A 111,116-nucleotide genomic window follows, 5' to 3' on the forward strand; every position below is an offset into this window, starting at 1 on the left:
TGAGGGTTCGGCACGGAAACCATCGCCAGATCGATCTGACGCGAATGCAGGAGAACGCGCAGTTCAACCGTCGGCGCCGACACGACCTTGATCTCGATATCGGGATGCCGCGCCCCGAAACTTTCCAGAAGAGCGGGAAAGAACGCGGCGAGATAATCCTCCGGACTGCCGAAGACGATGGACCCGCGCACGCGATCGCCGGAAAACGCCTCTAGCGCCTCATCATGCATCTTCAGGATACGTTCCGCATAAGCCAGGAAGCGCTCGCCGGCTCTCGTCAGGCGAACGCCGCTGCCGCTTCGATGCAGAAGCGCCTGGCCGAGAATCTCTTCCAGCCGTTGCATCTGCATCGTGACCGCCGATTGGGTGCGTCCGATCTGCAGAGCGGTGGCGCTCAGCGATCCCGAACGCGCGGCCCGCACGAAGGTCAGCAGAAGACGGGAATCCAAAGGGGCCTGCATATCAACTCCATTGATAGCGCGCCCGCATTATTATCAATTTTATTGCCATTGGTCAGGGAGTTTAGTGTTTGTCCAGGCCTTGATCGGAGCTTGTCATGTCAAAGAACCTGGATCGTGAATTCTGGAATTCGGCGGAGAAGCATCTGGTGCGCTATGGCGGGGCTTTCGATCCCGCCATCATTGAGCGCGCCGAGGGGTCGTTCGTCTACGACGCCGACGACAACCCGATCCTGGATTTCACGTCGGGGCAGATGAGTGCCTTGCTGGGGCATTCGCACCCAAGGATCGTTTCGACAGTTCAACGTCAGGTCGGAGCGGTCGCCCATTTGTTCAGCGGGATGCTGTCGCGCCCCGTGGTCGATCTGGCGGCGCGGCTGGCCGAACTGGCGCCGGGCCTCGACAAGGTTCTGCTGCTGTCGACAGGCGCGGAATCGAACGAGGCCGCCATCCGGATGGCCAAGCTGGTCACCGGCAAGCATGAAATCGTCGCCTTCTCCAAGAGCTGGCACGGCATGACCGGGGCCGCGGCCTCCGCCACCTACAGCGCCGGGCGCAAGGGGTACGGGCCAGCGATGCCCGGCTCGATCACGATCCCCGCGCCCAATGCCTATCGCCCGCGTTTCAGGAACGATGACGGATCGCTCGACTGGCGCACGGAGCTTGACGATTCGTTCGCTCTTGTCGACGCGCAGTCGACCGGAAGCCTGGCTGCGTTCATCGCCGAACCGATCCTTTCGAGTGGCGGCATGCTGGACCTGCCCCCCGGCTATCTCGCGGCGTTGAAGCAGAAGTGCCGCGAACGGGACATGCTACTTATCTTCGACGAGGCGCAGACCGGCATCGGACGCACCGGGCGGATGTTCGCCTTCGAAAGGGATGGCGTGACCCCGGACATCCTCACCCTGTCAAAGACCATCGGCGCCGGCCTTCCTCTTTCGGCCATGCTGACGACGCCGGAGATCGAACAGGCGGCGCATGAGCGCGGGTTCCTCTTTTACACCACCCATGTCTCCGATCCCCTGCCGGCGGCGGTGGGCCTGACCGTGCTGGACGTGGTGCGGGACGAACGGCTGATCGAGCGCGCCCGACGTCTGGGCGAAACATTGTTCGCGGGATTGTCGGACCTGAAGCAGCGCTTCGAATGCGTCGGCGACGTGCGCGGCCGTGGCCTTTTCCTCGGGCTGGAGATCGTCAGGGACAAGGCCGACAAGGAACCTGCCCCGGAACTCGGCGCCCGCATCGCGAGGGAAGCCTTCCGGCGGGGACTGAACATGAACATCGTCAAGCTTCCCGGCATGGGCGGCGTGTTTCGTATCGCCCCGCCGCTGACGATTTCCGAAGACGAGATCGAGCTTGGCCTGCGCATCCTGTCCGACGCCATCGGATGCGAGACATCCCCGACCACGATCGCCGTCGGGGCCGGGGCGTCACTGGCTATTTGACATCGGTCCCGACCAATCTACGCTTGGGTATGACTGAAGAGCACTCGCCCAGCCATGTCGTCGCGACCTGTCACTGCGGCGGCGTGAAATTGTCGCTTGCGGCCCCGCCGACGGAAATAACCGAATGCAACTGCTCGCTTTGCCGGAGCTACGGCGTGCGGTGGGCCTACTACAACGCTGAAGATGTCGCATTTTCGCCGAATCCACCGTCGACCGACAGCTATGCCTGGAATGGCCGTCACGTCGATTTCCATCGCTGCCGCGATTGTGGATGCGTGACGCATTGGGTGCCCCGGGACGGGAAACGTGTCAGGCGCGGGATCAATGCCCGTCTTCTCCCGCCAGAGGTGCAGGCCGCAGCCAGAGTGCGGCATCGCGATGGGGCCGGCACGGGAGAATATCTGGACTGATGCATCCACATCGCTGCGGCCGATGAGGATGATCCAGGCGCCCATCTGCATCCAGGAGTGACGTCAGGCCGTCGCCTCCGCCTCCCCGGCGACCTTCAGTTTCGCGGCGAGCGAGGCTTCCAGATAATCGTCGATGTCGCCGTCCAGAACGCCCTGGGCGTTGCCCTTCTCCACCCCTGTCCGGAGGTCCTTGACCATCTGGTAGGGCTGGAGGACGTAGGACCGGATCTGGTGGCCCCAGCCGATGTCGGACTTCTGGTCCTCCAGCGCCTGGGCCTCGGCCTCACGGATCTTCAGCTCATGCTCGTAGAGCCGGGCGCGCAGCATCTCGAACGCGCGGGCGCGGTTCTTGTGCTGGGACCGTTCGTTCTGGCAGGCGACGACGATGCCGGTCGGCCCGTGGGTGATGCGGACCGCGCTGTCGGTCTTGTTGACGTGCTGGCCGCCGGCGCCGGACGAACGGTAGGTGTCGATCCGGAGGTCCTTGTCCTCGATCACGACATCGATCGAATCGTCGACCACGGGCGACACCGAGACCGAGGCGAAGCTGGTGTGGCGGCGGGCCTGGCTGTCGAACGGGCTGATCCGGACCAGCCGGTGGACGCCCGATTCGGTCTTGAGCCAGCCATAGGCGTTCTGGCCCTTGACCATGACCGTCGTGGATTTGATGCCGGCTTCCTCGCCCGCGCTCTCCTCCATCCATTCGACCTTGTAGCCGTGCTGTTCGGCCCACCGGACATACATGCGCAGCAGGATCTCCGCCCAATCCTGGGCCTCCGTCCCGCCGGCGCCGGCATTGACCTCCAGATAGCAGTCGTTGCCGTCGGCTTCGCCGGACAGCAGGCTTTCGATCTGCTTCTTCCGGGCGCGCCCGGCAAGCTCGGCCAGGCCCTTCTCCGCCTCCTCCACGATGGAGGCGTCGCCTTCCTCCTCGCCCATGGCGATGAGTTCCAGCCCGTCATCCAGCTCCTGCGCGATCGCCTTGTATTCGCCGATCGCCTGGTCGAGATGGGTGCGTTCGCGCATCAGATTCTGCGCGCGTTCGGGATCGTCCCAGAGCGACGGATCCTCGGCGAGGCTGTTCAGCTCCGCCAGTCTCAGATTGGCCTGATCCCAGTCAAAGAGACCTCCTCAGCAGCGCCAACGACTGCCTTACGTCGTCGGCGACCGCTTGAATTTCGGCGCGCATGGCGGTTCCTCAAGATCGATGTGTCGGCGGTGGCCCTCGCGGGCGCCGGAGCCTCCGGACATAGGCTGTCGACGGCCGTTAGTAAAGGCCGCCGGTGCCCGTGGAGGCCGCGCCCGACCCGCCGCCGGCCGCCGGCACGCCGAACGGGTCGACGCCGCCCGGATAGGAGACGGTGGTCGTCGTCGGCTCCGTCCCCGGACGGAAGGCTTCCCAGATCGCCGGCTGCCCCGGCACCGCCAGCCCGCCGGTCGCGGGATTGACCCGGACCAGGCTGACCCCGGGCGGAATGCGGAAGGGCGGCACCTCATGCCCGTCGGTCGCATCGTCCATGAACGCCCCGAAGATCGGCAGCGCCACGCGGGAGCCGGTGGCGCGGGGGCCCAGCGTCCGCGGCTGGTCGAAACCGACATAGACGCCGACCACGAGGTCGGGCGTGAAGCCGACAAACCAGGTGTCGAAGCTCTCATTCGTCGTGCCCGTCTTGCCGGCCAGCGGGATGCCCAGAGCGCGCAGGCGCGCGCCGGTGCCGCGCTGGACCACGCCTTCCAGCATCGAAACCATCTGGTAGGCCACGACCGGATCGACCACGGCCGGCCGGTCGTCCGGCAGGACCGGGACTTCCTGGTTGGACCATTCCACGCCGTTGCAGGCCTCGCACGCCCGGTCGTCATGCCGGTAGATGGTCGCGCCGGTGCGGTCCTGGATACGGTCGATGAAGGTCGGGACGATCTTCTTGCCGCCATTGACGATCATGCCGTAGGCGGCGGTCATGCGCAGCGGCGTCGTCTCCCCCGCTCCCAGCGCCATCGAATAGAACAGCGGCATGTCGTCATAGACGTTGAACCGCTGGGCGAGGTCGCGCACAGGCTCCAGCCCGATTTCCTGCAGCAGGCGGACGGTCATCAGATTGCGCGACTTCTCGATGCCCTGGCGCAGCGGCACGGGGCCGAGGAAGCTGCCTTCCTCATAATTCGTCGGTCGCCACAGCTCCAGCCCCGGCCCCTGATAGATGGCCAGCGGACTGTCGAGGACGATGGTCGAGGGCGTGTAGCCTTCCTCCAGCGCCGTCATGTAGACGAAGGGCTTGAAGGAGGAACCCGGCTGGCGGATCGCCTGGGTCGCGCGGTTGAACTCGCTTTCCTCGTAGCTGAAGCCGCCGGTCATCGCCAGCACGCGGCCGGTGTGCGGGTCCATGGCGACGAGCGCGCCTTCGACATTGGGGATCTGGCGCAGGGAATACTGGCGCGGCGGGGTCTCGCCCTCGGCGTTGACCACCGTGATCTCCGTCGTCGCGCTGGACAGCGGCTCCACCAGCACCACGTCGCCGAGCGCCAGGACGTCCTCCACGCTATCCGGCGCGGGGCCGACGCGCTGGTTCTCCCGCCAGGGCCGCGCCCATTCCATCTCGGAGAAGGGAATGACGCCCCGGCTGCGATCCTTGAGGCCGATCATCGCCTGTTCGGGCGTGACCTCCAGCACCACCGCCATTTCCCAGGTCCCGATGCCCGGCGGTTCCTCGATCTCCGCCAGTTGGCGCGGCCAGTCGTCGAAATTCTCCATGGTCGCGACGGGTCCCCGCCAGCCATGGTCGCGGTCATAGGCGATCAGCCCTTCCCGCAGCGAGCGATCAGCGATCGCCTGGAGCCGCGGCACCATGGAGGTGCGGACCGACAGGCCGCCCTCATAGAGCGCATCGTTGCCGTAGACGTCCTGGATCTCCCGCCGCACCGTCTCGGCGAAATAATCGCCCGACACGGTGGCCGTCGCCTCGCCGCTGTCGGTGACGAGGGGCTGGGCGATCGCCTCCTCCGCCTCGGCCTGGGTGATCGCGCCATCCTCAAGCATGCGGCCGATGACGTAGTTGCGCCGGGCGATCGCGGCGTCGTACTGGCGGACCGGGTGGTAGTTGTTCGGCGCCTTGGGCAGCGCGGCGAGATAGGCCGCTTCCTCCAGCGTCAGATTGGCGAGCGGCTTGTTGAAATAGTTCATCGCGGCCGCGGCCACGCCATAGGCCCCCCGGCCCAGATAGATCTGGTTCAGGTAGAGCTCCAGGATCTCATCCTTGGAGAAGGCCTGCTCTATCCGGAAGGCGACCAGCGCCTCGCGGATCTTGCGCTCGAACGAATATTCGTTCGACAGCAGGAAGTTCTTCGCCACCTGCTGGGTGATGGTCGAGGCGCCGATCATGCGCCGCCCTTCGATCACATTGCGGACATTGACCAGCACGGCCCGCGCGATGCCGCGGAAATCGACGCCGCTATGTTCGTAGAAATGCTGGTCCTCGGCGGAGACGAACGCCTGGACGACCACTTCGGGGATCGCCTCGATCGGCACGAAGATGCGGTCCTCGATCGCGTATTCCGCCAGGAGCCGACCATCGGCGGCATGGAAGCGGGTGGTGATCGGCGGTTCGTAATCCGCGAGCTGCGTATAATCGGGCAGGTCGCGGCTGAAATATTTCAACGCGGCGAACCCGCCGACCGCGCCGACGATCAGCAGAAGAACCAGAGACGACAGAAACCAGCCGACGAAGCGCATATCAGGAACCGCGATAATCCGACATCTATATTTACATATGGCGGAGAAAGCCCGGCAGCGGAACAACCGTTCCGGCCGAAGCCCAATTCCGCCAAGCGGAGACGATATTACCCGGAATCATGGCCTTCCGATGGCCTATTCTCGCCCGTCTGGGGACGTTCAGGATCGGGCGGTGGCGATCGGCACCTCGAAATACTGATCGATCGCCGCCGCGATCCCGCGCGCAAGGTCCCGACGGTGGTCCTCCGACCGCAGTTGACCTTCGTCGGAGGGGTTGGAGAGATACCCCATCTCGATCAGCACGGACGGCACGTCGGGCGCGGTCAGCACGGCGAAACCGGCGCGCCGATGGCTGTTGTTCAGCAACAGCGTGCGATCCGCCAGTTCCGCCACCAGGATCTCCGCGAAGACGTGGCTTTCGTTCTGGGTCACGCGCTGGGCGAGGTCGATCAGGATCGACGCCATCACATCGTCCTCCGGATCGAGCTGCACGCCGGCCAGCGCATCGGCCCTGTTTTCCCGCGCGGCCAGCATCTCCGCCTCCTCGTCGCTGGCCACGTCGGACAGGGTATAGACCGACGCGCCGCGGACCGAGGGATCGCCGATGCTGTCGGCATGGAGGGAGATGAAGAGGTCGGCCCCCTGTTCCCGCGCGATCGACACGCGATGCCGGAGCTTCAGATAGACGTCGCTGTCGCGGGTCATGACGACGCGGTAGCGGCCCGTCCGCTCCAGTTCATCCTGCAGCATCCGGGCGACGGACATGGTGATCGTCTTCTCGAAGATCCCGCTGACGCCGATCGCGCCCGGATCGAGGCCGCCATGGCCGGCGTCGATCGCGATCACCCGTATGGGCGCCCTTTCGGGCCGCCGGCCGGGCAGCGGGAAGACGGGAACATTGACCGCCGCGCTGGCCGGAACGACCGCCGGAGCGACGGGAGGCAGGGGCGTCAAGACCTCCACTGGCGGAGGCGGCGCCGCGAGCACGGCCGAGGTGGAGACGACCTGCACTTCGCCGATGGAAGGCACGGGCGCGGGGGGAAACGGGGCCGGGCCGGGAAGCGCGGGAGAGGCGACGATCGCGGGACCGTCGGCCGCGCCGGCCGGCGTATAGACCTGCCCCGCGAACGCCTCGGCCGCCACCGGCTCCAGATCCAGCACGAAGCGGTAGGGCGTGTCGCCGTTCGGCGGCAGGAAAAAGGCGTCCCGGACCCGCGCCGGGCCGCTCAGCTCCAGCACGATGCGGCCGGGGCCGGCCGCGCCGCCTTCGAAGCGGTGCCGGGAGACCAGCCCGACCCCGGGACCCGAAGGGTTCGCCGCCCGCCAGTCGAGCGGCGGAAAATCGACGACCATGCGGCGTGGCGATTCGGCGGAGAATATCCGGAAGCCGAGCGGGGCCGTCATCTCCAGGACGAACCGCGTCTTGTCGCCATGATCGCCCATCCGCATGTCGATCACGGAGGAAGCGGCCGCCATGGAAGCCGACGACTGGGCAAGCGCCGTTCCGGCCGTCCCCGGACCGGGAACGGCGGCGAAGAACGCCGCGAAGAAAGCCATCCCGAAGAGGATGGCGGGGACAATCCTGCGCATCAAACTGCTCGATCACGCTTTTCCAGCTTTCTTATAACCCATAAGAATCAATGCTCTCAACTGGAAACATGAGGCGGAACCTGACATTTCCGCCTTAATCGGGCATTTTGGCGGGGTGGGTGGCCGCACCGGGCAATTCTCCAATTGTAGTGCGCATCGGCGCGGTCTATGGTGAGCGCGCGACAATCCATGCGCCGCAATTTCGGCCTGCCCGTTCGCTTGACCGTCGCATCGCGGCGGAAAAGCCTTCTTCGGCCGGCCGGAAACGCGATGGTTGCGGCACCACAAGGTGGCGGGAAATCGCGTGGGCGGCGCGGGGATGTGAGGTTTAACTGAGGCCGGCTCAGCCCTTCCCGATGTGGAGGACTGGGCCCGGAAGACCGGCCCGCTCCGTTCAGGCTTGCTGCAAAGCGCCGTCCGTGGATTTGGTGGGTCCCTTCCGCTGGTCTCCCGCAACAAATGACGCGCCGCCGACTCGTAAGTCGCGCGGTGGAAGCGGCGGCGTCATGGGGACACCGTTCAATGGTCAAGAGAATGCTGGTCGACGCGACCCACGCGGAAGAAACGCGGGTGGTCGTGGTCAGCGGCAACAGGCTCGAAGAGTTCGATTTCGAAACGGCGAGCAAGAAGCAGCTCAAGGGCAACATATACCTGGCGAAGGTCACGCGGGTCGAACCCTCGCTCCAGGCGGCCTTTGTGGAGTATGGCGGCAACCGGCACGGGTTCCTCGCCTTCTCCGAAATCCATCCGGACTATTACCGCATACCGGTCGCCGACCGGGAGGCGCTGATCGCCGAGGAGACGGCCGCCCACAAGGCCGCCGATTCCGGCGGCCGGGAGGAGCGGAGCGAGCGGGCGCCCGACGGCGATTCCGACGATCCGTTCCGCGATCCCCGCGACGATGACGACGACGCGCCGATCGGTTCCGAACGGGAGCCGGACGGCCGCGACGCCCCGGACGGCCGCGACGCCGAAGAGAGCGCGGAGGCCGAAGGCATCCATGCCGACGCGGCGGAAGGCCGGGTCGAGACGGTCGGCGGCGACGACATGGAGGAAGGACGCCCCTCCTCCTCCCGCTCCCGGCCCCGCCGGTCCTACAAGATCCAGGAGGTGATCAAGCGCCGGCAGATCATGCTGGTGCAGGTGACCAAGGAGGAGCGCGGCAACAAGGGGGCGGCGCTGACGACCTACCTGTCGCTTGCCGGCCGCTATTGCGTGCTGATGCCCAACACGCCGCGCGGCGGCGGGATCAGCCGCAAGATCGCCAACCCCAAGGATCGCAAGAAGATGAAGGCGATCCTGGACGATCTGTTCATCCCGGAAGGGATGGCCGTCATCCTGCGCACCGCCGGCATGGAGCGCACGAAGGCTGAGATCAAGCGCGACCTGGACTATCTGCTGCGCCTCTGGGATTCGATCCGCGAGCTGACGCTGCAATCCACGGCGCCGACGCTGATCCATGAGGAAGCGAACCTGATCAAGCGGGCCGAGCGCGACCTCTACAACAAGGATATCGAGGAGATCCTGGTCGCCGGCGAGGATGGCTACCGCTCGGCCAAGGACTTCATGCGGATGCTCATGCCGAGCCACGCGAAGAAGGTCCAGCTCTACAAGGACCCGGCGATCCCCCTCTTCCACCGCTATCAGGTGGAGACCCAGATCGACGCGATGCACAGCCCGGTCGTGCAGTTGAAGTCCGGCGGCTACATCGTGCTGAACTCCACCGAGGCGCTGGTCGCGATCGACGTCAATTCCGGCCGCTCCACCCGGGAGCGGAACATCGAGGAGACGGCCTACAAGACGAACCTGGAGGCGGCGGAGGAAGTCGCCCGGCAGCTTCGGCTGCGTGACCTGGCCGGCCTGATCGTCATCGACTTCATCGACATGGAGGAGGACCGGCACAACCAGTCGGTCGAACGCAAGCTGAAGGAGGCGATGCGCCAGGACAGGGCGCGCATCCAGCTTGGCCGCATCAGCCCGTTCGGCCTGCTGGAGCTGTCGCGCCAGCGGCTGCGCCCCAGCCTGGTCGAGACCCATTTCGAGACCTGCCCGCACTGCACCGGCACCGGCCTCATCCGGTCGATCGGCTCGGCGGCGCTTTCGGTGCTGCGGGCGATCGAGGAGGAAGGCATCCGCAAGCGGTCGGCCGAAATCCGCGTCCATGTCCCGACCGACATCGCGCTTTATCTCCTGAACGAGAAGCGCGACGCGCTGCGGGAGATCGAGGAACGCTACGGCTTCTTCGTCCGCATCGGCCGCGACGACGCGCTGATCTCCCCGCAATCGCGGCTTGAGCAGATCCGGGCGCGCGGCGACGAGGAGGAGCGCGCGGCGGTTCCGGTCGTCGACAGCGCGCGCGTCTTCTCCGAGATCGACGAGGAGGAAGAGGAACGCGCCGACGAGGAGGCCGAGGCCGCCGAGGCCCGCGCCGCCGAGGCACGCGCCACCACGGAGGAAGGCGAGGAGCGCGGACAGCGCCGCCGTTCCCGGCGCGGACGCCGGCGGCGGGGCGACCGGGACGATCAACAGAGGCACGCCGAGCCGCGCGCCGGTGAAGGCCACGGGGACGCGCCGGTCGAGCGGCTGGCGGACGTTTCCGCCGACGAGGATGAGGAAGAGGAGGATACCGATCGGTCCTCCTCCGCCGAGGCCGCGGGCGGCGACGAAGGATCGCGCCGCAAGCGCCGGCGCGGCAAGCGCGGCGGACGCCGCAGGTCGGCCCGCCAGCATGAGGAGAACGCCGAGCAGTCGGCCGAGGCCTCCGGCGAAGAGGGCGAGGTGACGGCCGAGGACGCGCGGCCGGAGGAGGTCGCTTCCGAGGCGACGCCGGTCGAGACGCCCGAGGTTCTGGCGGAAGAGGCGATCGCCGCGCCGGAGCAGGTCGCTGACGAGCCTGCCGAGGCGGAGAAGCCGAAGCGCCGCCGCGCGCCGCGCAAGCGCAAGACGGAGGAGACCGAAGCGGTCGCCGCCGAGGCCGCGCCGGCGGAAGCCGAAGCGGAAACCGTAACGGAAGCTGCCGAGCCGGCTGAAAAGCCCAAGCGGAAGCGCGCCGCCTCACCCCGCACGACGAGAAGCCGGAAGAAGGCCGAAATCGTGGAGACGGCGGAGGCGCCGGCGCCCGAGGCGATCGAGGTTGCGGCGCCGGAGCTTCCCGCCCCGGTCGAGGCCGCGCCGCCGGTGAAGCGGAACGGCGCCCATGTCGAGCCGGAGGAAGCGCCCCCGGCGTCCGCCCCCGCCGAAGAGGAAAACCGGACCGCCCGCGCCTCCGAAACGGTCAACCAGCCGCCGGAGAAGCCCAAGCGCGGCTGGTGGCGCCGCCTGACGGAAGGCTGAGCTCAAGACCCGACGCCGGGGTTGCATGCCCCGGCGTCGTTACGGCTGCATCCGGACTCAGGCCGGGAGTGACTGTTCTGCGCCGCCGGCGACGCGGCGAGGGCCTATGGATTCCGGATCAAGCCCGGAATGACCAACGAAAACAATGTCATGCTGGACTTGATCCAGCATCCATGGGGTGCCGATGGAAGCCGGGACCGCGCCCGGTCCTTCGCCGCCGGTGAAGCGGTGACGGCCCATGGATTCCAGATCAAGTCTGGAATGACCAAAAAGGGGAAGGTTCACCCCCTCCCCTCATGGCGAGCGATGTTCAGACGGAGAGGATCAGGGGCTTGGGGGCGTCCGGTGAGGGCGCGGCCGTGGGGGCCGGGCGTGGGGGTTCGGCGGCGCGGGGGGCGGCCGGGACGGACTGAGGCGCGCCGCCCATGCGTTCGCCGACCTGGACCCAGCTCTGGCGCATGTTGTTCAGCGCCAGGATCACGTCGTCCATGATCTTCACGTCGTTGCGCAGGTTCGCTTCCTGGAGGCGGCGGAAGATGGTGTTGTAGAAATTGTGCAGCATCGGCGCGATGTCGCCGCCATTCTCGAAGTCCAGATTGCCCTGGAGCGCGGTGACGATCTGCCCGACCTTCTGCGTGTGGTTGAACCTGTCTTCCACGCGGCCGTCCATGATCGCCTGGCGGGCGGCAAGCGCGGACTGCATGGCGCGTTCATAGAGCAGGATCACCGCGCCGATCGGCGTGACCATCTGGGAGGCGTTCGCGTAGGCATTCGCGACCTGGGAGAGCTGTTGCACGGGACCAAACCCTCAAAGCTTGCGGTTTCCGGGGGGATTAATCGTCTTTGATGCCCATCATGGCGCGGAGCTGCTTCTGCATGGCGTCCGCGGCCGCGATGGCTTGTTCCATCCTGGTGTATTTCTCAACCAGCGTCTGGCGATAGATTTCCAGCCGTTCGTCGATCTGGGTGACCTGGGCCAGGAAATCCTCGTTCTGTTCGTTCAGCCGTTCGATCTGGGCGGTGATCTGGCCGTCGACGGGCCGGGTGAAGAAATCGACCGTCTGGTAGATCTTCTCCGCCACGCCGTTGCTGAGGCTGATGGTGATGTCCGCCGGCGCTGGATCGTCCGGCGTGCCGACATAGGCGAGGTCCAGCCCCTCGAACGCCGTCCCTGCCTTGCCGATCAGCCGGTTGCCCGAGATCTCGAAGACCTCTCCATAACCAACCACCTCGACGCCGGTCGCGCCGCCGGAGGAATCGTTGGGACCGGTGAAGCGCAGGGTGAACTCGCTGACCCCGAGGGGCCGGTCGCGACCAAGCACGCGGACGTCGGTCGAACTGCTGTTAAAGCCGAACTCGAACACGCTGCGGACTTCGTCATACTTCTCGATCAGCGTGGAATCGAGCTTGGTGGCGTCGATCGAAAGCTTGTTGTCCGGCGTCATCGTCACGCCGACATCCCGCAGGGTGGAGAGGACATCGCCCGACAATCCGACGGAAGCCGCGACATCCCCGCCCAGGCGGGTGGAGAGCGACCGGAGGATATTGTCGCCGAACAGGACCGCATTCTCGTCGGCGCCGTCCTCCGACGCCGTCTGCTGGCTGATGATCAGGTCGCGGACGGCGTTGTACGCGTCGACGAAACCCGTCAGCGCGGTCTTCACCGCGGCGGTGTTCGGCTCGATCTCCACCCGAACGTTCGTTCCGACCTCGGCCTTGTAGAGGTCGAAGGTCACATTATCGATCAGGTCCGTGATCTCATTGGAGTCGCGGTAGATCGTCGTGCCGCCGAAATTCAGCTCCGCGCCCTGCGGCGTCTCAAGGTTGTTCGCCATGCCGCCCAGCGCCGTCAACGTCGCCGGGTCGGCCGCCTGAAGGTCGATCCGCTGATTGGTGTTGTCGGCGGTCAGGACCAGCCGGAAATCATTGTCGGCGACCTTCAGGACCGAGGCGCGGACGCCGGTGGTTCCGGTCTCAGCGTTGATCGCGGTCGCGACGTCGTCGAGGCTCATGGACGCGGTGATATCCACCGTCGCGGTCGCGCCGAGCGCGTCCGTCCCGTCGGGCCCATCGCGCAGGCCGAGCGTCAGTGTATCCGTGAGGCCCAGCGCGTCGGAGGAGGAAGCCGCTGGCGCGCCGCCGATCTGGACGGCCGTGCCGCTCAGCTTGTGCGCCTTGGCGATCTGGATCACCTCGATGTCATAGATGCCGACCGCCGCGCCGTTGGCGGCGGTGACGCCGAGCAGTTCGGTCGCGGGCGTGGCGCTGCTGGAGGTGAGGAAGGCGGCCTTCTGCTGGAACACGTTGTCGGCGAGGCCGGTGCTGCCCGGAGGATTCCGCAGCGCATTGGCGGCCGTGCGAAGGAGGTCCAGGAGGTTGGACATCTCCTGATAGGCGGCGACCTTGACTTCGTTCTGCGACACCCGGTTCTCCAGCCGGACGGCGGGAATCCGCTTCACCTGCACGGAGGCCTGAATGATCGCTTCGGTGTCGAGGCCGGAGAACACGCCCGTCAGCCGGGGCTGCCCGTTCACAAGGGTGAGGTTTCCGTCTAGGCCGCTGATCATCTTTCATCCTCCCGGCGGGGAATTTACCCGCCAAACACTTCGATTCCCTTAAGGGGTCGCCACTCAGGTGCGGATCTTCATCTGCGGGGCCGGCTGTCCGGCGGACGGATCGGGGTAGCGATCCAGCTGGTTGGGGTTCGGGAATTCGGCGATCACCTGGCCGGTTCCGGAATGGAAGATGCGGACCACCAGGCGGCCCGATTTCTCATCCTGGAAAGTGGTGAGGCCAGAGGCCGGCTTCGGCGGCTCGATCACCGGCCGGGCCTTTTGCGCCTGCGGCTCCTCGACCGGCGCGGCTTCGCGCGGCGGCTTCGAAACGGCCGCGACCGGCGGCGTGGCGCCGAACCCATCGCGTCCCGTCGAAGCGACGGAAGGTGCGTTGATGTCCGACATGAAAACTCTCCTCTCCGTGGAGGAAGGGCGGAGAGGGCGGGACGAACCCGCCCCCTCCTAGTAGATTCCGAGACTTACTGCAGCACGCGCAGCAGGGTCTGCGGGATCTGGTTGGCCTGGCTCAGCGCCGACACGGCGGCCTGGACCAGAACCTGGCTGGACACCAGCTTCGACTGCTCGGCCGCCAGATCGACGTCCGCGATCGCAGAGTTCGCCGCCTGGATGTTCTCCATGGAGGTGTTGATCTGCTGACCCCGGAATTCGAACCGGCTGACCTGCGCGCCAACGGTGGCCCGGGCCTGGGAGACCGTGTTGATCGCATCGTCGATGACGTTCAACGCGTCGGTCGCCTTCGCCTGGGTGGTCACGTCGGTCATGCTGAGCTGCATCACGGCTACATCGCCGGTCGTCGCCTCGGTGATGAGACCCGTGAACGAGGCGGTCGAGAAGTTGCCGACCTGCAGCAGCCCCGCCGTTCCCGTCGCAGCGTAGGTAATCGTGCCCCCGGCGGTATAGTTGGCTGCCGTGACACCAGCATCGCCCGACTGGGTGGCGACGGTATCGGCGGTCAGGTCGATGTTGATAACGTCCGTAGCGGCCGTGCCGACGAAGAAGTCGACACCGTCGCCATAGTCGGCCGCCGACGCCGCCGTACCGGCGGCGAGCTGCGTCGCGCCATAGGTGCTCGCGTCATCCAGCGCCCCAAAATCGCCGGACCCGTCGAGGAGCGACTGGCCGTTGAAGCGCGTCGTCTCGGCGATGCCGTCGATTTCTTCCTTGAGCTGCTGGTATTCCGCGTCGATGAACCCGCGCTCCGTATCCGACGGCACGCCGGACAGCGACTGGGCCGCCAGGGCCTTCATACGCTGCAGAACGTCGCCGATACGCGCGAGGCCGCCATCGGCGACCTGGAGGACGGAACCGCCCTGGGCCGCGTTGATGGAGGCCTGCTTGAGCACGGTCACGTCGGACTTCAGACGGGTGCTGATGGCCAGGCCGGCAGCATCGTCGGAAGCCTTAACGATCCGTGAGCCGGACGCCAGCTTGGAGACCGAGCTTCCCGAAGCAGCGGAATTGATGTTCAGGAAACGCAGGGCCGAGTTGGCGGCGGTGTTCGTTGAAACGACAGGCATTGTCTTTCCCCTTCTACATGAAGCGTTGCGCCGGACCCGACCATCGGGGCCGGCTTTCCGACCATCCTTCCTGGACGGCCGGGCCGAAGGCCGCCTTCCTGGCAGCCCGACGACCGGGACTATACAAGCAGGAAACGTGCCAGAACGGAGAAGGCGCGGATCGCCGTCATCACCGCCGACAGGGCCTATGGCGGACCGGCACTTCCTGCCCAGCGGGCGGCAAATTCTGCCGGTTTCCGGCGGCCGGGCGGCAAACCCTGCCGGCCAAAGGAAAAGGGCGGAACCGCGAGGTTCCGCCCTTTTTCGGGTCGATGGGCGCGAAGACTACTGGAGCAGCCTCAGCAGGTTCTGCGGGATCTGATTGGCCTGGCTCAGTGCCGAGACGGCGGCCTGGACCAGCACCTGGCTGGACACCAGCTTCGACTGCTCGGCCGCGAGATCGACGTCGGAGATGGCGGAGTTGGCCGCCTTGATGTTCTCCGTCGCCGTCGCGATCTGCTGGCCCCGGAAATCGAACCGGGACACCACCGCACCGACATTGGCCCGGGACTGGCTGACCGTATTCAGCGCATCGTCGACGACGTTCATCGCATCGCGGGCGGCGACCTGATTGGTGACGTTCGTTTCGCTGAGCTGTAACGCAGCGTATTCAGTCGCCCCTCCGATTTCGCGGGAAACCAGACCGGTGAAGGAAGCCGCGCTGAAATTACCGAGGCGCAGCAGCCCGACTTCCGGCATCGTCCCGGTGAAGAGGGTTGAAGTTGTGGGCAGGACGCCGTCTGCGACGTAGGCGTCGCTGGTGGCCGTCGCCGACATATCGAGAGCGTCAGCCGACTGCTTGGCGATATCCGGATCGGTCAGGTTGATGTTAATGACGTCCGTGGCCACCGTGCCGACGAAGAAATCGACGCCATCACCATAATTGGTCGTAGTTTCGGCCGCTCCGGTGACGGGGTCATAGGTAGGGATGGCGGCGGGATCGAGAGCGCCATAGTCGCCGGAGCCATCCAGGAGCGAGGCGCCGTTGAAGCGGCTGGTCTCCGCGATGCCGTCGATTTCCTGGAGGAGCTGCTGGTATTCGGCGTCGATGAACCCGCGCTCCGTATCCGACGGCACGCCGGACAGCGACTGGGCCGCCAGGGCCTTCATCCGTTGCAGCACGTCGCTGACGCGGGCAAGACCGCCATCGGCGACCTGGAGCACCGAAGCGCCCTGGGACGCGTTGACCGACGCCTGCTTCAGCACGTTGATGTCCGCCTTCAGGCGGGTGCTGATGGCCAGGCCGGCCGCGTCGTCGGAAGCCTTCACGATCCGGGAGCCCGAGGCGAGCTTGGACACCGAGCTTCCCGACTGCGCGGAATTGAGGTTCAGAAACCGAAGGGCGGAATTGGCCGCCGTATTCGTTGTAACCGTTGGCATATCTCTTCTCCCATCAAGGGCCGGAACGCTCCGGTCTCATGCGGCCGGGCCCTTCTCAGCCTGAAATCCCATAAGGAAGCTGGCGCCTCGGATCGTCATGAGCAGGGAGCGTGCCAGAATTGTATTTCGTTTTATTTCAATGGGTTATTCAGGAGCTTCGAGGAAGTTGGTGCGGCCGGCCGGCAAATCCGACCGGGCCCGACCGGGAAAACATTGCCGCAGAGGAACGATTTTCCGCGCATGAAGACCGTCATGCCCATCCTCTCATCGTCATGCCGGACCACGATCCGGCATCCATGGGGCATCGATGGATGTCCGGACCGCGCCCGGTCACTCGCCGCCGGTAAAGCGGCACCGGCCCATGGATTCCAGCCTCCGCTGGAATGACGGAAGGCTCACGACGCCGCCCGCGCGTCCTCCTGCTCCGCGCACCAGCCGGCCCACATCTCGTTGAAGGCCGTCGTCAGGTCGCGGGCGAACATCTCGCTGTCGCAGAGCGGCGAGGTGCGGAGGCGGTCGCGGAGCGTGGCGCGGAGGGCGGCGAGGCCGTCCAGATCGGCCGCGCGTGAGAGCGCGAGGTTGACATAGGCGTCCGGCCCGTCGACGACCCAATCGTCCAGCCCGACATTGCGGAGATGGCTGACGGAATGGCGGCCGGCGAAGGTCGGGCCGGGCCAGCTCACCACCGGCACGCCCATCCACATCGCCTCGCAGGTGGTGAGGCCGCCGGAATAGGGCCAGGGATCGAGCGCGATGTCGATCTCATGGTAGGTGTCCAGCAGTTCCGCATGGGGCGAGCTCGGCCGCAGATCCAGCCGGTCCGCCGTGACGCCGACGGAGGCGAAGCGATCCGTGATCACCTGCCGCGTCGTTTCGTCGATCAGCCATTTGCTCTTCAGGATCAGACCGCTGTCCGGCAGGGCGGAAAGGATGCGCGCCCAGACGGAAGCGATCTCCGCATTGATCTTGGTGATGTTGTTCAGGCAGCCGAAGGTCACCCGCCCGGTCGTCAGGGCCGGCGGCGGCCGCACGTCGCTGAATTTGAGTGGCGGGAGATAGCTCACATAGCCGTGGGGCATGCGGTAGAGCTTTTCGGTGTACCATTGCTCCTCGCCTTCGGGGCTTTCGTTGGCGTCGGTCAGCAGGTAATCGACGCAATCCATGCCCAGCGTGTTGAACAGGCCGCCGACCCATTTCACCTGCACCGGCGCCGCCCGGTAGGGCAGGACCAGAAGCCGGTTCTTGCCGGCATGGCCGGAAAGGTCGACCAGTATGTCGATACGGTCGCGCCGGATCGTCCGGGCGACATCCTCGTCCGTCTGGCCGGCGATCGACCGCCAGAGCTTCGCCGTCGCCTTGAAGCGCTCGGTGAACTCGTCGCTGTCGGTCGCCGTGTTGTAGTAGCAAAGCTCCAGCCGCGCGGGGTCGACCGCCTCCAGCGCCGCCAGGGTCATGAAGCCGACGGGATGGCGGCGGAAACTGCCCGACATGAAGCCGACGCGGAGCGGCCGGTCGGTTTCGCGACCGTTGCGGAACGGCTCGGCCAGCGGCGCGATCGGCGCGGCATGGATGGCGTTCCATTCCCGATGCGCATCGAAGATCGCCTGCCGGGACTGGCTGGGATCGTAATGCATCTGCATGAGTGCGTTGGAATGCATGGAGGTCGCGTGGGGATCGACCTCCAGCCCCCGACGATAGCTGTTCGCCGCCTCGTCCAGCAGCGACATGTCCAGATAGATGATGCCCAGATTGTTGTAGGAGCGGGCGTGGTGGGGATCGAGATCGACCGCCTTCTTCAGGAGGTCGATGGCCTCCGTCACATTGCCGGTGTTGCGGACGGCGTTCGCCAGATGGAAATAGGCGTCGGCAGATTGCGGATCATGGGCGATGGCCTGGTCGAAATGATCCCGCGCCTCCTCCACCCGCCCCTGTTCCTCCAGCACCCGGGCCAGGACGGCATGGGCGGTGGAGAGGGTCGGCTTCAACTTCAGCGCCGCCCGCAGATTCTCCTCCGCCAGCGGGAAGTCGCCGATTTGACGATGGGCGTTGGCAAGGTTGGCGTAGGCTTCGGCGTAGCGCGGATCGCACTCTATCGCCTTCCGGAAGACCGGTATCGCGCCGACGCTGTCATCCTGCTCCGCCCGCGCATTGCCGAGATTGAGCCACAGCTTCGCATGGCGGGGCGCGCGGTCGGCCAGGCCGCGCAGCAGCGTCTCGGCCTCCCCCGGCCGATTCAGCTTGATCAGCGCCGCGGAGCGGTTGACCGCCGGGTCGATATAGTTAGGCCGCAGGGCCATGGCGCGTTCGAACGCCGCCACCGCCTCGTCCGGCCGTCTGAGCGCCAGGAGCACCGCGCCGCGATTGTTCTCCGCCTCCGGAAAGGAGGGGTTAAGGGCGAGCGCGCCATCCAGAAGCGCCAGCGCCTCCTGCCTCTCGCCCGTCATGTCGAGCGCGTTGGCCAGATTGTTCATCAAATCGGGCGCATCCGGCTTCAGGCGGAGCGCATGCCGCAGATGCGCCACCGCCACCTCCGGCGCGCCTCTTGCCTTATGGGCGAGCGCCAGATTGCCGTGATAGGCGGCGACGTTCGGGCGCAGGAGTGACGCGTTATTGAATAAAGTGACCGCATCGTCCGGCCGCCCGACCTGGAGGCAGATGAGGCCAAGAAGGTTGGCGGCCTCCGGATTCTCAGGATCGGCCGCCAGGATCTGGCGATAGATCGCCTCCGCCTGAGGCAGATTCCCGGCCCTCTGGAGGGTCACGCCGCGTTGCAGGAGATCCTGGACGGAGGCCGAAGGCTGTGCGGCGGCGGCCTTCTTCGCCGCGCGGCGGGCCTGGCGGTTCATCGCGTCACCGACAGCATTGTCTTCGACGATCCTTCTGCATGTCGGTGGTCGCGCGGCATACGTCTTTCCCTTCCGGTCTTCCGGCCGATTCAGCAAGAAACCCAATCTTTACCAATTCATGGTTACCAAACCGTAATCGCCGATACCGGAACCCACCTCCTGGGGAGTCATCCCGTGAGCCTGCTAGTCCTGCTGCCTTGCTATAATGAGGAAAAGCACCTGGAGAAGACCCTGGCCTGCCTGAAGGGGCAGACGCTGAAGGGCTTCACCTGCCTGGTGTCGGACAATCATTCCACCGACCGCACCTGGGACATCCTCCAGGACCTCGCACGGTCCGACGACCGGTTCCACATCGCGCGCAACGAGGAGAATATCGGCGGGCAGCGCAACATAGCGAGCCTCATCCGGCGATCGAGGGACCATGCCGCCGGCAAGTACGCGATGATCTTCGCCGGGCACGATTTGATCAGCGACAGCTATCTTGAGCGGTGCGTGAACTTCTTCGAGAGCGACACGGAGAAGAAATACAGCATGGTCGGCGGGCGCATGCACTGGATGAGCCCTGACGACCAGCCGATCAAGGAGATCGAGGACGCCTATTACGAGTTCTACCTGAAGACCGGACTGGACGCCTTCATCGAAAGCACGATCAGGCTGGCGAACTGCACGATCCTGAATTCGGTCGTCCGCAAGGAACTGCTCCACGATCTGGATTTCGAATCCTGGCCACTGATGAGGTCGTTCGACCACATCATGATCAGCTATTTCTGCTCGAAGGGTTTCATTTTCCTGGAGGAGAACGAGCGCTATCTGCGGCGCGTGGAGGCGAGCCGGCCGGAAGGCTACCTGAACCGGCTGGCCGGCAAGACCGACCTTGGTTTCCCCACCCTGCAGCGAAACTTCTTCGACTATTACCTGCGGGTGTTCGAAAGCCGCTTCCCCGACATGCTGGCGGCCGAACGCTCCTACTATTCCACCAAGATCTTCGAAGTGCTGGGCAAGCGCTTCGGCTTTCCCGCCTATCAGGGCTGACATCTCCCGACCGGATGTTGGTTAACCGTCCGGCAACCAATGAGGGCTAGCGTCCCCTGACGAGGATCACCGGGACGACCGGATCCGACGCGGGAGCGGTATCATTCCATGAAAGCAGTCATCCTCGCCGGCGGGCTGGGCACGCGCATCAGCGAGGAATCGCACCTGAAGCCCAAGCCGATGATAGAGATCGGCGGCAAGCCGATCCTCTGGCATATCATGAAGATCTATTCGTCCCACGGGATCAACGACTTCGTGATCTGCTGCGGCTACAAGGGCTACATCATCAAGGAGTATTTCGCGAACTACTTCCTGCACATGTCCGACGTGACCTTCGACATGGCGCGCAACCACATGGAAGTGCACCAGCAATATGTCGAGCCGTGGCGGGTCACGCTGGTCGATACGGGCGACCATTCGATGACCGGCGGGCGGCTGAAGCGCGTCGCCGGCCATCTAAGGGATGAGGAAGCCTTCTGCTTCACCTATGGCGACGGCGTCGCCGACATCGATATCTCCGCCCAGATCGCCTTTCACCGGGCGCATGGCAAGCTGGCGACCGTCACGGCCGTCCAGCCGCCCGGCCGCTACGGCGCGCTGGATCTGGATGGCGCCAGCGTCGGCGGTTTCATCGAGAAGCCGCAAGGCGATGGGGGCTGGATCAATGGCGGCTATTTCGTGCTGTCGCCCAAGGCGCTGGACCTGATCGATGGCGACGGCACCTCCTGGGAAACCGAGCCTCTGAGGAAACTGGCCTCCGCCGGCGAATTCCAGGCCTTCCAGCATCATGGCTTCTGGCAGCCGATGGACACGTTGCGCGACAAGACGGTGCTGGAGGATCTCTGGCGGTCCGGCGAAGCGCCCTGGCAGGTGTGGACATGATCGTGAACGACGCCCTGCGCGACGCGCTTGCGGGACGCCGGGTGTTCCTGACCGGCCATACCGGCTTCAAGGGAAGCTGGCTGACCGGATGGCTGCATGCGCTGGGCTGCGAGGTCACGGGCTATGCGCTGCGGCCGGAAGGCCGGACGAGCCTGTTCGCGCTGGCCGGCGTGGAGCGGCAACTGGCCGGGCATCACGAAGGCGATATCCGAGACCAGGCGGCGCTTGCCGCGGCGATGGCCGACGCCCGGCCGGACCTCGTCATCCACATGGCCGCGCAGTCGCTGGTCCGCCGCGGCTACGATCGTCCCGTGGAGACCTGGGCGACCAACGTCATGGGCACGGTCAACCTGTTCGAGGCGGTGCGCGCCTGCCCGACCGTCCGGGCGGTCCTCGTCGTCACGACCGACAAATGCTATCAGAACCATGAATGGCACTGGGGCTATCGCGAGCGGGACCCGCTGGGCGGTCGCGATCCCTACAGTGCCAGCAAGGCCGGCACGGAGCTGGTTGTGCAGAGCTATCGCGACAGCTTCTTCTCCTCCGGCGGCCCGCTGGTCGCCAGCGCGCGCGCCGGGAACGTCATCGGCGGCGGCGACTGGAGCGAGGACAGGCTGGTCGCGGATGCGGCGCGCGCCGTCGAGGCAGGCAGGCCGATGACGGTCCGCAATCCCGGAGCAACCCGCCCCTGGCAGCACGTCCTGGACTGCCTCGGCGGTTACCTCTCGCTCGCCGCCCGGCTTCTGCGGGGCGACCGCGAGGCCGCCGCCTCCTTCAATTTCGGGCCCGGCCCGTCGGACAATCTGTCGGTGGGGGAGCTTCTGGCCCGCCTCGAACGGCATTGGCCGGAGCTTCGCTGGGAGGTTGACGCCGGCACCGGCGAATCCCCTCACGAGGCGACCTTCCTCTATCTCGATTCCAGCCTGGCGCGCCGGACGCTCGGCTGGCAGCCGCGATGGGGGATCGACGACGCGCTGCGATCGACCGCCGACTGGTACCGGTCCGTCCTGAAGGACCCGTCCGCCGCCGCTGCGGTGACGTGGCGGCAGCTTGAAGAGTACATGACGCCATGACCGCCGCCTCCTGCCGGTCCTGCGGAGCGCCGCTAACGCTGACCTTCTGCGATCTGGGCCTGTCGCCCATCTCCAACGCCTTCGTCAGGCCGGAGGATGCCGGGCGGGGGGAGATGTTCCACCCGCTGCGCGCCAGCGTCTGCGACCGATGCTGGCTGGTCCAGCTTGACGGCAGCCCCGGCGCGGACGCCCATTTCCACGGCGACTACGTCTATTTCTCCTCCTTCTCCGAAAGCTGGCTGGCCCACGCCCGCGCCTATGTGGCGGCGACGACGGCGCGGCTCGGCCTCGGCCCCGAAAGCCGGGTGATGGAGCTGGCAAGCAATGACGGCTACCTGCTGCAATATTTCGTGAAGGCCGGAATCCCCTGCCTGGGGATCGAGCCGACCGCGAACACCGCCGCGGCGGCCCGTGACAAGGGCGTCGAGACGAGGGAGTGCTTCTTCGGACGGGACAGTGCGGCCAGGCTGGCGGCCGAAGGCTGGAAAGTGGACCTGCTGCTGGGCAACAACGTCCTGGCCCATGTGCCGGACATCAACGATTTCGTGGGCGGGATGCCGGCGATCCTCAAACCCGAAGGGGTGGTGACGCTTGAATTCCCGCACCTTCTGAGGCTGATCGAAGGCAACCAGTTCGACACGATCTATCACGAGCATTACAGCTACCTGTCGCTGACCGCCCTTCTGCCGATCTTCGCCCGTGCCGGGCTGCGCGTGTTCGATGTCGAGCGGCTGACGACCCATGGCGGCAGCCTGCGGCTGTTCCTCTGCCATGACAGCGCCGGCCACCGGGAAACCGGGAACGTCGCTTCCCTGCGGGACGAGGAACGCCTGGCGGGGCTGGCCGGGCCGGACGTCTATGCGGCGTTCGCGGAGCGCGCGCGGGAGGCCAGGCGGTCGCTTCTGTCCTTCGTTGTCGACGCGCGGCGGGCCAGCCGGCGGATCGCGGCATACGGCGCGGCGGCCAAGGGCAATACGCTTCTCAACTATTGCGGCGTCGGGCCGGACGACATCGAATGCGTCGCCGACAGGAACCCGACCAAGCAGGGCAGGCTGCTGCCCGGCGCGCGCATTCCCGTGGTCGCGCCCGAACGGATTTTCGAGACGAGGCCCGACTATCTGCTGATCCTGCCCTGGAATATCAAGGATGAGGTGATGTCCCAGATGGGCGGCATCCGCGACTGGGGCGGCAGGTTCGTGGTGCCGATTCCGACGGTGACGGTGCTGCCGTGAGGATCACCCGCGCGCCGATTGACGGCGTCCATGTCATCGACATCGAGCCCCGCGAGGATGCGCGGGGTCTTTTTGCCCGCACGGTCTGCCGGGAGGAATTCGCCCGGCACGGGCTGAACGCCGATTTCGTGCAGCAGAGCGTTTCGTGGAACCCCCGCAAGGGCACGCTGCGCGGGCTGCACTATCAGGCGTCGCCCCATGGGGAGGACAAGCTGGTCAGGGTCACGCGGGGAGCGGTCTTCGACGTAGCGGTCGATATCCGTCCCGGTTCGCCTACCCGCGGCAGATGGTTCGGCGTGGAATTGAGCGCGGAGAACCGCCGCCAGCTTTACATCCCGAAGGGCTTCGCCCACGGCTTCCAGACGCTGCTCCCGGATACGGAAATCCTCTACGAAATGACCGCGCCCTTCCATGCCGGTTCCGCGACGGGCATCCGCTGGGACGACCCGGCGCTGGCGATCGGATGGCCCGAGGCGGAGCGGATCATGAGCGACCGGGACCTGGCGCTTCCTCGTTTCCAGCCGAACTGAACGCTTTCTCTCCAAGAGGAAATCATGACAGATACAGTCGTACCCGTGTTCAAGCCGCTGATCGAAAGCGGGGAGATCGATGCGGCGGTGGCGTCCCTCAAGATGGGATGGCTGGGGATGGGAGCGTCCGTCGGCCAGTTCGAAGCGGCCCTGTCGGACTATCTCGGCGGCGAGGACCGGCATGTCGTGGCCGTCAGCACCGGCCATGCCGCGCTTCACCTGTCGATGATGCTGATCGGCCTCCAGCCCGACGACGAGGTGATCACCCCCGCCTTCAACAACATCGCCGATTTCCAGGCGATCCTGGCGGTGGGTGCGAAGCCGGTCCTGTGCGACATCCGCGAGGACACGCTGTGCATCGACATCGACAAGGCCGAGACGCTGGTGAGCCCCCGCACCAAAGCGGTCATCGCCATGGACTACGATTGCTGCATGGCCGACCATGACGCGGTGGCGGCGTTCGCCGAACGGCACGGGTTGCGCGTCATCCACGATGCCGCCCATGCGCTCGGCTCATCCTACAAGGGCCGGCGGATCGGCACCTTCTCCGACATCTGCATGTTCAGCTTCGACCCGGTGAAGACCATCACCTGCATCGACGGCGGCGCGCTGGTCGTGAGGACGAAGGAGGAGGTCGCCCGGCTCCACGCCCTGCGGCTGATCGGCATGACCCAGCCGGCGAGCGTGATGTACGGCAACCAGCGGGCCTGGACCTATGACGTGGCGGAGGTCGGCTTCCGCTATCACATGGCCAACCTCCACGCCTCGATCGGCCTGGCGCAGTTGGCCCGGATGCCGGAGATCACGGCCTCCCGGCAGGCCGCCTGCAAGCTGTACAACGAGCTGCTGGCGCCCCTGCCTGACGTCATCACGCCGCAGTCGGACTTCCATGAGGTCACGCCGTTCCTCTATTACATCCGCGTTCCGGCCGAACGCCGCCAGCCGCTGCGGGACCATCTGCGCGCCTCCGGGATCGATACCGGCATCCACTGGCAGCCGGGCCACTGGTTCACACTACTGAAGGATGAGCGACGCGGCGACATGTCGGTGACGGACCGGGTCGGGCACGAGGTGCTGTCCCTGCCCCTTCATTCGAACATGCCGGCGGATCTGGTGAAGCGCATCGCCGGTCACATCGCCAACTTCTTCGCCCGGCCATGACCATCGAGATCCACCCCACGGCCAAGGTCTCCCCCCTGACGGACATCGAGGATTCCGTCAGGGGGACGCGCATCGTGGTCGCCGCCGGCGCGGTCATCGACAGCTTCGTGAAGGTCAAGCCGGCCGGCGGCGTCGGCGACCTGGTCATCGGAGAAGGATCGCAGATCAATTCCGGCTGTGTCCTCTATACGGGCAACGGCATCCATCTCGGCCGCGACGTGCTGGTGGCGGCGAACTGCACCTTCGCCCCCGTCAACCATGCTTATGAAAGCAAGGATCGGCGCATCCGCGACCAGGGATTCCTGCCCAGCAAGGGCGGCATCGTGATCGAGGACGATGTCTGGATAGGCGCCAATTGCGTGCTCCTGGACGGCAGCGTCATCGGCCGTGGCTGCGTGATCGGGGCCGGTTCGGTCGTCCGGGGGGCATTGGAGGCCTTCGGCGTCTATGCTGGGCGGCCGCTGAAGCGCATCGGCGAGCGGCAATAGGCAAAAAAGCAACGGCCCGAATGACAGAGGCGCCGAGAGGAAGGAAGCAGATGGACCCGGTCGAACAGTTCGAGGAAGAGCGGCGCGCACGGCTGGAGGCGTTCGGCCAGGACGCGGACTTCAGGAGCCTCTCGCGCGATTGGCTGGAGGCCTCGATGGGCCGCCAGTACGTCTACAATTTCCACTGGATGGGCCGGCCGATCATCCAGTATCCGCAGGACATCATGGCGATGCAGGAATTGATCTGGCGGGTTCGACCCGACCTGATCATCGAAACCGGCATCGCCCATGGCGGATCGATCGTCATGAGCGCGTCCATGCTGGCGCTGCTGGATTATGCCGACGCGCTGGCCGAAGGGCGGGTGCTGGACCCCGCCGCACCGCACCGCAAGGTGATCGGCGTGGACATCGACATCCGCGCGCACAACCGCGCGCTGATCGAGGCGCACCCCATGGCGAACCGGATCGGGATGATCGAAGGATCGTCCGTCGCGCCCGACGTGGTCGACCAGGTCAGGCAGGCCGCCAATGGGCATGAGCGGATCATGGTCTGCCTGGATTCCATGCACACCCATAATCATGTGCTGCAGGAGCTGGAGGCCTATGCCCCGCTGGTGTCCGTCGGCAGCTATTGCGTGGTGTTCGACACCTTCGTGGAGGATATGCCCAAGGGCTTCTTCAAGGACCGGCCGTGGGACCCCGGCGACAACCCGAAGACCGCCGTCCGGGAATATCTCAAGACCCATCCGGAGTTCGAGATCGACGCGCAGATGGACAACCAGCTCCAGATATCCGTCGCGCCGGAAGGATTCCTGAAGCGGGTCCGCTGACCGCCTTCCCCGGCGGATGAAACTGCCAGGCAATTTTGGCCTCCGGGGCGGCATCTTCTTCCCCCGAACTGCTCCAGATCTGGAAATCATCCAATAAAATCAATGGTCCACAAGTTGGCCTGAGCCTTGCTCCCCATGGAGGGCGATCAACCTTCCGCAGCAAAGGCCATCCATGGACCTGTCCGTCACCGATCTCCTGCCCCAGCCCGCCGACCGGGCGCGTCGCGACGCGCCGGGGGCGAAGGGTCGCGATGGCGCGTTCCACGACGCGATGCGGGCGGAGCGGGATCGCGAGCGGGCTGCCCGGCCGGAGCCCGAGACGAAATCGAGGCCGGCCGAGGAGCCGCGCCGCGCGGACGAGCCGAAGCGGACCACGGAGCCGAAGCGCAAGGAGGAGCCGGCAGCGTCAGAGACCGAAGCGCCGGCCGCCACCGAGACGGTTCCGGCCGAAAAATCCGCCCCGACCGAAACCGCGACGCCGGTAACAAAGACGGACGCCTCTCCGGAGAATGCCGTGGCCCCTGCCCCGGCGGCCGCCGACGCCACGCCGACCCCGAAGCCGAGGGGAGCCGCGACGGTCGACAGCGGCGCGGGACAGAAGACGCAGGCCACGCCGGAAGCACCGACGCTCAGCGGGCAGCCGGCCAAGCCGGCCGCAGAGATCGCGGGGGCGGCGCAAGCCGCCGGCGGCAATTCTCAGATTGCAACGGCGCTGGCCGCCACGGCTGCCGCACCGTCCCTCAAGGCCGATATGCCAGCGGCGACGGCGCGACCGCAACAGACATCCGCTACTGCCGCAACGGCCGCAGCGGGCGGCGGCGAGCAGCCGGCGGCCGGCTTCGATGCGTCGAAGCTGGCCGGCGCGGGCCAGGGACAGCAGAAGGACGGCCAGAATGCCGGCGGCCAGGGAGCGCAAGGCGGCGTGGCGGCGGCCGCCAAGGCGGCGCTTGGGGGAGTCGGAAAGGTTTCCGGGGACGCCGCACCAGATTTCCGGATGACAGCCGACAAGCCCGCCGACTCCGCTCTTCCGCAGATTCCGGGCGCGGCGACGCAGGGCAACGGGCCCCCTGCCCTCCTGTCCACGACGGCGCTAACGGTCGTCAGCCGGACGCCACCCGTTCATCTACCGGTCACCGAGCAGATCGGCATCCGCCTCCAGAAAGCCGTCTCCGAGGGCGTCGACCGCATCAGCATGAGCCTGAAGCCGGCCGAGCTGGGGCGCGTGGACATCCAGATGGAGGTCGGGTTCGACGGGCGGGTGCAGGCGGTGATCTCCGCCGACCGGCCGGACACGCTGGCCCTTCTCCAGCGCGACGCGCGCGGGCTGGAGCAGGCGCTGCAGAATGCCGGCCTACAGGCCGACGGCGACAGTCTGAGCTTCAACCTTCGCGATGGCGGCAACTCCTCTCGGGATGGCGGAAGCCAGTCGGGCGGGAACGGGCGATCCGCCGCCGCGGACTCCACCGCTGACATGCCCCCGCCCCGCACCGTGCGGCTGGGCGGCGTGGATCTATCGGTCTGAAAGGCTAAGGATAAGATCATGGAAGTGAACAACACGACCGCTGGCGGCGCGACCGGCACCGGCGGCAGCGCCAACAGGGCCACCCTGAACCAGACCTTCGACAGCTTCCTCAGCCTGCTGACGACGCAGTTGAAGTACCAGGATCCGATCTCGCCCATGGACACGAACGAGTTCACCTCGCAGCTCGTCCAGTTCAGTCAGGTCGAGCAGTCGATCCAGCAAAACGAGAACCTAGAGACGCTGATCGCCCTCCAGGGCGCGAATCAGATCGCCTTCGCCTCCTCGCTGTCCGGCAAGGATATCGAGGTCGCCGGCAACGCGATGAGACTGGGCGAGACCGGCGACATCGCCTACCGCTACTCACTGCCGGTCGCGAGCGCGACGACCCAGATCAACATCATGAACGAGGACGGCACGATCGTCTTCTCCACCGAAGGCAGGACCGCCGCCGGCGACTACGACTTCAACTGGGACGGCATGACGGCCGACGGCGAACGCGCGCCCGAGGGCACCTATCGCATCCAGGTCGTCGCCAAGGACGCCGCCGGCGAAGCCATCGACACCACCACCTCCATCGTCGCCAACGTGAAGGGGGTGGAGCTTTCCGGCGGGGAGATCGCGCTGGATGTCGGGGGCTTCACCGTCTCCCTGGGCAATGTGATGGCGATCCGCGAGCCCACCGAAGAAACGGACGCCCCGGCGGCCTGACCTCAACCATTCCTGGCCGCCTTCAAACCGGCCCCCATGCAGCACCTTTAAGGGTGAAGGAGCAGTAAGATGAGCATTTACGGCGCGATGTTCTCCGGCGTGTCGGGGCTGTTCGCCCAGAGCCAGGCCCTGGGCATGATCTCCGACAACATCTCCAACGTGAACACGATCGGCTACAAGGGAACGCAGGCGCGGTTTTCGACCTTCGTCACGCGCAGCGCATCGCCCAGCCACTATTCGCCGGGCGGCGTCCGCTCCACGCCCTTCCAGACGATCGACAAGCAGGGGCTGTTGCAATCCGCCGAGGGTCCGACCAGCATCGCCGTGTCCGGCAACGGCTTCTTCGTGGTCAACAACGCCATCAATCCCGGCATCGGCGACAATTACGGCTTCACCCGCGCCGGCGGCTTCCAGCCGGACGATGAGGGCAACCTCCGCAACACGGCCGGATACTACCTCCAGGGCTGGCGGCTGAGCCCCGACGGCTCTCTTGCGCCGGGGGTGAACCCCAACGTGCTGAACGAGCTTGAGACCATCAACATCTCCAACCTGACGGGCAGCGTCCAGCCGACGACGGAGATCAACCTCCAGGCCAACCTGCCGGCTGATTCGGAGCTGATTTCCCCCGCCCCGTCGACGACGATGACCCTGAACGGCAACCTGACCTACAACGCCGCGGGCGGCGGGGCCGCGACCCAGACCGTCCAGGTCTTCGCCAATGACGGCACGCCCTACCAGGTCACGCTGAGCTTCGTTCAGACCAACCCGGCGGCGGCTGGAACGATCACCTGGGACCAGGTGAACGTCACCAGCGTCGAATCGCCGACGGGAGCCGAGGTCGGCGCCGCACTGCCGATCAATCTGGGCACCCTGACCTTCGACGAAACCTCGGGGGCCGTCACCGGCGGCACCGCGACGACGCTCAACCTGTCGGCGCTGACCGGTGGCGCGGTTGCCGGATCGCCGGTGGCCATCGACAGCACCGCCACGACCTCCGGATCGGGGGCGCAGAACATCTCAGCCGTCGCCAACGGGTCCGCGAATCTGGCTGCGTCCAATTTGGACGATACCTATCCGGCGACGGTGCAGATCTTCGACAGTCTGGGGGTCGGGTACAATCTGACCGTCCGCTGGGTGAAGACGGGCGCGACGACCGGCGCCGGGGCCACCGCGACCTGGAGCGCCTATGTCCAGGACCTGACCCGCGTCTCCGACGGCCAGCAGGTCGCCGGCGCGCCCAGCGATCCGGACGATCCGTCGACCTGGGGCGCGCCGATCGGCTCCGTCACCTTCGACAATACCGGCAAGCCCGTCTCCACCAGCAGCCAGCCGACAGCGACCGCCGGCACGCCGCTGAGCCTTGGGCTCGACATGTCGGTCTACACACTGGCGAACGGAGCCACCTGGGGCGACGGATCGACGACGCTCGATTTCGGACTGGGCCTTTCCGGAGACGCCGCCGGGCTGACGCAGTTCTCCACCGACTATCTGGTCGACCGGATCGATCAGGACGGCGTCCAGTTCGGCGCTTTCCAGGGCGTGCAGATCGACGAGCAGGGCTTCGTCACGGCGATCTTCGACAATGGCCGGTCGCTGAAGGTCTTCAAGGTGCCGCTGGCGACCTTCCCCAACCCCAACGGGCTGGAGAGCCGGACCGGCAACACCTTCATCGAGACCGACCGGTCGGGTGCCTATTTCCTGCGCGACGCCAATACCGGGGGCGCGGGGCAGATCATCTCCGGCGCGCTTGAATCCTCCACGGTCGACCTGGCGACGGAATTCACGAACATGATCGTGACCCAGCGGGCCTATTCGGCCAGCGCCAAGATCATCACCACGGCCGACGAGATGCTGGACGAGCTGGTCCGCATCAAAAGGTAAGGCCTGACCGGCGGGCCGGGGCGGCGTAAGCGTCCCGGTCCGGCACGGCTTTGTTTTTGTTGGTCATTCCGGACTTGATCCGGAATCCATGGGCCATCGCCGCTTCATCGGCGGCGAAGGCCCGGGGCGACTTCGCCCGCCATCGATGCCGCATGGATGCTGGATCAAGTCCAGCATGACGTTGTTTTGTTTGGTCATTCCGAACTTGATACGGAAATCCATAAGCCGCGGCCTGCCCGGCGTTTACCCGGGGTTAACCACAAGCTTTAGCCCTTTTTTAAACGGCCGCCACTAGCGTGTGGCGATGCCTGACAGTCGGACAAAGAGCCGGGAAATACCCATGAGTCTCCCCCCGAACGGCCGGCCGCACACCGTGATCGGTCCGGGCGGACGGGCTTTGACGTTGCAGGACCTGCCGCCGCCGGAAACCAAGCGGTGGGTCAGCCGCCGCAAGGCGGAAGTGGTCGCGGCCGTGCGTCACGGGCTGTTGAGCCTGGAGGATGCCTGCCGCCGCTACAACCTCTCCGTCGAGGAATTCCTGTCCTGGCAGCGGCTGATCGAAAGCCATGGGATTCCGGGGCTGCGGGCGACCCGGCTGCAGAATTACCGCGCGACGCGGACGGAGATGGGCGACTGATCGCCCCCTTCCCTAATCGATATGACGATGGGATGAATTTGCCTAGCGGTAGGCAAAATTTGCCTGCCCATTAACGATCTCTTCACGGGCCCGGAGACAAAGTCCGCACGAACGTCGGACCATCTCCAACGGTGCTGGGCTTCCCCCCGTGAATGCTTTTCTGAACACTCTCCGCAGTCTGGGTCCCCTACGGCTTGCCGCGATGGGCGGGGTGGCGATTGGCCTTATCGGCTTCTTCGTCTTCCTGATGGCGCGCCTGTCCACGCCCCAGATGGACCTGCTCTATGGCGACCTCAGCCTTACCGACAGCGGCGCCATGGTGCAGCGGCTGGATGAGATGGCGATTCCCTACCAGGTGGACGGCGACGGCGCACGCATCCTGGTTCCCATCGACCAGGTCGACCGGGTGCGGGTGCTGCTGGCTGAGGAAGGGCTGCCGCGCGGCGGCTCCATCGGCAGCGTCGGCAACGAGATCTGGGACCAGACCGACGGGTTCGGCACCACCAACTTCATGCAGAACATCAATCGCCTGCGCGCCATGGAAGGCGAGCTGGCGCGGACGATCAGCACCATCGCCGGCGTCCAGTCCGCCCGCGTCCATCTGGTGCTGCCGGAGCGGGAGCTGTTCTCCCGCGACCGGCAGGAGCCGAGCGCGAGCGTCGTGCTGCAACTGGACCGCGCCGGCCTCTCCAACGAACAGGTGATGGCGATCCGGCATCTGGTGGCGACGGCCGTGCCGCGCCTGCAACCGACCAGCATTTCAATCGTCGACGATCAGGGCACGCTGCTGGCCAGCGGGACCGATGGCGATGAAGGCAGCCTTCAGCTTGCCGACAATCTGGAGATCCGCCGCGACTATGAGCGGCGGCTGGTCGAGCAGATCGAGCAGCTTCTGGGCCAGTCTGTCGGCGTCGGCAAGGTCGAGGCGCGGGTCAGCGCGCAGATGGATTTCGACCGGGTGACGACCAGCGAGGAGCGGTACGACCCGGACAGCCAGGTCGCGCGATCCGTCCAGTTCATCGAGGATACGAGCGAGAGCACCACCGGCGGCGGTCCGGATCCGGTCACGGTGGCGACGAACCTGCCGGAAGCCGACGTGCCCGGCCTGTTCGACGGCGGCGGCATGGCCGGCCCCAGCGAGACGAACAGCCGCACCGAGGAGACGACCAACTTCGAGATCAGTCGCGTCGTACAGAACACGGTGCGCGAGACCCCGGTCGTGACCCGCCTCTCGATCGCGGTGATGATCGATGGCGTCTACACGACCGGCGCCGAAGGGCAGACCGTCTACCAGCCCCGCGACATGGAGGAGATGGAGAAGCTGGCCGCCCTGGCGCGGTCCGCGGTTGGGTTCGACGCCGCGCGCGGCGACACGATCGAGGTCGTGAACATGCGCTTCGCGTCGACCGAAACCGACCTGGCCGCGCCGCTGCCGGACAACACCATCTTCGGCGTCCCGCGCGACGATCTGTTCCGCATGGCCGAGATGCTGGTGCTGGCGATCGTGGCGGTGCTGGTCATCCTGCTGGTGATCCGCCCCCTGCTGGCGCGGGTGCTGGAAGGCAGCCGGAACACCCCCGTCGGCGACGCGCTGGATGGTTTCCTGCCCGATCCGACGGGCGGCATGCAGCGGGCGGCGCTGGCCGGACCCGGCATGTCAAGCATTCCCGGCATGAGCAACACCGACCTGGCCGCGCTGCCTTCCGGCGGCGGCCAGGAGGAAAGCGAGCTGGACGCCCTGATCGACATCGGCCAGGTCGAAGGCCGGGTCCGCGCCTCCTCCCTGCGGAAGGTGGGCGAGATCGTGGAGAAGCACCCGGAGGAGGCCGTCGCCATCATCCGGAACTGGATGTACCAGGAAAGCTGAGCGCGCCGCCGCTCCGCTCAGAAAATTTCTTGAACGCATAGGAAAACACGATGGCGGCCATCCGCGTACGCGACGACTTCCGCAGCATGAGCGGGCCCGAGAAGGCGGCGGTCCTGATGCTGGCCCTGGGCGAGGAGCACGCCGCGCGCCTGTTCGTCTTCATGGATGAGGACGAGATCAAGGAACTCAGCCAGACGATGGCGAACCTCGGCACGATCAGCGCGACCCTGGTCGAGCGGCTGTGCGTGGAGTTCGCCGAGCAGATCTCCTCCACCGGCTCGCTGGTCGGCACGTTCGAATCGACCGAAAGGCTGCTCCTGAAGGTGATGGACCGCGAGAAGGTCGACACCATCATGGAGGAGATCCGCGGCCCCGCCGGTCGGACGATGTGGGAGAAGCTGGCCAATGTGAACGAGAACGTCCTGGCCAACTACCTGAAGAACGAATACCCGCAGACCGTCGCCGTGGTGCTGTCGAAGATCAAGGCCGACCATGCGGCCCAGGTGCTGGGGCTGCTGCCGGAGAGCTTCGCCATGGAGGTTATCATGCGCATGCTGCGCATGGAGGCGGTCCAGAAGGACGTGCTGGACGATGTGGAGCGGACGCTGCGGACGGAGTTCATGTCGAACCTGGCCCGGACCAACCGCCGCGACGCCCACGAGATGATGGCGGAGATCTTCAACAATCTGGACCGCCAGACCGAGAACAAGTTCCTGACCGCCCTGGAGGAACGCAACCGCGACGCCGCGGAGCGGATCAAGGCGCTGATGTTCACCTTCGAGGATCTGGGCCGGCTGGACCCGACCGCGATCCAGACCGTGCTGCGCGCGGTGGAGAAGGACAAGCTGGCGATCGCGCTGAAGGGCGCGTCGGAGACGCTGCGCGACCTCTTCTTCTCCAACATGTCGGAACGCGCCGGGAAGCTGATGCGCGAGGAGATGAGCGCGATGGGCCCGGTCCGCCTGAAGGACGTGGACGAATCGCAGATGTACATGGTGCAGGTCGCCAAGGACCTGGCCGGCCGCGGCGAGATCATCATCGCCGAGGGCAAGGGCGACGACGAGCTGGTGTACTAGCCGATGGCAAAGTCCCAACGCTTCCTGTTCGACACCTCCTTCGACCTCGACGCCCCCGACCTGGAGGACGAGGCGACGGAGGAGGCGGTCGAGACGCCGGAGCCTGAGCCGCCGCCGACCTTCACGGAGGAAGAGATGGCGGCCGCTCGCGCCGACGCGCGGGCCGAAGGCGAAGCGGCCGGGCGCGCGGAAGCGATGGCTTCGGTCGAGCGGCAGGCGGCGGACGCGCTGACCGCGATCGGCGACCGCGCGGCGGCCTTACTGGACGCCCAACGCGGCCAGGATGCGGAACTGGCCGAGCAGGCCATGGAAGCGGCGATGGCGATGGTCCGGAAGCTGTTCCCGGACCTGGCGCAGCGCAAGGGGATGGCGGAGATCGAAGCCGTGATCGGCGCATGCCTGGGCGACCTGATGGAGGAGCCGAGGATCGTCATTCGGGTCGCCGATCCGATGCTGGACATGGTCAAGGCCCGGATCGGGGAGATCACCGGCAGACTGGGCTTCGACGGCGCGGTGGTCCTGCTGGCGGAGCCGAGCCTGGGACCGTCGGACGTCAAGGTCGAATGGGCCGACGGCGGCGCGGAGCGGATTTCGGAGAAGCTGTGGGCGGAGATGGAGGCGGCGGCCGCCCGCCTGCGTTCCGCCAAACCCAAACCCGTCGCCGGGGACGCGCCGAAAGGCGACGGCAGGCCCGGCAAACTGACACTCGCAAGCTAGGAGAGGCCCTATGGCCAATAGCGACAATCTCGATCTCGACGATCTGGACACCAAGATGAACGGCAACGGCCCCGATCTGGGAGATGGCGAGGACATGCCCGTCGTCACCAAGGACCTGGAGGCGATCTACGACATCCCGGTCCAGATCTCCGCGGTGCTGGGCAAGACCACCATGCAGGTCAACCAGCTTCTGAAGCTGGGCCGCGGCGCGGTGGTGGAACTGGACCGCAAGGTCGGCGAGGCCATCGACATCTATGTGAACAACCGTCTGGTCGCGCGCGGCGAGGTCGTGGTGGTCGAGGACCGCCTGGGCGTGACCATGACCGAGATCATCAAATCCGACCGTTCCTGAATTTGAGGTCGGCGGGCGTCAGCGTCCGCTTCGTGGAGAGAGGTTAGCACCATGCGTCTACTCATCGTCGGCACCCTTGAGGGCCACATCACCACGGCCGGCAAGATCGCCCACCAGCGGGGGGCGAAGGTCGCGCATATCGAGACGGTGGAAGGCGCGCTGAAGACCCTGCGCAACGGCCAGGGCGCCGACCTTGTGATGGTCGACGTCAAGCTGGACGTGCTGGATCTCTGCGACCGGTTGAAGGCCGAACGCATCCATGTGCCCGTGGTCGCCTGCGGCATCGGCACCGACGCCGGCGCGGCGGTTCGCGCCATCCGGTCGGGCGCGAAGGAGTATATCCCCCTTCCCCCGGACGCGGAGCTGATCGCCGCCGTGCTGGAGGCGGTGGCGGAGGAAAGCCATTCGATCGTCAGCCGCGACCCGGCGATGAGCCGGGTGCTGAAGCTGGCCGACCAGGTGTCGCCCAGCGACGCCAGCGTGCTGATCACCGGCGAAAGCGGCACCGGCAAGGAGCTGATGGCCCGCTACATCCACCGCAAGAGCCGGCGGGCGAACGCCAATTTCATCTCCGTCAACTGCGCGGCGATCCCGGAGAACCTGCTGGAGAGCGAGCTGTTCGGCCATGAGAAGGGCGCCTTCACCGGCGCCGTGGCCCGCCGCGTCGGCAAGTTCGAGGAAGCCAATGGCGGCACCCTGCTGCTGGACGAGATCAGCGAGATGCATCCGCGCCTCCAGGCCAAGCTGCTGCGCGCGGTCCAGGAGCGGGAGATCGACCGGGTCGGCGGCACGCAGCCGATCAAGGTGGACATCCGCCTGCTGGCGACCTCCAACCGCGATCTGGAGGAGGAGGTCCGCTCCGGCAATTTCCGCGAGGACCTCTATTTCCGCCTCAACGTCATGAACATCCGCCTGCCGAGCCTGCGGGAGCGGCCGGCGGACATCCCGCTGCTGGCCGAGCATTTCGTCCAGAAATACGCCGAAGTGAACGGTCTGGGCCGCAAGGCGCTGAGCGACGACGCCTCCGCGATGCTGGCCGCCCACCATTGGCGCGGCAATGTGCGGGAACTGGAGAACACGATGCACCGCGCGGTGCTGCTGTCGCCCGACGCGGCGGTGGAGCCGGACGCCATCATGCTGTCCGGCCAGGGCCTGGCGCCGGCCGCCCAGCCGGGCGCCGCGCCCTCCCCCGCCAATACGGCGATGGAGCGCGCCTCCAACCTGGTCGGCCGCACGGTGGCGGAGGTAGAGCGCGACCTGATCATGGAGACGCTGAACCACACGCTGGGCAACCGCACCCATGCGGCGAACATCCTGGGCATCTCCATCCGCACGCTGCGCAACAAGCTGAAGCAGTACGGCGAGGAAGGCGTGTCGATCCCGATGCCGGGCGAGCCGGAGCGGGCGCGGGCGCTGGGCTGAATGAACAGAGGCCTCTCGCCACGCCTCAAGGGCGCGGGTGACATGGAGCGTTCGACGTGACCGATCAAAGCGGAGCGATAGAGAGCAGTTCTCCTGGCGGCGGCGGCAGGCTGTCGCTGGCCGCGCTGGGCGGCGGCATCGCCAAGCGCGGCGACATCGCGCTGGCGCTGGGCGTCGTCGCGATCCTGGTCGTGCTCATCCTGCCGATGCCGGCATGGCTGCTGGATATCAGCCTGGCGCTGTCGATCACCCTTTCCGTCCTCATCCTGATGACGGTGCTGTTCATCGACAAGCCGCTGGAATTCTCCTCCTTCCCGACGATCCTCCTGATCGCGACGATGCTGAGGCTGGCGCTGAACCTGGCGTCGACGAGGTTGATTCTCGCCAATGGGCATGAGGGGCACGACGCCGCCGGCAAGGTGATCGAAGCCTTCGGCAACTTCGTCATGGGCGGCAACTTCGTCATCGGGATCATCGTGTTCGCGATCCTGGTGATCGTGAACTTCGTCGTCATCACCAAGGGTTCCGGCCGCATCGCCGAGGTGAGCGCGCGGTTCAGCCTTGACGCCATGCCGGGCAAGCAGATGGCGATCGACGCCGACCTGTCCGCCGGGCTGATAAACGAGGAGCAGGCCCGCTCCCGCCGCAAGGAGCTGGAGGACGAGAGCACCTTCTACGGCGCCATGGACGGCGCCGCGAAGTTCGTGCGCGGCGACGCCATCGCCGGCCTGCTGATCACCTTCATCAACGTCATCGGCGGCATCATCATCGGCACGGTCCAGATGGGCCTGTCGTTCGGCGAGGCGGCGAACGTCTACACGCTGCTGACGGTGGGCGACGGGCTGGTCAGCCAGATCCCGGCGCTGATCGTTTCCGTCGGCGCGGGCATACTGGTCACCAAGGCCGGCGTCGCCGGGTCCGCCGACAAGGCGGTGTTCGGCCAGTTGAGCGGCTATCCCAAGGCGCTGGGACTGTCGGCGATCCTGATGGCCTGCCTGGGCCTGCTGCCGGGCATCCCGATGATCCCGTTCCTGGGCATGGCCGCGCTGGCCGGCGGCGCGGCGTGGAAACTGTCCCGGAGGAAGATCGATGAAGCGGCGGAGCGGGAGGTCCAGACGCAGAAGGAGGCGAACGCCGCCCCGGTGGCGGAGGAGCCTATCTCATCCGCCCTGCAGATCGACCAGATCCGGCTGGAGCTGGGCTATGGCCTGCTGGCGCTGATCAACAACGCCAGCGGCGCGCGCCTGACCGACCAGATCAAGGGGCTGCGCCGGCAGTTGGCCGCCGACATGGGCTTCGTCCTGCCGTCGGTCCGCATCCAGGACAACCTCCAGCTTCCGGCCAACACCTATGTCATCCGGGTAAAGGAGATCGAGAGCGCGCGCGGCGACGTGCGGCCCGGCATGCTGCTGGTGATGGACCCGCGCGGCGACGCCATCTCCATGGCCGGCGAGGCGACGACGGAGCCCACCTTCGGCCTTCCGGCCATGTGGATCGACCCGAAGAACAAGGAAGAGGCGATGTTCCGCGGCTATACCGTCGTGGACGCCCAGACCGTCATCACCACCCATCTGACGGAGACGATCAAGGACCAGATGCCCGAGCTTCTGTCCTATGCCGAGACGCAGAAGCTTCTGGACGAGCTGGACAAGGATCATCAGAAACTGGTCGCGGACGTCGTGCCCAACCAGATCACCATCGGCGGCCTTCAGCGGGTTCTCCAGAACCTGCTGACCGAGCGGGTGTCGATCCGCGACCTGCCGACGATCCTGGAGGGGGTGGCGGAGGCATGCAGCTACACCCGCAACGTCAACGCGATCACCGAGCATGTGCGCAGCCGGCTGGCCCGCCAGTTGAGCAACGCCGGGACCAACGATTCCGGCTTCATCCCGCTGGTCACCCTGTCGCCGAACTGGGAGCAGGCGTTCGCCGAAGCGGTGGTCGGCGACGGCGAGGACCGGCAACTCGCGATGGCGCCGACCAAGCTTCAGGAATTCATCAACGCTGTCCGCCAGACCTTCGAGCGCCACGCGATGATGGGCGAGAACCCGGTCCTGCTGACCAGCCCCGGCATCCGCGCCTATGTCCGGTCGATCGTGGAGCGGTTCCGGCCGGCGACCACGGTCATGTCGCAGAACGAAATCCACCCGAAGGCGCGCATCAAGACCTTGGGCCAGATATGAAGAGCCGCGGACATGAGGAGTCATTGATCGGTGCGTCTCAAATCCTTCACCGCGCCCACCGTGGCTGAGGCGATGGCCCAGATCCGCGAGACGCTGGGCGACGCCGCGATCATCGTGGCGACCAACGACGACAGGGATGGCGGCGTCCGCGTGACGGCGGCGATCGACGAGGAGACGGTGCGCAAGCCCCCTCCCCGTCCAGCACGCACCGACGCGCCCGACCCGGCCGACGGGCTGGACGCCATCTACCGCGCAATGCGGTCCCACGGCGTGCCCGCCATCATCGGGGAGGCGCTGCTGGACCGGATCGCCGGGTTCGACACGCGCGACCCCGGCCGCGCCCTTTCGGCAGGGCTGCGGGATATGTTCGGCTTTTCTTCCCTCGCCAACCGTGAGGATGGCCGGCCGATCGTCATGGTCGGCCCGCCGGGCGTGGGCAAGACGCAGACGACGGCGAAGCTGGCGGCCCGCGCGCTAATGGCTGGCCAGTCGGTGTCGCTGATCACCACAGATACGGACCGGACAGGCGGCGGCGCTTCGCTGGCCGCCTTCGCCGAAGCGATGAAGCTGCCGCTGGCTCGGGCGGACACGCCGACGGAACTGCGATCCGCCCTCGCCGAGACGAAGGCGGCCGACCTGGTCGTGATCGACACGGCCGGCCGCAACCATCTCCAGGCGGCGGATATGGTTGCGCTCGGCCGATTCCTCGTGCTGGGCGGGATGGAGCCGGTGCTGGCGCTGCCGGCGGGGCTGGATCCGGTGGAGGCCGGCGACATCGCGAAGGCGTTCGCCGATCTGGGCGCGCGGCGGCTGGTCGCCACGCGCGTTGACATGGCGCGCCGGCTGGGCAGCCTGCTGGCCGCAGCCCACGCGGCCAATCTCGCCTTCGCGGAATATGGCGACACCCCGCGCATCAAGGACGGAATTGTCCCCTTCGATCCTCCGGCGCTCGCCCGACTGCTGCTGACCGACCGTCACGACAACGCCGACGCCCGGCAACCGCGTTCCCGGCAGGCGCATCAAGGAGCGCGCAGCGCATGACCACTCCCGCCATGTCACAGCCGCTTTCGGCAGCCGTCACGCCCCTTCCCGTCACGCCCCGCCGGATGGAAGGCATGATCGCCGTCGCCTCCGGCAAGGGCGGCGTCGGCAAGACCTGGTTCGCGGTGACGCTGGCCCAGGCGCTGGCCCAAGGGCTGACCGGGAAGAAGCAGAAGGTGCTGCTGTTCGACGGTGACCTCGGCCTCGCCAATGTCGACATACAGCTCGGCCTCATGCCGGAAGCGGATCTGGCCAGCGTGCTGGAGGGCGATTCCAGCCTGCGCGGCGCGGTCAGCCGCTTCGCGTCCGGCGGCTTCGACATCCTGGCCGGCCGGTCGGGATCGGGCAGCCTTGCAGGACTGACGCTGGACCGGCTGAACGCGCTGCGCGCGGAACTGGCCGAGTTGGCGGGCGGCTACGGAAGGGTGGTGGTCGACCTCGGCGCGGGGATCGACCGCGCGACCCGTCAACTGGCGCTCCAGGCCGGGACGGTGCTGATCGTGACGACGGAGGAGCCGACGGCGCTGACCGACGCCTATGCCTTCATCAAGCTGCTGCATGGCGCGCGGCCGGATGTCGACGTGCGGGTCGTGGTCAATCTGGCGCGGACCCTGAGGGACGGGGAGCGGACCTACGACACGCTGGCGCGCGCCTGCCAGAACTTCCTCCAGACCACCCCGCCGCTGCTGGGCGTCATCCGGCAGGACCGGCATGTGCGGGACGCGATCCGCGCCCAGGCCCCGCTGCTGGTCCGGTCGCCGCACAGCGATGCCGCCCGCGACGTGGAGGCGATCGCGGCGCGTCTGCTCTCCGCCCCTGCCAGCCCTCCCGGGAGCCGATGAGCGGCGCGCCGAGCGGCCCCGCCGCCACGCCCCCGCCATCGACGGGGACGGGGGCGGGAACGACCGCTTCCGGGGGCGTCCCGACGGCGGTGAAGGGCGAACTGATCGACCTTCCCGACCTGCTGCTGACGCGCCTGACCCGCCTGCTGGTGGTCACCGGAACCGTGACCGGCAGCAGGCCCGACGGCGCGACGACCGTGCGCACCGCGCTGGGCGTCCTGACGCTGAAGATTCCGACGCCGCTGCCTATCGACCGGCCGGTCACGATCCAGATACCCTCCCTGCCGACCCCGCCGCCGGGGGGAGGCAAGGCCGTGCTGCCGGCGATCGCGATCCTGTCGGCCGCGCCTGCCGGAACTCCTCCAGGAGCGCCGCCGGCCCAACCGGCGATAACGACAACGCCCGCTCCAGGCGCACCTCCGCCAACGCCGGTGCCGTCAGCCCTCACCACCGTCACATCGCCGGTGGCAACCGAGCGGAAACCACCGCCGCAGCCAGCCGCCCAGATCGGACCGCAGACTTCCGCGCCAGCCCGCCCTGGCGCGCCGCCCTCGATCCCTCTGACGCTGATCGCGTCGTCCGGCGATCCGCCCGCCGGGCAGCAGGCCATGGCCGTCGCCGCGCCGAAGTCGGGAATGCCTCCCGCGCCCGCCCCGGCCACGCTCGGCGCGGCCGTCGCAGCCTTATCGAAAGCCTTCGCCGGCGCGACGCCCGCACAGGCGACGGCCGCACAACCGCTCGGCCGCCTCGCCCCATTCGACCTGCCGACGGAGTCCGGCGCGTCGGCGCGGGCCTTCCCGGCGCTGCGGGAGACGCTGGCGACGCTGATCCAGGGCGACCCCGCGCTGGCCCGTCAGGCCGCCCAGGCGCTGCCCCAACCGACGCAACAGTTGGGGACTGGCCTTCTCTTCCTGTTCGCCGCGGCGCGCGGCGGCGATCTTCGCCCCTGGCTGGGAGATCGCGCGGCCAGGGTGCTGGACGCCGCCGCCAAGACCGATCTGCCGGCCCGCGCGCTGGCGGAGATGACCCCCGGCGGCCGCACGATCGTCGATCCCGACGGCGCGGAATGGCGGCCTTTCACGCTGCCCGTCATGACCGGCGGCGACATCGCCCCGATCCACCTGCTGCTGCCACACATCGGCCGCGATGAGGCGGAGGAAGAAGGCGAGGCCGCCGGCGGACGGGGCCGGCGCTTCATGATTGAGGTCGAACTAAGCCGGCTGGGCCCGCTGCAACTGGACGGCAGGCTGGCGGGCAAGCGCCTCGACCTGGCGCTGCGCAGCCGCCTGAAGCTGGATGAGTCCGCGCGGGGACAGTTGACGACCGCCTTCGCGGAGGCCTGCGAACGCGTCGGGCTGGCCGGCTTGCTGACCTTCCAGGCGGGGTTCAAGGGCTGGCTGGCGTTGCGGGCGGCATAGGGAACCAAACCACCCCTCACCCTCCCGCTTCGCGGGTCCCTCCCTCTCCCCGGAGGGGCGAGGGTGAATTGGTAGCCCTCGCCCCTCCGGGGAGAGGGTTGGGTGAGGGGGTGTTGGTTGGCGAATTATTCCCCCGCCTCGGCGGCCTGGCGGCGGCGGAAGCCGTTGAGGGCGATTTCGTCGAAGGCGGCGGTTTCGCGGCGGCGGTGGCGCAGCAGGGCGCGGCGGTCGCGGTCTTCCTGCGCCAGTTCGTACTTCTTGAGTTCCTGGAACGCCTCGGCGATCTGGTCCCTCGCGGCGGCGATCTGGGCCTCCACCTGGGAGACGGACTGGACCAGCCTTTCCCTGCGTCCGCGCGCGGCATTCAGCCAGACGGCGAAGCCCGCCACCGGATCGGCGGCGGCGGCGACCGAGGCCTTCTCGCGCTCGATCTCCGCATCCAACCGTTCGATCTCCCCGTTCAGCCGGTCGGCCAGGGTCTGAAGCTCCGCGAGCGCGCGCCGCTTCTCGTCAAGCTGCCAGCGATTGAGCCGGATCAGGCCTTTCAGATCCTTCATGCCGCGTCGGCCGCGGCGGGATCGGGACGGCCGAGGATGGCGGCGAGGCGCGCATAGCCTTCGACCAGATTCGTGCAATCATCCTTCCGCTGGTCGAGGAACTTCTCGATCTCCGGATAATAGCGGATGGATTCGTCCACCACCGGGTCACTGCCCTTCCGGTAGGCGCCCAGGCGGATCATCTCCGCCATGTCCTCATAGGTGGAAAGCAGCCGCCGGGCGGCGCGGACCAGATCGTTCTCCGGCTCCGTATTGCAGCCGGGCAGCGTCCGCGACACCGAACGCAGCACGTTGATCGCCGGATAGCGCCCGCGCTCGGCGATCTGCCGCTCCAGCACGATATGGCCGTCGACGATGCCGCGCACCGCGTCAGCGATCGGTTCGTTATGGTCGTCGCCCTCCACCAGCACGGTGAAGAGGCCGGTGATCGCGCCCTCCCCGTCCTCGTTCGCGACGCCGGGGCCCGCGCGCTCCAGAAGGCGCGGCAGTTCGCCGAAGACGGTCGGCGGATAGCCCTTGCTGGTCGGCGGCTCCCCCGCCGACAGGCCGATCTCCCGCTGGGCCATGGCGAAGCGGGTGATCGAATCCATCATGCAAAGGACATGGTTGCCCTTGTCGCGGAACCTTTCGGCCACGGCCATGGTGGTGTAGGCGGCCTGCCGGCGCATCAGCGGCGGTTCGTCGGAGGTGGCGACGATGACGACCGACCGTTCCAGCCCTTCCGGGCCCAGATCGTCCTCGATGAATTCCTGGACCTCACGGCCGCGTTCGCCGATCAGGCCGATGACGTTGACATCGGTTTCGGTGTAGCGCGCCAGCATCGACATCAACACCGACTTGCCGACGCCCGATCCGGCGAAGATGCCCATGCGCTGCCCCCGGCAGCAGGAGACGAAGGTGTTCAGCGCCCGCACGCCCAGATCGATCTTGGCGCCGACCCGTCCGCGCGTATGGGCGGCGGGCGGGGTGCCCCTGAGCGGCATCGCGGCCTTGCCGGCGCGTAGCGGCCCCTTGCCGTCGATCGGTTCGCCCAGCGCGTTGATGACCCGGCCGAGCCAGGCGTCGCTGGGATGGATCACCGGCTGCGCCGCCGCGACCTCCGCCCTGCAGCCGAGGCCAACGCCCTCCAGGCTGCCCAGCGGCATCAGGAGCGCCCTTCCCTGCCGGAAACCGACAACCTCGCACGGCACCCGGCGGCCGCCACGGGCCACGACGATGGCGCGACCGCCGATCGAGAGGTGACGGTCGACGCCGCCGACCTCCACCAGCAGGCCCAGCACGGCCGTCACCCTGCCAAACAGCGTGTAGGTGGGCAGCGCGTCCACGGCGTCGATCAGATGAGCGAGGGGCGAGGGCAATTCCGGTCCCGACCAGCAAAGGATCGGGCGCCGGATGGACGCCCGCTGGAAATTCTGACGCGGATAGTGTGGGCCTTACGGTTAAAAAGCCGTAAAGTGTCCCCCTAAAGGCGTAGGCTTTTTCATCTTCCGTTAACCCTTTGCGGTTAACCATTATTAAGATGGATGGCCCGGCGCCGATTGATTAGGGGACGGTGGACATGCGTGTCTTGCTGGTTGAGGACGACAGCGCGACCTCCAAAAGCATCGAGCTGATGCTTCAAAGCGAGGGCTTCGTGATCGATACGACCGATCTGGGCGAGGACGGCCTGGAGATCGGCAAGCTCTACGATTACGACATTATCATCCTGGACCTGATGCTGCCCGACATGGACGGCTATGAGGTCCTGCGCCGGCTGCGCGCCGCGCGGGTGGAGACGCCGATCCTGATCCTGTCGGGCCTGACGGAGCTGGATAACAAGATCAAGGGTCTGGGCTTCGGCGCGGACGATTATCTGACCAAGCCGTTCGACAAGCGCGAACTGATCGCCCGCATCCATGCGATCGTCCGCCGGTCCAAGGGCCATTCAGACAGCGTCATCCGGACCGGCCGCCTGACGGTCAACCTGGACACCCGCACGGTGGAGGTCGACAGCCAGCCGCTGCACCTGACCGGCAAGGAATACGGCATCCTGGAGCTGCTGTCGCTGCGCAAGGGCACGACCCTGACCAAGGAGATGTTCCTGAACCATCTCTATGGCGGCATGGACGAGCCGGAACTGAAGATCATCGACGTGTTCGTCTGCAAGCTGCGCAAGAAGCTGGGCAACGCCACCGACGGCGCGAACTATATCGAGACCGTCTGGGGCCGCGGCTACGTGCTGCGCGACCCGCAGGGCGAAGGCGCCGTGATCGAGGACGAACCCGCCCGGAAGCGCGCGGCGGGCTGACCCGGCTGGGGTTGCGGCCTCTCCTCAAAGCGCGACATCCCGCCCCTCTTCCTCATGGTGAGCCTGTCGAACCATGCGGGCACCGACCCTTCGACAGGCTCAGGGTGAGGGCGATTTTCCTAACGTTCCTCAGAAATCCTCGAAGGAATCCACCAGGGCGCGGTCGTAGCCGCGGGAGGCGGTGAGGAGTTGGCGGGTGTAGGGGTGTTCGGGCGCGGCGCGGCGTAGCTGGTCGGCCGTCGTCTCCTCCACGATGCGGCCACGGCTCATCACAGCAATCCGGTCGCACATCCAGGCGACCACCGACAGATTGTGGGTGACCAGGATGTAGGTCAGCCCCCGCTCGCTCCGCAGCCGGGCGAGAAGGTTCAGGATCTCCGCCTGGACAGACACGTCGAGCGCGCTGGTCGGCTCATCCAGCAACAACACCTTGGGTTCCAGCACCAGAGCGCGGGCGATCGCGACGCGCTGGCGCTGCCCGCCTGAGAGCTGGTGGGGGTAGCGGAACCGGAAGCGCGGGCCGAGCCCGACCACCTCCAGAGCCTCCTCGATCCGCCGGCCGATCTCCTTGAAGCCGTGGATCGCCAGCGGTTCCCGCAGGATGGAATCGACCGTATGGCGGGGGTGGAGGGAGCCGTAAGGGTCCTGGAACACCATCTGGCAGCGTTTGAAGAAATCCTTCCCCCGCCGCTGGGATTGCTTCCGGCCGTCGATCTCCACCGTCCCGCGCCAGTCATGGTTGAGGCCGGCCAGCGCCCGCAGCACCGTCGACTTGCCGGATCCGGATTCGCCGACGATGCCGAAGCTTTCCCCTTCGGCGACGGCGAAGCTGACATCCTTCACGGCGTGGACCCTGTCCTCGCCGTGGCCAAAGGAGACATCGAGGCCGCGCACCGAGATCATCGCATTCATGTCGTCTGGCATGGCGTCAGGCCCCTTCCAGCCAGGCGGGATCGCGGGCGAGCGTCGGCAGCGTCTTCCGCTCATCGTCGATCGTCGGCGCGCTGGCCAACAGGCCGCGCGTGTAGGGATGGCTGGCGTTGTGGAGTTCCGCCGCCTTACAGGTCTCCACGATCCGGCCGGCATACATGATGACGATCCGGTCGCAAAAGCTGGCGACGAGATTGAGGTCGTGGCTGATGAAGATCAGCCCCATGCCGCGTTCGGAGACCAGGTCGTCGATGATCGCCAGGACCTGCATCTGCACCGTGACGTCGAGCGCGGATGTCGGCTCGTCCGCGATCAGCAGGTCGGGGTCCGGGATCAGCATCATTGCGATCATGATCCGCTGCCCCATCCCGCCCGAGACCTCATGCGGGTAGAGCCTGTAGACCCGTTCCGGATCGCGGATGCGCACGGCGGCCAGCATCTCCAGCGTGCGCGTGCGTGCCTCTGCCATCGTCGCGCCGGTATGGATGCGGTAGGCTTCCGCCACCTGCCGGCCGACAGTCATCACCGGGTTGAGGGAGAATTTCGGGTCCTGCATGACCATCGAAATCCGCTCCCCCCTCACCTTCCGCATCTCCTTCTCCGACAGGGTCTGGAGATCAACGCCGTCGAAGCCGATGCGGGTGGCCTTCACCTCCCCCGGCGGCTGGACGAGACGCAGGATGGCGCGGCCGGTCATCGACTTTCCTGACCCGGATTCGCCGACGATACCCACCTTCTCCCGCCCGACATCGAACGAGATGCCGCGCACGGCGTCGACGGGGCCGGAATGGGTATGGAACCTCACATGGAGGTCGCGGATGCTGAGCAGCGATTCGGTCATGAGCGGTGCTTCGGGTCGAGAACGTCGCGCAGGCCGTCGCCCAGCAGGTTGAAGCCCAGGCTGACGACGAAGATCGCGATGCCGGGCATGGTCGCCACCCACCAATGGTCGAGGATGTATTTGCGGCCGGAGGAGATCATCGCTCCCCATTCGGGCATCGGCGGCTGCGCGCCGAGGCCGAGGAAGCCGAGGCCGGCGGCGATCAGGATCACGCCGGCCATGTCGAGCGTCACCCGGACGATGAGGGAGGACATGCAGAGCGGCATGACATGCCGCAGGATGACCCGCGTCCGCGACGCGCCCTGAAGTCTGACGGCCGCTATGAAGTCGCTGCCCCTGATGGTGATCGTCTCCGCCCTGGCGATGCGGGCGTAGGGCGGCCAGGAGGTGATCGCGATCGCCAGGATGGCGTTTTCGATCCCCGGCCCCAGCGCCGCGACGAAGGCCAGCGCCAGGATCAGCTTCGGGAAGGCCAGGAAGATGTCGGTGATGCGCATCAGCACCGCATCGACCCAGCCGCCGAGATAGCCTGAGACCGTGCCCATGATGAGACCGATCGGCGCGGCAGTCACGGTCACCAGCACGATGACATAGAGGGTGATCCGCGAGCCGTGGATGATGCGCGAGAGGATGTCGCGCCCGAATTCGTCCGTGCCCAGCCAATGGTCGGGGCCCGGCGGCATCAGCCTCTGGGTCAAATCCTGCGCATAGGGCGAGTACGGCGCCAGCAGTGGCGCCAGCGCCGCCACCACGATCAGGAAGAGGATGATGCCGAGCCCCAGCAAGGCCAGCCTGTTGCGGACGAAGCCCAGCCAGCCGACATAGAACCGGCCGAGCCGCGCCTGGGCCGCGGAGTGCGGTGCGTCGGTCAGCAGCCATTCCTTGAGACGGCCGCGATCTTCGTTTCCGTTTGCCACGGTCGTCATCGCGCCCTCGGATCCAGGAAGCGGTAGAGCAGGTCGGACAGCATGTTGAGCGCGATGAAGACGCTGCCGACGACGATCGTGCCGCCCAGCACCGCGTTCATGTCCGCCTTCAGGAGCGAATTGGTGATGTACTGGCCGAGCCCCGGCCACGCGAACACCGTCTCAGTCAGCACCGAGCCTTCCAGCAGGGTGGCGTAGCTGAGCGCGACGACGGTGATGAGCTGGACGCGGATGTTGCCGAAGGCGTGCCGCCAGATCACCCGCTTTTCCGCCGCGCCCTTGACCCGCGCGGTGGTCACATATTCCTGGCGCAACTGTTCCAGCATGAAGGAGCGCGTCATCCGGCTGATATAGGCGAGGCTGAAATAGCCCAAGAGCGAGGCCGGCAGGATGATGTGGCTGAACGCGTTCATGAAGATGTCGAGATCGCCGGCGATCAGGCTGTCGACCAGGATCATGCCGGTCACGTCAGGGATCATGCCGATATAGAAGATGTCCAGCCGTCCCGGTCCCGCCACCCAGCCAAGCTGGGCATAGAAGAGGAGGAGACCGACCAGCCCCAGCCAGAAGATCGGCACGGAGTAGCCGACCAGGCCCATCACGCGAACGATCTGGTCCTGCCAGCCGCCCTGACGCACCGCGGCCATGACGCCCATCGGAATGCCCAGCACGACGCCGATGATCGTGCCCAACGTCGCCAGTTCCAGCGTCGCCGGGAAGACCCGGAGGATGTCGTCCAGCACGGGGCTGGCGGTCAGGACGGATTCGCCGAAATCGCCCTGGAGGACGTTGGTCAGGTAAATCCAGAACTGCTCATAGAGCGGTTTGTCGAGGCCGAGCGCGATCCGCGCCTGCTCATAGGTCTCAGCCGAGGCCCGATCGCCGACGACCGCCAGCACGGGGTCGATCGGGACCACCCTCCCGATCAGGAAGGTGACGACCAGCAGGCCGAGGAAGGTAAGGGCGACCGACGCCAAGACGCCGGCCGCCCCCCTGACATGGCGGGGGAGAAGGCCTCTGAAGACCAGCCCCTCTCCCGCCGAACGTTGACGAAATACCGACACTTAGTTTTTCGTCGCCTGCCAGTAATAGTTGCTGTCGAAGCTGGGACCCCAGATCAGGCCCTGCACGTCCTCGCTCCGGGCGATCTGCGCGATCTCCTGGAACATGATGACGAAGGGGCTGACCTCCTGGTGGTCCCGCTGGATGTCCTCATACATCTCCGCACGCGTGGCGGCGTCCCGCTCCAGCACGGCAGCCTCCACCCGCTGGGAGAATTCAGGGATGTCCCATGCGTTCCGCCAGGCGAGAGGCTTGGCAGCCGCATCGTCCGAATTGTCCACGTTGTACGCGAAGGTGCTGGCGTTGGTGTGCGGGTCCTGATAGTCGGGGCCCCACTTGCCGATATAGATGTCGTGGTTGCGCGCCCGGTAGCGGGTCAGCGTCTGGCCGCCGTCGCCGGGGATGATCTCCACGTTCACGCCGGCCTGGGCGAAGGTGCTCTGAATCGCCTGGGCCATGTCGGTGGTCGGCGAGGAATTGCGAACATCCATGGTGATGTCGAAGCCGTCCGGATATCCGGCCTCCGCCAGCAGTTCCTGCGCCCGCTCCACATTCAGCGAGAAAGGCGTGTCCTCGATCGCGCCGAGGAAACCTTCCGGCAGGAAGGATTGGTGGACCTTGAACTGCCCGGCGAGGATGGTGCTTTCCAGGGTCGCGTAATCGACCAGGTATTTCAGCGCCTGCCGCACCTCGACATGCTGGAACGGCTCCCGCTTCACGTTGAGGCCGAGATACCAGATCGCGCCCAGCGGCACGACATCGATGGCGATGCCCTCGGCATCCTCCAGAGCCTGCACCTGATCGGCCAGCAGATCGCGGGCGACGTCGATGTCACCCTGCTCCAGCATCAGCCGCTGGGTCGCCGCCTCGGCGACATGGCGGACGAAGACGCGGTCGAGGCCGGGTTCGCCGCGCCAGTAATCCTCATAGGCGGTGTAGGACAGCGCCTCGCTGGGGCTCCATTGCTGGAGCATGAAGGGGCCGGAGCCGGCGGAATGGGTCGTCAGCCATTCATGCCCCATGTCGCCATCGACCTCATGCTCCTGAACGAGCTGGGAATCGACGACCGCGCCGACGCCGGAGGTCAGGCAGTAGAGCACGAAGGTCGGCGCATAGGCCTGGTCGGTCCGCAGGATGACGGTGCTGTCGTCCGGGGCCGTGATCATCTCATCCACATTTTCCGCCGTCAGGCCGAACTGGGCGAGAATGAAGGCCGGGGTGAGGTTCAGTTTGATCACGCGGCGCAGCGAATAGGCCACGTCCTGGGCGGTCAGCGGGTTGCCCGAATGGAAGGTGATGCCGTCGCGGATGGTGAAGGTGAAGGACTTGCCGTCGTCCGACACCTCCCAGCTTTCCGCGATCATCGGCTGAATGTCGCTGACGTCGTTGACGTCGTATGTGACCAGCCGGTCATAGACCTGGGCCGCGTATTCCGCGCCCGAGAACTCGAAGATCTCAGCCGGATCGAGCGTGATGATGTCGTCGATCTGCGCCGCCATCACCAGCGTGTCGTCCGGCGTGTCGGCGTTGGCCGCCGGCGCCAGCGGCAGCATCAGCGCGATCGCTACGGTTGCGAGAAACATCCGTCTCATAGAAGCACTCCCCGATTTTGGTTATTGGACCGTCGCCCGGACCCCTTCCGAAGGGGACGCATAGTCGAAGCAGCCGGGGAATGCTGTCAAGCATACCATTGTAATGGAACGGCAACAGGTCCCCCTCCCGACCCCTCCCCGTTCATGGAGGGATCGGGAGCGAGGTCCGACCGGTCAGCCGATGGAGACGGTGAGCTCCGAAAGGCCGTCGATGCCGCCGACCAGCCTGTCGCCCGCGACCACCGGGCCCACGCCTTCCGGCGTGCCGGTCATGATGAGGTCGCCCGGGTAGAGGGTGACAAGGCCGGAGAGGTAGGAGATCGTCTCCTGCACATTCCAGATCTGCTGGGCGAGGTCGCCCTTCTGGCGGGTCTCGCCATTCACCTTCAGCCAGATCTCACCCTTCGCCGGATGACCGATCGCGGAGGCGGGGGTCAGCGCCGTCATCGGGGCGGAATTGTCGAAGCCTTTGCCCATGTCCCAGGGCCGCCCCATCTTCTTCGCTTCCCCCTGGAGGTCGCGGCGGGTCAGGTCGATGCCGACGCCATAGCCATAGACATGGTCCAGCGCATTGGCCTCCCCTATGTCCACGCCGCCCTTGGAAAGCGCCACCACCAGCTCGATCTCGTAATGCAGGTCGCTGGTCCTGACCGGATAGGGGATGGTCGCGCCGGACGGCACCACGGCGTTCGCCGGCTTGGTGAAGAAGAAGGGCGGCTCCCGATCGGGATCGTGTCCCATCTCCCGCGCATGGGCGGCGTAGTTCCGGCCGACGCAGAAGATGCGGCGCACGGGGAAGCCGTCCCCGCTTCCCACGACGGGAAGGGTCGTCGGCTCGCACAAGGGAATGACGTAACCCATTTCAGTATCTTACCTTTCTTGGAGAGATTGAGAGTTCAGCGCGTGCCGGCGTAGAAGGCGATGCGGCGTTCGGCCATGCCCACCAGTTCGGACAGGCCGTAGGCGAATGAGAAGACGATGAAGATCAGCGCCCAGAATTCCGGCATCAGGAAGTTCCGGGAATAGAGCTCGAACAGATAGCCGACGCCGACGATGGCGATCAGCAGTTGGCCGATGATGACGCCCTTCACGCCCCGGATGACGCCGAGCCTGACGCCGGCCAGTATCTCCGGCAGGGCGGCCCAGAAGATGATCTTGGCGTAGAGGTCCCGCCGCCGGGCGCCGAAGGAATTCGCCATCTCCACGAGGGACGTGCTGGCGTGGCGGACGCCGACCTGGGTGTCCAGCGCGATCACCCAGACGGAGAAGAGGACCACCGTCACAACCATGGTCTGGAGCCCGAACCCGATGATCGCCATCAGCAGGGGCACGACGGCGCTGAGCGGCGAGCTTTCGAAGATGTTCGCCCACATGCCCATCACCTCCCCGAAGGTGGGGATGCGGGCCATCATGATGCCGAGCGTTATGCCCAGGGTCAGCGAGATCGCCATGCCGATGCCGAAGGCCTGGAGGGTGACGCCGATGGCCGACTGGAAGCGGCCGGTCGGGATCACTTCGGCCATGGCCATCAGGATGTCCGTGAAGGGCGGGATCAGGAGGACGAGTTGGAGGCGTCCGACGATCTCCCAAAGGATCAGCCAGAACACCAGGGCGAGCCATGTCGGAAGGCGGTAGCCGTAGATGGTCATGCGGCCCTCCCCTCACTCTTCCAGATAGTCGCGGAGTTCGTTCCAGATCTCGTCCACCGTGTCGAGATAGGCCTTGGAACGCCGCAGTTCGTCGAAATCGCCGGACCGGTCGATATCGGGCCTGATGATCCGCGACACCCGGCCGGGATTGCGGGTCAGGATGACGATCTGGTCGGAGATGTAGACCGCCTCCTCAATCGAATGGGTGACGAAGATGACGGTCTTCTTCTCCTGGGCCAAAAGCCGCAGCAGATCCTCCTGGAACTTGCGGCGGTTTTGTTCGTCGACGGAGGCGAAGGGTTCGTCCATCAGCAGGATGTCGGCGTCGACCGCCAGCGCGCGGGCGAGCCCGACCCGCTGCCTCATGCCGCCTGAAAGCTGATGGGGATATTTCTGTTCGGACCCCGCCAGGCCGACCTCCGCGATGTGATGGCGGGCGATATCCTCCCGCTCCTTTCGCGGCGCGCCGCGGAGCTCCAGCCCGAAGGCGACGTTGCGGAGCACGGTCGCCCAGGGCATCAGCGCAAAATCCTGGAAGACGAAGGCCCGTTCGGGGCCGGGGCCGGAGACTTTCCGGCCGCCGACGAAAATCTCACCCTCCGTCGCCGGAATCAGGCCGGCGACGATCTTGAGCGTCGTCGTCTTGCCGCATCCGCTGGGGCCAAGCAGCGTCGTGAGCTGTCCGCGCGGAAAGTCGATGTCGACCCCCTGGAGGGCGCGGAACGGCCCGTAGGCCTTGCCGACGCCCCGCACGCTTACGGCGGGTTCGGGCGCTTGATCCGCGTCGACCGGGGGCATTTGCTTATGAGCCACGGCTGGCACTTCCTTAACCTCCGTCAAGCCGCGCGCTGTTCCGGACGGAACACCGCGAACTCGAGTTTCTGAAGAAGGGTGATGGAGACGCTCGCGAAGATGACGATGGAGAAGATCGTGGCGAACATCTCCGGATAGGCGGCGAGCGAGCGGAAATAGGTGATCAGGTCGCCGACGCCGGTCGGCGTGATCATCAGTTCGGCCAGTATCGCGCCGGTCAGCCCCTGGGCCAGACCCAGCCGGAAGCCGGCGAAAATCATGCCGCTGGCCGCCGGAAGGATGATCTTGAAGACCTGCTGCCGGCGGCTGGCCAGGAAGGACTGGCTCATCTCCAGCAGGCTGGGCGGCGTGTTGCGGATGCCGTTGTAGGAATTGAGGATGATGATCGGCGCGCTCATGATCACCACCGCCAGCACCTTCGCCGCGAGGCCGATGCCGTAGATGAAGGTGACCAGCGGGATGATCGCCGCCATGGGCGCGGCCTGGAGGATGACGAAGACCGGCAGGCTGAACCATTCCATCGGGCGCAACAGCCCCATTCCGATCCCGAACGTGACGGCGAGGAGGGAAGAGAGGAAGACGCCGATCGCCATCGGCTTCAGCGTCTCCCCATAGGCGAGGAACAGGCTGCCATCGGCGATCATCGTCCAGAGCGCCGCCAGCGTGTCGAGGAAGGTCGGGAAGACCGGGCTGACCGGCACCCGGCCGGCCCATTCCCAGCACACGAGCACCAGGAGCACGGACAGCGTCCGCAGCACCCAGATCCGCCTGAGAAACGGCGGCACGGCGAACCGCGCCGGCGCGCCGGGGCCGGGGGAGAGGCCGGCGGTCGCCGGCCCCTCGAAGGTTGGTGTATGTGTCATGAAGTCGAGCTTCGTTCCGGCGGCGGGCCTATTCGCCCATCGTTTCCAGGGTCCGCTCCAGGGGAGCGAAGTACCAGAAATCCTCCACCTTCAGCGTCTCGGGCTCGCCCTCTAGCTGACCCGCGACCGTGAAGAATTCGAAATCGTCCGCCGCCGATCCGACGCCGCCATCATTGGGGAAGGTCCCGGTTTCCACCGATTGCTCGAAAAAGGGACCGATCTGCTCCTCCAATTCCGACGGCAGGTCGGGAAGCAGGCCCAGACGCTCCCGCTCCGCAGCGACGAAGGATGGATCCTCGTTGATCTGGCGCCACGTCTCCGTCAGTTCCTCGATCAGGACCTGGACGGTTTCCTCATTCTCCTGAAGCCAGTCCAGGCGGGCGAAGAGGGTTTCGTCGCTGGCGTCCACGTCCGGCACCTCCAGCATGACGAACTTCTCCGGATCCTCCTCCATCACGAGGTTGCGGCCGGCGATGTCGAGGAAGGTGGCGTCGACATTGCCGCGCAGCAGCGCCAGCGTCCTGACGTCGGAGCCGGGCACGTAGCTGATCTCGCCGAACTGGATGCCCTCCACCTGCTCGATCAGGCGGGCCATCGCCTCCGTGCCCGATCCGCGCGTGTGGACCGCAAACGCGCCGCCATCCATCGCCTGCCAGTCGGGATAGACCTCCCCGTTGGCGACGGCGAAGAAGCGAAGCGTGCTCAACTGATAGAACATGCGAATGGGCACCTCGGCCCGCTGGATGATCGCGTAGGGCGCGCCGACGCCGACATCGGCCTGGCCGTTGACGATCGCCTGGTTGGCCATGTCCTCCCCGCCGAATTCGATCAGTTCGACCTCGATTCCGCGTTCGCGCACCCCTTCGAGCGCGATCAGCAGGTTCAAGGATTCGATCGAAGCGATGTCGCCCAGCGCCACCGTTATGCCGTCCTGAGCGGAAGCGGCGTTCGGCAGACCCGCCGACGTCATCGCGATCACGGCGGCGCCAAGGAGCCCGGCGCGGGATGTAAATTTACCCATCATTTTCCTCCCTTTTGAGTGGACCAAGCTGGACCATTGATCTTTTCGTCAGACCTTATTCCGAAATGGTAGGCATTGGTTTAGACGACTGTCAACGATATCCCTTGAAAATCACGCATTTACACGATATTTCATTGAACCAATCGTTCCAATGGTCAAAGTTTACGCCATGAATCATCTCGCCCAAGACGATCCTCTGACGCTGCTGCGGAGCTATATCGCCGATACCGAAATGGCGATCGACAGCCGGCTGCCGCCGGAGCGCGACCTGTCGGAGACGCTGGGAATCTCCCGCGCGCAACTTCGATCGGCCCTGGCCGCGCTGGAGGCGGAGGGGCAGATCTGGCGGCATGTCGGCAAGGGCACCTTCATCGGCACCCGCCCGATCGAGACATCTGCCGACGCCACCGCCATCGCGCGCCGGACCAATCCAGCCGAGGTGATGCGCACGCGGCTGTTTCTGGAGCCGGAGATCGCGAGCCTGGCGGCGTTGAACGCGACCCCGGCCGACGTAGCGGAGATGAGGGTCTGCATCCGGCGGACGCGGACGGCGGCGAGTTGGCGTCAGTATGAAAGCTGGGACAATCGCCTGCATCGGGTGATCGGCGCGGCGACGCAGAACACGCTGCTGCTGGCGCTGCTGGACACGTTAAGCGCCGTGCGCCGGTCGGTCACATGGGGGCGGCTGCGGGCGAACAAGCTGCGGCCCGATCCCGATCATCACAGCTTCGCCGAGCATGACGCCATCGTCGACGCGATCGAGGATCGCGACATGGACCGGGCGCGCGACTGCATGCGCATCCATCTGGAAAGCGTCGAACGGAACCTGATGCGCCAGCGGTCCGGCAACGGCTCGGCCCGATAGAGCCTCAGGAGGACTTCTTCGCCTCACGCTTCCGGCGCGCCCGCCGGGTCAGCATGTTCAGCCCCTCAACCAGCGACGAGAACGCCATCGCGGCGTAGACGTAGCCCTTCGGCACATGGGCGCCCATGCCTTCGGCGATCAGCGTCATGCCGATCATCAGGAGGAAGCCCAGCGCCAGCATGACGATGGTCGGGTTGGCGTTGATGAAGTTCGCCAGCGGGTTGGCGGCCAACAGCATCACCGCCACCGCCACGACGACGGCGATGACCATGATCTCTATGTGGTCGGTCATGCCAACGGCGGTAATGATGCTGTCGACCGAGAAGACCATGTCCAGCAGCAGGATCTGGAAGATCGCCGCGCCGAAGGTCATCGTCACCTTCTCGCTGTCGAACATGTCCGGGCCGGGGTCTGCATCGACCGAATGGTGGATTTCCTTGGTCGCCTTCCAGACCAGGAACAGCCCGCCGGCGATCAGGATCAGGTCACGCCATGAGAAGCCATGGCCGAAAAGCTCGAAAACCGGCTGCGTCAGTCCGACGATGAACGCCACCGTCGCCAGCAGGCCGAGCCGCATGACCAGGGCGAGGGCGATGCCGATGCGCCGCGCCCTCTCGCGCTGGCCCTCCGGCAGCTTGTTGGTCAGGATGGAGATGAAGATCAGATTGTCGATCCCCAACACCACTTCCATGGCGATCAGGGTCGCCAGCGCCACCCAGGCGGCGGGATTGGCGGCGAGTGCGAACAGACTATCCATGGTCGTCGGTCATCCTTCCGGGGTCAGGCGTGGAACGCGCTACGATCAGCGGCAGCCCTAAGGTAAGCGACGCCGAGGGTCAAGCGCGCGCCGGGGCTTCCGACCGATCCATGCCTCCCAGCGCCTGGAGCGCGGCGGCGACGATATGGGAGGCGGAGAGGCCGGCCTCCTCATATTGCCGCTCGGGCTTGTCCTGATCGACGAACCGGTCGGGCAGCGCCATCGGCCGTATCCTGAGCCCATGGTCGAGAAGCCCCTCCATCGCCAAATGATTGAGCACGAAGGAGCCGAAGCCACCGACGGAGCCCTCCTCGACGGTGAGCAGCACCTCATGCTCCGTCGCCAGCCGCCGGATGAGATCGGCGTCGAGCGGCTTGGCGAACCGGGCGTCGGCGACGGTTGCGGACAGGCCGCGCGCCGCCAGATCCTCGGCCGCCAGGAGACATTCCTTCAAGCGGCCGCCATAGCTCAACAGCGCGACCTTCGTCCCCTCGCGCAGGATGCGCCCGCGTCCGATCTCCAGCGGCAGGGGGTCGGCCGGCAACTCGACGCCCACGCCCTCCCCGCGCGGATAGCGGAAGGCGGATGGCCGGTCGTCGATCGCCGCGGCGGTGGCGACCATGCGGGCCAGTTCCGCCTCGTCGGACGCCGCCATCAGGACGAAGCCCGGCAGGCAGCCCAGATAGGCGATGTCGAAGGAACCGGCATGGGTCGCGCCGTCCGCCCCGACCAGCCCGGCGCGGTCGATCGCGAACCTGACCGGCAGCCCCTGGATCGCCACGTCGTGGACGACCTGATCGTAGGCCCGCTGCAGGAAGGTGGAGTAGATCGCTGCGAACGGCTTGAACCCTTCGGTCGCCAGCCCGGCGGCGAAGGTGACCGCATGCTGTTCGGCGATGCCGACATCGAAGCAGCGGTCGGGGAACCGGGACTGGAAGAGGTCCAGCCCGGTACCCGACGGCATGGCGGCGGTCACGGCGACGATACGGTCGTCCTTCTCCGCCTGACCGATCAGGCTTTCGGCGAAGATGCGGGTATAGCTGGGCGCGTTCGGCTTCGCCTTCGCCTGCGCGCCGGTGATGACGTCGAAGCGGGAGACGGCGTGCAGCTTGTCGGCGGATTTCTCCGCCGGCGCATAGCCCTTGCCCTTCTGAGTGACGCAATGGACCAGGATCGGCCCTTCCACCGCGTCGCGCACGTTCTGGAGAACGGGCAGCAGGTGGTCCAGATTGTGGCCGTCGATCGGGCCGACATAGAAGAAGCCCAACTCCTCGAACAGCGTCCCGCCGGTGACCAGCCCGCGGGCATATTCCTCCGCCCGCCGCGCCGCCTTCTGGATCGGCCGGGGGAATTTCTCCGCCAGCTCCTTCATGTGGTGGCGCAACGACCTGTAGGACCGGCTGGAGATCAGGCGCGACAGGTAGGCGCTCATGGCGCCCACGGGCGGCGCGATCGACATGTCGTTGTCGTTCAGCACGACGATCAGGCGGCTGTCCATCGAGCCGGCATTGTTCATCGCCTCATAGGCCATGCCGGCGCTCATCGCGCCATCGCCGATGACCGAGACGACGTTGTTCTTACGACCCGCCAGGTCGCGGCCGACCGCCATGCCCAGGCCGGCGGAGATGGAGGTCGAGCTGTGGGCCGCGCCGAACGGGTCGTAACGGCTTTCCGACCGCCGGGTGAAGCCCGACAGGCCGTCGGCCTGCCGCAGCGTGCGGATGCGGTCGCGCCGGCCGGTCAGGATCTTGTGCGGGTAGCATTGATGGCCGACATCCCAGATCACCCGGTCGGCCGGCGTGTCGAAGACGTAGTGAAGGGCGACGGTCAGTTCCACCACGCCCAGCCCCGCGCCCAGATGCCCGCCGGTGACGGAGACGGCGTCGATCGTTTCCAGCCGCAGTTCGTCCGCGACCTGACGTAGCTGATCGGGCTTCAGCGCCCGCAGGTCCGCCGGTTCGTGCAGCCGGTCCAGCAACGGCTTTCGAGACGACATGTCAAAAAACTCCCAACCTTCATCCGGCCCATCGGCAACGGGTCGGATGACCCTTTCGCATCTTCAGAGAACGACATTCCCAGAATGATGTTGCGACTAAGCAAGAGGAATAAGGAAAAGGTACGGCAAGCAGGGCCAAGATGTCACACCCGGCGCTCCACGACATAGCGCGCGACCGCGCGAAGCATGTCGGCGCGGTCTTCGAAGACGTCAAGATGCGCGATCGCCTGATCGGCCAGCATGCGCGCCTGCGCCCGCGCCCTTTCCACCCCCAGGATCGAGACGAAGGTCGCCTTCCCGGCGGTCGCGTCCTTGCCGGTCTTCTTGCCGACCTCCTCCTCCCGCCCCTCGACATCCAGAAGATCGTCGGCGATCTGGAAGGCGAGGCCGAGATCGTGGGCGTAGGCGTGCAGGGCCTGGCGGCGCGTGCCGTCCGCCTTCCCCAGCACCGCCCCGGCCTCGCAGGCGAAGGCGAAAAGCTCCCCCGTCTTCATCCTTTGCAGCCGGGTGATGGCGTCGGTGTCGAACTGCTTGCGCTCCGCCAGCATGTCCAGCGTCTGGCCGCCGACCATGCCGTGGCCGCCGGCGGCCACCGCGAGCGCATGGACCAGGGCGCAGCGCACCTGCGGATCGGCGTGGGTTTCCGGATTCGCCAGGATCTCGAAGGCCAGCGTCAGCAGCGCGTCGCCGGCCAGAACGGCCGTCGCCTCGTCATATTCGACATGGACCGTCGGCTTGCCCCGGCGCATCGTGTCGTCATCCATCGCCGGCAGGTCGTCATGGACTAGCGAATAGCAGTGGACGCATTCGACCGCCGCCGCGACGCGAAGCGCGCAGGCCTCCGCCACGCCGAACAGCCTGGCCCCGGACAGCACCAGGAACGGCCGCAGACGCTTTCCGCCGCCAAGCGTGGCGTAGCGCATGGCCGCGAAAAGCGGGGCTTCGGTATCGACAGGTTTGGGCAGCAGCCGGTCGAGCGTCCGTTCGACCCGCGCGGCCGCATCAGCGATCGCCGGCTGCACCGTCGGAGCGAGCGCCGTCGTCATTCAAGAGCAGCCGGAGCAGTGGAGACGGCGCCGTCGGCGGCCTTCGCGATCCGGTCCACCTTCAACTGGGCGTCCCGCAGCTTGTTCTCGCAATGCCGCTTCAGCAACGCGCCGCGTTCGTAGGAGTGGATCGATTCCTCCAGCCTGGCCGCGCCGCCTTCCAGCTCGCGGACGATCTTCTCCAGTTCCGCCAGCGCGTCTTCGAAGCTCATGCCGGCGATGTCGGGAGGAATGGGGGTTTCGGCCATGGTGTCTGCCGTTCCTGCGGGATTAAGGAAGGGTGCGCGGTTCTTCGATGGAAGGCGCGCACTCTATGCCGGGGCCGGACCGCCCGCAACCCGAGTCACAGGATCAGAAGCTCTCTGACATGGGCCGCCGCGGAAGCCGCCAGCGCGCCCGGATGATACCCCCCTTCCAGGGTCGAGACGATGCGCCCGCAGCAAAGATCGGCCGCCAGTGCGCCGAGCCGGGAAGTCGCCCAGGCGAAATCATCCTCCGTCAGGTCGAGGCCGGCCAGAGGATCAAGCGCATGGGCGTCGAAGCCGGCGGAGATCATCAGGAGGTCGGGGCCGAACCGCTCCAGCGCCGGCAGCACGTCACGGGCCATGGCGTCGCGGAATTCCGGAGAGCCCGCGCCGGCCGGCAGCGGGATGTTGACGATATTGCCGTGGCCCCCCGTCTCATGGGCATGCCCGGTGCCGGGGAACAGCGGCGCCTGATGGATCGACGCATAGAACAGGTTCGGATCGTTCCAGAATATCGCCTGGGTGCCGTTGCCATGGTGGACATCGAAGTCCACCACCGCCACACGCCGCGCCCCGTGGGCCGCCCGGGCGTGCAGCGCGCCGATCGCGACATTGTTGAAGAGGCAGAAGCCCATGATCCGTTCGGGCTCCGCATGATGGCCGGGCGGCCGGACGGCGCAGAAGGCGTTGCGCCCCTGCCCGTCCATCACGGCATCGACCGCCGCCACGACGGCGCCGGCGGCCCTCAACGCGGCCTCCCCCGATCCGGGCGAGATGACCGTGTCGCCATCGATGTCGCGCCATCCGGTTTCCGGGATGATCGCCAGGGCTCGGCGGACATGATCGGCGGGATGGACGCGGGTAAGCTGGTCGATCGTCGCCCTGGGCGCGTCGCGGCGGTCGAGGAACATGAACGCCTCACCCTCCAGCGCGGCGCGAACCGCGCGCAGGCGAGCGGCGCATTCCGGATGGCCCGGCCCGGTATCATGATCCAGGCAGGAATCGTGGGCGAACAGGAGCGTGTTCACCCCGTCTTCTCGATCCTGTAGACAGCGACGCCCTCGCCGATATCCTCAACGCCCAGCAGCCTGTGGCCGGTCGCTTCGCAGAAGGCGGGAAAGTCCTTGTGGGCCGCCGGGTCGGTGGCCTGGATCTCCAGCACGTCGCCAGCCGCCAGATCCTTCAGCGCCTTCCGCGCCTTCAGGACCGGCATCGGGCAGATAAGGTCACGGGCATCCAGCAGGCTGACTGTCATGGGAAATTCGGGCGCTCAGGCGAAATCATGAATCTCCGAACGGTAACGTTCCCCATCATTCCATGCAATGAAGCCGGCCGGCCGGAGCGGTTTTGATCGGCGCCCGCCAAAATCTCTTGTATTTTAAATATAATCCGTCTTTCTTAGCGGACGACTTGCCACTTTTGGGTGTTTACCGATGAACCTGCTCAGCCTGCCGATCAACACCCAGAAGGCGACCGCCCTTCTGAAGGCGATGAGCAACGAAAAGCGGCTGCAGATTCTCTGCCTGCTGGCGGATGGCGAGAAGTCGGTCAGCGCGCTGGAGAAGGTGGTGGATCTGAGCCAGTCCGCCCTGTCCCAGCATCTGGCGAGATTGCGTCAGGACGATCTGGTGACGACCCGCCGGTCGGCGCAGACGATCTACTATTCGCTGCAGGACGACCGGGCGATCCGCATCCTGCGGACGCTCCACGATATCTACTGCCCCGGCGAATCGGCCCGCGCCGCCAACCACCCGAACTGCGGCGAAGTCGCGGCCTGATCCGGCTTCAGCGGGCGCGCCAGGCGCCGGCGGCCACCGCCAGCCATCCCAGGATCATCAGGGTTCCGCCAATGGGCGCGACCGCGCCGAGGATTCCCGGCGCGCCGAACGCCAGCCCGTAGAGCGCGCCGGCGAAGATCAGCGGGCCGAGGATGAAGCAGAGAATCGCGATTTGCCGCCATAGGGTCGCGAAACCGGCCGGAGCCAGCGCCAGCAGCGCGACCGCGTGAACGAGCTGGTATTGCCCGCCGGTCTCCAGCAGGGCGACAGCATCCGGACCCGCACCGTGGGCGGCGAAGGCGCCGAAGCCGACGGCCAGCGCGCCATGCAGCCCCGCCGCCAGCAAAGCTGGCCGTCTTCCCCTCGCGGTATCGTCGTCGGCGCGGCGCATCGGGCTATTCCGGCAGGATACGGACCGCCCCCTTGTCGGCGGAAGAGGCGAAGGCGGCATAAGCCTTCAGCGCCGTGGTCACATTGCGCCTGCGCGGGGCCGCGGGCTTCCAGCCGAGCCTGTCCTGCTCGGCGCGGCGGGCCGCCAGCTCCTCGTCAGAGAGGGCAAGATTGATCGTTCGACCGGGAATGTCGATTTCGATGATGTCGCCGTTGCGCACCAGGCCGATCGTTCCGCCCTGCGCCGCCTCAGGCGAGGCGTGGCCGATGGAAAGCCCCGAAGTGCCGCCCGAGAACCGGCCGTCGGTGACCAGCGCGCAGGCTTTGCCTAGGCCCCGCGATTTAAGGTAGCTGGTCGGGTAGAGCATCTCCTGCATCCCCGGCCCGCCCTTGGGGCCTTCGTAGCGGATCACCACCACGTCGCCCGCCTTGACCTCCTTGTTGAGGATGCCCGCCACGGCGGCGTCCTGACTTTCATAGACGATTGCCGGACCGATGAACTTCAGGATGGATTCATCCACGCCCGCGGTTTTCACGATGCAGCCATCCAGCGCGATATTGCCCTTGAGGACCGCCAGACCGCCATCCTTCGAGAAGGGATGTGCGACCGAACGGATCACGCCCTTTTCGCGATCGAGATCCAGCTCTTCCCAACGGGCGTTCTGGCTGAAGGCGGTCTGCGTCGGAACGCCGCCCGGAGCCGCCTTGAAGAAATCGCGCACGCTCTCGCTTTCGGTGCGGTCGATCGCCCAGCGGTCGATCGCCTCGCCCAGAGTGGGCGCATGGACCGTCGGCGTGTCGCGGTGGATCAGCCCGCCCGCCTCCAACTGGCCAAGGATCGCCATGATGCCCCCGGCGCGATGGACGTCCTCCATATGCACGTCCTGCTTGGCCGGGGCGACCTTCGACAGGCAGGGCACGTTGCGCGACAGCGCGTCGATGTCGTCCAGCGTGAAGTCGATCCCGCCCTCATGCGCGGCGGCAAGGATGTGCAACACCGTGTTGGTGGAGCCGCCCATGGCGATGTCGAGCGACATGGCGTTCTCGAAAGCCTGCTTGTTCGCCACGTTGCGCGGCAGGACCGAAGCATCGTCCTGTTCGTAATGGCGCCTTGCAATGTCCACGATGAGATGGCCCGCCTCGACGAACAGGCGCTTTCGGTCCTCATGGGTGGCAAGCGTCGACCCGTTGCCCGGCAGCGAGAGGCCAAGAGCCTCGGTCAGGCAGTTCATAGAGTTCGCCGTGAACATGCCCGAGCACGAACCGCAGGTCGGGCAGGCCGAGCGCTCGATGACCTCCAGATCGGAATCCGAGACATTCTCATCCGCGGCGGCGACCATGGCGTCGACCAGATCCAGCGCCTGAGTCTTGCCGCGCAGAACGACCTTGCCGGCCTCCATCGGTCCGCCCGAGACGAAGATCGCGGGGATGTTCAGCCGCATCGCCGCGTTGAGCATGCCGGGCGTGATCTTGTCGCAGTTCGAGATGCAGACCATGGCGTCGGCGCAATGGGCGTTGACCATATACTCGACGCTGTCGGCGATGATCTCACGCGACGGCAGCGAGTAGAGCATGCCGTCATGCCCCATGGCGATACCGTCATCCACCGCGATGGTGTTGAACTCTTTCGCGATGCCGCCTGCCGCCTCGATCTCGCGCGCGACGAGCTGGCCCAGATCCTTCAGATGGACATGGCCGGGAACGAACTGGGTGAAGGAATTGACCACGGCGATGATAGGTTTGCCGAAATCTCCGTCCTTCACGCCGGTCGCGCGCCAGAGGCCGCGGGCTCCGGCCATGTTGCGGCCATGCGTGGTGGTTCTTGAACGATAGGCTGGCATCGGGCTGTCATCTTCTGCTTGCGTGTCGCTCCGAACAGAGCAGGACGGTGTGCTTGACGCAAGTCGCATCGATCATGATTGATGAAGAGGCTTCTCGTAACGCCAGACCTCAAGCCGGAAGATGCCGTCAGGCGTTTCCAGTTCGCTGGTCATAGGTCCTTTCCGATGCCAACCGTTCTTCTCGTAGAATCGTGCGGCACGGTCGTTGCCGATCGCGCATGCCAGCCAGGCGGTCGTCACGCCACAGGCGGACAGGCGGTTTTCGCCATCGGCGAGCAGAGCGGCCGCGATTCCCGAACCTCTCGCGTCCGCCGAAACATAGAGTTGGTAGAGTTCGTCCTGCTTGACCATGCAGAAGCCGGTGGGGTGGCCCGGCGCACCCGCCACGCGCGTGTGGGCCAGATTATCGGCAAGCCTCTGGCGGAAGCTCTCGAGGGTGCGACGCCTGGCCAATTCGGCGGGAAGGATGCGAGCATGGGCGTCCCGCCATCCGTCGTGCCAAAGCCGCGCCAAGGGATCGATGTCGACGCTTTCCGCATCCCGCATTGCGGGGGAATGGCGCATGGCGGTGGCCCTACCTATAGCCTGTATCGTCCGCCGGCCTTCCGGCTTCAATAGAGCGAGACGGTGGAGGCCTACCGCGCGACCTCCGCCGTCACGCCGATCGAGGGGATGGTGTTCTGGATATCGGTGTCGGGGATGCGCCGGAAGACGGGATCGCAATAGAGGCCCTTCAGCGCGTTCGCCGGATAGTTGCCGCTCCCGCCCCCGCTGGACATCCCGCCGAAGAAGGTCTGGAAGGCGACGCAGCCGATATCGCCGACGGAGAAATGCTCATATTCCGATGGTCCCAGCGGGGTGGCGATGGTCCCCTGCTCACCCCAGGCGAAGCGTGTCGCGTCTTCCGCGCCCCAGCTTTTCACGACGAATTCGCGAAGATCGGCTTCCTCGCGGACAGGAACGCCCGCCGTCGATTCGCGCAGCACGAGCTGGAAGAAACGCCGCGAGGGATCGATCGGCGTCACCCAGCGCTCATACCGGACGGTGGTGTTGAGGTCGATGACGTAGCGCCGGATATTCCCGCTGCCGAAGGCGGAGACCGGCACGACGAGATGGGCTTCCTCCGGCGGCATCGGCCGCCAAGTCTGCGCCCAGGAAGGTCCTCCGGCGAGGGTCGCCGCGATCATCAGGGAGGCCATCAGCCATCGCATGCGGATCATGCCCGTCTCTCCTCCGTTCGGTTACGATCGCCATCGTCTCTGGTCATCGTCTGGGGCCATCTTGACGGCACGATGGCGCGGATCACCCCAGCAGCAGGCTGTCATCCGCCAATTGCTCGCCGCGCACCCTGGAGAAGAGCCCCAGCAGGTCCGGCACGTCCAGGCCCGAACGCTCCGTTCCGGATACATCCAGGACGATCCGCCCCTCATGCAGCATGATCGTCCGATCGCCATGATCGAGCGCGTGGCGCATGGAGTGGGTCACCATCATGACGGTCAGCCCGTGTTCGGCGACGATCCGCTTCGTCAAGTCCAGCACGAAGGCTGAGGTCCGCGGGTCGAGCGCGGCGGTATGTTCGTCCAGCAGGAGGATCTTCATGCCGGCCAGGGTCGACATCAGCAGACTGACCGCCTGCCGCTGACCGCCCGACAGCAGGCCCATCCGATCGCCCAGCCTGTCCTCCAGGCCCAGCCCGAGTTCCGCTATATGATCGCGGAAGAACGCCCTTCGGTTCCCGTCCAGCGCGCGTCCCAGGCCGCGGCGACGGCCGCGGGCATAGGCCAGCGCCAGATTCTCCTCGATCGACAGGGCCTCGCAGGTCCCGGCCATCGGGTCCTGGAACACGCGGGCGACCAAACCTGCGCGACGCGGCGCGGACCAGCCGGTGACGTCGGTATCGTCCACCAGCACCTTCCCGCCATCCACCGGCACGTCGCCGGTGACGATGTTGAGAAGGGTCGACTTCCCCGCGCCGTTGGAGCCGATGACCGTGACAAACTGCCCTTCCGGGATCATGAGGTCGACGCCGCGCAGGGCGTGAGTCTCCAGCGGCGTGCCGCGCCCGAAGGTGACGTGGATGTCCCTGACCTCGATCATCGCCCGTTCCCCTGGCGGAACATCGACCGGAAGGGATTCCGCATTCCCGGAAGGATGAGCGCGAGCGCGACAAGGACGGCCGTGACAAGGTTCAGGTCCGATGCCTGGAGGCCGAGGAAATCCGCCCCCAGCGCCAGCTGGATGGCGATGCGGTAGAGGATCGACCCGACGATGCAGGCCATCACCATCCAGAGGATCGACCGGGTGCGGATCAGGGTTTCGCCCAGGATGACCGCCGCCAGACCGACGACGATGGTGCCGACGCCGCTGGTCACGTCGGCGAAACCGTTGGTCTGGGCGAACAGCGCACCCGCCAGCCCGACCAGCGCGTTGGAGATCGCCATGCCGACATAGGTGTGGAAGGAGGTGGAGATGCCCTGCGCCCGCGCCATCCGGGCGTTGGCCCCGGTGGCGCGCATCGCCAGCCCGAACTCGCTGTTGAGGAAGCGCGAGACCAGCAACGTCACCGCCAGCACCAGCACGCCGACGAACAGCGGCTTCAACTGGTATTGGGAGAGGCCCAGCCCCTCGAACGGCGTCAGGATCGTCTCCTGGTTTATCACTGCGACGTTGGGCCGGCCCATGATGCGCAAATTGACGGAGAAGAGCGCGATCATGGTCAGGATGCTGGCCAGCAGGTGCAGGATCTTGAACCGCACGTTGAGGAAGGCCGTCACCAGTCCCGCCAGCGCGCCCGCCAGCGTCCCCGCCAGGGTCGCGAACCAGGGATCCTGCTGGTTGACGATCAGGGTCGCGGTCACCGCCGCGCCGAGCGGAAAGCTGCCGTCGACCGTGAGATCGGGGAAATCAAGCACGCGGAAGCTCAGGAAAACGCCGAGAGCGACCAGACCGTAGACGAGGCCGATCTCGATAGCGCCCAGAAAGGCGATTAGGCTCATCTGTTCCTCAAAAAGCAGAACCCCGCGCCGGACGGGCGCGGGGCTCCATGATCATTGACGTTTACTGACCGACAACCGTATGGGCGCGGTCGATCAGTTCCTGAGACAGTTCGATGCCCATCGATTCCGCCGCCGCCGGATTGACGAAGAGATCGGTCCCCGACGCGTTGCGGACCGGGATGGTCCCCGGATCCTCACCGTTCAGGACGCGCGCGACGACTTCGCCCGTCTGACGGCCGACCTGGTAGTAATCGAAACCGACCGTCGCGATCGCGCCGCGCTCCACGCTGTCGGTGTCGCCGGAGAAGACGGGGATGTCGCTGTCCGCGCCGACGGAGAGGACGGCCTCCAGCGCCGAGACGATGGTGTTGTCGGTCGGAACATAGATGGCGTCAACCTTGCCGATCAGGCTCTGCGCCGCGCCCAGCACGTCGGCCGTCCGAGGCGCCGGCGCCTCGACGATGTTGAAGCCGTAGGTCGGCGCGATCTCGCTTAGGATGCTGACCAGCGTGACCGCGTTCGCCTCACCCGGATTGTAGGGGACGCCCAGCCCTTCGGCTTCGGGCATGATCTCACGGATCAGCTTCAGATGATCCTCTAGCGGCGAGAGGTCCGAAACGCCGGTGACGTTGCCGCCCGGCGCGTCCAGATCCTCGACAAGCTGCGCGCCGACCGGATCGGTGACGGCAGTGAAGACAACTGGGATGTCCTGCGTCGCCGCGACCACGGCCTGGGCCGAGGGGGTGGAGATCGGCACGATCACATCGGGGCCTTCGCCGACGAACTGGCGCGCGATCTGGGCTGCCGTCGCCGGGTTGCCCTGGGCGCTCTGATACTCGAAATCCAGCTCGAAGCCCTGCTCCTCAAGCTCGTCGCGCACGCCGTCGCGGGCGGCGTCCAGCGCCGGATGCTCCACGATGGCCGTGACATAGACGCTGACCGGCTCGGCCGCCACAGGGGTCGCGATCCCGAGGGCGATGGCCGCGGCGCCGGCAAGGGCGCCCAGGCGGACGGAATTCATGATGGATACCTCCCATAAATCAATGACCGGCGGCGTCTTGGCGCGCCGCGAGGACCCGGATTAGGACGCATGCGACCTATCCGGGTCAAGGAATCAGAGGCCGGCGTCGCCCAGATCGAAGGTGATGCCCTGCGCCAGCGGCAGTTCGGTGGAGTAGTTCACGGTCTGCGTCTGGCGGCGCATATAGGCCTTCCAGGCGTCCGATCCGCTCTCACGGCCGCCGCCCGTATCCTTCTCCCCGCCGAAGGCGCCGCCGATCTCAGCCCCGCTGGGGCCGATATTGACGTTGGCGATGCCGCAATCGCTGCCGGTGGCGGACAGGAACCGCTCGGCCTCCCGGACATCGGTGGTGAAGATGCAGGAAGAAAGCCCCTGCGGCACGCCGTTGTGGAGCGCCATCACCTCCTCGAAATCCGAATACTTCATGACATAGAGGATCGGAGCGAAGGTCTCATGCCGCACGATGTCGGTCTGGCCGGGCATCTCAACGATGGCCGGTCGGGCGTAGAAGGCGTGGGCCAGGATGCCGTCGGTCACCCGGCCACCGCCATGGACCTTGCCGCCATCGGCCTTGGCCGCCGCCAGCGCCTTCTCCATGCCCTCGAACGCGGCTTCGTCGATCAGCGGACCGACCAGCGTCTTGGCGTCCAGCGGATTGCCGACCGTGATGCCGTCATAGGCCCTCTTCAGCGCCGGGATCAGCGTGTCGTAGATGCTGTCATGGACGAACAGTCGGCGCAGCGACGTGCAGCGCTGCCCGGCGGTTCCGACCGCCCCGAACAGGATCGCCCGCACCGCCATCGCCGGATCGGCCGAAGGGGTGACGATCATGCCGTTGTTGCCGCCCAGTTCCAGCAGCGAGCGGCCGAGCCGGTCCGCCACGCGCAGGCCGACCTTGCGGCCCATCGCCGTGGAGCCCGTGGCGCTGATCAGCGGCAGCTTCGGATTGTCGACCAGTCGTTCGCCGATCTCCCGCCCGCCGATGACGACCTCCAGAAGCCCTTCGGGCGCATCGCCGCCGAAGCGCTCCATCGCCTTGCGCATGATCGCCTGGCAGGCGAGCGCCGTGACAGGCGTCTTCTCGCTGGGCTTCCAGACGACCGGGTCGCCGCAGACGAAAGCGAGCGCGGCGTTCCAGCTCCACACGGCGACGGGGAAGTTGAACGCGCTGATGACGCCGACGGGGCCGAGCGGCTGCCACGTCTCCGACATGCGGTGACCCGGACGCTCCGACGCGATGGTGAGGCCGTAGAGCTGGCGGGAGAGGCCGACCGCGAAGTCGCAGATGTCGATCATCTCCTGCACTTCGCCCAGCCCTTCCTGAAGAATCTTGCCGTTCTCCAGGCTGACGAGGCGACCGAGTTCGTCCTTATGGGCGCGAAGCTCTTCGCCCAGCAGGCGCACCAGTTCGCCGCGCCGGGGGGCGGGCACCGCGCGCCATTTCAGGAAGGCGCCGTGGGCGCGGTCGATGGCGGCGTCGACATCCCCGGCGGAATGTTCAGCGACCCGGGCGATCTCCGCGCCGTCGATGGGCGAGCGGACGACCAGCGTCCCGCCGGCCGTCGCGCCGGCTTCAAGGCCCAGGGCTGCGTAAAGATCCTGCACGTCCATCGAAACTCTCCAAGAAAACGGGGACCGGCCAACGAAGCCGGACTGATTTGCGCGCCATTCCTATCGCCGCCGACGCGCCACCGCAAGCGGCGCGCCAGTCGGAGAGGACATGGGTGATACAGCCTAGCCGCAACAGGCGGATTGACTTTGTTAAACTCAATCATGACAGTGCGTTCACAATGCTTTCTGTAACCAACGCTGGAATGCGACTGCGATGACCGTAGTGGTTCCCATATCTTGGGGTGAACTTCTTGACAAAATCACGATTCTTGAAATTAAAGCCGAGAGAATCGTTGACGAAAACAAGCAAACGAGTGTCGTCTCAGAGTTAACCGTCTTGCGATCCGCGCGTGATCAGGCCGGAAAATCACTAGATGAAGTCGCCGAAACGATCTTACGCCTGAAAGCTGTTAACGAACGCCTGTGGGATATCGAGAACGATATCAGAGCTTGCGAAGCTGCCGGCGATTTCAGCGAGAAGTTCATAGCACTAGCGCGCGCAGTCTATCAAACTAATGATCGTCGCGCCGCGCTCAAACGAGATATGAATTTAATGCTTGGGTCCGACTTAATAGAGGAAAAAGAATATTATAAAAAATAAAAAATACTTAAATAAAACAATCTATGCTACATAAATGTCGAACTATCTTGTTATAAAATTAGGGTCCCTAGGCGATATTTTTCTCATCGATGGCGCCCTACGCGATATCAGAAGACATCACCTAGCCGATAATATCTCCGTACTAACTGTCCCGGCCTACCGCAAACTCTTCGATAGGTGCCCATGGGTCGATAACATTATTCTGGATGAGCGAGCGCCACGATGGCGTCTAGACCGCATGTCGATTTTGCGACGCTGTCTCCGGAACGGTCAGTTTGCCGGGGTCTATGATCTGCAGCAGACTAAACGAACATTATTCTATCACCGATGGATGCTCCCTTCCGTCCCGTGGCCCGGCTCACCACCCCGCTGGGACGCCGCATACCATGCATCGGAAGCCGGACGCAACGTGCTGGAACGTATTACGGAAAGGGTTGAGTCTTTTGGAATTAAGCCAACACATAGCATAGCCCCGCGCCCGCTATGGATGGTTGACGAAGAGATTGACCGCTGGCTTACGGAACAACTCCCGGGGCGCTTCATAGTTGTGATACCGGGATCATCAGCCCGACACCCCGAGAAACGGTGGCCAGGGTACGCCGCCTTAGCCGCAATGCTGATTGACGACGGATATCAGGTGGTCACGGTACCTGGTCCCGATGAGTTAGAGCTATCTCGGACGATTCCAGGAACCACGATTACGGGCACTGGCCCTTACCTGAACTATTTTGGTTTGGCGGCGGTCCTTAATCGCGCAGCTTTCGTGATCGGTAACGATACCGGCCCATCTCATCTTGCGGCGCATCTCGGCATTCCCGGCCTGGCGCTATTCGGTGGCGCCCACTCGCCTGCGTCAACGGGGATTGAGAGAGAGCGCTTCTCGGCCCTTCAAGTGGATCGCCTGAATTTGCTCGACCCAGCCACTGTTTATGAAAGAGTTCGAGCACTGATCGCTCGGCATCAGGTCGGATAGGCTACAGCCCGATTTTTCCCTTCCTCGTCGACCCTGCCGGCTGCGTCCCGAAACGGCCGGTAAGCGCGGCGTCGGCGGCGTCGGCCTCCCGGCGGGCGGCGGCGGCGCGGGCCAGTTCCCGGCGGCGATAGATCTCATAGGCGATCGCGGCGAGGATCGTGACGGCGATCAGGATCAGCCCCAGCGCGTTGACCGCCGGGGTGACGCCGGTGCGGACCTTGGACGCGATATAGATCGTCAGGGTCGTGTCGACGCCGCGCACGAACAGGGTGGTGTTGTAGTTCTCGAAGCTCTGCAGGAAGGCGATGAACCCGCCGGCCAGCAGCGCCGGGCGGAGATAGGGCAGCGTGATCCGGCGGAAGACCTGCATCTGGGTCGCGCCGAGATCCAGCGCCGCCTCCTCCAGCGTCCGGTCGAAGCGCTGCATCCGCGCCAGCACCATCAGCATGACATAGGCGGCGATGTAGGTGGTCTGCGCGATCACGGTCAGCAACACCCCGCCGCCAACGTCGAACCGCTGCCAGAAGATCAGCGTGGAGATGCCGATGATGACGCCGGGCGTCAGCAGGGGCGACACCATGACGGCGTAGGCGAAGGTCCGCGCGCGCTTGTGCAGCGCCGACAGCAGCAGCGCCGCGGCCATGCCGACGGGCACGGCGGTGGCGACCACGCCCGCGCCAATGACCAGGCTGGTCCACAGCCCGCTCCACATCGCCCTGTCTTCGGCCAGTTCGCCGAACCATTTCAGCGTCGTGCCCATCCAGGGCGTGATCGTGGGGAAGCGGCTCTCGTTGAACGTCGCCGCGCCCATGATGACGAGGGGAAGGAACAGATAGCCGAAGAAGGCCAGCAGGTAGAGCCGGACGGTCCATGCCAGGATGCGGGAAGAAGTCATGGCCGCCGCCCTACTTCGCTATGTCGCCGAGCGAGACCCGGAAGACCCGGAGCATGCCGAGGATGAAGACGATGCAGAGCAGCAGCAGGACGATCGCGTAGGCCGCGCCCTGGTTCCAGTCGCCGCCCTGGAAGAACCAGTTATAGATGATCTCCGTGAACCAGCGGCTGGAGGACGATCCCAGGATGGCCGGCACGGCATAGCTGCCGGCGGCCAGCATGAAGGTCATGATGCAGCCGGTGGCGATGCCTGGCTTGGCGTGCGGAATGACGATCCGCCAGTGGATGCGCGGCCATGACGCGCCAAGGTCGCGCGCCGCCTCGATCTGGTTGCGGTCCAGGCTCTCCAGGGAATTGTAGAGCGGGAAGACCATGAACAGGATGTAGGCGTAGACCATGCCGACGATGACGCCGGCATTGCCGTTGAGATAACGGATCGGCTCGTCGATCAGGCCCAGCGCCAGGAGCAGCATGTTCAGCGGCCCGCTGTAGGAAAGGATGATGTACCAGGCGAAGGTGCGCAGGATCTCGTTGATCCAGAACGGGATCACCAGCATCAGCACCATCGCCGCCGCGCGCTGACCCCGGGCGACCTGCGCGAGATAGAAGGCGATCGGGTAGCAGGTGACGAGGGTGCAGAAGGTGACGAGCGCGCTGGCCCAGATGGTCTTGAAGAAGATCGCCCGGTGGATCGTGTTGTCCCAGAGCGTCCGATAGTTGCTGAAGGTGTAGACATCCTTCGGCCCGCCGACCTCGGCCGGCAGAAGATCCGGCTTGAAGGAGAAATTGACCATCTGGACCTGCGGCAGGACGACCATCATCACCACCCAGAAAAGCGTGACGAGGATGATCGCGCCGCCCAGCCCGATGCCGTAGCGCCTGAAGAACTCAGCCATCGGCGGTCGCCAGCACCATGGCGTCGGCGGGGCGGAACGCCAGGTCCAGCTTCTGTCCGGGCTCCGGCGTCCGCAAGTCCCCGGTGTTGGGCAACTGGATGGTGATGGGCCGGCCCGATGGTCCCTGAACCACCAGATGAACGAACGAGCCTTCGAAATTCCGATGGTCGACCGGCGCGGAGAAGCGGTTCTCCCCGCCTTCGCCGACGCCGAGCGCAAGCCTCTCCGGCCGGACAAAGATCGAGGCGCGGTCCCCCTGCCTGATACCGTTGGAGACGCGGCCACGCAGCGGGCCGAGGGCGGTGTCGACCACCGCCTCCCCTTCCCCGACCGACGAAACCACGCCATCGAAACGATTGTTCTCCCCGACGAAGGAGGCGACGAAGGCGGTTTCCGGCGCGCCGTAGATGGCCTCCGGCGCGCCGACCTGCTGCAGCACCCCGTCGGACATGACGCCGACCCTGTCCGACATGGTCAGCGCCTCACCCTGGTCATGGGTGATGTAGATGAAGGTGACGCCCGTGCGCCGCTGGATGTCCCGCAATTCGGCCCGCATGTGCTGGCGGAGCTTCAGGTCCAGCGCGGAAAGCGGCTCATCCAGCAGCAGCACCTCCGGCTCCACGGCGAGAGCGCGGGCGATCGCGACCCGCTGCCGCTGTCCCCCGGACAGTTCGGCCACCTTCTTGTCGGCCGACCCCGTGAGGGCGACCAGATCGAGCAGGTCTTCGGCGCGGCGGCGGCGGTCAGCCTTTGAGACGTTCCTGACCTCCAGCCCGAAGGCGATGTTCTCCGCCACCGTCATCAGCGGGAACAGGGCCAGGTTCTGGAAGATCATGCCGGTCGGCCGCTTGTTGGGCCCGATGCCGCGCATGTCCTGTCCACCGATCCGAACCGCGCCTTCGGTCGGTTCGATGAAGCCGCTGATCATCCGCAGGATCGTCGTCTTGCCGCAGCCCGACGGTCCGAGAAACGAAAAAAATTCACCCTCAGCGATCTCCAGCGAGACGCCCTTCACCGCGGTGAAGGTGCCGAAACGCATGACCACGCTGTCGAGTTCGACATTCTGGCTCATGAGGTGACTTTACATGTAGGGGAAGCCCCCTCACCCTCCCGCCCCTTCGGGTCGGGTCCCTCCCTCTCCCACGAGGGGAGAGGGTAAGTTGTTAGCCCTCTCCCCTCGTGGGAGAGGGTTGGGTGAGGGGGGTATTTTAAGCCATCAGGCCGACAGGTACCGGTCCTGGTACTCGTTGCGGGCGGCGACGAACCAGGATTCCTGGATCGGCCACCACCACAGCTTGTCCAGCGCGTCGCCGGGATAGGCGTCGGCGAAGAACTGGCGGGCTTCCTCCGACAGGAACTGTTCGGCGCCCTTGGAGGTGGTGTTGTAGCCGGAGTGGGCGGTGTACATCGCGCCGACTTCCGGCGTGTAGTACCAGTTGATCCACTCATAGGCCTGCTCGACATTCTCCGCCCCTGCCGTCAGCGCGAAGCCTTCCAGCCAGGCCAGCGCGCCTTCCTTCGGCGCGATGTAGCGGATGGGCAGGCCTTCCTTGCGCAGGCTGGCGGCGGTGCCGTCCCAGGTCTGGCCGATGATGCAGCCATTGGTGCGAAATGCGGCCTGGGCCTCGTTCTCGTTCGCCCACATGGTGGCGACAGAGGGCTTGTTGGCGATGGCGGTTTCCAGGATCGCGTCGTAATTGGCGCGCATCACCTCTTCGGACTTGAAGGAGTCCAGCATCGGGTGCGGCAGCTTGCCGTCGGCTTCCATCCACAGGCCAATACCGACCAGCCCCGAATGGCCGCGCAACGTGACCTTGCCGGCATAATCCGGGTTCCAGAGGGAGCCGTAGCTGGCCGTGCCATATTCAAGCGGCGCCTGGTTCATGTCATAGGCGATGGCTTCGGTGCCCCAGTCGGACGGCGCCAGATAGCGCTTCCCGTCGATCACGCCGCCCCGGTCGACCGACCCGGTGATGGCCGACTGGATGCAGCCATCCCAGTTGACCTTGCTTTCGTCCAGCGGCTGGAGAACCTGTTCGGCGACGAATTCAGGCACACGGTCGACCGTCGGCTGCACAAGGTCGAAGCCGGCGCCGCCGGTGGCGCGAAGCTGGTTCAGCGCCTCCCCCTGATCGCCATAGGGGGTGTAGATCGCCCGGATGCCGGTCTTCGATTCGAAATCCGCCAGCATCTCGTCGGAGATATAACCGGCCCAGGAGAAGATCTTCAGCTCGCCCGACTGCGCCCAGGACCGGCGCATCAGGAACGGCCCGGCAGCCAGGGCGACGGCTGACGCCGCGGACGCCTTCAGCAGCGTGCGGCGGGTGAAGCTCTTCGCGGCGCTCATGGTCTTGGCGCCGGAGGTCGGAGCGTGAGACTTGGTGTCCAAGGTTGCCTCCCGATTATCATGTGCCGCCAGTGGATTCGACCTGGCGGGAAGACGCGCACCATAGCGCCCGTCGATGACAGTTTGGCGGCAATTTCGGATTTTATCCATACCGGCGTCGAAACCGACTTGGGCGGGGTGTCAGCCCTCCAGCGGCCAGAGCCAGGCCGCGCCTCTGACGCCGCTGGAATCGCCATGCATGGGCGGGCGGACGGGCGTCGAGCACTCGCCCCCGAAGACATGAGCGGACAGCAACGCCGGCACGGTGTCGTATATCCGGGCGACGTTCGACATACCGCCGCCCAGCACGATCACGTCGGGGTCCAGGATGTTGACGACATGGGCCAGCCCGCGCGCCAACCTGCCTTCATAGCGGGTCAGCGCCGCTGCCGCCTCCAGATCGCCGGCGCCGGCCGCGGCGACGATCTCCGCCCCCGAAAGCTCACGGCCGGTCGAGCGTCGGAAGTCGCCCATCATGCCGGTGCCGGACACCCAGACCTCCAGGCAGCCCTTCTTGCCGCAATAGCAGTCGGGTCCCGGTATTTCATCCTCATGCGCCCAGGGAAGCGGGTTGTGGCCCCATTCGCCGCCCACCGCGTTCGGCCCGTCATGGACGCGGCCGCCGATCGCCACGCCGGCGCCGGCCCCCGTCCCGACGATGACGGCGAAGACCACTCCCGCGCCGGCAGCCGATCCGTCCGTCGCCTCGGAGACGGCCAGACAGTTGGCGTCGTTGGTGCAGCGGACGGGACGGTCCAGCGCCGCCGCCAGGTCACGGTCGAAGGGCTTGTCGTTCAGCCACACGGAGTTGGCGTTCTTGACCATGCCGGTGACCCGCGACAGCGCGCCCGGCATCCCGACGCCTACCGTCCCGCGCTGACCGGTCTCCGTCTCCAGATGCCCCACCAGATCCACGATGGCGCGGATCGACCCGTCATAGTCGAACCGGGGCGTCGGCATCCGCCGCCGCCCCAGTTCCACGCCCTGATCGTCAAGGGCGATCGCTTCGATCTTGGTGCCGCCGAGGTCGATGCCGATACGCATGGAAACCGCCGAAAAATGGTCGCCGAACGCGCAAGGTCACTCGCCGGCGACCGCCTTCGCGATCTCCACCGTTCCCTTCAGCGCGATATGGTTTTCGATGTAGGCGACGACGGCGTCAACGCTTTCCTCAACCGACAGGGTGGAGGTGTCGACGACCAGTTCGGGCGCGGACGGCGCTTCGTAAGGCGCGGAAACGCCGGTGAACTCCGCTATCTCCCCCGACCGGGCCCGCTTGTAGAGACCCTTCGGGTCCCGGCTCTCGCAGGTTTCCAGATCAGCCTTGATGTAGACCTCATGGAAAGCGCAAGGGGCAGCCGCCCGCGCGCGGTCGCGGTCTGTCTGGTAGGGCGAGATGAAGGCGGTGATGACGATCTGGCCGGCATCGGCGAACAGGCTCGCCACCTCGCCCACCCGCCGAATGTTCTCCGCCCGGTCTTCCGGCGCGAAGCCAAGATCGGCGTTGAGGCCGCGGCGCACATTGTCGCCGTCCAGCACGTAGGTCTGGTAGCCCTTGGCGAACAGCCTCTGTTCGACCCGCATGGCGAGCGTGGACTTGCCCGCCCCGCTGAGGCCGGTGAACCAGACGACCGCACCGCGATGGCCGTTGCGCCAGGAACGCGCCGCCGGCGTCAGCAGATGGTCGACCTCATAGAGGTTGGTTCCCTTCGCCTTGGCTAGTTGGCGCTGGTCGGGATAGCCTTCCATCGAGACCACACCGCCGCCGACGGTATCGTAGGTGTCCACCAGGACGAAGCGCCCGGTGGCGGCGCTGGTCCGGTGTTCGTCCAGGGCCAGCATCTCCCGCGACCGCAGCACGACTTCCGCAACCTCGTTCCGCTGGACCGATTCGGCGTTGCCGCCGGCCAGCGTCTGGGTGTCGATCACCCGGTCGATCGCCTGGACGGTGACCGTCGCCTCGTCGGTGGCGAGCTTCAGCTTGAAGGTCGAGCCGACGGAAAGCGGCTCCGTCCCGAGCCAGAAGAGCGTCGCCCGGAAGACGTTCGACAGCTTCGGCGGAAAATCGACATGGGAGACGATGTCGCCGCGTTCGGCGAATATCTGTTCATCGAGCGTGATGCCCACCGCCTGCCCCGCCCAGGCGGACCTCGGCGGCTCGGGCGCGTTCCACGCCTCGATCGACCGCACGCGCGCGGTGCGGTTGGAAGGGGAGAAAAGCAGCGTGTCGCCGACGGTGACGCCGCCCGTCTCCACCCGGCCGACCAGGATCCTCCGTTCGTCGAACTTGTAGACATCCTGGATCGGCAGGCGCAGCGGCAGGTCGTCGGGCGCGCTCGCCACCTCGAACAAATCCAGCGATTCCAGCAGGGTCGGGCCGCTGAACCAGCCCGTCGCCGCCGACCGCGTCGCCAGATTGTCGCCATCGCGGGCGGAGATGGGGATGATGACCGAAGGCGTGACCCCGATCTCCGCCAGATAGGAGGTGATCTCGTCGCGCACGGCGGCGAACCGGCCGGCATCATGGCCGACCACGTCCATCTTGTTCACCACCACGGCGATCTGGCGCAGCCCCAGCAGGTGCAGCAGATAGGCGTGACGGCGCGACTGCTCTCTCACCCCCTCCTCCGCGTCGATGACGAGGATGGCGGCGTCGGCGCTGGCCGCGCCGGAGACCATGTTCTTGAGAAATTCGCGGTGGCCCGGCGCATCGATGATGACGCAGGACCGGCGCTTCGTCTTGAACCAGATCTGCGTCGTGTCGATGGTGATCGCCTGGTCCCGTTCCGCCTGGAACGCGTCCAGCACGAACGACCATTCCAGGGGCATCCCGCGCTTGGCGCTGGTCGCCTTCAACTCCTCCAGCTTTCCGTCCGGCAGGCTACCGGTATCGTGCAGGAGGCGGCCGATGAGCGTCGACTTGCCGTGGTCGACATGGCCGACGACGACGATCTTGAGCTGGGCTTCGGAGCCGGAGACGGTTTCGTTCATCTTACATGTACCCGCTGGACCGCAGTCGTTCGAAGCTGTCTTCGGCTTCATGGTCGAACGAGCGCCCGGCACGTTCGCTCGTCCTGGTCACCTGAAGCTCCGCGATGATCTCATCAATGGTGGAAGCTTCCGAGGGGACCGGGAAGGTAATGTTCTTCTCACCCAATGACCGATAGCGCTTGCCGTCGCGGGCGAAGTAGAGCGGTACCACGGGGATGTCTTCCCGCTTGGTGTAGCGCCAGATGTCCAGTTCCGTCCAATGCAGCAGCGGATGAATGCGGACATGCGCGCCGTCCGGAAACTCTGTCTTGTACTGGTCCCAGAATTCCGGCGGCTGGTCGCGGAAATCCCAGGCGCCGTCCAGGCTGCGCGGGCTGAAGACGCGCTCCTTGGCCCGCGTCGCCTGCTCGTCCCGCCGAATGCCGGCGAAGACGCCGCGATAGCCGTCCCGCGCCAACACGTTGCGCAGCCCTTCGGTCTTGCGGGCGGCCGCCCTGGTCGCGGGCGGCAGGGTCGGGTCCATCTCCGATTCCGGCGGGCACAGTTCCACCCGGACGTCGATCCCCCAATCCTTCGTGACCCAGTCGCGGAATTCATAGACCTCCGGCAGTTCCATTTCAGTATCGAGCTGGATCAGCGGGAACGGGACGCGCCCGAAGAAGGCCTTGCGGGCCATCCACAGCAGCGCGTTCGAATCCTTGCCGATCGACCACAGCATCGCGAGGGGATCGATGCGGGCGAACGCTTCGCGCAGAATGTAGATCGTCCGCGATTCCAGGTCGTCCAGATAGTCCGCCATCAAGGGCAAACTCCATATTTATTGTGTTCTAAGTGTGAAATAAATAATTCCACACCAACAGACCGGCCTTCCGCATAGGTACGATACGAAACGGGCGCGATCAATGGCTGATCGCGCCCGTTCCCATCAATTTTTCAATCGCCCGCCGAAGCGGCGAAGGTTTATCTGCGCGCGGCGGACCGGCCGGAGCGCTGCTGCGCGCCCTGCCCGCCGCCCTCGCGCCGCTGAGGACGACCCTGTCCCGGCCGGCCGCCGCGCCTTTGCGGGCGCGGCTTGGTGACTGGAGCGGTCAGAGGCACGGTGGAGCGGAAGGGATGATCTTCCACCACCTCGATCGTCTTGCCGATCAGCTTCTGGATGTCGCGCAGATAGGCGCGCTCCTCCTGATCGCAGAACGAGAGGGCGACGCCGTTGGCGCCGGCGCGGGCCGTCCGCCCGATGCGGTGGACATAGGATTCCGCGATGTTCGGCAGTTCGAAATTGATGACGTGGGTGATCCCGTCGATATCGATGCCGCGCGCCGCGATGTCGGTCGCGACCAGGACTCGGGTGCGGCCCATGCGGAAATTGGCGATCGCCGCCTGACGCGCGCCCTGGGACTTGTTGCCATGGATCGCGTCGGCCGTGATCCGCAGCTTCTCCAGATGCTCGGCCACCCGGTTGGCGCCGTGCTTGGTGCGGGTGAAGACGATGGCGCGTTCGATCGACTGGTCCTTCAGCATCTCCGCCAGCAGCGAGCGCTTGTCGTTCTTCTCGACGAACAGCACGCTCTGGTCGATGCGGTCGACCGTCGAGGATGGGGGCGTAACCTCCACCCGGACCGGCTCATTCAGCAGCCCGCCCGCCAGATCGGCGATGGCGTCCGGCATGGTGGCGGAGAACAGCAGCGTCTGTCGGCGGACCGGCAGGGTGCGGACGATCTTCCGGATGTCGTTGATGAAGCCCATGTCGAGCATGCGGTCGGCCTCATCGAGGACGAACATCTCCACCTTGTCGAGCTGGACGTGTCCCTGGCCGATCAGGTCGAGAAGGCGACCCGGCGTGGCGATCAGCACGTCGACGCCACGGCTCATCGCGCGGACCTGCGGCTGCTGGCCGACGCCACCGAAGATCAGCGCCCGGCGGACCGGCAGGTTCCGGCCGTAGACGCGGAAGCTCTCCTCGATCTGGACCGCCAGCTCACGGGTCGGCGTCAGCACCAGGACGCGCGCCGATTTCGGCGCGGGCCGCCGGCGGGATGCTTCCAGCCGCTGCAGGATCGGCAGCGCGAAGGCGGCCGTCTTGCCAGTCCCGGTCTGGGCGAGGCCGAGAAGGTCGCGGCCTTCCAGCAAGGGCGGGATGGCGTGGGCCTGGATGGGGGTGGGGGTCGTATAGCCCTCCGCCGCCAGCGCGCGCTGGATCGGCTCGATGAGGGCGAGATCTGCGAAACTCGTCATTTTTGTCGTCTGTCCTTCGTGGAACGTCCGCGCGCGAATGGCCGCAAGCCCGGCCGAGAGGCCGGGAGCGTTCCACGAGCGGAAGAATCGGTTATGGGAGGAAAGTCAGTGCCTTGCCTCGTTGCGCAAAGCATCGTTCCAGGCGGGAGCGATGCTCTTGGGTTGTCCCCTCTGCCGCGCGCAACGGGAATTGAACTGGATAGTCGCTAAACTTCGGCTCGTCGAACGAACGCCGGTTCCAGGCGCTCCACGCGGACGACGGTCCGAGGAAGTATCATCCGGCGATCCCATTAAGATCGCCTTTACGGCATGAGGCGGTTTCCGCCCCATGCCGCGAGTAACTCATTCAGGCAAGCTGCAGGTTCGCGGCGGATTCGCGGCCATCGTTGCCGCGCGCCATCTCGAACTGCACCTTGTCGCCTTCCGCCAGCGTGCGGAGGCCGGCGCTTTCAACGGCGCGGATATGGACGAACACGTCACGTCCGCCATCCTCGGGCTCGATGAAGCCAAAACCCTTGGTCGCGTTGAACCACTTAACGGTACCGGTCTGCATAGTAAGATAAATTCCTTCGATCGTTCTCTTCGGCGTCGATGACGCCGTCTTCGCTTGAGGTCGGAATGAGGGGCGGGCGGCGCCGGTCCGATGGTTCGAAAAGATTCGAACGCAAACCAAACAGCCATGCTTCAGGCCGACGGAAGGGTACTTGGGCGCTTTCCCGCCGAAAGACAAGCCGTTTCTGGAGCAGGCCAGACCCGCGTGCTAGGCTCGACGCTCCTTCCGAAACATAAAAGCACGGCCGTCCCATGCCCTCTTTCGACATCGTCTCCAAGACCGACGTTCATGAAGTCGACAACGCGCTGAATTCGGTGACGCGCGAGATCGTCCAGCGCTTCGATTTCAAGGGCTCCAAATGCTCAGTCGAGCGGAAGGAGAACGAGATCACGGTTCTCGCCGACGACGATCTGAAGCTGAAGCAGATGCATGAACTGCTGCGGGTCCATCTGACGCGCCGCAAGCTGGATGCCGGGGCGCTGGAGTTCAAGACGCCGGAGAAGGCGTCCGGAAACACGCTCCGCCAGACCATCCTGATCAAGCAGGGGATCGACAAGGACCTCGCCAAGACGCTGGTGAAGGAGATCAAGAACTCCAAGCTGAAGGTCCAGGCGGCCATCCAGGGCGACGAGCTGCGCGTCACCGGCAAGAAGATCGACGACCTTCAGGATACGATCGCGCTGGTAAAGGGGCTGAAGATCGAGCAGCCGCTGCAATATCTGAACTTCCGGGACTGACCGACCGACGCCGAGATGGAAGCCCGCGCCTTCTGGACCGTCGCCCCCGGCCGGGGAGAAATCCGCGCCCAGCCGCTGCCTGCGGTCGGGCCGGAGGATGTGCGGGTGCGGACCCTCTGGACCGGAATCAGCCGGGGCAGCGAAAGCCTGGTGTTTAGCGGCCATGTTCCCGAAAGCCAGTGCGAGGCGATGCGCGCGCCCTTCCAGGAGGGCGTCTTCCCGGCGCCGGTGAAGTATGGCTACTGTGCCGTCGGAATTGTTGAGGAGGGGCCACCTGCCCTGAAGGGCCGACCGGTCTTCTGCCTCCACCCGCACCAGACGCGCTTCGTGACGCCGGCTGCAGCGGTTGCCCCGCTGCCGGACGGCCTGCCATCGGAACGCGCGGTGCTGGCCGCCAACATGGAGACGGCGATCAATGGGCTGTGGGATCTGGGACCTCGGCTGGGCGACCGGATCGCGGTCGTGGGCGCTGGCGTCGTCGGCTGCCTTGTCGCTTACCTCGCCTCCCGCATCCCTGGAACGGCGGTGACGCTGGTCGATATCGATCCCGGCAAGGCCAAGGTCGCCGAGGCGCTTGAAATCGCATTCGCGACACCCGGCGCCGCGCCCGCCGACCAGGATCAAATCGTCCATGCCAGCGGAGCGCCGGAAGGACTTTCCACCGCCCTGTCGCTCGCCGGATTCGAGGCGACGGTGCTGGAGATGAGCTGGTTCGGCGACCGGCCGGTTCCGGCTCCGCTGGGCGAGGCATTCCACTCACGCCGGCTGACGCTGCGCGCGTCGCAGGTCGGCGCGGTGGCGACGGCCCAGCGCGCGCGGTGGGACCATGCCCGGCGCATGGCGTTGGCCCTCGGCCTGCTGCGCGACGACCGGCTGGACGCGCTGATCGACGGCGAAAGCGATTTCGACGATCTGCCGGAAACCATGGCGCGGCTGGCCGCCGGCCGGTCGGGCGCGCTCTGCCACCGCATCCGCTACCCGGCCTGACGGAAAGGATTGCCCCCATGTACAGCCTGAACGTCCGCGACCATTTCATGATCGCCCACAGCTTCAAGGGCGCGATCTTCGGTCCCGCCCAAAAGCTCCACGGCGCGACCTATGTCGTGGACGTGACCTTCCGCCGGCGGGAACTGGACCCGGACGGGCTGGTGATCGACATCGGGGCGGCCTCGGCGGCGGTGAAGCGCATCCTGGACGATCTCAACTACCGCAATCTGGACGAGGAGCCGGCGTTCGACGGCCGGAACACCACGACGGAGTTCCTGGCGAAGACGATCTTCGACCGCGTGGCGGCGGCCATCGCGGCGGGGGAGTTGGGGGAGAACGCCGACGGCGTCGCGGCGCTGAAGGTCAGCCTGAACGAAAGCCATGTCGCCTCGGCCGCCTATGAGGCCGGCATCCGGTGATCCATTTCCTGATCCCCGGTGATCCGGAGATTCGCACAGGCGGCTATGGCTACGACCGTCGCATGGCGAGCGAGCTTCGGCGTCTGGGGCTGGCGGTGACGATCCATCGGCTGGACGATCGGTTCCCCCGGCCCGACGGGCGCGGGATCGACCACGCAGAGGAGGTGTTCGGTGGCCTGCCCAATGGGTCGCTGGCGCTGGTCGACGGGCTGGCCTTCGGCGCGCTGCCGGCGGTCGCGGCGCGCCATGCCGGACGGTTGCGGCTGGCGGCGCTGGTCCACCATCCGCTGGCGCTGGAGACGGGGCTGGACGAGGCGGAGCGGCAGAGGCTGGCGGAGAGCGAGCGGTCGGCCCTTGCAGTCGCCGGGCGCGTGATCGCGACCAGCCCGACCACCGCCCGGACATTGACGGCGGATTACGGCGTGCCGTCCGTACGGATCGCGGTCGTGGAGCCGGGCCTGGACCCGCGCCCGCTGGCGTCCGGCGGTGGCGGAACGCCCCGGCTGCTGTGCGTCGGGACGCTGACGCCGCGCAAGGGGCACGACCTGCTGATCGCGGCGCTGGCCGGGCTCGCTGACCTGCCCTGGACGCTGGATGTCGCGGGATCGACGGAGCGCGATCCGGCGACGGCCGACGCCGTCCGGGCCGCCGTCGCGGCGGCGGGGCTGGCGGATCGGATCCGGCTGCATGGCGAGGTCGCGGACGATGCGCTGGACGCGCTCTACCGACGCGCCGACCTGTTCGTCCTGGCTTCCCGCCATGAGGGCTACGGCATGGTGCTGACCGAGGCGCTGGCCTATGGGCTGCCGATCGTGGCGACGGATGTCGGCGCGGTGCGGGAAACGGTGGGGCCTGACGCCGCGCTGCTGGTCCCGCCGGAGGCCGAGGCGCTGAGCGATGCGATTGGAACGGCGCTTCGCGATCTGGAGCCGCTTCGGCGAGGCGCCCTTGCCGCGCGCGAGCGGCTGACCGGATGGCCGGAGGCGGCGGCGCGGCTGGCGGCGGAGCTGGAACGATGAGCGGGTTTGACGAAAGCTGGCTCACGCTGCGGGAGCCTTACGACCATCGGGCGCGGTCGGGGCCGGTCGAGGATGCGGTGAAGGGCTGGGCCGCCGGGAGGCCGATGGTGCGGGTGCTGGACCTTGGCGGCGGCACGGGTTCCAACCTGCGCCGCTTGGCCCCTGCCCTGCCGATGCCGCAGCGATGGACGATCCTGGACCATGACGAGGCGCTGCTGGCGGCCATCCCCGCCCGGCTGTCCCGCTGGGCGGCCGATCGGGATGCGACGTTGAGCGGCGGCAGGATCGCCGGCGGCGGGCTGGACATTGAGGTCGCGGCCCTGCGATGCGACCTGACGGGCGACCTGCCGCTGGCCGGCCACGACCTGGTTACCGGAAGCGCGCTGCTGGATCTCGTCTCCGCCGGCTGGGCCGACAGGCTGATGGACAGCGTAGGACAGGCGCAGTTCTGGACGCTGAATGTCGACGGGCGGGTGGAATGGTCGCCGGGCGATCCGGATGACGACCAGGTCATGGAACTGGTCCGCAGGCACCAGTGCGGCGACAAGGGGTTCGGCCCGGCGCTGGGCGGGCAGGCAATCGACCATATGGAAGCCGGGCTTCGGAAGCGCGGCGCGACCGTTACGACGGGACAGAGCGACTGGGTTCTCGGGCCCGGCGACGAGGCGATCCAGCGGGCGCTTCTGGTGGGCTACGCCGACGCCGCGACGGCGGTGGAGTCGGACGAGGCTGTCGAGCGCTGGCGGAAGCGCCGCCTGTCATGGATCGAAGCCGGCCGGTCCGGCCTCATTGTCGGGCACTGCGACCTGTTCGCCTGCTGAGCGGGGCTTCAGGTCGCAGTCGAACAGGACGTCGCGGCCCATCGGGAAGATGCGGCAGGGCGGGCGCAGCGCGTCGGCGAGGTCGTCGACCGGCGGCAGGATGATGCCGGGACGGCCGGAGCCTATGATGAGCGGGGCTACGGCGACATGCAGCCGGTCGAGACATCCGGCCTCAAGAAAGGCGGAAACCGTGCGGCCGCCGCCCTCCACGAAGATGCGGCGCAGGCCGCGCGCGGCCAGCAGATCGAGGATGGCGGCCGGATCGGCCTCCGTCATGGCGACCGTCTCCACCCCCGACGGCGCAGCCGGCGCCGCGCCGCCCTTGTGCAGCCAGAGCGTTGGCGCGGCCCCGTCGGTGAAGATGCTGTGGCTGGCGGAGAGCGCGCCCCGCCGGTCCAGCACCACGCGGACGGGGTTGCGGCCGGCGACATGGCGGACGGTCAGCCGGGGGTCGTCATGGGCGACTGTGCCGGCCCCGACCAGAACGGCGTCGGCCAGCGCCCGCAGGCGGTGGAGATGGACGATGTTCTCCCGCCCCGTGACGTAGTGCGACCGGCCGGCGGCGGTGGCGATGAAGCCGTCGAGACTCTGGCCCAGATGGCCGACCGTGAAGGCCTCGGCGGCGAAGGGCGCGTAGAGGGCGAGCGCCCGCTGCTCCTCCGGCGACAGGCCGTCGCCCCCGGCGGTCGGGTCGGGAACATTCCGATCCAGCAATCGTTGCCAAAGTTCGTCGCGCATCATCCAGTTCCATCCCCCTTGAGCGACCGTCGTTCAGATTTAGTCTTTCTGCAACCGCACCCGTGAGCCGATCAGGAGACTTCGCAGCCATGTCATACCTACCGCTTGTGGATCATGGCGGCGTCAACGGCGATTCCGGCTCGCTGGCGGTCGACCGGGCGATGACGGACCTTCGGCGCGGACGGGCGATCCTGGTGGAGGATGGCGAGACGGGAATGCTGGCGGCCGCGATCGAGACGGCGGCGGAGCCGCTGCTGCGCCGCATGGCCGCGCTTGCCGGCATGGCCCCTTCGCTGGCGATCACAGCCGACCGCGCGGCGGCGCTGGGTCTGGGCATCGGGAACATGCTGATCCGGCCGCCCCGCACGATCGACATCGGCTGGATGCGCCGGGTTGGCTACGGCGCGCCGGCCGATCTTCCCGAGACCGTCGCGCCCGAAGCCGCGCCGCCGGCCGCCGAGGCGGCGCTGGATCTCGCTAAGCAGGCGCATCTGCTGCCGGCGCTGGCGGTCGCGCCGATCGATGCGGAGCGGCGGGCCATGGCCGACGCGCTGCGCGAAACCGGCGATCTGCTGTCCGTCAAGGCGCGCGACGCGCTGGCCCGGCCGGCGCAGGAGGCCCGCGCGCTGGCCCGTGTCGGCGAGGCGTCCGTGCCGCTCGGCGACTGCGAGCAGGCGCGGTTCATCGTGTTCCGCGCGGCCGACGGGGTGACCGAGCATGTCGCGATCCTGGTCGGGGAGCCGGATGGCGGCCCGCCGCTCGCGCGGCTTCATTCCGCCTGCCTGACCGGCGATCTGTTCGGCAGCCTGCGCTGCGATTGCGGGGAGCAGCTTCGCCTCGCCATCCGGTCGATCGCGGCCGGCGGCTGGGGGGTGCTGTTGTACCTCGCGCAGGAGGGGCGCGGCATCGGCCTGGCCAACAAGATGCGGGCCTATCACCTTCAGGACACCGGGCTGGACACGATCGACGCCGACCGGATGCTGGGCTTCGGCGCGGACGAGCGGCGCTACGGCGTGGCGGTCGCCATGCTGCGGCAGCTCGGCATCGACCGGGTGCGGCTGATGACCAACAATCCCGGCAAGCTGAGCGCGCTGGCCGATAGCGGCATCGCGATTGTGGAGCGGGTGCCGCTGCTGGGCGCAATCAACCCGCACAACCGGCGCTACCTGACCGCCAAGGCGGAACGCGCCGGCCATGTCCTGGACGAGGCGCCGGGCTTCTGACCGGGTCGGAGCGCGAAGGCCGTTCCGGCAAGGCGCCTGGATCCCGGACCAAGTCCGGGATGACGGCGCTTATCGGCTACCCCGAATAGCGGTAGTTCGGGGCTTCCTGGGTGACGGTGATGTCGTGGACGTGGCTTTCGCGCAGGCCGGCGTTGGTGATGCGGACGAAATCGCAATTGGTCTGCATGTCGGCGATGGTGGCGTTGCCGGTATAGCCCATCGCCGCCTTCAGCCCGCCGACGAGCTGGTGGATGACGTTGGCGATCGGCCCCTTGTAGGGCACCCGTCCCTCCACGCCTTCGGGCACCAGCTTCAGCGAATCCGACACCTCCTGCTGGAAGTAGCGGTCGGCCGAGCCGCGCGCCATGGCGCCGACGGAACCCATGCCCCGGTAGGTCTTGTAGGAGCGGCCCTGATAGAGCACGACCTCGCCCGGCGCCTCGTCCGTGCCGGCGAAGAGGGAGCCGAGCATGGCGCAGTCCGCGCCTGCCGCGATGGCCTTGGCGAGATCGCCGGAATATTTGATGCCGCCATCGGCGATGGCCGGAACGCCGGCCTTGTGCGCGGCCTCCGCCGCCTCCATCACGGCCGTCAATTGCGGCACGCCGACGCCGGCGACGATCCGCGTGGTGCAGATGGAGCCGGGGCCGATGCCGATCTTGATGGCGTCCGCGCCGGCATCGATCAGCGCCTTGGCGGCGTCGGCCGTGGCGACGTTGCCGGCGACGATCTGGGTGTAGTTGGAGAGCCGCCGCGCCTTGGCGACGGAGCCCAGCACGCCTTCGGAATGGCCGTGGGCGGTGTCGATCACCAGCACGTCGACCCCGGCGTCGAACAGCGCCTCCGCCCGGCCCAGCCCCTTGTCGCCGGTGCCGGTGGCGGCGGCGACGCGCAGCCGGCCATGTTCGTCCTTGCAGGCGCGGGGGTGAAGCTGCGCCTTCTCGATATCCTTGACGGTGACGAGGCCGACGCAGCGGAAGGATTCATCGACGACGATCAGCTTCTCGATCCGGTGGGTGTGGAGCAGGCGCTTGGCCTCATCCTTGTCGACGCCGGCCTGGACCGTGATCAGCTTCTCCTTCGTCATCAGCTCGCTGACCGGTTGGGTCGGGTTGGAGGCGAAGCGCACGTCGCGGTTGGTCAGGATGCCGACCAGCCGCCCCGGCCCCGCGCCGTTCCCTTCCGTCACCGGAATGCCGGAGATGCCGTGCCGGGCCATCAGCGCCAGCGCGTCGGCCAGCGTCGCGGTCGGCGCGATGGTGATCGGGTTGACGACCATGCCGCTTTCGAACCGCTTGACCTTGCGCACCTCCTCCGCCTGGCGCTCGATGTCCAGGTTGCGGTGGACGACGCCCATGCCGCCCGCCTGCGCCATGGCGATGGCGAGAGCGCTTTCGGTCACCGTGTCCATCGCCGCCGACAGGAGCGGAATGCCCAGCCGGATCGACTTCGTCAGCCGGGTCGAGACATCGGCGTCGGACGGCAGGACGGCGGAGGATGCCGGCTGCAGCAGAACGTCGTCAAAGGTGAAGGCTTCGCGAATTTCCATGAGGCGTGGCCCATATATCGGCGTCGGGGAAATTCGCCGCACTATACCCATGGTCTCCCCCGGAACAAGGCGACAGTTTCGCAAGGCCGCCATGTGGCCGGCCATGTGACCCCTTTTCCCGCGCCGAATGGTCACGGAAGGTCGATGGAGCGTTGCGGCGGTCCGGGACGTTTGTCGAGGAGAGCCCCGGATCGTGCGCGGTCCGGATGCCCCTACTGATTTTCCATGGAGGACCCCATGCCCGTCGGGCACACCACCTGGATCGTCGTCGCGGATGGCGGCAAGGCGCTTTTCCTGCAGAATCGCGGCGTCGGAAAAGGCCTGTCGACGGCCCCGCTGGAGGACATGATTGCGGACAACCCGGCCGATCGCGAACAGGGCACGGACCGGCCGGGCCGGGCCTATTCCAGCGTCGGGCCGGGCCGCAGCGCCTATGACGAGACGGACTGGCACCGGTTCGGCAAGGAACAGTTCGCCCGCGAGGTCGCCCGCCGGCTGAACGACGCCGCCCAGCGCGGCCGGTTCGACCGGCTGATCGTGATCGCCCCGCCCCAGGCGCTGGGCGATTTGCGGCAGGAGCTGGACCGGAAGTCGCGCCAGCGGATTCACGCCGAGATCCCGAAGGACCTGACCAACCACGACCTGCCCTCGATCGAAAGCCAGATCGGGACGGTGCTGGCGGTGTGAGGTGATCGCCGCTCAACCCCCTCACCCTCCCGCCCCTTCGGGTCGGGTCCCTCCCTCTCCCACGAGGGGAGAGGGTAAGTTGTTAGCCCTCTCCCCTCGTGGGAGAGGGTTGGGTGAGGGGGTGGTTTTTTCCGCGTCATCATTTGTCATCATTCGTCATCATTTCGGCGGGCCGATGAGGTGGGGGAGGCCGGCCTGGGTGAGGAGGGCGCGGTCGCGGGCGGCTTCAGAGCTATCGTCCAGGACCTGCCGCCGATGGCCGGGCGTGAAACGGTAGAAGATGTCCTCATCCTCCTGCGGATGAGGGCCGATCCCGTCCCAGGGCCGGCCGTCGGGAAACGTCGTCGGAGGGTCGCAGCGCAGGCCATGCTGCCGGTGAAGCTCCTTGTAGAAAGCGAGGGTCTCGCGTTCGTCGGGCGTGATGTCCTCCGGCTCGGCGACGGGAGCCTCGGCCGCCTCTCCGCCATTCCCACCTTCGTCCTCGTCGCGGAGCTGATAGTTGGGGCCATGGATTTCCTCCAGTTCACGGGTCATGAAGTCCCACGCATTCAGGGAACCATGGGGGTTGTCCGGTTCCTGACAGTCCCGCTCCTGCCGGGCGGCGCGGCGGCGCGCCCGCCGTTCGGCGCTTTCATGGGCGTCCAGCAGCCCGTCGGCGGGCTGGAGCGCGGCGTGGGCGATCTCCGGCAGATGGTGGGCGAACAAGCCGTTCAGCCGGGCGAGCAGACCCGCCGCCTTCAGCACGAGATCCAGCTTCCCCTTCTCCCGCGCGGCGTCCAGCGTTTCCCGGACGATGGACGTCAGTTCCGCGACCTCGCGGTTGCGCGTCTCGCGCATACCCTCCCGCAACTCCTCGATCCGCGTTCGCACATCGTCGAGATTGAGCAGCCGGCAGGCCTGGTTGCGGACGCTGCCCGGCGCATAACCGGCGGCCCGCGCCGCCGAGGCGGCCGACGCGCCATGCGCCACCGCCTGACAGAACGCCTCCTGCCGGGGCGTCAATTTGGCCGCGACATCTTCCGGTTCATAGCTCTCTTCCATCGCTCTCACCCTCCATCGAACGAAACAGGAATTAGGAATAATAGCCTATATCTGGAGAATGTAAAGCGGATGATGTATGGCATTTGGCGCGTCCTCTTCCCACACCCTCTGCTTTGCGACGGTCTTTCTCGAGTCGGGGAAATGGCTTACCGTTCCGGCGTCACAACGAGGGGAGGCAGGGCATGCCCGATTTCATGCTGGGGACTGAGGTTACCGATGCCTTTAGGCGGCGCGGCTGGTATTCGGCGTCGGGGGAGCTGTTCTTCGACGGGCGCTATGAGCGGCAGACGACGCACCCCCATCTGCATATGCGGGTCAACGGCCAGGGCACGGTCCGCCAGGGCCGGGACGTCAGGATCGCCGTCACCATGCTGGCGTGGAGCGACGGGCGGCAGGGACGCGGCGGCGGGGGGACCACCTTCATCCGGGAGGGCGAGGTCACGCGGCGGGACTGGAAGCTGTTCATGGCGCGGTGCAATGGCAGCATGGCCGACGAGTTGGCCTGGGTGATGGATTATTTCGTGAACGGGTGAGCCGAGGGCTGGCGTTTTGCCCCTCACCCTCCCGCTTCGCGGGTCCCTCCCTCTCCCACAAGTGGGAGAGGATGAAGTTGGTAGCCCTCGCCCCTCCGGGGAGAGGGTTGGGTGAGGGGGGTGTCCTGGTTCCGGCGCCGGCCGCAGCCGGATCTCAGACGCTCATTAGCCTTCTTCCGCTTTCTTCTCGTCGGCCGCGGCGAAGTGCGCCACCTGATCGGCATGGGCCTTCTTGAATGAGGGGCGATCCGTGATCCGGGTCACATAGGATTCCGTCGCCGGTCGATCGCCGAAAGAGCGAACTCTTGCGACGCGGAGGACATCGGCCATCAGCAGGTCTGCGGCCGTAAAGCGGTCGGCGACCAGCCACTCCCGCTCTTTCAGGATGCTCTCCATGTGATCGAGGCGGCTTTCCAGCCAGCCGGCAAGATGATTGTCCTTTGCGCCGGTCACTTCCAGGAACCACCAGGGAACCGTAACCATCTCAATCGAGTTGAGCGCGGCGATCGTCCATTGCAGCGTTTGAGCTTCTCCGACCGGATCGCGCGGCATCAGTTTTTCGCTTTTTCGGGCGAGATGCAGAAGCCCCGCTCCGCTCTCGAATATTTCAAGCTCGCCATCGCTCAGGAACGGGACCTGACCGAATGGTTGACGCGCCAGATGGTCGGCCCGCCGGTCGCTGAAAGGGACTGTTCGAACGGAATAATCAAGCCCGGCTTCCTCGCACGCCCATCTCAGCCGTATGTCGCGCACAAAACCACGGGGACCTTCAGGCACCCAATCATAGGTCCAGACGATCAGTTCGCTCATCGCAGCAAGCCTTTCCTATACCAGTCACAGAAGCAGCCGGCCCACTTTCGGCCGCCTTTGGCCCCGTTGGAACCGAGTTCTTGCAAAGCCCGACTCGCAAACCACCCTCACCCCCACCTATAAACCACCCTCACCCTCCCGCTTCGCGGGATCGACGTATACGTCGATCCCTCTCCCACAAGTGGGAGAGGGTCAAGTTGGTAGCCCTCGCCCCTCCGGGGAGAGGGTTGGGTGAGGGGCTTTTTGGTTTGGGAGAAGCCTTCCCGGAACCCCGTGACAGCCCGGAACATTGGGACAGGAAGGAGCAAGCGGGAGGGCGAGATGGGCGGGCCGCGGCCGTTGGTGGGGATTTCGGGGTGGACCTACAAGCCGTGGCGCGGGGTCTTCTATCCCGAGGGGCTGGTCCAGCGGCGGGAGTTGGAGTACGCCAGCCGGCAGTTCAGGTCGATCGAGATCAACGGCACCTTCTACGGGCTTCAGAAGCCCGACGCCTTCCGCCGCTGGCGGGAGGAGACGCCGGACGGGTTCGTCTTCGCGGTCAAGGGCAGCCGGTACATCACCCATACGCGACGGCTGAAGGAGATCGAAAAGCCGCTGGCCAACTTCCTGGCGTCGGGCGTGCTGGCGCTGGAGGAGAAGCTGGGGCCGATCCTGTGGCAGCTGCCGCCCAGCCTGCGCTTCGACGCGGAGCGGCTGGATGCGTTCCTGTCGCTGCTGCCGAGCGACACGGAGGAAGCGGCGCGGCTGGCGAAGCGGCATGACGACAGGCTGAACGGCCGGTCCTGGATGCGGCCCGGCAGGAAGCGGACGCTGCGCCATGCGCTGGAGGTCCGGCACGACAGCTTCAAGACGAAGGAGTTCATCGACCTGCTGCGCCGGCACAAGACGGCGCTGGTCTTCACCGATGCGGTCGACTGGCCCTATATGGAGGACGTGACGGCCGATTTTATCTATCTGCGGCTCCACGGGTCCGAAGAGCTTTACGCCAGCGGCTATTCCAAGAAGGCGCTGGACCGCTGGGCGGACAGGGTCGGGAAATGGGCGGCCGGAGGCGAGCCGGCCGATTCCGAGCGCATCGACGGCAAGGCCCGGAAGCGCGAGAGCGGCCGGCGGGTCCATGTCTATTTCGACAATGACGCCAAGGTCCGCGCGCCTTTCGACGCGAGCGGGCTGATGGAGAGGCTGGGGCTGGAACCGTCCGGTTGAGATTTTTTTGGGGCTGAAAAAGGAACCAGGAAGCGGCGTGGCTATTGGCGGGGGCACCGGCATTCGAATGCCACCACCAAGCGAAAGGACCTGAAATGACCATGTCACGGATCAAGACCACCGCCGCCGGCTTCGCCCTGGCGCTGATGGCAGCCACCCCGGCAATGGCGCAGGAGGCCTATGACGACTGGGACGCCGACGCCAACGGCACGCTGGAGATGGAGGAGTTCAACACCGGCTTCTATGACAATGGCGTGTTCGACTCCTGGGACATGGACGATGACGGGCTGCTGTCCGAGGACGAGTTCGGCGAGGGCGTCTATAACGGCTATGACGTCGACGATAGCGGCGTGCTGGAAGAGCCCGAGTTCGGCGACTATGGCGACGATCTGGGCGACGAGGGTTTCTGGGACGTCTGATACCAACGGCATTATAGATTGACCTTGGCCCATTTTCGGGAGGTGATGGAAGCGACGGCGGTCTTGTCGTTTGCGAAGAAGTTCCAGGCCTGACAGCATTTATCGAGGATGTCGGGGTAGCCGTCGAAGACAGTGATGGCGAGCTTGTTCTTGCGCAGATACTCCCAGACGTTCTCGACCGGATTGAGTTCGGGCGCATAGGGCGGCAGGTGCAGCAGGGTGAGGTTGTCGGGTATGCGGAGGTCATCGGCGATGTGCCAGCCGGCGCCGTCGAGGACGAGGATGGCGTGGGCTCCCGGTTCGACCTGGCTGCCGATTTCGGCCAGATGCAGGGACAACGCCTCGGCGTTAGCCTTGGGCAGGACGAGCGCGGCGATGGCGGCGCGCGCCGGGCAGACGGCGCCAAAGATGTAGGCCCATTTGTAACGCCGGTCGCGGGGGCCGCGCGGTCGGCTTCCGCGCTTGGCCCAGACCTTCGTCAGCGTCCCCTGCTGGCCGACGCGGGCTTCGTCCTGGAACCAGATTTCGATCGGTTTGCCGCGTGCCGCGGGCGGGATTGCCGCGGCTACCCGATCGACGAAGTTTTTTTGAAAGCCTCCTGGGCGGCTTCGTCGGCCTTCGGATGACGCGGCCGCACCGACAGGCGCACGAAGCCGAGTTCGGCCAGTTGCGCGCCCACCGTGCGCTCCTGCATGACGACCCCGAACATCTCCTCGATCCGTCGCTTCAGGTCCTTGCGCCGCCACCGCACCACGCCGTCCCGCTCGGGATCGGGACCTCGTTCCACCAGCGCCGCGAGTTCGGCCTTCTGCGCCGGCGTCAGCCAGGGCCGGCGACCGGGCGGCTTGCGGTTGGAAAGGCCGCTCAGCCCTTCGGCATTGTAGCGATGCACCCAGTCCCGCAGCGTCTGCCGGTCCATGCCGCAACTCTCCGCCGCCGCCTTGCGCTCAACACCCTCCACAACAAGTGCGATTGCCAGCATCCGCCGCGCCGCCCGCGCATCGCTCGTCCGGGCCGCCGCGGCGCGCAATTGGTCCACCGACAGATCTTTCCGGGTGACTGCTATTCCCGCCATCGAAACCTCCTTCGGTCGTCGATGACAGTGAGTCAGACTCCGCAGCTTTTGGGAATCCCCCAAGAGTCACAAATCAATGCCGTTGGTATGAGCCCCTCGCATAAGCCGGCGCTCATCACAAGACCGGCGCTCCTCACCCAGCCCTCTCCCCGCCTTCGGGGAGAGGGCTTTTTATGAGGTGAAGATGCGGCGGATCAGGTCTCGGTAGAGGAGGACCTGGCGGGGCAGGATGGTGGGGTCGCCGAGCGCGCGGCCGAGGATGAGGCCGCCTTCGACGAGGGTCGAGATCATGTCGGCCAGCGCGTCGAGATCGATTTCTCCCCGCGGCGGATAGCGGGCGGCGATCAAATCCAGCCGTTCGCGGAAGCGGTTGCGCCAGGACAGCATGCCCCTGGCGTTCAGTTCCCGCACATCGCGGTCGAAGAGCTGGTCCTGATAGGTGAAGGCGGCGGCGAGGCAGCCGGGATGGGCCTCCGGCAATTCGGCCATCATCTCAGCGAACAGGCGCAGCCCGATCAGGAAGCCGTGCAGTGGGTCCTCGTTCAACTCGTCCGCGCGGCGGAAAAGCTCATCCAGCAGTTCCCGGTCGCGGTCGAGATAGCGCAGCATCATCGCGCGGGCGAGGTCGCCCTTGTCGCGGAAATGGTAGAAGAAGCCGCTCTTGGTGATCCGCGCGGCGGCCACCAGCTCCTCGATCGAGGTGGCGGAGAAGCCCTTGGCCAGCACCGCCTCCTCCGCGAGCGCCAGCAGCGTCTCACGGGTGTCAGTGCGGCGGCGGATCGGGGCGTCTGGCATATCGTTACCGTACCGGCGGTAAAGTTTCCCCTTGCCCGTGGGACTATCGGCGGCCCTTCCCTCCCCGTCAACAAAGGACAAGCCCCTACGACTTATGCGTTATCCGGAAATCGCGCGAAACTGCACCACGCGCTTTCTAGCGGCGGGAGGGGTCGATCAGCCAAGGTCTGCGCCCCATCACCCGCTAAAGGCTCTCGCCAATGTCCAGATACCGCCACCGGCTGCCGCAGCTCTCCCATACCCTGTTCCTCACCGATGGGGGGCTGGAGACGACGCTGATCTTCCACAACAAGCGCGACCTGCCCCTGTTCGCCGCCTTCGACCTGTTGCGGGACGAGGACGGATTGGCGGAGCTTCGCGCCTATTATGCCGCCTATGCGGCGCTGGCCCGGTCGCAGGGGACCGGCTTCATCCTGGAAAGCCCGACCTGGCGCGCCAGCGCCGACTGGGGCGCGAAGCTGGGCTATTCCGGCGAGGCGCTGGCGGAGGCCAACCGTGCTGCGATCGAGCTGATGGAAGAGATCCGCGCGGAGTACGAGACCGGATCGACGCCGATGGTCGTCAGCGGCTGCGTCGGGCCGCGCGGCGACGGCTACGATCCCGGCCGAAAGATGAGCGCGGCGGAAGCCGAAGCCTATCACGCCGTCCAGATCGCGGTCTTCCGCGATGCGGGAGCCGACATGATCACGGCGATCACGATGAACTATGAGGAGGAAGCGGTCGGGATCGCCCGTGCGGCGATCAAGGCGGAGATGCCGGTCGCGATCTCCTTCACCGTGGAGACCGATGGGCGGCTGCCGACCGGCCAGACGCTGAAGGACGCCATTGAAGCGGTCGATCGCGCGAGCGGCGGGCGGGTCGTCTACTACATGATCAACTGCGCCCACCCGACCCATTTCCCGACAACGCTGGGCGGGGGCGAGCCGTGGACACGCCGGATACGAGGCATCCGCGCCAACGCCTCCAAATGCAGCCACGCGGAGCTGGATTCGGCGCCGGAGCTGGACGATGGCGATCCCGACGAGTTGGGCCGGCAGTATCGCGAGTTGCGGCGGGCACTGCCGGGACTTACCATCCTGGGCGGCTGCTGCGGCACGGATTTCCGGCATGTCGAGCGGATTTGCCTGTCCTGCCGGGAGGCGGAGGCGGCGTAACGGGCGGTCACCAGCTACCAACTACAAACCACCCCCACCCCGACCCTCCCCCGCAAGCGGGAGAGGGAGTCCAATAGCCCCCTCTCCTGCCCTGCGGGAGAGGGGGTTGGGGGTGAGGGTGGTTCGTGGCTGGCTGGAACATGTCGTCGGGGTCGGGTATTTCCGCCCCGGAAGGTATCGACGACAGGACGTTCCGCCCATGAGTCAGGAGACCCAGCAGAATCCGGCCGACCTGGAGGATGTGATCGGGCATCTGACCGCCGTCGCGGAGGCGCGGGAGGAGGTGTCGATAGGAGACATTCAGGAGGCGATGGGGCGGCGGGCTTTCGCGCCCTTTATCATCATCCCGTCGCTGATCGAGGTGAGCCCGATCGGCGGCATTCCCGGCGTGCCGACCGCCATGGCGACGATCGTCGCGCTGTTCGCCGTGCAGCTTCTGTTCGGCAGGAAGCAGTTCTGGCTGCCCCGGATCATCCGCAAGCGCCATGTCAAGGGCGCGAAGCTTAAGCAGGCGCTGGACTATGTGGAGCCGGTGGCGAGACGGGTCGACAAGGTGATCCGCGCGCGGCTGATCTGGGCGACGCGGGAGCCGTTCATCCATCTGGTCGCGGCGGTCTGCCTGGCGCTGACGATGGTGGTGCCGCCACTGGAGTTCGTGCCCTTCGCCAGCAGCGCGCCGATGGGCACGGTCGGCCTGCTGGGGCTGGCGCTGATCGCGCGGGACGGGCTGCTGGTGCTGATCGGCCTCGGCCTGTCGCTGGGGGCGTTCTACCTGACCTATTCGCTACTGCTGACCTGAGGGCTCCGCCGCGTCTCCTCCATCGCCTTCAGCCAGCGGGCGCGCAGGGCGGCGGGGCGGTCGGGATAGCGGTCGTCCAGGAAATCCGCCTCCACCACCCGGTCGGCCCGGAAATGCCGGAAGTCACGCCGCAATTCGCACCAGCCGACGAGCAGGCGCGCCGTCTCCAGATAGCCGACCGTGACGGGCCAGACGACCCGGCGGCTCTCCCGGCCCTGCTCATCCTCATAGCGCAGCGCGATCTTGCGGCCGGCATGAATCCAGGCGCGCAGGCGGGACATGTCGAGCCGGTCGGGCGGAGCCGGCTGGCGGCAGGGTGGCGCGCCGACCGACGGCTCCAGGATCAAGGGCCGGAGCCTTTCGGGGATGGAGGCCGCGATCTTGGCGACCAGGTCGCGGGCGGCGCGGGCGAGGTCCGGATCGCCCCGGGCAGCGACCCATTGCGCGCCCAGCACCGCGGCCTCGATCTCGTCCGGCGTCAGCATCAGGGGCGGCAGGTCGAACCCGTCCTCCAGCACATAGCCGATCCCGGCCTCGCCCCTTATCGGCACGCGCTGGCCGATCAGGTCTGCGATGTCGCGATAGACCGTCCGGCGGGAGGTCTCAAGCTCCGCCGCCAGCGCGTCGGCGGTGACCGGCCGGCGGTGACGCCGCAATATCTGGATGATCTGGAACAGCCGGTCGGCGCGTCTCATGGAGTCCTGTCCCTGAAAGGAATGGCATCGTCTGAAAGCAGTGTCGCCGATCGCTGCTGACAGCATGCTGGCAGCAGCATGGCAGTAAGAACGGCGGGCAATCAACCTGAAGCGTTTCGACAGGAGGCCCCGATCATGATCACCCTTTATGGCAGCGTCGCCGGTTTCGGCCTTCCCGAGGTCAGCCCCTACGTGACCAAGACGGACATCCAGCTCCGCATGGCGGGCCTCACCTTCGACAAGGCCCCGGCGATGCCCGTGCAGTCGCCCAAGGGGCAGTTGCCCTTCATCGAGGATGATGGCGAGACGATCGCCGATTCGACCTTCATCCGCGCCCATATCGAGCGGAAATACGGCGTCGATCTGGATGCGGGGCTGGACGAGGCGGAGCGGGCGCGGGCCTGGGCCACAGAGCGGATGGTGGAGAACCATCTGGGCTGGGCCGTCTCCTGGCAGCGCTTCATGCGGCCCGAGAATTTCGAGCGCGGGCCAGGCCATTTCTTCGACGGGGAGGAGAACGAGGCCAGGCGGGCGGATATGCTGAAGAACATGAAGGTTCAGGTAGCGTTCACCTTCCGCGCCGTGGGCGTCGGCCGCCATGGGCCCGGCGAGATCACCTGGCTGGGCGTGCGGTCGCTTGAGTCTTTGTCGGCGATGATCGGCGACGGGCCCTACCTGACCGGCGACCGGCCGTGCGGGGCGGACGCCACGATCTTCGCCATCCTGGCCGGGCTGCTGACGCCCTTCTTCGATTCGCCGCTGCGGCGGGAGGCGGAGAAATTTCCCCGACTGACCGGCTATGTCGCGCGGATGATGGCGCGCTACTATCCCGATCATCCGTGGGAGGTTCCCGACGAGAAGGAAAGAAAAGATGCGGCTTGAGGGTTCCTGCTGTTGCGGGGCGGTGACGTTCGCCGTCGAGGCCTATGCGCCGGCCCCTTTCCTGCGCTGCTATTGCTCGATCTGCCGCAAGAGCGCGGGCGGCGGAGGCTACGCGGTCAATCTGGGAGCGAAGGCCGGCACGCTGGAGGTGCGGGGGGAGGAGCATATCGGCACCTTCCACGCCCGGATCGACGGCGAGGAAAGCCCGGCGGAGCGGCGGTTCTGCGGCCGCTGCGGCTCGGCCCTGTGGCTGTGGGACCCGCGCTGGCCGGACCTTATCCACCCCTTCGCCAGCGCCATCGACACCCCCCTGCCCCGGCCGCCCGAGCAGGTCCACATGATGCTGGGATCGAAGCCGGACTGGGTGCGGCTGGACGCGGCGGAGGGCGAGAAGCGGTTCGAGGGCTATCCCGAACAGTCGCTGGAGGACTGGCACCGGGCGCACGGAATGCTGGATGGGGAGGGGTAGCGCCGGCCTCCCTTCCCTTGCCGTCGGTGAGGCGGCGAGGGCGTATGGATTCCGGATCAAGTCCGGAATGACCAACAAAAACAATGTCATGCTGGACTTGATCCAGCATCCATGCGGCGTGGGGGCTGACTGGACCCCGCCCCCGCCATCCAGACACGAAAAACCCCGGCGGCCGGGGAGCCGCCGGGGTTTGGACCCGGGAGGGAAGGTCGATGATCGCGGAGTTTTACGCGGCGATCGGCTTGGAGAACTTCTCGACCGTCGCGGTGACGCGGGCGTTGATCGGGGCCAGCGCCTCGTTGGTGACCTTGACGCCCATCTCAGACAGGCGGGTACCTTCGGCCAGCGCGCTGTCGAAGCTGGACTTCGCGTAGTCGCTCTGCAGGTCCACGGCCTCGCGGATCGACTTGGCGGTCATCAGGCCCTTGGAGACGGCGACGGCCTGCTCGACCGCGGCCTGGGAATAGGCGAACCAGGCCTTGCCGATATCCTCATAGCCCTTGGTGAAGACGGTCGAGGCCTTCACGACGGCATCGAGATTGTCGCGGCTCTGCGCGGAGGCATCCTCCAGCCCCTGGGCGAAGGCGCCGTTCACGCGCTCGAACTGCTCCTTGGAGAAGGCGACGCCCTGGTCGAAGGACTTGGCGTAGGCTTCCTGGCCGGCCTTCATCGCGTTCTCCACGGTTTCCTTGCCCGCCGCGATCACGGTCTCGGCGGTGTCGGTCTGGCTGTTGGCGGTCTTACGTGCGGTGGTCATGGGTGAACTCCTTAACTATCGCGTTCAAGATTGCGGTTTCATGTCCGTAGTGCACCGGGCGTACGGGCTTCCGCCGCGCCTCCAACCTCATGTTGCAGTGCAATATACCGGTAGATATGGGAAATGGGCCGCGGCTGTCAACGAGATTTTTGTGCGGCGCAACATCGGGGGCGGGCGGACGATCGCCGGAGGGGGAGACGTCCTTGACATCGGAAGGAGGACCGTAGCTAAATCAGGTCATGGGGAATGCGATCTCCCCACGAGGCGACAGCCGAAGCATCGCGTCCCGAATCCGCATTGCCCGGAAGGACGCGTCATGGCCTCGACGATCTCCATCACTCACGACAAGCTTTCCCGCCTGATCGGCACGCCGAAATGCCCGGCGCTGATCGACGTGCGCACGGATGAGGACTTCGCAGCCGATCCGCGCCTGATCCCGGGATCGGTGCGCCGTCCACCCGACGACCCGACATCGTGGTCGGGCCAGGTCGCCGGCTGCTCCGCCGTCATTATCTGCGATGAGGGCCACAAGCTGAGCGACGGGGTGGCCGCCTGGCTGCGGCATGAGGGCATACAGGCCGATTTTCTGGAAGGCGGGTTCCGGGCGTGGGCGGAAGCCGCGATGCCGGCGGTGCCCGAGAGCAAGGTGCCGCGCCGAGACCATCGGGGCCGGACGGTGTGGGTGACGCGGGCTCGGCCGAAAATCGACCGGATCGCCTGTCCCTGGCTGATCCGCCGCTTTGTCGATCCGCACGCCGTCTTCCTGTTCGTCACCCCCGCCGAAGTGCGGGGGGTGGCCGAGCGCTTCGAGGCGACACCCTTCGACATCGACGCCGAGGGCGTGTTCTGGAGCCATCGAGGCGATCTCTGCACCTTCGACGTGATGGTCGAGGAATTCGCCCTGGCGACCGGGCCGCTGAGGCGGCTAGCCACCATCGTGCGCGGCGCGGATACGGCACGCCCCGATCTGGCGCCGGAAGCGCCCGGACTGCTGGCAGCGTCGCTTGGCCTTTCGCGGATGTACGCCGATGATCTGGATCAGCTCGAGGCGGGGCTGACGCTCTACGACGCATTCTACCGGTGGTGTCGGGATGCGACCGGCGAAACCCATAACTGGCCCACGAACAAGGCTGGGGCGTAAGATGCGGGAGGCCGCAATTGCGGCGGCGACCGCGCCCGCCGCGCCGGACCATGGCGTGTCGTTCGGCGAAGCCATCCCGGTCTGGGCGCGCATCGCGGCGCTTTCGTTCGGCGGTCCGGCCGGGCAGATCGCGGTGATGCACCGCATCCTGGTCGAAGAAAAGCGCTGGATCGGCGAGAGCCGATTCCTGCATACGCTGAATTACTGCATGCTCCTGCCGGGGCCGGAGGCGACGCAGCTTGCCGTCTATATCGGCTGGCTGCTGCACAAGACGAAGGGCGGCCTGGTCGCCGGCACGCTGTTCGTGCTGCCCGGCTTCCTGTCCATCATGGTCTTGAGCTGGGTCTACGCCGCCTTCGGCAATGTCGGCATCGTGGCGGCCCTCTTCTTCGGCCTGAAGGCGGCCGTGCTGGCGATCGTGTTCGAAGCCGTGGTGCGGATCGGCAAGCGTTCGCTCAAGAACAGGGTCATGCTGAGCCTGGCGGCGGCCGCCTTCGTCGCGATCTTCGTGTTCGACGTGGCGTTTCCGCTGATCGTCCTTGCTGCCGGGCTTATCGGATATTTCGGCGCGCGCGCCGGGCATCCGGCCTTCCTTGTCGAGAGCGGACACGGGACGTCGAAGGAAGCCGCCCTGGCGGATGCGGAGTCGGCTCTGGGTGAGTCGATCCCGGCGCATGCACAACCCAACCTGTCCTGGGCGCTGAGGATCTCCGGCTTTCTTCTGGCTCTCTGGCTCGCCCCGGTGGCGCTGCTTCTGCTGTTTCCAGGTCCCGGCAACGTCTTCACCGACATCGGCGTGTTCTTCGCCCAGATGGCCGTCGTGACCTTCGGCGGCGCCTATGCGGTCCTCTCCTATGTCGCGCAGCAGGCGGTCGAATCCTACGGATGGCTATCACCCGGCGAGATGCTGGAGGGGCTTGGGCTGGCCGAGACGACACCCGGCCCGTTGATCATGGTGACGCAGTTCGTGGGGTTCCTCGGCGCGTTCCGCGATCCCGGCGCGCTCAACCCATTCGTCGCGGGGACGCTGGGCGGCATCCTGACGACCTGGGTCACGTTCGTGCCCTGCTTCCTGTGGATATTCCTGGGCGCGCCGTTCGCCGAAAGGCTGCGGAGCAACCGTGCGCTATCGGCGGCGCTGGCCGCCATCACCGCTTCGATTGTCGGCGTCATCCTCAACCTCGCGGTCTGGTTCGGGCTTCACGTGCTCTTCGCCGAGGTGAACGAGATCGCCATTCCGGGAGCGACCATAGATGCGCCTGTCTTGAGCACCATCAACATCCCTTCCCTGACCCTCACGGCCGCCGCCGTCATCGCGGTTTTCCGCTTCAAGGCAGGCATGATCAAGGTGCTTGCCGCGTGCTCGGCGGCAGGCGTGATCGAGTATCTTCTTCTGGGATGAACGCCGGTCGAAGGCGGATGAAGGGCGAAAACATCCTTCGACGGGCTCAGGATGAGGATTCTGCTCTGGAACTGCGCCCGGCGCCTTAGTAGCCCGCAAGGCCATCCTGGCCGATCCTGACAGAGAAGCAGATGACGTCGTCGCGGTCGCTGAGGCCGCGGGTGCAGGAGCGGTCGCCGGGGCGGATCGGCGGGAAGGGTACACCGGTCGAATCGTGAGAGGCGATGAAGGGGACGAAGGGCAGCGAAGCGATATCGGTTCCGGGGTGGCGCCAGCCGGTGAGGAAGAACTCCCCGTCATGGCAGCCGCTGGCGAGCCAGTAATAGTCCTGCGCGCCCAGCGTCAGGCCGGCGTCGGGCGGGCCGAAGGCGCCGGCATCCTCCAGGCGGGCTGTCAGTTCCGCCATTTCCGCGTCGGTGAGCCGGCTTTCGGCGGTGCGCGGCGCGCCGAGGCTGGAGAGGCCGGAGAGGTGGCCGTCGAACACCACGCCCCGGTCGATTGCCTGGCGGAGGACCCAGCTCCCCGGCTCCCGCACCACATCGTAGGCGCGGACCTGGCGGTTGAAATCCGCGTTGTAGACCAGCCGGTAGCGTTCCGGCGCGCCGGCCGCGCAGGCGGCGCGGATGTCGTCGGACGCCAGATAGCTGAACCAGGTCGCCCGCTGGGTGACGAGGTTGGACTGGCTTTCCGGTCCCTGATAGGCGCAGGCACCGAGCAGGAGGGCCAGCGCCCCCGCGAGGAGGCCGAGGCGGCGGCTTACGGGCATGTCGATGATCCCCTTTCGGTCGAATGCGGCGGGCGTAAAATTTTCTTTACCAATCGTGGCTACAATCTGGACAGAGTTGGAGTTGATACTTTACATTAACTCTGCGGTGTAATGAACGGTCCGGGGAGGGGCGAATGGGGGGTCATCCAAGCCAGCCCGTCACGCGAATGGGGGTTCTGCGACGGGGATGGGACGATAGAGCCCTCGCCTTCCTGCTGTTTTCCCTGCTTTTCCTTATGGCGGCCCTGCTGGCCCAGCCGGCGCAGGCGAACCAGAAATACGGCGCGATCGTGATCGACGCCGTGACCGGCGAGGTGCTGCACGAATCGCGCGCCGACCGGCGGCTCTACCCGGCCTCCACCACCAAGATCATGACGCTCTACCTGACCTTCCAGGCATTGGAGGACGACCGGCTGTCGCTGGACGATCAGATCCCGATCTCCGCCAACGCGGCGGCCGAAGTTCCCACCAAGCTGGGCCTGCCGGCCGGATCGACGATCCGGGTGGAAGACGCGATCTACGCGCTGGTGACCAAGTCGGCGAACGACATTTCGACGGCGCTGGGCGAGGCGATCGGCGGTTCGGAGGCCAATTTCGCGCGGATGATGACCGATCAGGCGCGCGAACTGGGCATGTCGAACACCACATTCCGCAACGCCCACGGCCTGCCGGACGAGGAGCAGGTGACGACGGTGCGCGACATGGCGACGCTGGCCCGCGCCATGCTGCGGAACTTCCCGGAGCATTACCACTATTTCGGCACCGAACGCTGGACCTATCGCGGCACCTCCTACCGCAACCATAACCGGCTGATGAGTTCGTACGAGGGCATGGACGGGTTCAAGACCGGCTATACCCGCGCTTCCGGCTTCAATCTCGTCGCGTCGGCGGTGCGCGGCAATCTGCGGCTGATCGCCGTGGTGTTCGGCGGCCGGACATCGGCCAGCCGCAACGAAGAGGTGGCGGACCTGCTGGACGCCGCCTTCGCCAGCGACCGGGGCGAATATCTGATCGCCCATGGCGGCGCGCGCTTCCTGCCGTTCGACCCGCCGCTGCCACCCAGCCGGCCGGGCATCAGCGGCCCGATCATGGTGGCCGGCGCGGCGCCCTTCGCCGGCTCCGCGCTTGAGGTTCCGGCCCTGCCGCCGCAGCTTGTCGGCACGCCCATCCCGCCGGCCCCGCCCGCGCCGATCGCCGTCCGCGACGATATCGAGCTTGTCGCCGTTTCCGCCAACACGGCGGCCGGCTCGCTGGGCGTGGGTATCGGGGGCGACCTGCCGGACATCGGGGAATGGGGCATCCAGGTCGGCGCCTTCACCGACACCACGGCCGGCAACCGCGCCGTCGCCATGGCGACCAGCGCCGCGCCGGACCTTCTGGGCGGCGCGGAAAGCCGGCTGATGGAGATCTACACCGAATATGGGCGGCTCTACCGCGCCCGGCTGGTCGGCCTGTCCCAGGACGCCGCGATCAGGGCCTGCGACCGGCTGATCACCGCCGGCGGCGATTGCCTGACGATCGCGCCGGGGGAGGGGTAAACCAACCACCCTCACCCTCCCGCTTTGCGGGTCCCTCCCTCTCCCGCAAGCGGGAGAGGGTAAGGTTGGTAGCCCTCTCCCGTTCGTGGGAGAGGGTTGGGTGAGGGGCGATTTTTGCGTCCTTACCAACAACACCCTCACCCTCCCGCCCCTCCGGGTCGGGTCCCTCCCTCTCCCGCAGGCGGGAGAGGGTGAAACTGGCGTTTTCCGGTTCAGGCGTTGGCGCCGCCGTCGATGGTGAAGGCGGCGCCAGTGACGAAGCGGCTGGCGGGGCCGGCGAGCCAGGTGACGAGGCCGGCGATGTCTTCCGGCTTCCCGTAGTCCGGGATCGCCATCAGGCCGCGCTGGGCGTCGGCCGTCGGGCCGGAGGCCGGGTTCATGTCGGTGTCCGTGGAACCGGGATGGACGATGTTGGCGGTGATGCCGCGCGCGCCCAGATCCCGCGCCAACCCTTTCGTGAAGCCGACCAGCGCCGATTTGCTGAGTGCGTAGAGCGAAATCCCCGGCCCCGGGACCCGGTCGGCCAGATTGCTGCCGATGGTGACGATGCGGCCGCCCTGCCCCATGCGGGCCGCCGCCGCGCGGGAGGCCGCGAAGACCGCGCGGATATTGACCGCCACCGTCTCATCGAAATCCGCCAGCGTCAGCGCGTCGATCGGCGCGGCGGTGAAGATGCCGGCATTGTTCACCAGTATGTCCAGCCGGCCGAACGCGTCGGCCGCCTTCGCCACGGCGTCCTCAACGGCGACGGCGTCGCGATTGTCGGCGGCCAGCGCGAGGCCGCGCCGGCCGGAGGCCTCGATCTCCGCGACGATCGCCGCGGCGCGGTCGGACGAGCTGGCGTAGGTCAGCGCGACATCCGCGCCATGGGCCGCGAGCGCCCGGACGATCGCCGCGCCGATGCCCCGGCTGCCGCCGGTGACCAGGGCCGCCCTGCCGTGAAGGGGGCCGCGAAGAGGGGAAGACATGGTGCTTTCTCCGTTATGTATTGATTGATACATAATAGCTGGCGCGCTTGCCGAACGGCGTCAAGAGTTTTATGTATTGAACGATACATAACAATGGAACGCCGCCGGAGGACCCGAGCGATGAAGGAGAAAGGCCGCCCGCGCGCCTTCGATCGGGATGCCGCCCTGGCGCGCGCGATGAAGCTGTTCTGGGCCAGGGGCTATGAGGGGGCGTCCCTGGCCGAGCTGACGGCGGCGATGGGCATCCGGCCCCCCAGCCTCTACGCCGCCTTCGGCAGCAAGGAGGCGCTCTATCGGGAGGCGCTGGACCTCTATGTCGCCGAGGGCGATGCGGGCATCTGGGACGCCATCCCGATCGCGCCGACGGCGCGGGAGGCAGTCGACGGTTTCCTGCGGGCGACCGCCATCGCCTTCACCCGCCCCGGCGTTCCCCCTGGCTGCATGATCGCGCTGGGCGCGCTGCATGAGGGCGAGGCGAGCGAGGCCATCTGCCGGGATCTTAAGGAGCGCCGGGCCTGGGGCGTGGGCGTGCTGAAGGAGCGGCTGGAGCGCGGCGTGAAGGATGGCGAACTGCCGGCCGGCGCGGATTGCGCCGCCATCGCTTCCTTCTACGCCACGGTGCAGCACGGCATGTCGATCCTGGCGCGCGACGGGGCGGACCGGGAGGCGCTGCTGGCCGTGGCGCGGCGGGCGATGGCGGGGTGGGAGGGGGTGGTGGCCCCCTCACCCTCTATCCAGGAAACCAACCGCCCCTCACCCAACCCTCTCCCCGGCGGGGAGAGGGCTACCGACCTACCCTCGCCCCTCCGGGGAGAGGGAGGGACCCGCAAAGCGGGAGGGTGAGGGGTGTTGGTTTCTTTCCCCTCAGGCCACGACGCCGGCGGGTTGAGCGGGCCGGCTGGCCAGCGGGTCGGGGCCGAAGCGGTTGTCGCCGTCCGTGCCCTTCAGGCAGAAGAAGACGATGAGGACGATGACGCCGAGGATCGGGATCAGGCCGATCAGCAGCCACCAGCCGGACTTGTCGATGTCGTGGAGCCGGCGCACGCTCACCGCGATGTTGGGCAGCAGGACAATGAGCCCGAAGATGCCGACGAGAATGCCCCTGGATGTGATCGGAAGCACTGCGGATTCGATCACCCCCAGGACAAGCTGTACCAGAAGGATGAACAACACCCAGTACCAGTATTCCGACCGTGAAGACCGGCCGCCGAACTTGACGTAGCCGGAAAAGCCGGACTTGATTGCGTCACCGAATCCCATGAGTTTCCTCCCCCCGATTGCGGTTGCGACGGGCTATATTAGCGCATTCAAGTACAATCGTCACGCGATCATACCGATCGTGCTTTCTCGTCAGTAATCACGGCCGATCCTTCCCTCGGCTTCTGCGACGCCCCGCAATAAAAGGCCGCAATCAACCGCCCATGCAGCCCATCATTTCGATATCGAACGTCTCGAAAACCTACGCGTCCGGATTCCAGGCGCTGAAGGACATCGACCTGGAGATCAGGCGGGGGGAGATATTCGCCCTGCTGGGCCCGAACGGAGCCGGGAAGACGACGCTGATCAGCATCGTCTGCGGCCTGGTCAAGGCCAGTACGGGAACGGTCACGGCCGACGGGCACGACATCGTCCGCGACTATCGCGCCGCGCGGTCGGAGATCGGGCTGGTGCCGCAGGAACTGACCACCGACGCGTTCGAGACGGTGTGGGCGACGGTCAATCTGAGCCGGGGCCTGTTCGGCAAGCCGAAGGACCACGCCCATGTGGAGAAGGTGCTGCGCGACCTGTCCCTGTGGGACAAGCGGAACGCCAAGGTCATGACGCTGTCGGGCGGCATGAAGCGGCGGCTGATGATCGCCAAGGCGCTGTCCCACGAGCCGCGGATCCTGTTCCTGGACGAGCCGACGGCCGGCGTCGACGTGGAGCTTCGGCGCGACATGTGGGAGCTGGTGCGGTCGCTGAGGGCGACAGGCGTCACCATCATCCTGACGACGCATTATATCGAGGAGGCCGAGGAGATGGCCGACCGGGTCGGCGTCATCAGCAAGGGCGAGTTGATCCTGGTGGAGGAGAAGGCGGAGCTGATGGCCAAGCTGGGCCGCAAGCGGCTCACGCTCCAGCTTCAAAGCCCGATCGAGGCGATCCCGCAGGCGCTGGCCCGGCACCGGCTGGAGCTGGCGGCCGAGGGGACGGAGCTTGTCTACACCTACGACACCCAAGGGGAGCGGACCGGCATCACGGCGCTCCTGACCGATCTGAGCGATGCCGGGATCAGGTTCCGCGACCTCCAGACCAGCCAGAGTTCGCTTGAGCAGATATTCGTCAGCCTGGTCAGCGAGCGGCGGCAATGAGCGCAAGGACGGGAACGATGCGGGTCAATTTCCGGGCGGTGCGGGCGATCTACCTGTTCGAGATGGCGCGCGCATGGCGGACCCTGTTCCAGAGCGTCGTGTCGCCGGTCATCTCCACCACCCTCTATTTCGTCGTCTTCGGGGCGGCGATCGGGTCGCGGATCGAGGAGGTGGACGGGATCAGCTACGGCGCCTTCATCGTGCCGGGGCTGATCATGCTGTCGCTTTTGACGCAGAGCATCGCCAACGCCTCGTTCGGCATCTATTTCCCGAAATTCACCGGCACGATCTATGAACTGCTGTCGGCCCCCGTCTCCTATGTCGAGGCGGTGACGGCCTATGTCGGCGCGGCGGCCAGCAAGTCGATCATCCTCGGCCTCATCATCCTGGCGACATCGGCCCTGTTCGTGCCGCTGGAGATCGCCCACCCGGCCTTCATGCTGCTGTTCCTGGCGCTGACGGCCGTCACCTTCAGCCTGTTCGGCTTCATCATCGGCATCTGGGCGGACGGGTTCGAGAAGCTGCAGATCGTGCCGCTCCTGATCGTGACGCCGCTGACCTTCCTGGGCGGCAGCTTCTATTCGATCGACATGCTGCCGCCCTTCTGGCGGACGGTGACGCTGTTCAACCCGGTGGTCTACCTGATCAGCGGCTTCCGCTGGAGCTTCTACGGCACCGCCGACGTGGCGGTCGGCATCAGCCTGGGCATGACGCTGGTCTTCCTGGCCGCCTGCATGGCCGTGCTGCACTGGATCTTCAGGACGGGGTATCGGCTGAAGAGTTGAGGGCCGGGGAAGGATGGGGTGGTGGTGGGTCGGAGAAATGCCGCCCGCTCCCCCGCCGCTCGTGAGGCGGCAAGGGCCGATGGATTCCGGATCAAGTCCGGGATGACCAATAAAAACAAAGCCATGCTGGACTTGATCCGCATCCATGCGGCGTCGAAGGCAGCCGGAACGATGCCGGTCTTCGGCGTCAATGAAGCGGTGATGACCTATGGATTCCGGATCAAGTCCGGAATGACCAATAAAACAATGTCATGCTGGACTTGATCCAGCATCCATGCGGTGTCAATGAAGCGGCAAGGGCCTATGGATTCCGGATCAAGTCCGGAATGATCAACAAAAGGGAAGGTTCTCGTTCCTAAGCGTTGCTTAATGGTTCTCCGGTGATAGTCGGGCTCTATCGGAGGAGAACATATCCATGAACCGGCTTCTTCTGGCGGGCGTCCTGCTGGCTTCCTTCGGCACGGCGGCCCAGGCCGACGAGACGATCACCGATCCGTTTGCCGGGATGGCCCGGTCGATGGCAGCCGTGACGAGCCGGTTCGAGGCGGTGTTCGGCGGTTTCGAGGCCCCCTCCGCCCGGTTCAGCCGGACCGTGCGGATCCAGTTGCTTCAGCGGGGCTTCATCGCGAACAATACGCTGTCCGCCAGCCAGCCGGGTAATGGTTCGATCGGGATTTCGGCGATCCAATCGGCCGCCGGGAGATCTTCGATCGACAACCGGATCGGCGGCGGCATCGGCTACTGAGCCAAAAGAATACGCCCGGCCCTGGGGTAAAGGACCGGGCGCTTCAAGATCGCCGACGAGCGAGGATGTTACTCCACGTCGACGGTGATCGAGACCAGGTTCGACACGTTGGTCGCGCCCTGGGTCAGGTTGCCCGTGCCGCCATTGCCGTCGATCACGTTGCGCGCCGTCTGGGAGACGGCGGAGACCTGAACCGCTTCGGGGATGAAGCCCGCGGAACCGGTCAGCCCGTCCTGGGCCGTGATCACGTTCGCCAGGTTGGAGGCGGACTGGTCGAGACCGTTGATCGAACCGGCGTGATGATTGCCGGAAGCGTTGGTCACGGCGCGGTTGACCGCCGTCTGCTCACCGATGGCGCCCTGGATGGCCACGTTCGTGATCTCATCGGCGTTGATCAGATTGCCGACATTGGTCGCGGTCTGCTCGCCATCGGTAAGGCCGATGCCGAACTCCGCGGTGTTGGTCGCCTTCTGGGCGAGCAAGGCTCCCTGGATGACATTGCGCACATCGTCGGCGTTCAACAGGTTGGCGACGTTGGTCGCCTCCTGCGTCAGCCCCTCGACGTTGGACGCTCCGCTTGCAGGATGGGTGGGCGGGGGATTGCCATGGAAGTTCAGGTGGTTGGAGGCGTCCTGGCCGGTCAGCGAGAGCTGCAGGATGAAGTCACCGTGATTCTTCGCGTCGTCGACCTCCGCGAGGTTGGCGATGTTGCTGGCGGACTGGCCGACATCCGTCACGGCCTGGCCGTAATCGGCGAAGTTGTCGGCGTTCTGCACGGCGGCGGTGATCTGCACCAGCTCGTTGACGTCCTGGACGTTGACCAGGTTGGTGACGTTGGTCGCGTTCTGTTCGAGATCGGTCCACATGCCGTAGTAGGAGGACACGTCGTTGGCGGCGTTCTGCGCGCCGATGGCGATCTGGTTCACGTCGTCATAGTTGGCCGCGTTGCCCGCGCGCTCGTCGATCAGGCCGTTGCCGAGATTGGTCGCATCCTGGGCGACGCCGTGGTTGTTGTGGACCACGTCGATGCTGTTGGTTGCGTCCTGGACGTTGAGGAACACCTGGCCGACATCGACCGTGGTTTCGGCATGGGCGGCTCCGGCGAGGAGGACCGCCGCCGATGCGGTGGACAGGAACAGGCGATTCATGATTCTGTCTCCTTGCTGCGTTGGTCAGAATGACCTTCGTTATGAGCGTCGGATGGATGAGTCCGGCCGCTCTCCTTTCCGGGGGCCTGCCAGCCCCCGGAATTTCTTCGTTCAGTTGGGCGGGACGGACCTTTCGCTAGGGTCCGGCGCGCTGTCCGGGAAGTTGGCGCAGACCTGCCGGCCCGCGATGAAACGGCAATCGAGCGGTGCTGCCTGCGGGGCGGCCAGGGTTCCGTTGACCGGTTCCTGATCCGGGCTGTTGGTGTCCAGCGTATCGGTCGACGGAGCGACGATGGCAGTCGGCGTCGGCGCCGGCTTTGGCGGGATAGTCGCGGCGCGCCGGGCCGCGCGGCGTTCCCGCTCGGCATCGTTGAGGTAGGTGTCGCAGGTCGCCCCGACGCCGAGGAGTTCCGTCGCGATGTCGTAGGCGGCGCTTTCGATCACCCAGCGCATGGAGCCCTGGAGAGGTTCGTTGGGCTGGGTGGAGAAATTGACGTCGAGAAGTTCTTCCCCTTCGATCTGTCCGATGCCGCTTCCGATATCGAAGATGCGGAAGACGTCGGCCCGTATCTCGTACCCCACGACCTGCTTCTTATAGGATTTCGAGAGGACGATCTCCGTCGTCC

At 66.4% G+C, this 111,116-nt stretch carries 109 protein-coding genes (2 of these 109 only partly in view); 50 read left to right on the forward strand and 59 right to left on the reverse strand.

Annotated elements, in window-relative coordinates; genetic code table 11:
- A protein-coding gene (locus tag AAFN89_RS11475) for a LysR family transcriptional regulator (protein WP_347539186.1) crosses the window boundary here: on the reverse strand, positions 1–461 show its 5' portion. The gene continues 397 nt to the left of window position 1, outside the view; only the first 461 of its 858 coding nucleotides appear in the window; its start codon is at positions 459–461; its stop codon lies off the left edge, out of view.
- A 95-nt stretch (positions 462–556) separates the two neighbouring features.
- Here AAFN89_RS11475 and AAFN89_RS11480 point away from each other — a divergent pair, with 95 nt between their 5' ends.
- A complete protein-coding gene (locus AAFN89_RS11480; RefSeq protein WP_347539188.1) occupies positions 557–1,903 on the forward strand; it encodes an aspartate aminotransferase family protein in 1,347 nt (448 codons plus the stop codon).
- A gap of 473 nt (positions 1,904–2,376) precedes the next feature.
- Here AAFN89_RS11480 and prfB read toward each other — a convergent pair.
- The 3 genes from prfB to AAFN89_RS11495 form a co-directional block, all read right to left on the reverse strand.
- A protein-coding gene (gene prfB / locus AAFN89_RS11485; protein WP_347539189.1) for a peptide chain release factor 2 occupies positions 2,377–3,502 on the reverse strand; the annotation gives its coding sequence in 2 pieces (ribosomal slippage) (positions 2,377–3,432 and positions 3,434–3,502; 1,125 coding nt in all).
- Positions 3,503–3,580: 78 nt separating this feature from the next.
- Positions 3,581–6,040: a penicillin-binding protein 1A gene (locus AAFN89_RS11490; protein ID WP_347539190.1), complete on the reverse strand. Its 2,460-nt coding sequence runs from the start codon at positions 6,038–6,040 to the stop codon at positions 3,581–3,583.
- 159 nt (positions 6,041–6,199) lie between these two features.
- Positions 6,200–7,630 (reverse strand): N-acetylmuramoyl-L-alanine amidase, encoded by a 1,431-nt coding sequence (locus tag AAFN89_RS11495; protein ID WP_347539191.1) that lies wholly within the window; start codon positions 7,628–7,630, stop codon positions 6,200–6,202.
- A 522-nt stretch (positions 7,631–8,152) separates the two neighbouring features.
- Between AAFN89_RS11495 and AAFN89_RS11500 the strand changes: the two genes are divergently transcribed.
- Complete coding sequence (locus tag AAFN89_RS11500) at positions 8,153–10,963, forward strand: Rne/Rng family ribonuclease (protein WP_347539192.1); 2,811 nt, start codon at positions 8,153–8,155, stop codon at positions 10,961–10,963.
- A 57-nt stretch (positions 10,964–11,020) separates the two neighbouring features.
- On the opposite strand, the gene AAFN89_RS11505 is transcribed toward AAFN89_RS11500, so the two are convergent.
- From AAFN89_RS11505 to AAFN89_RS11535, 7 genes are all read right to left on the reverse strand, one after another.
- Positions 11,021–11,248 (reverse strand): hypothetical protein, encoded by a 228-nt coding sequence (locus tag AAFN89_RS11505; RefSeq protein WP_347539193.1) that lies wholly within the window; start codon positions 11,246–11,248, stop codon positions 11,021–11,023.
- A 25-nt stretch (positions 11,249–11,273) separates the two neighbouring features.
- Positions 11,274–11,759: a flagellar export chaperone FliS gene (fliS, locus tag AAFN89_RS11510; RefSeq protein WP_347539194.1), complete on the reverse strand. Its 486-nt coding sequence runs from the start codon at positions 11,757–11,759 to the stop codon at positions 11,274–11,276.
- Positions 11,760–11,796: 37 nt separating this feature from the next.
- Positions 11,797–13,530 carry a flagellar filament capping protein FliD gene (gene fliD, locus AAFN89_RS11515; protein WP_347539195.1) on the reverse strand — a complete coding sequence of 578 codons (1,734 nt, stop codon included), beginning with the start codon at positions 13,528–13,530 and terminating at the stop codon, positions 11,797–11,799.
- A 63-nt stretch (positions 13,531–13,593) separates the two neighbouring features.
- The gene (locus AAFN89_RS11520) at positions 13,594–13,923 is read right to left on the reverse strand and encodes a hypothetical protein (protein WP_347539196.1); all 330 of its coding nucleotides are present in this window, start codon (positions 13,921–13,923) and stop codon (positions 13,594–13,596) included.
- 74 nt (positions 13,924–13,997) lie between these two features.
- Positions 13,998–15,056 carry a flagellin gene (locus tag AAFN89_RS11525; protein WP_347539197.1) on the reverse strand — a complete coding sequence of 353 codons (1,059 nt, stop codon included), beginning with the start codon at positions 15,054–15,056 and terminating at the stop codon, positions 13,998–14,000.
- Between the two features lie 324 nt (positions 15,057–15,380).
- A complete protein-coding gene (locus AAFN89_RS11530) occupies positions 15,381–16,475 on the reverse strand; it encodes a flagellin (protein WP_347539198.1) in 1,095 nt (364 codons plus the stop codon).
- A 395-nt stretch (positions 16,476–16,870) separates the two neighbouring features.
- The gene (locus AAFN89_RS11535; protein WP_347539199.1) at positions 16,871–19,321 is read right to left on the reverse strand and encodes a tetratricopeptide repeat protein; all 2,451 of its coding nucleotides are present in this window, start codon (positions 19,319–19,321) and stop codon (positions 16,871–16,873) included.
- 174 nt (positions 19,322–19,495) lie between these two features.
- On the opposite strand from AAFN89_RS11535, the gene AAFN89_RS11540 reads away from it, so the two are divergent.
- The 21 genes from AAFN89_RS11540 to AAFN89_RS11640 all read left to right on the forward strand — a co-directional run bounded on the left by AAFN89_RS11540 (position 19,496) and on the right by AAFN89_RS11640 (position 42,215).
- The gene (locus AAFN89_RS11540) at positions 19,496–20,353 is read left to right on the forward strand and encodes a glycosyltransferase family 2 protein (protein WP_347539200.1); all 858 of its coding nucleotides are present in this window, start codon (positions 19,496–19,498) and stop codon (positions 20,351–20,353) included.
- 108 nt (positions 20,354–20,461) lie between these two features.
- On the forward strand, positions 20,462–21,235 hold the full coding sequence (gene rfbF / locus AAFN89_RS11545; protein WP_347539201.1) for a glucose-1-phosphate cytidylyltransferase: 774 nt from the start codon (positions 20,462–20,464) through the stop codon (positions 21,233–21,235).
- Positions 21,232–22,308, forward strand: coding sequence for a CDP-glucose 4,6-dehydratase (gene rfbG, locus AAFN89_RS11550; protein ID WP_347539202.1), 1,077 nt, complete (start codon positions 21,232–21,234; stop codon positions 22,306–22,308). Before rfbF ends, rfbG begins: the two co-directional genes overlap by 4 nt.
- Entirely contained in the window at positions 22,305–23,540 is a 1,236-nt protein-coding gene (locus AAFN89_RS11555; protein ID WP_347539203.1) for a class I SAM-dependent methyltransferase, read from the forward strand. Before rfbG ends, AAFN89_RS11555 begins: the two co-directional genes overlap by 4 nt.
- The gene (rfbC, locus tag AAFN89_RS11560; protein WP_347539204.1) at positions 23,537–24,070 is read left to right on the forward strand and encodes a dTDP-4-dehydrorhamnose 3,5-epimerase; all 534 of its coding nucleotides are present in this window, start codon (positions 23,537–23,539) and stop codon (positions 24,068–24,070) included. The genes AAFN89_RS11555 and rfbC overlap by 4 nt, the downstream gene beginning before the upstream one ends.
- A 24-nt stretch (positions 24,071–24,094) precedes the next feature.
- Entirely contained in the window at positions 24,095–25,231 is a 1,137-nt protein-coding gene (locus AAFN89_RS11565; RefSeq protein ID WP_347539205.1) for a DegT/DnrJ/EryC1/StrS family aminotransferase, read from the forward strand.
- Positions 25,228–25,719: a DapH/DapD/GlmU-related protein gene (locus AAFN89_RS11570; RefSeq protein ID WP_347539206.1), complete on the forward strand. Its 492-nt coding sequence runs from the start codon at positions 25,228–25,230 to the stop codon at positions 25,717–25,719. Before AAFN89_RS11565 ends, AAFN89_RS11570 begins: the two co-directional genes overlap by 4 nt.
- 50 nt (positions 25,720–25,769) lie before the next feature.
- On the forward strand, positions 25,770–26,549 hold the full coding sequence (locus AAFN89_RS11575) for a cephalosporin hydroxylase family protein (RefSeq protein ID WP_347539207.1): 780 nt from the start codon (positions 25,770–25,772) through the stop codon (positions 26,547–26,549).
- 172 nt (positions 26,550–26,721) lie between these two features.
- Entirely contained in the window at positions 26,722–28,071 is a 1,350-nt protein-coding gene (locus AAFN89_RS11580) for a flagellar hook-length control protein FliK (RefSeq protein ID WP_347539208.1), read from the forward strand.
- An 18-nt stretch (positions 28,072–28,089) separates the two neighbouring features.
- Entirely contained in the window at positions 28,090–28,779 is a 690-nt protein-coding gene (locus AAFN89_RS11585; RefSeq protein WP_347539209.1) for a flagellar hook capping FlgD N-terminal domain-containing protein, read from the forward strand.
- Positions 28,780–28,848: 69 nt separating this feature from the next.
- A complete protein-coding gene (locus AAFN89_RS11590) occupies positions 28,849–30,660 on the forward strand; it encodes a flagellar hook-basal body complex protein (RefSeq protein WP_347539210.1) in 1,812 nt (603 codons plus the stop codon).
- A gap of 340 nt (positions 30,661–31,000) precedes the next feature.
- Complete coding sequence (locus AAFN89_RS11595) at positions 31,001–31,297, forward strand: DUF1153 domain-containing protein (RefSeq protein WP_347539211.1); 297 nt, start codon at positions 31,001–31,003, stop codon at positions 31,295–31,297.
- Positions 31,298–31,499: 202 nt separating this feature from the next.
- Positions 31,500–33,164, forward strand: coding sequence for a flagellar basal-body MS-ring/collar protein FliF (gene fliF / locus AAFN89_RS11600; RefSeq protein ID WP_347539212.1), 1,665 nt, complete (start codon positions 31,500–31,502; stop codon positions 33,162–33,164).
- Positions 33,165–33,214: 50 nt separating this feature from the next.
- Positions 33,215–34,240, forward strand: coding sequence for a flagellar motor switch protein FliG (gene fliG / locus AAFN89_RS11605; RefSeq protein WP_347539213.1), 1,026 nt, complete (start codon positions 33,215–33,217; stop codon positions 34,238–34,240).
- A 3-nt stretch (positions 34,241–34,243) separates the two neighbouring features.
- Entirely contained in the window at positions 34,244–34,957 is a 714-nt protein-coding gene (locus AAFN89_RS11610) for a FliH/SctL family protein (protein WP_347539214.1), read from the forward strand.
- Between the two features lie 55 nt (positions 34,958–35,012).
- The gene (gene fliN, locus AAFN89_RS11615) at positions 35,013–35,309 is read left to right on the forward strand and encodes a flagellar motor switch protein FliN (protein WP_347539303.1); all 297 of its coding nucleotides are present in this window, start codon (positions 35,013–35,015) and stop codon (positions 35,307–35,309) included.
- A 51-nt stretch (positions 35,310–35,360) separates the two neighbouring features.
- On the forward strand, positions 35,361–36,731 hold the full coding sequence (locus AAFN89_RS11620; protein WP_347539215.1) for a sigma-54 dependent transcriptional regulator: 1,371 nt from the start codon (positions 35,361–35,363) through the stop codon (positions 36,729–36,731).
- A gap of 110 nt (positions 36,732–36,841) precedes the next feature.
- Entirely contained in the window at positions 36,842–38,914 is a 2,073-nt protein-coding gene (gene flhA / locus AAFN89_RS11625) for a flagellar biosynthesis protein FlhA (protein ID WP_347539304.1), read from the forward strand.
- 30 nt (positions 38,915–38,944) lie between these two features.
- On the forward strand, positions 38,945–39,955 hold the full coding sequence (locus AAFN89_RS11630) for a GTPase (RefSeq protein WP_347539216.1): 1,011 nt from the start codon (positions 38,945–38,947) through the stop codon (positions 39,953–39,955).
- 65 nt (positions 39,956–40,020) lie between these two features.
- Complete coding sequence (locus AAFN89_RS11635; protein ID WP_347539305.1) at positions 40,021–40,797, forward strand: MinD/ParA family protein; 777 nt, start codon at positions 40,021–40,023, stop codon at positions 40,795–40,797.
- Entirely contained in the window at positions 40,794–42,215 is a 1,422-nt protein-coding gene (locus AAFN89_RS11640; RefSeq protein ID WP_347539217.1) for a hypothetical protein, read from the forward strand. The genes AAFN89_RS11635 and AAFN89_RS11640 overlap by 4 nt, the downstream gene beginning before the upstream one ends.
- A 125-nt stretch (positions 42,216–42,340) precedes the next feature.
- Here the strand turns inward: AAFN89_RS11640 and AAFN89_RS11645 are convergent, their stop codons facing one another.
- Both AAFN89_RS11645 and fliI read right to left on the reverse strand, forming a co-directional pair.
- Entirely contained in the window at positions 42,341–42,772 is a 432-nt protein-coding gene (locus tag AAFN89_RS11645; RefSeq protein WP_347539218.1) for a flagellar export protein FliJ, read from the reverse strand.
- Positions 42,769–44,130, reverse strand: coding sequence for a flagellar protein export ATPase FliI (gene fliI, locus AAFN89_RS11650; protein WP_347539219.1), 1,362 nt, complete (start codon positions 44,128–44,130; stop codon positions 42,769–42,771). The genes AAFN89_RS11645 and fliI overlap by 4 nt, the downstream gene beginning before the upstream one ends.
- A 200-nt stretch (positions 44,131–44,330) precedes the next feature.
- Between fliI and AAFN89_RS11655 the strand changes: the two genes are divergently transcribed.
- Positions 44,331–45,059 (forward strand): response regulator transcription factor, encoded by a 729-nt coding sequence (locus tag AAFN89_RS11655; RefSeq protein ID WP_347539220.1) that lies wholly within the window; start codon positions 44,331–44,333, stop codon positions 45,057–45,059.
- 129 nt (positions 45,060–45,188) lie between these two features.
- Here the strand turns inward: AAFN89_RS11655 and AAFN89_RS11660 are convergent, their stop codons facing one another.
- The 10 genes from AAFN89_RS11660 to AAFN89_RS11705 all read right to left on the reverse strand — a co-directional run bounded on the left by AAFN89_RS11660 (position 45,189) and on the right by AAFN89_RS11705 (position 54,756).
- Complete coding sequence (locus tag AAFN89_RS11660; RefSeq protein WP_347539221.1) at positions 45,189–45,983, reverse strand: ABC transporter ATP-binding protein; 795 nt, start codon at positions 45,981–45,983, stop codon at positions 45,189–45,191.
- 4 nt (positions 45,984–45,987) lie between these two features.
- Positions 45,988–46,830, reverse strand: coding sequence for an ABC transporter ATP-binding protein (locus AAFN89_RS11665; RefSeq protein WP_347539222.1), 843 nt, complete (start codon positions 46,828–46,830; stop codon positions 45,988–45,990).
- The gene (gene nikC, locus AAFN89_RS11670; RefSeq protein ID WP_347539223.1) at positions 46,827–47,756 is read right to left on the reverse strand and encodes a nickel transporter permease; all 930 of its coding nucleotides are present in this window, start codon (positions 47,754–47,756) and stop codon (positions 46,827–46,829) included. Before nikC ends, AAFN89_RS11665 begins: the two co-directional genes overlap by 4 nt.
- Complete coding sequence (locus AAFN89_RS11675; RefSeq protein ID WP_347539306.1) at positions 47,753–48,733, reverse strand: ABC transporter permease; 981 nt, start codon at positions 48,731–48,733, stop codon at positions 47,753–47,755. Before AAFN89_RS11675 ends, nikC begins: the two co-directional genes overlap by 4 nt.
- Positions 48,734–48,820: 87 nt before the next feature.
- On the reverse strand, positions 48,821–50,410 hold the full coding sequence (locus AAFN89_RS11680; protein WP_347539224.1) for an ABC transporter substrate-binding protein: 1,590 nt from the start codon (positions 50,408–50,410) through the stop codon (positions 48,821–48,823).
- 174 nt (positions 50,411–50,584) lie between these two features.
- Entirely contained in the window at positions 50,585–51,271 is a 687-nt protein-coding gene (locus AAFN89_RS11685) for a fumarylacetoacetate hydrolase family protein (protein WP_347539225.1), read from the reverse strand.
- 35 nt (positions 51,272–51,306) lie between these two features.
- Positions 51,307–52,059: an ABC transporter permease subunit gene (locus AAFN89_RS11690; protein ID WP_347539226.1), complete on the reverse strand. Its 753-nt coding sequence runs from the start codon at positions 52,057–52,059 to the stop codon at positions 51,307–51,309.
- Between the two features lie 12 nt (positions 52,060–52,071).
- Positions 52,072–52,872 (reverse strand): ABC transporter ATP-binding protein, encoded by an 801-nt coding sequence (locus AAFN89_RS11695; protein ID WP_347539227.1) that lies wholly within the window; start codon positions 52,870–52,872, stop codon positions 52,072–52,074.
- A 23-nt stretch (positions 52,873–52,895) separates the two neighbouring features.
- Positions 52,896–53,735: an ABC transporter permease gene (locus AAFN89_RS11700; protein WP_347539228.1), complete on the reverse strand. Its 840-nt coding sequence runs from the start codon at positions 53,733–53,735 to the stop codon at positions 52,896–52,898.
- A gap of 28 nt (positions 53,736–53,763) precedes the next feature.
- Complete coding sequence (locus AAFN89_RS11705; RefSeq protein ID WP_347539229.1) at positions 53,764–54,756, reverse strand: ABC transporter substrate-binding protein; 993 nt, start codon at positions 54,754–54,756, stop codon at positions 53,764–53,766.
- Between the two features lie 169 nt (positions 54,757–54,925).
- On the opposite strand from AAFN89_RS11705, the gene AAFN89_RS11710 reads away from it, so the two are divergent.
- Complete coding sequence (locus tag AAFN89_RS11710) at positions 54,926–55,621, forward strand: FCD domain-containing protein (protein ID WP_347539230.1); 696 nt, start codon at positions 54,926–54,928, stop codon at positions 55,619–55,621.
- Between the two features lie 4 nt (positions 55,622–55,625).
- Here the strand turns inward: AAFN89_RS11710 and AAFN89_RS11715 are convergent, their stop codons facing one another.
- The 6 genes from AAFN89_RS11715 to AAFN89_RS11740 all read right to left on the reverse strand — a co-directional run bounded on the left by AAFN89_RS11715 (position 55,626) and on the right by AAFN89_RS11740 (position 60,920).
- Positions 55,626–56,378 (reverse strand): TerC family protein, encoded by a 753-nt coding sequence (locus AAFN89_RS11715; protein ID WP_347539231.1) that lies wholly within the window; start codon positions 56,376–56,378, stop codon positions 55,626–55,628.
- 79 nt (positions 56,379–56,457) lie between these two features.
- Entirely contained in the window at positions 56,458–58,374 is a 1,917-nt protein-coding gene (gene dxs / locus AAFN89_RS11720) for a 1-deoxy-D-xylulose-5-phosphate synthase (protein WP_347539232.1), read from the reverse strand.
- A 143-nt stretch (positions 58,375–58,517) separates the two neighbouring features.
- On the reverse strand, positions 58,518–59,420 hold the full coding sequence (locus AAFN89_RS11725) for a polyprenyl synthetase family protein (protein ID WP_347539233.1): 903 nt from the start codon (positions 59,418–59,420) through the stop codon (positions 58,518–58,520).
- Positions 59,417–59,668: an exodeoxyribonuclease VII small subunit gene (locus AAFN89_RS11730; protein WP_347539234.1), complete on the reverse strand. Its 252-nt coding sequence runs from the start codon at positions 59,666–59,668 to the stop codon at positions 59,417–59,419. Before AAFN89_RS11730 ends, AAFN89_RS11725 begins: the two co-directional genes overlap by 4 nt.
- A gap of 95 nt (positions 59,669–59,763) precedes the next feature.
- Positions 59,764–60,693, reverse strand: a complete 930-nt coding sequence (locus AAFN89_RS11735; protein ID WP_347539235.1) for a histone deacetylase family protein — start codon at positions 60,691–60,693, stop codon at positions 59,764–59,766.
- Positions 60,690–60,920, reverse strand: a complete 231-nt coding sequence (locus AAFN89_RS11740) for a sulfurtransferase TusA family protein (protein ID WP_347539236.1) — start codon at positions 60,918–60,920, stop codon at positions 60,690–60,692. Before AAFN89_RS11740 ends, AAFN89_RS11735 begins: the two co-directional genes overlap by 4 nt.
- A 178-nt stretch (positions 60,921–61,098) precedes the next feature.
- Here AAFN89_RS11740 and AAFN89_RS11745 point away from each other — a divergent pair, with 178 nt between their 5' ends.
- Positions 61,099–61,443 carry a metalloregulator ArsR/SmtB family transcription factor gene (locus AAFN89_RS11745; RefSeq protein ID WP_347539237.1) on the forward strand — a complete coding sequence of 115 codons (345 nt, stop codon included), beginning with the start codon at positions 61,099–61,101 and terminating at the stop codon, positions 61,441–61,443.
- A 7-nt stretch (positions 61,444–61,450) separates the two neighbouring features.
- Here the strand turns inward: AAFN89_RS11745 and AAFN89_RS11750 are convergent, their stop codons facing one another.
- The 8 genes from AAFN89_RS11750 to AAFN89_RS11785 form a co-directional block, all read right to left on the reverse strand.
- Entirely contained in the window at positions 61,451–61,834 is a 384-nt protein-coding gene (locus AAFN89_RS11750) for a DUF423 domain-containing protein (RefSeq protein WP_347539238.1), read from the reverse strand.
- Positions 61,835–61,838: 4 nt separating this feature from the next.
- Positions 61,839–63,674: a dihydroxy-acid dehydratase gene (gene ilvD, locus AAFN89_RS11755; protein WP_347539239.1), complete on the reverse strand. Its 1,836-nt coding sequence runs from the start codon at positions 63,672–63,674 to the stop codon at positions 61,839–61,841.
- A gap of 72 nt (positions 63,675–63,746) precedes the next feature.
- Entirely contained in the window at positions 63,747–64,238 is a 492-nt protein-coding gene (locus tag AAFN89_RS11760) for a GNAT family N-acetyltransferase (protein ID WP_347539240.1), read from the reverse strand.
- 71 nt (positions 64,239–64,309) lie between these two features.
- Entirely contained in the window at positions 64,310–64,894 is a 585-nt protein-coding gene (locus AAFN89_RS11765) for a hypothetical protein (RefSeq protein ID WP_347539241.1), read from the reverse strand.
- 82 nt (positions 64,895–64,976) lie between these two features.
- Positions 64,977–65,771, reverse strand: a complete 795-nt coding sequence (locus tag AAFN89_RS11770) for an ABC transporter ATP-binding protein (RefSeq protein WP_347539242.1) — start codon at positions 65,769–65,771, stop codon at positions 64,977–64,979.
- The gene (locus tag AAFN89_RS11775; protein ID WP_347539243.1) at positions 65,768–66,670 is read right to left on the reverse strand and encodes an ABC transporter permease; all 903 of its coding nucleotides are present in this window, start codon (positions 66,668–66,670) and stop codon (positions 65,768–65,770) included. Before AAFN89_RS11775 ends, AAFN89_RS11770 begins: the two co-directional genes overlap by 4 nt.
- 61 nt (positions 66,671–66,731) lie before the next feature.
- On the reverse strand, positions 66,732–67,691 hold the full coding sequence (locus AAFN89_RS11780; RefSeq protein ID WP_347539244.1) for an ABC transporter substrate-binding protein: 960 nt from the start codon (positions 67,689–67,691) through the stop codon (positions 66,732–66,734).
- 93 nt (positions 67,692–67,784) lie between these two features.
- Complete coding sequence (locus AAFN89_RS11785) at positions 67,785–69,302, reverse strand: aldehyde dehydrogenase family protein (RefSeq protein ID WP_347539245.1); 1,518 nt, start codon at positions 69,300–69,302, stop codon at positions 67,785–67,787.
- A 214-nt stretch (positions 69,303–69,516) separates the two neighbouring features.
- Here AAFN89_RS11785 and AAFN89_RS11790 point away from each other — a divergent pair, with 214 nt between their 5' ends.
- Positions 69,517–69,903 (forward strand): DUF6165 family protein, encoded by a 387-nt coding sequence (locus AAFN89_RS11790; protein ID WP_347539246.1) that lies wholly within the window; start codon positions 69,517–69,519, stop codon positions 69,901–69,903.
- A 487-nt stretch (positions 69,904–70,390) separates the two neighbouring features.
- Positions 70,391–70,876: a glycosyltransferase family 9 protein gene (locus AAFN89_RS11795; protein ID WP_347539307.1), complete on the forward strand. Its 486-nt coding sequence runs from the start codon at positions 70,391–70,393 to the stop codon at positions 70,874–70,876.
- A gap of 1 nt (position 70,877) precedes the next feature.
- On the opposite strand, the gene AAFN89_RS11800 is transcribed toward AAFN89_RS11795, so the two are convergent.
- The 9 genes from AAFN89_RS11800 to AAFN89_RS11840 form a co-directional block, all read right to left on the reverse strand.
- Entirely contained in the window at positions 70,878–71,771 is an 894-nt protein-coding gene (locus AAFN89_RS11800) for an ABC transporter permease (protein ID WP_347539247.1), read from the reverse strand.
- A 10-nt stretch (positions 71,772–71,781) separates the two neighbouring features.
- Positions 71,782–72,666: an ABC transporter permease gene (locus AAFN89_RS11805; RefSeq protein ID WP_347539248.1), complete on the reverse strand. Its 885-nt coding sequence runs from the start codon at positions 72,664–72,666 to the stop codon at positions 71,782–71,784.
- Positions 72,659–73,738, reverse strand: a complete 1,080-nt coding sequence (locus AAFN89_RS11810) for an ABC transporter ATP-binding protein (RefSeq protein ID WP_347539249.1) — start codon at positions 73,736–73,738, stop codon at positions 72,659–72,661. The genes AAFN89_RS11805 and AAFN89_RS11810 overlap by 8 nt, the downstream gene beginning before the upstream one ends.
- A gap of 144 nt (positions 73,739–73,882) precedes the next feature.
- The gene (locus AAFN89_RS11815) at positions 73,883–75,055 is read right to left on the reverse strand and encodes an extracellular solute-binding protein (RefSeq protein ID WP_347539250.1); all 1,173 of its coding nucleotides are present in this window, start codon (positions 75,053–75,055) and stop codon (positions 73,883–73,885) included.
- Between the two features lie 138 nt (positions 75,056–75,193).
- Positions 75,194–76,096: a fructokinase gene (gene mak / locus AAFN89_RS11820; protein WP_347539251.1), complete on the reverse strand. Its 903-nt coding sequence runs from the start codon at positions 76,094–76,096 to the stop codon at positions 75,194–75,196.
- A gap of 36 nt (positions 76,097–76,132) precedes the next feature.
- Positions 76,133–78,043 (reverse strand): adenylyl-sulfate kinase, encoded by a 1,911-nt coding sequence (gene cysC / locus AAFN89_RS11825; RefSeq protein WP_347539252.1) that lies wholly within the window; start codon positions 78,041–78,043, stop codon positions 76,133–76,135.
- A gap of 1 nt (position 78,044) precedes the next feature.
- A complete protein-coding gene (cysD, locus tag AAFN89_RS11830; RefSeq protein ID WP_347539253.1) occupies positions 78,045–78,842 on the reverse strand; it encodes a sulfate adenylyltransferase subunit CysD in 798 nt (265 codons plus the stop codon).
- Between the two features lie 161 nt (positions 78,843–79,003).
- Positions 79,004–80,278, reverse strand: coding sequence for a DEAD/DEAH box helicase (locus tag AAFN89_RS11835; RefSeq protein WP_347539254.1), 1,275 nt, complete (start codon positions 80,276–80,278; stop codon positions 79,004–79,006).
- A 346-nt stretch (positions 80,279–80,624) separates the two neighbouring features.
- Positions 80,625–80,831 carry a cold-shock protein gene (locus AAFN89_RS11840; RefSeq protein ID WP_347539255.1) on the reverse strand — a complete coding sequence of 69 codons (207 nt, stop codon included), beginning with the start codon at positions 80,829–80,831 and terminating at the stop codon, positions 80,625–80,627.
- 251 nt (positions 80,832–81,082) lie between these two features.
- Between AAFN89_RS11840 and AAFN89_RS11845 the strand changes: the two genes are divergently transcribed.
- Genes AAFN89_RS11845 through AAFN89_RS11865 form a run of 5 tightly spaced genes read left to right on the forward strand, consistent with a single transcriptional unit; the run spans position 81,083 to position 84,814 of the window.
- Complete coding sequence (locus tag AAFN89_RS11845; protein ID WP_347539256.1) at positions 81,083–81,568, forward strand: YajQ family cyclic di-GMP-binding protein; 486 nt, start codon at positions 81,083–81,085, stop codon at positions 81,566–81,568.
- Between the two features lie 15 nt (positions 81,569–81,583).
- Complete coding sequence (locus AAFN89_RS11850) at positions 81,584–82,555, forward strand: zinc-binding alcohol dehydrogenase (protein ID WP_347539257.1); 972 nt, start codon at positions 81,584–81,586, stop codon at positions 82,553–82,555.
- Positions 82,556–82,572: 17 nt separating this feature from the next.
- Entirely contained in the window at positions 82,573–82,974 is a 402-nt protein-coding gene (locus AAFN89_RS11855) for a 6-carboxytetrahydropterin synthase (RefSeq protein ID WP_347539258.1), read from the forward strand.
- Positions 82,971–83,993 carry a glycosyltransferase family 4 protein gene (locus AAFN89_RS11860; RefSeq protein WP_347539259.1) on the forward strand — a complete coding sequence of 341 codons (1,023 nt, stop codon included), beginning with the start codon at positions 82,971–82,973 and terminating at the stop codon, positions 83,991–83,993. The genes AAFN89_RS11855 and AAFN89_RS11860 overlap by 4 nt, the downstream gene beginning before the upstream one ends.
- Positions 83,990–84,814: a class I SAM-dependent methyltransferase gene (locus tag AAFN89_RS11865; protein WP_347539260.1), complete on the forward strand. Its 825-nt coding sequence runs from the start codon at positions 83,990–83,992 to the stop codon at positions 84,812–84,814. Before AAFN89_RS11860 ends, AAFN89_RS11865 begins: the two co-directional genes overlap by 4 nt.
- Here AAFN89_RS11865 and AAFN89_RS11870 read toward each other — a convergent pair.
- Entirely contained in the window at positions 84,752–85,555 is an 804-nt protein-coding gene (locus tag AAFN89_RS11870; RefSeq protein WP_347539261.1) for a RibD family protein, read from the reverse strand. The genes AAFN89_RS11865 and AAFN89_RS11870 overlap by 63 nt on opposite strands.
- Before the next feature lie 86 nt (positions 85,556–85,641).
- Between AAFN89_RS11870 and ribA the strand changes: the two genes are divergently transcribed.
- Positions 85,642–86,775: a GTP cyclohydrolase II gene (ribA, locus tag AAFN89_RS11875; RefSeq protein ID WP_347539262.1), complete on the forward strand. Its 1,134-nt coding sequence runs from the start codon at positions 85,642–85,644 to the stop codon at positions 86,773–86,775.
- A 76-nt stretch (positions 86,776–86,851) separates the two neighbouring features.
- Here ribA and guaB read toward each other — a convergent pair whose 3' ends face one another.
- Entirely contained in the window at positions 86,852–88,324 is a 1,473-nt protein-coding gene (guaB, locus tag AAFN89_RS11880) for an IMP dehydrogenase (protein ID WP_347539263.1), read from the reverse strand.
- A gap of 237 nt (positions 88,325–88,561) precedes the next feature.
- Between guaB and AAFN89_RS11885 the strand changes: the two genes are divergently transcribed.
- Entirely contained in the window at positions 88,562–89,011 is a 450-nt protein-coding gene (locus AAFN89_RS11885) for a host attachment family protein (RefSeq protein WP_347539264.1), read from the forward strand.
- A gap of 159 nt (positions 89,012–89,170) precedes the next feature.
- Here AAFN89_RS11885 and AAFN89_RS11890 read toward each other — a convergent pair whose 3' ends face one another.
- Positions 89,171–90,052: a terminase small subunit gene (locus tag AAFN89_RS11890; protein WP_347539265.1), complete on the reverse strand. Its 882-nt coding sequence runs from the start codon at positions 90,050–90,052 to the stop codon at positions 89,171–89,173.
- Positions 90,053–90,234: 182 nt separating this feature from the next.
- On the opposite strand from AAFN89_RS11890, the gene AAFN89_RS11895 reads away from it, so the two are divergent.
- A complete protein-coding gene (locus AAFN89_RS11895; RefSeq protein WP_347539266.1) occupies positions 90,235–90,585 on the forward strand; it encodes a hypothetical protein in 351 nt (116 codons plus the stop codon).
- A 165-nt stretch (positions 90,586–90,750) separates the two neighbouring features.
- Here the strand turns inward: AAFN89_RS11895 and AAFN89_RS11900 are convergent, their stop codons facing one another.
- Complete coding sequence (locus AAFN89_RS11900) at positions 90,751–91,395, reverse strand: glutathione S-transferase family protein (protein ID WP_347539267.1); 645 nt, start codon at positions 91,393–91,395, stop codon at positions 90,751–90,753.
- 321 nt (positions 91,396–91,716) lie between these two features.
- Here AAFN89_RS11900 and AAFN89_RS11905 point away from each other — a divergent pair, with 321 nt between their 5' ends.
- Positions 91,717–92,601, forward strand: coding sequence for a DUF72 domain-containing protein (locus AAFN89_RS11905; protein ID WP_347539268.1), 885 nt, complete (start codon positions 91,717–91,719; stop codon positions 92,599–92,601).
- Positions 92,602–92,702: 101 nt separating this feature from the next.
- Positions 92,703–93,020: a hypothetical protein gene (locus AAFN89_RS11910; protein WP_347539269.1), complete on the forward strand. Its 318-nt coding sequence runs from the start codon at positions 92,703–92,705 to the stop codon at positions 93,018–93,020.
- A gap of 11 nt (positions 93,021–93,031) precedes the next feature.
- Here the strand turns inward: AAFN89_RS11910 and AAFN89_RS11915 are convergent.
- Both AAFN89_RS11915 and AAFN89_RS11920 read right to left on the reverse strand, forming a co-directional pair.
- Positions 93,032–94,095, reverse strand: a protein-coding gene (locus AAFN89_RS11915; protein ID WP_347539270.1) for an IS630 family transposase whose coding sequence is annotated in 2 segments (ribosomal slippage) — positions 93,032–93,612 and positions 93,612–94,095 — 1,065 coding nt in all. Because the reading frame shifts where the segments join, the coding sequence is not laid out codon by codon here.
- Between the two features lie 171 nt (positions 94,096–94,266).
- On the reverse strand, positions 94,267–94,890 hold the full coding sequence (locus AAFN89_RS11920; protein WP_347539271.1) for a TetR/AcrR family transcriptional regulator: 624 nt from the start codon (positions 94,888–94,890) through the stop codon (positions 94,267–94,269).
- A gap of 200 nt (positions 94,891–95,090) precedes the next feature.
- Here AAFN89_RS11920 and AAFN89_RS11925 point away from each other — a divergent pair, with 200 nt between their 5' ends.
- Both AAFN89_RS11925 and AAFN89_RS11930 read left to right on the forward strand, forming a co-directional pair.
- Positions 95,091–96,044: a homocysteine S-methyltransferase family protein gene (locus AAFN89_RS11925; RefSeq protein WP_347539272.1), complete on the forward strand. Its 954-nt coding sequence runs from the start codon at positions 95,091–95,093 to the stop codon at positions 96,042–96,044.
- Positions 96,045–96,243: 199 nt separating this feature from the next.
- Positions 96,244–96,843, forward strand: a complete 600-nt coding sequence (locus AAFN89_RS11930; protein WP_347539273.1) for an exopolysaccharide biosynthesis protein — start codon at positions 96,244–96,246, stop codon at positions 96,841–96,843.
- Here AAFN89_RS11930 and AAFN89_RS11935 read toward each other — a convergent pair.
- The gene (locus tag AAFN89_RS11935) at positions 96,822–97,538 is read right to left on the reverse strand and encodes a YafY family protein (RefSeq protein WP_347539274.1); all 717 of its coding nucleotides are present in this window, start codon (positions 97,536–97,538) and stop codon (positions 96,822–96,824) included. The genes AAFN89_RS11930 and AAFN89_RS11935 overlap by 22 nt on opposite strands.
- Positions 97,539–97,673: 135 nt before the next feature.
- Between AAFN89_RS11935 and AAFN89_RS11940 the strand changes: the two genes are divergently transcribed.
- Together AAFN89_RS11940 and AAFN89_RS11945 are read left to right on the forward strand one after the other, a co-directional pair.
- Positions 97,674–98,420 (forward strand): glutathione S-transferase family protein, encoded by a 747-nt coding sequence (locus AAFN89_RS11940; RefSeq protein ID WP_347539275.1) that lies wholly within the window; start codon positions 97,674–97,676, stop codon positions 98,418–98,420.
- On the forward strand, positions 98,410–98,889 hold the full coding sequence (locus AAFN89_RS11945; protein WP_347539276.1) for a GFA family protein: 480 nt from the start codon (positions 98,410–98,412) through the stop codon (positions 98,887–98,889). Before AAFN89_RS11940 ends, AAFN89_RS11945 begins: the two co-directional genes overlap by 11 nt.
- Positions 98,890–99,115: 226 nt before the next feature.
- Here AAFN89_RS11945 and AAFN89_RS11950 read toward each other — a convergent pair whose 3' ends face one another.
- Entirely contained in the window at positions 99,116–99,646 is a 531-nt protein-coding gene (locus tag AAFN89_RS11950) for a phasin family protein (RefSeq protein WP_347539277.1), read from the reverse strand.
- Positions 99,647–99,962: 316 nt separating this feature from the next.
- Here AAFN89_RS11950 and AAFN89_RS11955 point away from each other — a divergent pair, with 316 nt between their 5' ends.
- Both AAFN89_RS11955 and chrA read left to right on the forward strand, forming a co-directional pair.
- Positions 99,963–100,787, forward strand: a complete 825-nt coding sequence (locus AAFN89_RS11955; protein ID WP_347539278.1) for a sulfurtransferase/chromate resistance protein — start codon at positions 99,963–99,965, stop codon at positions 100,785–100,787.
- A 1-nt stretch (position 100,788) separates the two neighbouring features.
- Positions 100,789–102,189, forward strand: coding sequence for a chromate efflux transporter (gene chrA / locus AAFN89_RS11960; RefSeq protein ID WP_347539279.1), 1,401 nt, complete (start codon positions 100,789–100,791; stop codon positions 102,187–102,189).
- An 85-nt stretch (positions 102,190–102,274) separates the two neighbouring features.
- On the opposite strand, the gene AAFN89_RS11965 is transcribed toward chrA, so the two are convergent.
- Positions 102,275–102,955 carry a hypothetical protein gene (locus AAFN89_RS11965; protein ID WP_347539280.1) on the reverse strand — a complete coding sequence of 227 codons (681 nt, stop codon included), beginning with the start codon at positions 102,953–102,955 and terminating at the stop codon, positions 102,275–102,277.
- A 134-nt stretch (positions 102,956–103,089) separates the two neighbouring features.
- On the opposite strand from AAFN89_RS11965, the gene AAFN89_RS11970 reads away from it, so the two are divergent.
- Positions 103,090–104,493 carry a D-alanyl-D-alanine carboxypeptidase family protein gene (locus AAFN89_RS11970; RefSeq protein ID WP_347539281.1) on the forward strand — a complete coding sequence of 468 codons (1,404 nt, stop codon included), beginning with the start codon at positions 103,090–103,092 and terminating at the stop codon, positions 104,491–104,493.
- A 212-nt stretch (positions 104,494–104,705) separates the two neighbouring features.
- Here the strand turns inward: AAFN89_RS11970 and AAFN89_RS11975 are convergent, their stop codons facing one another.
- Positions 104,706–105,461 carry an SDR family oxidoreductase gene (locus tag AAFN89_RS11975; RefSeq protein WP_347539282.1) on the reverse strand — a complete coding sequence of 252 codons (756 nt, stop codon included), beginning with the start codon at positions 105,459–105,461 and terminating at the stop codon, positions 104,706–104,708.
- Positions 105,462–105,581: 120 nt separating this feature from the next.
- Here AAFN89_RS11975 and AAFN89_RS11980 point away from each other — a divergent pair, with 120 nt between their 5' ends.
- Positions 105,582–106,304, forward strand: coding sequence for a TetR/AcrR family transcriptional regulator (locus AAFN89_RS11980; protein WP_347539283.1), 723 nt, complete (start codon positions 105,582–105,584; stop codon positions 106,302–106,304).
- 21 nt (positions 106,305–106,325) lie between these two features.
- On the opposite strand, the gene AAFN89_RS11985 is transcribed toward AAFN89_RS11980, so the two are convergent.
- Positions 106,326–106,721, reverse strand: coding sequence for a DUF805 domain-containing protein (locus AAFN89_RS11985; protein WP_347539284.1), 396 nt, complete (start codon positions 106,719–106,721; stop codon positions 106,326–106,328).
- 161 nt (positions 106,722–106,882) lie between these two features.
- Here AAFN89_RS11985 and AAFN89_RS11990 point away from each other — a divergent pair, with 161 nt between their 5' ends.
- The 4 genes from AAFN89_RS11990 to AAFN89_RS12005 all read left to right on the forward strand — a co-directional run bounded on the left by AAFN89_RS11990 (position 106,883) and on the right by AAFN89_RS12005 (position 109,342).
- Positions 106,883–107,812, forward strand: coding sequence for an ABC transporter ATP-binding protein (locus AAFN89_RS11990; protein WP_347539285.1), 930 nt, complete (start codon positions 106,883–106,885; stop codon positions 107,810–107,812).
- A gap of 17 nt (positions 107,813–107,829) precedes the next feature.
- On the forward strand, positions 107,830–108,597 hold the full coding sequence (locus tag AAFN89_RS11995) for an ABC transporter permease (RefSeq protein WP_347539286.1): 768 nt from the start codon (positions 107,830–107,832) through the stop codon (positions 108,595–108,597).
- A gap of 102 nt (positions 108,598–108,699) precedes the next feature.
- The gene (locus tag AAFN89_RS12000) at positions 108,700–108,861 is read left to right on the forward strand and encodes a hypothetical protein (RefSeq protein ID WP_347539287.1); all 162 of its coding nucleotides are present in this window, start codon (positions 108,700–108,702) and stop codon (positions 108,859–108,861) included.
- A 151-nt stretch (positions 108,862–109,012) separates the two neighbouring features.
- Positions 109,013–109,342 (forward strand): hypothetical protein, encoded by a 330-nt coding sequence (locus AAFN89_RS12005; RefSeq protein ID WP_347539288.1) that lies wholly within the window; start codon positions 109,013–109,015, stop codon positions 109,340–109,342.
- 68 nt (positions 109,343–109,410) lie between these two features.
- Here the strand turns inward: AAFN89_RS12005 and AAFN89_RS12010 are convergent, their stop codons facing one another.
- Complete coding sequence (locus AAFN89_RS12010; RefSeq protein WP_347539289.1) at positions 109,411–110,490, reverse strand: hypothetical protein; 1,080 nt, start codon at positions 110,488–110,490, stop codon at positions 109,411–109,413.
- Positions 110,491–110,601: 111 nt separating this feature from the next.
- A protein-coding gene (locus tag AAFN89_RS12015) for a CsgG/HfaB family protein (RefSeq protein WP_347539290.1) crosses the window boundary here: on the reverse strand, positions 110,602–111,116 show its end. It continues 592 nt past the right edge of the window; only the last 515 of its 1,107 coding nucleotides appear in the window; its start codon lies off the right edge, out of view; it ends in the stop codon at positions 110,602–110,604.

It is taken from the genome of Inquilinus sp. CAU 1745 (assembly GCF_039839375.1).
Classification (GTDB): Bacteria; Pseudomonadota; Alphaproteobacteria; order DSM-16000; family Inquilinaceae; genus JBDOQU01.

What these genes read in the sequence shown, in the direction of transcription:
- AAFN89_RS12010 (WP_347539289.1), bottom strand. Translation starts at nt 110,490, where the DNA reads ATGAATCGCCTGTTCCTGTCCACCGCATCGGCGGCGGTCCTCCTCGCC.
- AAFN89_RS11530 (WP_347539198.1), bottom strand. Translation starts at nt 16,475, where the DNA reads ATGCCAACGGTTACAACGAATACGGCGGCCAATTCCGCCCTTCGGTTT.
- AAFN89_RS11685 (WP_347539225.1), bottom strand. Translation starts at nt 51,271, where the DNA reads ATGGGTTACGTCATTCCCTTGTGCGAGCCGACGACCCTTCCCGTCGTG.
- AAFN89_RS11495 (WP_347539191.1), bottom strand. Translation starts at nt 7,630, where the DNA reads ATGCGCAGGATTGTCCCCGCCATCCTCTTCGGGATGGCTTTCTTCGCG.
- AAFN89_RS11840 (WP_347539255.1), bottom strand. Translation starts at nt 80,831, where the DNA reads ATGCAGACCGGTACCGTTAAGTGGTTCAACGCGACCAAGGGTTTTGGC.
- AAFN89_RS11835 (WP_347539254.1), bottom strand. Translation starts at nt 80,278, where the DNA reads ATGACGAGTTTCGCAGATCTCGCCCTCATCGAGCCGATCCAGCGCGCG.
- AAFN89_RS11655 (WP_347539220.1), top strand. Translation starts at nt 44,331, where the DNA reads ATGCGTGTCTTGCTGGTTGAGGACGACAGCGCGACCTCCAAAAGCATC.
- AAFN89_RS11885 (WP_347539264.1), top strand. Translation starts at nt 88,562, where the DNA reads ATGCCCGTCGGGCACACCACCTGGATCGTCGTCGCGGATGGCGGCAAG.
- AAFN89_RS11985 (WP_347539284.1), bottom strand. Translation starts at nt 106,721, where the DNA reads ATGGGATTCGGTGACGCAATCAAGTCCGGCTTTTCCGGCTACGTCAAG.
- AAFN89_RS11580 (WP_347539208.1), top strand. Translation starts at nt 26,722, where the DNA reads ATGGACCTGTCCGTCACCGATCTCCTGCCCCAGCCCGCCGACCGGGCG.
- AAFN89_RS11610 (WP_347539214.1), top strand. Translation starts at nt 34,244, where the DNA reads ATGGCAAAGTCCCAACGCTTCCTGTTCGACACCTCCTTCGACCTCGAC.
- cysC (WP_347539252.1), bottom strand. Translation starts at nt 78,043, where the DNA reads ATGAACGAAACCGTCTCCGGCTCCGAAGCCCAGCTCAAGATCGTCGTC.
- AAFN89_RS11855 (WP_347539258.1), top strand. Translation starts at nt 82,573, where the DNA reads ATGTACAGCCTGAACGTCCGCGACCATTTCATGATCGCCCACAGCTTC.
- guaB (WP_347539263.1), bottom strand. Translation starts at nt 88,324, where the DNA reads ATGGAAATTCGCGAAGCCTTCACCTTTGACGACGTTCTGCTGCAGCCG.
- AAFN89_RS11740 (WP_347539236.1), bottom strand. Translation starts at nt 60,920, where the DNA reads ATGACAGTCAGCCTGCTGGATGCCCGTGACCTTATCTGCCCGATGCCG.
- AAFN89_RS11730 (WP_347539234.1), bottom strand. Translation starts at nt 59,668, where the DNA reads ATGGCCGAAACCCCCATTCCTCCCGACATCGCCGGCATGAGCTTCGAA.
- AAFN89_RS11990 (WP_347539285.1), top strand. Translation starts at nt 106,883, where the DNA reads ATGCAGCCCATCATTTCGATATCGAACGTCTCGAAAACCTACGCGTCC.
- AAFN89_RS11500 (WP_347539192.1), top strand. Translation starts at nt 8,153, where the DNA reads ATGGTCAAGAGAATGCTGGTCGACGCGACCCACGCGGAAGAAACGCGG.
- AAFN89_RS11800 (WP_347539247.1), bottom strand. Translation starts at nt 71,771, where the DNA reads ATGACTTCTTCCCGCATCCTGGCATGGACCGTCCGGCTCTACCTGCTG.
- AAFN89_RS11870 (WP_347539261.1), bottom strand. Translation starts at nt 85,555, where the DNA reads ATGATGCGCGACGAACTTTGGCAACGATTGCTGGATCGGAATGTTCCC.
- AAFN89_RS11660 (WP_347539221.1), bottom strand. Translation starts at nt 45,983, where the DNA reads ATGCCAGACGACATGAATGCGATGATCTCGGTGCGCGGCCTCGATGTC.
- AAFN89_RS11995 (WP_347539286.1), top strand. Translation starts at nt 107,830, where the DNA reads ATGCGGGTCAATTTCCGGGCGGTGCGGGCGATCTACCTGTTCGAGATG.
- fliF (WP_347539212.1), top strand. Translation starts at nt 31,500, where the DNA reads ATGGGCGGGGTGGCGATTGGCCTTATCGGCTTCTTCGTCTTCCTGATG.
- chrA (WP_347539279.1), top strand. Translation starts at nt 100,789, where the DNA reads ATGCGGGAGGCCGCAATTGCGGCGGCGACCGCGCCCGCCGCGCCGGAC.
- AAFN89_RS11895 (WP_347539266.1), top strand. Translation starts at nt 90,235, where the DNA reads ATGCCCGATTTCATGCTGGGGACTGAGGTTACCGATGCCTTTAGGCGG.
- AAFN89_RS11700 (WP_347539228.1), bottom strand. Translation starts at nt 53,735, where the DNA reads ATGACACATACACCAACCTTCGAGGGGCCGGCGACCGCCGGCCTCTCC.
- AAFN89_RS11640 (WP_347539217.1), top strand. Translation starts at nt 40,794, where the DNA reads ATGAGCGGCGCGCCGAGCGGCCCCGCCGCCACGCCCCCGCCATCGACG.
- AAFN89_RS11955 (WP_347539278.1), top strand. Translation starts at nt 99,963, where the DNA reads ATGGCCTCGACGATCTCCATCACTCACGACAAGCTTTCCCGCCTGATC.
- rfbG (WP_347539202.1), top strand. Translation starts at nt 21,232, where the DNA reads ATGATCGTGAACGACGCCCTGCGCGACGCGCTTGCGGGACGCCGGGTG.
- AAFN89_RS11940 (WP_347539275.1), top strand. Translation starts at nt 97,674, where the DNA reads ATGATCACCCTTTATGGCAGCGTCGCCGGTTTCGGCCTTCCCGAGGTC.
- AAFN89_RS11975 (WP_347539282.1), bottom strand. Translation starts at nt 105,461, where the DNA reads ATGTCTTCCCCTCTTCGCGGCCCCCTTCACGGCAGGGCGGCCCTGGTC.
- mak (WP_347539251.1), bottom strand. Translation starts at nt 76,096, where the DNA reads ATGCGTATCGGCATCGACCTCGGCGGCACCAAGATCGAAGCGATCGCC.
- AAFN89_RS11925 (WP_347539272.1), top strand. Translation starts at nt 95,091, where the DNA reads ATGTCCAGATACCGCCACCGGCTGCCGCAGCTCTCCCATACCCTGTTC.
- AAFN89_RS11890 (WP_347539265.1), bottom strand. Translation starts at nt 90,052, where the DNA reads ATGGAAGAGAGCTATGAACCGGAAGATGTCGCGGCCAAATTGACGCCC.
- AAFN89_RS11645 (WP_347539218.1), bottom strand. Translation starts at nt 42,772, where the DNA reads ATGAAGGATCTGAAAGGCCTGATCCGGCTCAATCGCTGGCAGCTTGAC.
- AAFN89_RS11535 (WP_347539199.1), bottom strand. Translation starts at nt 19,321, where the DNA reads ATGAACCGCCAGGCCCGCCGCGCGGCGAAGAAGGCCGCCGCCGCACAG.
- AAFN89_RS11635 (WP_347539305.1), top strand. Translation starts at nt 40,021, where the DNA reads ATGGAAGGCATGATCGCCGTCGCCTCCGGCAAGGGCGGCGTCGGCAAG.
- AAFN89_RS12000 (WP_347539287.1), top strand. Translation starts at nt 108,700, where the DNA reads ATGACCAATAAAAACAAAGCCATGCTGGACTTGATCCGCATCCATGCG.
- fliD (WP_347539195.1), bottom strand. Translation starts at nt 13,530, where the DNA reads ATGATCAGCGGCCTAGACGGAAACCTCACCCTTGTGAACGGGCAGCCC.
- AAFN89_RS11680 (WP_347539224.1), bottom strand. Translation starts at nt 50,410, where the DNA reads ATGAGACGGATGTTTCTCGCAACCGTAGCGATCGCGCTGATGCTGCCG.
- AAFN89_RS11785 (WP_347539245.1), bottom strand. Translation starts at nt 69,302, where the DNA reads ATGGACGTGCAGGATCTTTACGCAGCCCTGGGCCTTGAAGCCGGCGCG.
- nikC (WP_347539223.1), bottom strand. Translation starts at nt 47,756, where the DNA reads ATGACGACCGTGGCAAACGGAAACGAAGATCGCGGCCGTCTCAAGGAA.
- AAFN89_RS11945 (WP_347539276.1), top strand. Translation starts at nt 98,410, where the DNA reads ATGCGGCTTGAGGGTTCCTGCTGTTGCGGGGCGGTGACGTTCGCCGTC.
- ilvD (WP_347539239.1), bottom strand. Translation starts at nt 63,674, where the DNA reads ATGCCAGCCTATCGTTCAAGAACCACCACGCATGGCCGCAACATGGCC.
- AAFN89_RS11725 (WP_347539233.1), bottom strand. Translation starts at nt 59,420, where the DNA reads ATGACGACGGCGCTCGCTCCGACGGTGCAGCCGGCGATCGCTGATGCG.
- AAFN89_RS11810 (WP_347539249.1), bottom strand. Translation starts at nt 73,738, where the DNA reads ATGAGCCAGAATGTCGAACTCGACAGCGTGGTCATGCGTTTCGGCACC.
- ribA (WP_347539262.1), top strand. Translation starts at nt 85,642, where the DNA reads ATGTCATACCTACCGCTTGTGGATCATGGCGGCGTCAACGGCGATTCC.
- AAFN89_RS11900 (WP_347539267.1), bottom strand. Translation starts at nt 91,395, where the DNA reads ATGAGCGAACTGATCGTCTGGACCTATGATTGGGTGCCTGAAGGTCCC.
- AAFN89_RS11950 (WP_347539277.1), bottom strand. Translation starts at nt 99,646, where the DNA reads ATGACCACCGCACGTAAGACCGCCAACAGCCAGACCGACACCGCCGAG.
- dxs (WP_347539232.1), bottom strand. Translation starts at nt 58,374, where the DNA reads ATGTCGTCTCGAAAGCCGTTGCTGGACCGGCTGCACGAACCGGCGGAC.
- AAFN89_RS11590 (WP_347539210.1), top strand. Translation starts at nt 28,849, where the DNA reads ATGAGCATTTACGGCGCGATGTTCTCCGGCGTGTCGGGGCTGTTCGCC.
- AAFN89_RS11905 (WP_347539268.1), top strand. Translation starts at nt 91,717, where the DNA reads ATGGGCGGGCCGCGGCCGTTGGTGGGGATTTCGGGGTGGACCTACAAG.
- AAFN89_RS11585 (WP_347539209.1), top strand. Translation starts at nt 28,090, where the DNA reads ATGGAAGTGAACAACACGACCGCTGGCGGCGCGACCGGCACCGGCGGC.
- AAFN89_RS11795 (WP_347539307.1), top strand. Translation starts at nt 70,391, where the DNA reads ATGGTTGACGAAGAGATTGACCGCTGGCTTACGGAACAACTCCCGGGG.
- AAFN89_RS11775 (WP_347539243.1), bottom strand. Translation starts at nt 66,670, where the DNA reads ATGAGCCTAATCGCCTTTCTGGGCGCTATCGAGATCGGCCTCGTCTAC.
- AAFN89_RS11490 (WP_347539190.1), bottom strand. Translation starts at nt 6,040, where the DNA reads ATGCGCTTCGTCGGCTGGTTTCTGTCGTCTCTGGTTCTTCTGCTGATC.
- AAFN89_RS11715 (WP_347539231.1), bottom strand. Translation starts at nt 56,378, where the DNA reads ATGGATAGTCTGTTCGCACTCGCCGCCAATCCCGCCGCCTGGGTGGCG.
- AAFN89_RS11910 (WP_347539269.1), top strand. Translation starts at nt 92,703, where the DNA reads ATGTCACGGATCAAGACCACCGCCGCCGGCTTCGCCCTGGCGCTGATG.
- fliG (WP_347539213.1), top strand. Translation starts at nt 33,215, where the DNA reads ATGGCGGCCATCCGCGTACGCGACGACTTCCGCAGCATGAGCGGGCCC.
- AAFN89_RS11920 (WP_347539271.1), bottom strand. Translation starts at nt 94,890, where the DNA reads ATGCCAGACGCCCCGATCCGCCGCCGCACTGACACCCGTGAGACGCTG.
- AAFN89_RS11930 (WP_347539273.1), top strand. Translation starts at nt 96,244, where the DNA reads ATGAGTCAGGAGACCCAGCAGAATCCGGCCGACCTGGAGGATGTGATC.
- AAFN89_RS11525 (WP_347539197.1), bottom strand. Translation starts at nt 15,056, where the DNA reads ATGCCTGTCGTTTCAACGAACACCGCCGCCAACTCGGCCCTGCGTTTC.
- AAFN89_RS11965 (WP_347539280.1), bottom strand. Translation starts at nt 102,955, where the DNA reads ATGCCCGTAAGCCGCCGCCTCGGCCTCCTCGCGGGGGCGCTGGCCCTC.
- AAFN89_RS11865 (WP_347539260.1), top strand. Translation starts at nt 83,990, where the DNA reads ATGAGCGGGTTTGACGAAAGCTGGCTCACGCTGCGGGAGCCTTACGAC.
- AAFN89_RS11620 (WP_347539215.1), top strand. Translation starts at nt 35,361, where the DNA reads ATGCGTCTACTCATCGTCGGCACCCTTGAGGGCCACATCACCACGGCC.
- AAFN89_RS11980 (WP_347539283.1), top strand. Translation starts at nt 105,582, where the DNA reads ATGAAGGAGAAAGGCCGCCCGCGCGCCTTCGATCGGGATGCCGCCCTG.
- AAFN89_RS11565 (WP_347539205.1), top strand. Translation starts at nt 24,095, where the DNA reads ATGACAGATACAGTCGTACCCGTGTTCAAGCCGCTGATCGAAAGCGGG.
- AAFN89_RS11555 (WP_347539203.1), top strand. Translation starts at nt 22,305, where the DNA reads ATGACCGCCGCCTCCTGCCGGTCCTGCGGAGCGCCGCTAACGCTGACC.
- AAFN89_RS11520 (WP_347539196.1), bottom strand. Translation starts at nt 13,923, where the DNA reads ATGTCGGACATCAACGCACCTTCCGTCGCTTCGACGGGACGCGATGGG.
- AAFN89_RS11760 (WP_347539240.1), bottom strand. Translation starts at nt 64,238, where the DNA reads ATGCGCCATTCCCCCGCAATGCGGGATGCGGAAAGCGTCGACATCGAT.
- AAFN89_RS11935 (WP_347539274.1), bottom strand. Translation starts at nt 97,538, where the DNA reads ATGAGACGCGCCGACCGGCTGTTCCAGATCATCCAGATATTGCGGCGT.
- AAFN89_RS11570 (WP_347539206.1), top strand. Translation starts at nt 25,228, where the DNA reads ATGACCATCGAGATCCACCCCACGGCCAAGGTCTCCCCCCTGACGGAC.
- AAFN89_RS11770 (WP_347539242.1), bottom strand. Translation starts at nt 65,771, where the DNA reads ATGATCGAGGTCAGGGACATCCACGTCACCTTCGGGCGCGGCACGCCG.
- AAFN89_RS11970 (WP_347539281.1), top strand. Translation starts at nt 103,090, where the DNA reads ATGGGGGGTCATCCAAGCCAGCCCGTCACGCGAATGGGGGTTCTGCGA.
- AAFN89_RS11690 (WP_347539226.1), bottom strand. Translation starts at nt 52,059, where the DNA reads ATGACCATCTACGGCTACCGCCTTCCGACATGGCTCGCCCTGGTGTTC.
- rfbF (WP_347539201.1), top strand. Translation starts at nt 20,462, where the DNA reads ATGAAAGCAGTCATCCTCGCCGGCGGGCTGGGCACGCGCATCAGCGAG.
- AAFN89_RS11750 (WP_347539238.1), bottom strand. Translation starts at nt 61,834, where the DNA reads ATGCGCCGCGCCGACGACGATACCGCGAGGGGAAGACGGCCAGCTTTG.
- fliN (WP_347539303.1), top strand. Translation starts at nt 35,013, where the DNA reads ATGAACGGCAACGGCCCCGATCTGGGAGATGGCGAGGACATGCCCGTC.
- AAFN89_RS12005 (WP_347539288.1), top strand. Translation starts at nt 109,013, where the DNA reads ATGAACCGGCTTCTTCTGGCGGGCGTCCTGCTGGCTTCCTTCGGCACG.
- AAFN89_RS11665 (WP_347539222.1), bottom strand. Translation starts at nt 46,830, where the DNA reads ATGACCGAATCGCTGCTCAGCATCCGCGACCTCCATGTGAGGTTCCAT.
- AAFN89_RS11790 (WP_347539246.1), top strand. Translation starts at nt 69,517, where the DNA reads ATGACCGTAGTGGTTCCCATATCTTGGGGTGAACTTCTTGACAAAATC.
- AAFN89_RS11480 (WP_347539188.1), top strand. Translation starts at nt 557, where the DNA reads ATGTCAAAGAACCTGGATCGTGAATTCTGGAATTCGGCGGAGAAGCAT.
- AAFN89_RS11710 (WP_347539230.1), top strand. Translation starts at nt 54,926, where the DNA reads ATGAATCATCTCGCCCAAGACGATCCTCTGACGCTGCTGCGGAGCTAT.
- AAFN89_RS11805 (WP_347539248.1), bottom strand. Translation starts at nt 72,666, where the DNA reads ATGGCTGAGTTCTTCAGGCGCTACGGCATCGGGCTGGGCGGCGCGATC.
- cysD (WP_347539253.1), bottom strand. Translation starts at nt 78,842, where the DNA reads ATGGCGGACTATCTGGACGACCTGGAATCGCGGACGATCTACATTCTG.
- AAFN89_RS11745 (WP_347539237.1), top strand. Translation starts at nt 61,099, where the DNA reads ATGAACCTGCTCAGCCTGCCGATCAACACCCAGAAGGCGACCGCCCTT.
- AAFN89_RS11850 (WP_347539257.1), top strand. Translation starts at nt 81,584, where the DNA reads ATGGAAGCCCGCGCCTTCTGGACCGTCGCCCCCGGCCGGGGAGAAATC.
- AAFN89_RS11575 (WP_347539207.1), top strand. Translation starts at nt 25,770, where the DNA reads ATGGACCCGGTCGAACAGTTCGAGGAAGAGCGGCGCGCACGGCTGGAG.
- AAFN89_RS11595 (WP_347539211.1), top strand. Translation starts at nt 31,001, where the DNA reads ATGAGTCTCCCCCCGAACGGCCGGCCGCACACCGTGATCGGTCCGGGC.
- AAFN89_RS11845 (WP_347539256.1), top strand. Translation starts at nt 81,083, where the DNA reads ATGCCCTCTTTCGACATCGTCTCCAAGACCGACGTTCATGAAGTCGAC.
- AAFN89_RS11765 (WP_347539241.1), bottom strand. Translation starts at nt 64,894, where the DNA reads ATGATCCGCATGCGATGGCTGATGGCCTCCCTGATGATCGCGGCGACC.
- AAFN89_RS11705 (WP_347539229.1), bottom strand. Translation starts at nt 54,756, where the DNA reads ATGGGTAAATTTACATCCCGCGCCGGGCTCCTTGGCGCCGCCGTGATC.
- AAFN89_RS11780 (WP_347539244.1), bottom strand. Translation starts at nt 67,691, where the DNA reads ATGAATTCCGTCCGCCTGGGCGCCCTTGCCGGCGCCGCGGCCATCGCC.